113 protein-coding genes and 1 other annotated feature (2 of these 114 running past the window's edge) are annotated in these 115,343 nt (G+C 51.7%); of the genes, 82 read left to right on the top strand and 31 right to left on the bottom strand.

Features of this window, described 5'->3' with window-relative positions; genetic code table 11:
• From MKZ15_RS13195 to MKZ15_RS13180, 4 genes are all read left to right on the top strand, one after another.
• A protein-coding gene (locus tag MKZ15_RS13195) for an endospore germination permease (RefSeq protein WP_213622895.1) crosses the window boundary here: on the top strand, positions 1 to 380 show its 3' portion. It extends 727 nt beyond the left edge of the window; 380 of the gene's 1,107 nt are visible here — the last part of the coding sequence; its start codon lies off the left edge, out of view; it ends in the stop codon at positions 378 to 380.
• Positions 373 to 1,551, top strand: coding sequence for a Ger(x)C family spore germination protein (locus MKZ15_RS13190; protein WP_213622896.1), 1,179 nt, complete (start codon positions 373 to 375; stop codon positions 1,549 to 1,551). Before MKZ15_RS13195 ends, MKZ15_RS13190 begins: the two co-directional genes overlap by 8 nt.
• A gap of 19 nt (positions 1,552 to 1,570) precedes the next feature.
• The gene (locus MKZ15_RS13185) at positions 1,571 to 1,726 is read left to right on the top strand and encodes a hypothetical protein (protein WP_155608469.1); all 156 of its coding nucleotides are present in this window, start codon (positions 1,571 to 1,573) and stop codon (positions 1,724 to 1,726) included.
• A 159-nt stretch (positions 1,727 to 1,885) separates the two neighbouring features.
• On the top strand, positions 1,886 to 2,932 hold the full coding sequence (locus tag MKZ15_RS13180) for an HD domain-containing phosphohydrolase (protein ID WP_155608468.1): 1,047 nt from the start codon (positions 1,886 to 1,888) through the stop codon (positions 2,930 to 2,932).
• Positions 2,933 to 3,000: 68 nt separating this feature from the next.
• On the opposite strand, the gene MKZ15_RS13175 is transcribed toward MKZ15_RS13180, so the two are convergent.
• The gene (locus MKZ15_RS13175; protein ID WP_339816484.1) at positions 3,001 to 3,717 is read right to left on the bottom strand and encodes a L,D-transpeptidase family protein; all 717 of its coding nucleotides are present in this window, start codon (positions 3,715 to 3,717) and stop codon (positions 3,001 to 3,003) included.
• Between the two features lie 307 nt (positions 3,718 to 4,024).
• Between MKZ15_RS13175 and sigI the strand changes: the two genes are divergently transcribed.
• The 10 genes from sigI to MKZ15_RS13125 all read left to right on the top strand — a co-directional run bounded on the left by sigI (position 4,025) and on the right by MKZ15_RS13125 (position 14,769).
• Positions 4,025 to 4,786, top strand: a complete 762-nt coding sequence (gene sigI, locus MKZ15_RS13170; protein ID WP_339816483.1) for an RNA polymerase sigma-I factor — start codon at positions 4,025 to 4,027, stop codon at positions 4,784 to 4,786.
• Complete coding sequence (locus MKZ15_RS13165; RefSeq protein ID WP_204801154.1) at positions 4,767 to 6,113, top strand: anti-sigma factor domain-containing protein; 1,347 nt, start codon at positions 4,767 to 4,769, stop codon at positions 6,111 to 6,113. The genes sigI and MKZ15_RS13165 overlap by 20 nt, the downstream gene beginning before the upstream one ends.
• 62 nt (positions 6,114 to 6,175) lie before the next feature.
• The gene (locus tag MKZ15_RS13160; protein WP_193416081.1) at positions 6,176 to 6,874 is read left to right on the top strand and encodes a response regulator transcription factor; all 699 of its coding nucleotides are present in this window, start codon (positions 6,176 to 6,178) and stop codon (positions 6,872 to 6,874) included.
• Between the two features lie 3 nt (positions 6,875 to 6,877).
• Positions 6,878 to 8,347, top strand: coding sequence for a HAMP domain-containing sensor histidine kinase (locus MKZ15_RS13155; RefSeq protein ID WP_339816481.1), 1,470 nt, complete (start codon positions 6,878 to 6,880; stop codon positions 8,345 to 8,347).
• Positions 8,344 to 9,498 (top strand): hypothetical protein, encoded by a 1,155-nt coding sequence (locus MKZ15_RS13150; protein ID WP_339816480.1) that lies wholly within the window; start codon positions 8,344 to 8,346, stop codon positions 9,496 to 9,498. The genes MKZ15_RS13155 and MKZ15_RS13150 overlap by 4 nt, the downstream gene beginning before the upstream one ends.
• Before the next feature lie 181 nt (positions 9,499 to 9,679).
• Positions 9,680 to 11,056 (top strand): extracellular solute-binding protein, encoded by a 1,377-nt coding sequence (locus MKZ15_RS13145; protein ID WP_339816479.1) that lies wholly within the window; start codon positions 9,680 to 9,682, stop codon positions 11,054 to 11,056.
• Positions 11,049 to 11,930 carry a sugar ABC transporter permease gene (locus MKZ15_RS13140; RefSeq protein ID WP_339816478.1) on the top strand — a complete coding sequence of 294 codons (882 nt, stop codon included), beginning with the start codon at positions 11,049 to 11,051 and terminating at the stop codon, positions 11,928 to 11,930. Before MKZ15_RS13145 ends, MKZ15_RS13140 begins: the two co-directional genes overlap by 8 nt.
• Positions 11,931 to 11,945: 15 nt before the next feature.
• Complete coding sequence (locus tag MKZ15_RS13135) at positions 11,946 to 12,824, top strand: carbohydrate ABC transporter permease (protein ID WP_339816476.1); 879 nt, start codon at positions 11,946 to 11,948, stop codon at positions 12,822 to 12,824.
• 18 nt (positions 12,825 to 12,842) lie between these two features.
• Positions 12,843 to 13,988 carry an efflux RND transporter periplasmic adaptor subunit gene (locus MKZ15_RS13130; protein WP_339816475.1) on the top strand — a complete coding sequence of 382 codons (1,146 nt, stop codon included), beginning with the start codon at positions 12,843 to 12,845 and terminating at the stop codon, positions 13,986 to 13,988.
• Positions 13,989 to 14,046: 58 nt separating this feature from the next.
• Entirely contained in the window at positions 14,047 to 14,769 is a 723-nt protein-coding gene (locus tag MKZ15_RS13125; RefSeq protein WP_193416088.1) for an N-acetylmuramoyl-L-alanine amidase, read from the top strand.
• Positions 14,770 to 14,789: 20 nt separating this feature from the next.
• Here MKZ15_RS13125 and MKZ15_RS13120 read toward each other — a convergent pair whose 3' ends face one another.
• Positions 14,790 to 15,221, bottom strand: a complete 432-nt coding sequence (locus tag MKZ15_RS13120) for a VOC family protein (protein ID WP_339816474.1) — start codon at positions 15,219 to 15,221, stop codon at positions 14,790 to 14,792.
• 248 nt (positions 15,222 to 15,469) lie between these two features.
• Positions 15,470 to 16,579 (bottom strand): hypothetical protein, encoded by a 1,110-nt coding sequence (locus MKZ15_RS13115; RefSeq protein ID WP_339816473.1) that lies wholly within the window; start codon positions 16,577 to 16,579, stop codon positions 15,470 to 15,472.
• A gap of 149 nt (positions 16,580 to 16,728) precedes the next feature.
• Between MKZ15_RS13115 and MKZ15_RS13110 the strand changes: the two genes are divergently transcribed.
• Positions 16,729 to 18,039 carry an MFS transporter gene (locus MKZ15_RS13110; RefSeq protein ID WP_193416091.1) on the top strand — a complete coding sequence of 437 codons (1,311 nt, stop codon included), beginning with the start codon at positions 16,729 to 16,731 and terminating at the stop codon, positions 18,037 to 18,039.
• Here MKZ15_RS13110 and MKZ15_RS13105 read toward each other — a convergent pair.
• The 3 genes from MKZ15_RS13105 to MKZ15_RS13095 all read right to left on the bottom strand — a co-directional run bounded on the left by MKZ15_RS13105 (position 18,036) and on the right by MKZ15_RS13095 (position 20,217).
• Positions 18,036 to 19,028 carry a zinc dependent phospholipase C family protein gene (locus MKZ15_RS13105; protein ID WP_193416092.1) on the bottom strand — a complete coding sequence of 331 codons (993 nt, stop codon included), beginning with the start codon at positions 19,026 to 19,028 and terminating at the stop codon, positions 18,036 to 18,038. The two genes, MKZ15_RS13110 and MKZ15_RS13105, sit on opposite strands and share 4 nt — an antisense overlap.
• A gap of 107 nt (positions 19,029 to 19,135) precedes the next feature.
• Positions 19,136 to 19,780, bottom strand: a complete 645-nt coding sequence (locus MKZ15_RS13100; protein WP_339816472.1) for a LysE family transporter — start codon at positions 19,778 to 19,780, stop codon at positions 19,136 to 19,138.
• Entirely contained in the window at positions 19,777 to 20,217 is a 441-nt protein-coding gene (locus tag MKZ15_RS13095; RefSeq protein ID WP_339816471.1) for an Lrp/AsnC family transcriptional regulator, read from the bottom strand. Before MKZ15_RS13095 ends, MKZ15_RS13100 begins: the two co-directional genes overlap by 4 nt.
• 250 nt (positions 20,218 to 20,467) lie before the next feature.
• Between MKZ15_RS13095 and ybaK the strand changes: the two genes are divergently transcribed.
• Positions 20,468 to 20,989, top strand: coding sequence for a Cys-tRNA(Pro) deacylase (gene ybaK, locus MKZ15_RS13090; protein WP_339816470.1), 522 nt, complete (start codon positions 20,468 to 20,470; stop codon positions 20,987 to 20,989).
• 62 nt (positions 20,990 to 21,051) lie between these two features.
• Positions 21,052 to 21,693, top strand: coding sequence for a YfbR-like 5'-deoxynucleotidase (locus MKZ15_RS13085; protein WP_339822413.1), 642 nt, complete (start codon positions 21,052 to 21,054; stop codon positions 21,691 to 21,693).
• 74 nt (positions 21,694 to 21,767) lie between these two features.
• Here the strand turns inward: MKZ15_RS13085 and MKZ15_RS13080 are convergent, their stop codons facing one another.
• Both MKZ15_RS13080 and MKZ15_RS13075 read right to left on the bottom strand, forming a co-directional pair.
• On the bottom strand, positions 21,768 to 22,751 hold the full coding sequence (locus MKZ15_RS13080) for a zinc-binding dehydrogenase (RefSeq protein WP_339816469.1): 984 nt from the start codon (positions 22,749 to 22,751) through the stop codon (positions 21,768 to 21,770).
• Positions 22,752 to 22,784: 33 nt separating this feature from the next.
• Complete coding sequence (locus MKZ15_RS13075) at positions 22,785 to 23,675, bottom strand: LysR family transcriptional regulator (protein ID WP_339816468.1); 891 nt, start codon at positions 23,673 to 23,675, stop codon at positions 22,785 to 22,787.
• A 159-nt stretch (positions 23,676 to 23,834) separates the two neighbouring features.
• Between MKZ15_RS13075 and MKZ15_RS13070 the strand changes: the two genes are divergently transcribed.
• Complete coding sequence (locus MKZ15_RS13070; RefSeq protein ID WP_193416097.1) at positions 23,835 to 24,182, top strand: nuclear transport factor 2 family protein; 348 nt, start codon at positions 23,835 to 23,837, stop codon at positions 24,180 to 24,182.
• Position 24,183: 1 nt separating this feature from the next.
• Positions 24,184 to 24,978, top strand: coding sequence for an SDR family oxidoreductase (locus tag MKZ15_RS13065; RefSeq protein WP_213622912.1), 795 nt, complete (start codon positions 24,184 to 24,186; stop codon positions 24,976 to 24,978).
• A 54-nt stretch (positions 24,979 to 25,032) separates the two neighbouring features.
• On the opposite strand, the gene MKZ15_RS13060 is transcribed toward MKZ15_RS13065, so the two are convergent.
• Positions 25,033 to 25,956: a serine hydrolase gene (locus MKZ15_RS13060; RefSeq protein WP_339816467.1), complete on the bottom strand. Its 924-nt coding sequence runs from the start codon at positions 25,954 to 25,956 to the stop codon at positions 25,033 to 25,035.
• 16 nt (positions 25,957 to 25,972) lie between these two features.
• A complete protein-coding gene (locus MKZ15_RS13055) occupies positions 25,973 to 26,299 on the bottom strand; it encodes a YnfA family protein (protein ID WP_155607886.1) in 327 nt (108 codons plus the stop codon).
• A 168-nt stretch (positions 26,300 to 26,467) separates the two neighbouring features.
• Here MKZ15_RS13055 and MKZ15_RS13050 point away from each other — a divergent pair, with 168 nt between their 5' ends.
• The 3 genes from MKZ15_RS13050 to MKZ15_RS13040 all read left to right on the top strand — a co-directional run bounded on the left by MKZ15_RS13050 (position 26,468) and on the right by MKZ15_RS13040 (position 28,399).
• Complete coding sequence (locus MKZ15_RS13050; RefSeq protein WP_155607887.1) at positions 26,468 to 26,785, top strand: thioredoxin family protein; 318 nt, start codon at positions 26,468 to 26,470, stop codon at positions 26,783 to 26,785.
• Positions 26,786 to 26,829: 44 nt separating this feature from the next.
• A complete protein-coding gene (locus MKZ15_RS13045) occupies positions 26,830 to 27,501 on the top strand; it encodes a VOC family protein (RefSeq protein WP_155607888.1) in 672 nt (223 codons plus the stop codon).
• 103 nt (positions 27,502 to 27,604) lie between these two features.
• Positions 27,605 to 28,399, top strand: coding sequence for a TetR/AcrR family transcriptional regulator (locus MKZ15_RS13040; RefSeq protein WP_213622915.1), 795 nt, complete (start codon positions 27,605 to 27,607; stop codon positions 28,397 to 28,399).
• Between the two features lie 72 nt (positions 28,400 to 28,471).
• Here the strand turns inward: MKZ15_RS13040 and MKZ15_RS13035 are convergent, their stop codons facing one another.
• Together MKZ15_RS13035 and MKZ15_RS13030 are read right to left on the bottom strand one after the other, a co-directional pair.
• Complete coding sequence (locus tag MKZ15_RS13035; RefSeq protein ID WP_213622916.1) at positions 28,472 to 29,257, bottom strand: ABC transporter permease; 786 nt, start codon at positions 29,255 to 29,257, stop codon at positions 28,472 to 28,474.
• Positions 29,257 to 30,138, bottom strand: a complete 882-nt coding sequence (locus MKZ15_RS13030) for an ATP-binding cassette domain-containing protein (RefSeq protein ID WP_339816466.1) — start codon at positions 30,136 to 30,138, stop codon at positions 29,257 to 29,259. The genes MKZ15_RS13035 and MKZ15_RS13030 overlap by 1 nt, the downstream gene beginning before the upstream one ends.
• Positions 30,139 to 30,508: 370 nt before the next feature.
• On the opposite strand from MKZ15_RS13030, the gene MKZ15_RS13025 reads away from it, so the two are divergent.
• The 7 genes from MKZ15_RS13025 (at position 30,509) to MKZ15_RS12995 (ending at position 40,805) form a co-directional block, all read left to right on the top strand.
• Positions 30,509 to 35,482 (top strand): discoidin domain-containing protein, encoded by a 4,974-nt coding sequence (locus MKZ15_RS13025; RefSeq protein ID WP_339816465.1) that lies wholly within the window; start codon positions 30,509 to 30,511, stop codon positions 35,480 to 35,482.
• A 159-nt stretch (positions 35,483 to 35,641) separates the two neighbouring features.
• Positions 35,642 to 36,217 (top strand): TetR/AcrR family transcriptional regulator, encoded by a 576-nt coding sequence (locus MKZ15_RS13020; RefSeq protein ID WP_193416104.1) that lies wholly within the window; start codon positions 35,642 to 35,644, stop codon positions 36,215 to 36,217.
• Between the two features lie 65 nt (positions 36,218 to 36,282).
• A complete protein-coding gene (locus tag MKZ15_RS13015) occupies positions 36,283 to 37,059 on the top strand; it encodes a glucose 1-dehydrogenase (protein WP_339816464.1) in 777 nt (258 codons plus the stop codon).
• Between the two features lie 209 nt (positions 37,060 to 37,268).
• Positions 37,269 to 37,811, top strand: coding sequence for a polymer-forming cytoskeletal protein (locus MKZ15_RS13010; protein WP_155607895.1), 543 nt, complete (start codon positions 37,269 to 37,271; stop codon positions 37,809 to 37,811).
• 214 nt (positions 37,812 to 38,025) lie between these two features.
• Positions 38,026 to 38,856, top strand: a complete 831-nt coding sequence (locus tag MKZ15_RS13005) for an AraC family transcriptional regulator (protein WP_339816462.1) — start codon at positions 38,026 to 38,028, stop codon at positions 38,854 to 38,856.
• Between the two features lie 109 nt (positions 38,857 to 38,965).
• Positions 38,966 to 40,180 carry a multidrug efflux MFS transporter gene (locus MKZ15_RS13000; RefSeq protein ID WP_339816461.1) on the top strand — a complete coding sequence of 405 codons (1,215 nt, stop codon included), beginning with the start codon at positions 38,966 to 38,968 and terminating at the stop codon, positions 40,178 to 40,180.
• Between the two features lie 49 nt (positions 40,181 to 40,229).
• Complete coding sequence (locus MKZ15_RS12995) at positions 40,230 to 40,805, top strand: hydrolase (RefSeq protein WP_206106940.1); 576 nt, start codon at positions 40,230 to 40,232, stop codon at positions 40,803 to 40,805.
• A 190-nt stretch (positions 40,806 to 40,995) separates the two neighbouring features.
• On the opposite strand, the gene MKZ15_RS12990 is transcribed toward MKZ15_RS12995, so the two are convergent.
• On the bottom strand, positions 40,996 to 42,954 hold the full coding sequence (locus MKZ15_RS12990; protein ID WP_339816460.1) for an alpha-amylase family protein: 1,959 nt from the start codon (positions 42,952 to 42,954) through the stop codon (positions 40,996 to 40,998).
• A gap of 130 nt (positions 42,955 to 43,084) precedes the next feature.
• Here MKZ15_RS12990 and MKZ15_RS12985 point away from each other — a divergent pair, with 130 nt between their 5' ends.
• The 3 genes from MKZ15_RS12985 to MKZ15_RS12975 all read left to right on the top strand — a co-directional run bounded on the left by MKZ15_RS12985 (position 43,085) and on the right by MKZ15_RS12975 (position 45,962).
• Entirely contained in the window at positions 43,085 to 43,963 is an 879-nt protein-coding gene (locus MKZ15_RS12985; RefSeq protein ID WP_339816459.1) for an AraC family transcriptional regulator, read from the top strand.
• A 75-nt stretch (positions 43,964 to 44,038) separates the two neighbouring features.
• Positions 44,039 to 44,304, top strand: a binding site (T-box leader).
• Positions 44,305 to 44,385: 81 nt separating this feature from the next.
• The gene (asd, locus tag MKZ15_RS12980) at positions 44,386 to 45,471 is read left to right on the top strand and encodes an aspartate-semialdehyde dehydrogenase (protein ID WP_155607900.1); all 1,086 of its coding nucleotides are present in this window, start codon (positions 44,386 to 44,388) and stop codon (positions 45,469 to 45,471) included.
• Positions 45,472 to 45,503: 32 nt separating this feature from the next.
• The gene (locus MKZ15_RS12975; protein WP_339816458.1) at positions 45,504 to 45,962 is read left to right on the top strand and encodes a GNAT family N-acetyltransferase; all 459 of its coding nucleotides are present in this window, start codon (positions 45,504 to 45,506) and stop codon (positions 45,960 to 45,962) included.
• A gap of 81 nt (positions 45,963 to 46,043) precedes the next feature.
• On the opposite strand, the gene MKZ15_RS12970 is transcribed toward MKZ15_RS12975, so the two are convergent.
• Positions 46,044 to 46,355: a YbjQ family protein gene (locus tag MKZ15_RS12970; RefSeq protein ID WP_155607902.1), complete on the bottom strand. Its 312-nt coding sequence runs from the start codon at positions 46,353 to 46,355 to the stop codon at positions 46,044 to 46,046.
• Positions 46,356 to 46,456: 101 nt separating this feature from the next.
• Between MKZ15_RS12970 and MKZ15_RS12965 the strand changes: the two genes are divergently transcribed.
• Positions 46,457 to 47,581, top strand: a complete 1,125-nt coding sequence (locus MKZ15_RS12965) for an FAD-dependent oxidoreductase (RefSeq protein WP_339816456.1) — start codon at positions 46,457 to 46,459, stop codon at positions 47,579 to 47,581.
• A 118-nt stretch (positions 47,582 to 47,699) separates the two neighbouring features.
• The gene (gene sstT, locus MKZ15_RS12960; RefSeq protein ID WP_339816455.1) at positions 47,700 to 48,941 is read left to right on the top strand and encodes a serine/threonine transporter SstT; all 1,242 of its coding nucleotides are present in this window, start codon (positions 47,700 to 47,702) and stop codon (positions 48,939 to 48,941) included.
• A gap of 17 nt (positions 48,942 to 48,958) precedes the next feature.
• Here sstT and MKZ15_RS12955 read toward each other — a convergent pair whose 3' ends face one another.
• A complete protein-coding gene (locus tag MKZ15_RS12955; RefSeq protein WP_339816454.1) occupies positions 48,959 to 49,891 on the bottom strand; it encodes a 2-dehydropantoate 2-reductase N-terminal domain-containing protein in 933 nt (310 codons plus the stop codon).
• Between the two features lie 182 nt (positions 49,892 to 50,073).
• Here MKZ15_RS12955 and MKZ15_RS12950 point away from each other — a divergent pair, with 182 nt between their 5' ends.
• Positions 50,074 to 50,682 (top strand): TetR/AcrR family transcriptional regulator, encoded by a 609-nt coding sequence (locus MKZ15_RS12950; RefSeq protein ID WP_339816453.1) that lies wholly within the window; start codon positions 50,074 to 50,076, stop codon positions 50,680 to 50,682.
• Here the strand turns inward: MKZ15_RS12950 and MKZ15_RS12945 are convergent.
• The 3 genes from MKZ15_RS12945 to MKZ15_RS12935 form a co-directional block, all read right to left on the bottom strand.
• Positions 50,657 to 51,034: a hypothetical protein gene (locus MKZ15_RS12945; protein ID WP_155607907.1), complete on the bottom strand. Its 378-nt coding sequence runs from the start codon at positions 51,032 to 51,034 to the stop codon at positions 50,657 to 50,659. The genes MKZ15_RS12950 and MKZ15_RS12945 overlap by 26 nt on opposite strands.
• A 121-nt stretch (positions 51,035 to 51,155) precedes the next feature.
• The gene (locus tag MKZ15_RS12940) at positions 51,156 to 51,881 is read right to left on the bottom strand and encodes a type II toxin-antitoxin system prevent-host-death family antitoxin (protein ID WP_339816451.1); all 726 of its coding nucleotides are present in this window, start codon (positions 51,879 to 51,881) and stop codon (positions 51,156 to 51,158) included.
• A gap of 119 nt (positions 51,882 to 52,000) precedes the next feature.
• The gene (locus MKZ15_RS12935; protein ID WP_339816450.1) at positions 52,001 to 52,495 is read right to left on the bottom strand and encodes a GNAT family N-acetyltransferase; all 495 of its coding nucleotides are present in this window, start codon (positions 52,493 to 52,495) and stop codon (positions 52,001 to 52,003) included.
• Between the two features lie 174 nt (positions 52,496 to 52,669).
• Here MKZ15_RS12935 and MKZ15_RS12930 point away from each other — a divergent pair, with 174 nt between their 5' ends.
• The 14 genes from MKZ15_RS12930 to MKZ15_RS12865 all read left to right on the top strand — a co-directional run bounded on the left by MKZ15_RS12930 (position 52,670) and on the right by MKZ15_RS12865 (position 64,576).
• Entirely contained in the window at positions 52,670 to 52,963 is a 294-nt protein-coding gene (locus MKZ15_RS12930; RefSeq protein ID WP_339816449.1) for a DUF6809 family protein, read from the top strand.
• Between the two features lie 370 nt (positions 52,964 to 53,333).
• On the top strand, positions 53,334 to 54,512 hold the full coding sequence (gene bamE / locus MKZ15_RS12925) for an outer membrane protein assembly factor BamE (protein WP_339816448.1): 1,179 nt from the start codon (positions 53,334 to 53,336) through the stop codon (positions 54,510 to 54,512).
• A gap of 280 nt (positions 54,513 to 54,792) precedes the next feature.
• The gene (locus MKZ15_RS12920; protein WP_339822409.1) at positions 54,793 to 54,846 is read left to right on the top strand and encodes a hypothetical protein; all 54 of its coding nucleotides are present in this window, start codon (positions 54,793 to 54,795) and stop codon (positions 54,844 to 54,846) included.
• A 237-nt stretch (positions 54,847 to 55,083) separates the two neighbouring features.
• The gene (locus MKZ15_RS12915) at positions 55,084 to 55,530 is read left to right on the top strand and encodes a GNAT family N-acetyltransferase (RefSeq protein ID WP_339816447.1); all 447 of its coding nucleotides are present in this window, start codon (positions 55,084 to 55,086) and stop codon (positions 55,528 to 55,530) included.
• 169 nt (positions 55,531 to 55,699) lie between these two features.
• A complete protein-coding gene (locus MKZ15_RS12910; protein ID WP_339816446.1) occupies positions 55,700 to 56,455 on the top strand; it encodes a sugar phosphate isomerase/epimerase in 756 nt (251 codons plus the stop codon).
• 202 nt (positions 56,456 to 56,657) lie between these two features.
• On the top strand, positions 56,658 to 57,137 hold the full coding sequence (locus MKZ15_RS12905) for a hypothetical protein (protein WP_339816445.1): 480 nt from the start codon (positions 56,658 to 56,660) through the stop codon (positions 57,135 to 57,137).
• 29 nt (positions 57,138 to 57,166) lie between these two features.
• Positions 57,167 to 57,643 carry a GyrI-like domain-containing protein gene (locus MKZ15_RS12900; protein ID WP_339816444.1) on the top strand — a complete coding sequence of 159 codons (477 nt, stop codon included), beginning with the start codon at positions 57,167 to 57,169 and terminating at the stop codon, positions 57,641 to 57,643.
• A 463-nt stretch (positions 57,644 to 58,106) separates the two neighbouring features.
• Positions 58,107 to 58,973, top strand: a complete 867-nt coding sequence (locus MKZ15_RS12895; protein ID WP_155607917.1) for an AraC family transcriptional regulator — start codon at positions 58,107 to 58,109, stop codon at positions 58,971 to 58,973.
• A gap of 160 nt (positions 58,974 to 59,133) precedes the next feature.
• Positions 59,134 to 60,207, top strand: a complete 1,074-nt coding sequence (locus MKZ15_RS12890) for a Gfo/Idh/MocA family oxidoreductase (RefSeq protein ID WP_155607918.1) — start codon at positions 59,134 to 59,136, stop codon at positions 60,205 to 60,207.
• A gap of 18 nt (positions 60,208 to 60,225) precedes the next feature.
• The gene (locus MKZ15_RS12885; protein WP_155607919.1) at positions 60,226 to 60,936 is read left to right on the top strand and encodes a ThuA domain-containing protein; all 711 of its coding nucleotides are present in this window, start codon (positions 60,226 to 60,228) and stop codon (positions 60,934 to 60,936) included.
• A gap of 13 nt (positions 60,937 to 60,949) precedes the next feature.
• Positions 60,950 to 61,918, top strand: coding sequence for a sugar phosphate isomerase/epimerase (locus tag MKZ15_RS12880; RefSeq protein WP_339816443.1), 969 nt, complete (start codon positions 60,950 to 60,952; stop codon positions 61,916 to 61,918).
• A 13-nt stretch (positions 61,919 to 61,931) separates the two neighbouring features.
• Positions 61,932 to 62,969, top strand: coding sequence for a Gfo/Idh/MocA family oxidoreductase (locus MKZ15_RS12875; RefSeq protein ID WP_193416125.1), 1,038 nt, complete (start codon positions 61,932 to 61,934; stop codon positions 62,967 to 62,969).
• A gap of 237 nt (positions 62,970 to 63,206) precedes the next feature.
• The gene (locus tag MKZ15_RS12870; protein WP_339816442.1) at positions 63,207 to 64,013 is read left to right on the top strand and encodes an alpha/beta hydrolase; all 807 of its coding nucleotides are present in this window, start codon (positions 63,207 to 63,209) and stop codon (positions 64,011 to 64,013) included.
• A gap of 92 nt (positions 64,014 to 64,105) precedes the next feature.
• The gene (locus MKZ15_RS12865) at positions 64,106 to 64,576 is read left to right on the top strand and encodes a MarR family winged helix-turn-helix transcriptional regulator (protein WP_339816441.1); all 471 of its coding nucleotides are present in this window, start codon (positions 64,106 to 64,108) and stop codon (positions 64,574 to 64,576) included.
• 107 nt (positions 64,577 to 64,683) lie between these two features.
• Here MKZ15_RS12865 and MKZ15_RS12860 read toward each other — a convergent pair whose 3' ends face one another.
• Entirely contained in the window at positions 64,684 to 65,856 is a 1,173-nt protein-coding gene (locus MKZ15_RS12860; protein WP_339816440.1) for an epoxide hydrolase family protein, read from the bottom strand.
• A gap of 208 nt (positions 65,857 to 66,064) precedes the next feature.
• Here MKZ15_RS12860 and MKZ15_RS12855 point away from each other — a divergent pair, with 208 nt between their 5' ends.
• Positions 66,065 to 66,817, top strand: a complete 753-nt coding sequence (locus MKZ15_RS12855; protein ID WP_339816439.1) for an AraC family transcriptional regulator — start codon at positions 66,065 to 66,067, stop codon at positions 66,815 to 66,817.
• A gap of 132 nt (positions 66,818 to 66,949) precedes the next feature.
• Here the strand turns inward: MKZ15_RS12855 and MKZ15_RS12850 are convergent, their stop codons facing one another.
• From MKZ15_RS12850 to MKZ15_RS12835, 4 genes are all read right to left on the bottom strand, one after another.
• Positions 66,950 to 67,519: a YdeI/OmpD-associated family protein gene (locus MKZ15_RS12850; RefSeq protein WP_339816438.1), complete on the bottom strand. Its 570-nt coding sequence runs from the start codon at positions 67,517 to 67,519 to the stop codon at positions 66,950 to 66,952.
• A 4-nt stretch (positions 67,520 to 67,523) separates the two neighbouring features.
• A complete protein-coding gene (locus tag MKZ15_RS12845) occupies positions 67,524 to 68,042 on the bottom strand; it encodes a DinB family protein (RefSeq protein WP_339816437.1) in 519 nt (172 codons plus the stop codon).
• A 64-nt stretch (positions 68,043 to 68,106) separates the two neighbouring features.
• A complete protein-coding gene (locus MKZ15_RS12840; RefSeq protein ID WP_339816436.1) occupies positions 68,107 to 69,030 on the bottom strand; it encodes a YafY family protein in 924 nt (307 codons plus the stop codon).
• Positions 69,027 to 69,359, bottom strand: coding sequence for a helix-turn-helix domain-containing protein (locus MKZ15_RS12835; RefSeq protein WP_155607929.1), 333 nt, complete (start codon positions 69,357 to 69,359; stop codon positions 69,027 to 69,029). The genes MKZ15_RS12840 and MKZ15_RS12835 overlap by 4 nt, the downstream gene beginning before the upstream one ends.
• A gap of 105 nt (positions 69,360 to 69,464) precedes the next feature.
• On the opposite strand from MKZ15_RS12835, the gene MKZ15_RS12830 reads away from it, so the two are divergent.
• The 8 genes from MKZ15_RS12830 (at position 69,465) to MKZ15_RS12795 (ending at position 80,129) form a co-directional block, all read left to right on the top strand.
• Complete coding sequence (locus MKZ15_RS12830; protein WP_339816435.1) at positions 69,465 to 69,848, top strand: RidA family protein; 384 nt, start codon at positions 69,465 to 69,467, stop codon at positions 69,846 to 69,848.
• A 207-nt stretch (positions 69,849 to 70,055) separates the two neighbouring features.
• Complete coding sequence (locus MKZ15_RS12825; protein WP_339816434.1) at positions 70,056 to 71,708, top strand: extracellular solute-binding protein; 1,653 nt, start codon at positions 70,056 to 70,058, stop codon at positions 71,706 to 71,708.
• A gap of 60 nt (positions 71,709 to 71,768) precedes the next feature.
• On the top strand, positions 71,769 to 72,692 hold the full coding sequence (locus MKZ15_RS12820; RefSeq protein WP_155607932.1) for an ABC transporter permease subunit: 924 nt from the start codon (positions 71,769 to 71,771) through the stop codon (positions 72,690 to 72,692).
• Positions 72,693 to 72,702: 10 nt separating this feature from the next.
• On the top strand, positions 72,703 to 73,584 hold the full coding sequence (locus MKZ15_RS12815; protein ID WP_155607933.1) for a carbohydrate ABC transporter permease: 882 nt from the start codon (positions 72,703 to 72,705) through the stop codon (positions 73,582 to 73,584).
• A 52-nt stretch (positions 73,585 to 73,636) separates the two neighbouring features.
• Positions 73,637 to 74,767, top strand: a complete 1,131-nt coding sequence (locus MKZ15_RS12810; RefSeq protein WP_339816433.1) for a glycoside hydrolase family 88 protein — start codon at positions 73,637 to 73,639, stop codon at positions 74,765 to 74,767.
• A 201-nt stretch (positions 74,768 to 74,968) separates the two neighbouring features.
• On the top strand, positions 74,969 to 77,341 hold the full coding sequence (locus MKZ15_RS12805) for a helix-turn-helix domain-containing protein (protein WP_339816432.1): 2,373 nt from the start codon (positions 74,969 to 74,971) through the stop codon (positions 77,339 to 77,341).
• The gene (locus MKZ15_RS12800; RefSeq protein ID WP_339816431.1) at positions 77,338 to 79,017 is read left to right on the top strand and encodes an extracellular solute-binding protein; all 1,680 of its coding nucleotides are present in this window, start codon (positions 77,338 to 77,340) and stop codon (positions 79,015 to 79,017) included. Before MKZ15_RS12805 ends, MKZ15_RS12800 begins: the two co-directional genes overlap by 4 nt.
• A gap of 182 nt (positions 79,018 to 79,199) precedes the next feature.
• Positions 79,200 to 80,129 carry a hypothetical protein gene (locus tag MKZ15_RS12795; RefSeq protein ID WP_339816430.1) on the top strand — a complete coding sequence of 310 codons (930 nt, stop codon included), beginning with the start codon at positions 79,200 to 79,202 and terminating at the stop codon, positions 80,127 to 80,129.
• Positions 80,130 to 80,166: 37 nt separating this feature from the next.
• Here the strand turns inward: MKZ15_RS12795 and MKZ15_RS12790 are convergent, their stop codons facing one another.
• From MKZ15_RS12790 to MKZ15_RS12780, 3 genes are read right to left on the bottom strand one after another with little or no spacing between them, the layout of a single operon-like run.
• The gene (locus MKZ15_RS12790) at positions 80,167 to 81,261 is read right to left on the bottom strand and encodes a GerAB/ArcD/ProY family transporter (protein ID WP_339816429.1); all 1,095 of its coding nucleotides are present in this window, start codon (positions 81,259 to 81,261) and stop codon (positions 80,167 to 80,169) included.
• A 26-nt stretch (positions 81,262 to 81,287) separates the two neighbouring features.
• A complete protein-coding gene (locus MKZ15_RS12785) occupies positions 81,288 to 82,433 on the bottom strand; it encodes a Ger(x)C family spore germination protein (protein WP_339816428.1) in 1,146 nt (381 codons plus the stop codon).
• Positions 82,434 to 82,477: 44 nt separating this feature from the next.
• Positions 82,478 to 83,995, bottom strand: a complete 1,518-nt coding sequence (locus MKZ15_RS12780; protein WP_339816427.1) for a spore germination protein — start codon at positions 83,993 to 83,995, stop codon at positions 82,478 to 82,480.
• A 251-nt stretch (positions 83,996 to 84,246) separates the two neighbouring features.
• Here MKZ15_RS12780 and MKZ15_RS12775 point away from each other — a divergent pair, with 251 nt between their 5' ends.
• The 11 genes from MKZ15_RS12775 to MKZ15_RS12725 all read left to right on the top strand — a co-directional run bounded on the left by MKZ15_RS12775 (position 84,247) and on the right by MKZ15_RS12725 (position 96,520).
• Positions 84,247 to 84,711: a hypothetical protein gene (locus MKZ15_RS12775; protein WP_239483889.1), complete on the top strand. Its 465-nt coding sequence runs from the start codon at positions 84,247 to 84,249 to the stop codon at positions 84,709 to 84,711.
• 7 nt (positions 84,712 to 84,718) lie between these two features.
• Positions 84,719 to 85,738 (top strand): CehA/McbA family metallohydrolase, encoded by a 1,020-nt coding sequence (locus MKZ15_RS12770; RefSeq protein ID WP_339816426.1) that lies wholly within the window; start codon positions 84,719 to 84,721, stop codon positions 85,736 to 85,738.
• Positions 85,739 to 85,754: 16 nt separating this feature from the next.
• Complete coding sequence (locus tag MKZ15_RS12765) at positions 85,755 to 86,504, top strand: glycerophosphodiester phosphodiesterase (protein WP_339816425.1); 750 nt, start codon at positions 85,755 to 85,757, stop codon at positions 86,502 to 86,504.
• Positions 86,494 to 87,528, top strand: coding sequence for a LacI family DNA-binding transcriptional regulator (locus tag MKZ15_RS12760; RefSeq protein WP_339816424.1), 1,035 nt, complete (start codon positions 86,494 to 86,496; stop codon positions 87,526 to 87,528). The genes MKZ15_RS12765 and MKZ15_RS12760 overlap by 11 nt, the downstream gene beginning before the upstream one ends.
• A 5-nt stretch (positions 87,529 to 87,533) precedes the next feature.
• The gene (locus MKZ15_RS12755) at positions 87,534 to 88,358 is read left to right on the top strand and encodes an ABC transporter permease subunit (protein ID WP_155607939.1); all 825 of its coding nucleotides are present in this window, start codon (positions 87,534 to 87,536) and stop codon (positions 88,356 to 88,358) included.
• A 32-nt stretch (positions 88,359 to 88,390) separates the two neighbouring features.
• Positions 88,391 to 89,431 carry an ABC transporter ATP-binding protein gene (locus MKZ15_RS12750; RefSeq protein WP_339816423.1) on the top strand — a complete coding sequence of 347 codons (1,041 nt, stop codon included), beginning with the start codon at positions 88,391 to 88,393 and terminating at the stop codon, positions 89,429 to 89,431.
• A 16-nt stretch (positions 89,432 to 89,447) separates the two neighbouring features.
• Complete coding sequence (locus tag MKZ15_RS12745) at positions 89,448 to 90,632, top strand: extracellular solute-binding protein (RefSeq protein ID WP_339816422.1); 1,185 nt, start codon at positions 89,448 to 89,450, stop codon at positions 90,630 to 90,632.
• Positions 90,629 to 91,468: an ABC transporter permease subunit gene (locus MKZ15_RS12740; protein ID WP_339816420.1), complete on the top strand. Its 840-nt coding sequence runs from the start codon at positions 90,629 to 90,631 to the stop codon at positions 91,466 to 91,468. Before MKZ15_RS12745 ends, MKZ15_RS12740 begins: the two co-directional genes overlap by 4 nt.
• Positions 91,469 to 91,587: 119 nt before the next feature.
• On the top strand, positions 91,588 to 92,862 hold the full coding sequence (locus MKZ15_RS12735; RefSeq protein WP_339816419.1) for an MFS transporter: 1,275 nt from the start codon (positions 91,588 to 91,590) through the stop codon (positions 92,860 to 92,862).
• A 159-nt stretch (positions 92,863 to 93,021) separates the two neighbouring features.
• On the top strand, positions 93,022 to 94,575 hold the full coding sequence (locus MKZ15_RS12730) for a UDP-N-acetylmuramoyl-L-alanyl-D-glutamate--2,6-diaminopimelate ligase (protein ID WP_339816418.1): 1,554 nt from the start codon (positions 93,022 to 93,024) through the stop codon (positions 94,573 to 94,575).
• Between the two features lie 415 nt (positions 94,576 to 94,990).
• Positions 94,991 to 96,520, top strand: a complete 1,530-nt coding sequence (locus tag MKZ15_RS12725; protein WP_339816417.1) for an ABC-F family ATP-binding cassette domain-containing protein — start codon at positions 94,991 to 94,993, stop codon at positions 96,518 to 96,520.
• A gap of 40 nt (positions 96,521 to 96,560) precedes the next feature.
• On the opposite strand, the gene MKZ15_RS12720 is transcribed toward MKZ15_RS12725, so the two are convergent.
• On the bottom strand, positions 96,561 to 97,271 hold the full coding sequence (locus MKZ15_RS12720) for a GT-D fold domain-containing glycosyltransferase (RefSeq protein WP_155607945.1): 711 nt from the start codon (positions 97,269 to 97,271) through the stop codon (positions 96,561 to 96,563).
• Positions 97,272 to 97,515: 244 nt separating this feature from the next.
• On the opposite strand from MKZ15_RS12720, the gene MKZ15_RS12715 reads away from it, so the two are divergent.
• Together MKZ15_RS12715 and MKZ15_RS12710 are read left to right on the top strand one after the other, a co-directional pair.
• The gene (locus MKZ15_RS12715; protein ID WP_193416148.1) at positions 97,516 to 98,205 is read left to right on the top strand and encodes a glycosyltransferase family A protein; all 690 of its coding nucleotides are present in this window, start codon (positions 97,516 to 97,518) and stop codon (positions 98,203 to 98,205) included.
• 45 nt (positions 98,206 to 98,250) lie between these two features.
• Positions 98,251 to 98,979 carry a methyltransferase domain-containing protein gene (locus MKZ15_RS12710; RefSeq protein WP_339816416.1) on the top strand — a complete coding sequence of 243 codons (729 nt, stop codon included), beginning with the start codon at positions 98,251 to 98,253 and terminating at the stop codon, positions 98,977 to 98,979.
• Positions 98,980 to 99,064: 85 nt separating this feature from the next.
• On the opposite strand, the gene MKZ15_RS12705 is transcribed toward MKZ15_RS12710, so the two are convergent.
• Entirely contained in the window at positions 99,065 to 99,673 is a 609-nt protein-coding gene (locus tag MKZ15_RS12705; protein ID WP_339816415.1) for a glycosyltransferase family 2 protein, read from the bottom strand.
• A 184-nt stretch (positions 99,674 to 99,857) separates the two neighbouring features.
• Between MKZ15_RS12705 and MKZ15_RS12700 the strand changes: the two genes are divergently transcribed.
• Positions 99,858 to 100,889 carry an ATP-binding cassette domain-containing protein gene (locus tag MKZ15_RS12700; RefSeq protein WP_339816414.1) on the top strand — a complete coding sequence of 344 codons (1,032 nt, stop codon included), beginning with the start codon at positions 99,858 to 99,860 and terminating at the stop codon, positions 100,887 to 100,889.
• Positions 100,886 to 101,701, top strand: a complete 816-nt coding sequence (locus MKZ15_RS12695; protein WP_339816413.1) for an ABC transporter permease — start codon at positions 100,886 to 100,888, stop codon at positions 101,699 to 101,701. The genes MKZ15_RS12700 and MKZ15_RS12695 overlap by 4 nt, the downstream gene beginning before the upstream one ends.
• Positions 101,702 to 101,770: 69 nt before the next feature.
• Here MKZ15_RS12695 and MKZ15_RS12690 read toward each other — a convergent pair whose 3' ends face one another.
• Genes MKZ15_RS12690 through MKZ15_RS12680 form a run of 3 tightly spaced genes read right to left on the bottom strand, consistent with a single transcriptional unit; the run spans position 101,771 to position 103,939 of the window.
• Positions 101,771 to 102,949, bottom strand: coding sequence for a MalY/PatB family protein (locus MKZ15_RS12690; protein WP_339816412.1), 1,179 nt, complete (start codon positions 102,947 to 102,949; stop codon positions 101,771 to 101,773).
• A gap of 52 nt (positions 102,950 to 103,001) precedes the next feature.
• Complete coding sequence (locus MKZ15_RS12685; RefSeq protein ID WP_155607948.1) at positions 103,002 to 103,574, bottom strand: carbonic anhydrase; 573 nt, start codon at positions 103,572 to 103,574, stop codon at positions 103,002 to 103,004.
• 41 nt (positions 103,575 to 103,615) lie between these two features.
• The gene (locus tag MKZ15_RS12680; RefSeq protein ID WP_193416153.1) at positions 103,616 to 103,939 is read right to left on the bottom strand and encodes an iron-sulfur cluster biosynthesis family protein; all 324 of its coding nucleotides are present in this window, start codon (positions 103,937 to 103,939) and stop codon (positions 103,616 to 103,618) included.
• 140 nt (positions 103,940 to 104,079) lie between these two features.
• Between MKZ15_RS12680 and MKZ15_RS12675 the strand changes: the two genes are divergently transcribed.
• From MKZ15_RS12675 to mutL, 9 genes are all read left to right on the top strand, one after another.
• Positions 104,080 to 105,597, top strand: coding sequence for a carboxypeptidase M32 (locus MKZ15_RS12675; RefSeq protein ID WP_193416154.1), 1,518 nt, complete (start codon positions 104,080 to 104,082; stop codon positions 105,595 to 105,597).
• Positions 105,598 to 105,764: 167 nt separating this feature from the next.
• Positions 105,765 to 106,766, top strand: a complete 1,002-nt coding sequence (locus MKZ15_RS12670) for an ABC transporter substrate-binding protein (RefSeq protein WP_155607951.1) — start codon at positions 105,765 to 105,767, stop codon at positions 106,764 to 106,766.
• A gap of 32 nt (positions 106,767 to 106,798) precedes the next feature.
• Positions 106,799 to 107,578, top strand: a complete 780-nt coding sequence (locus MKZ15_RS12665; protein WP_193416156.1) for an ABC transporter ATP-binding protein — start codon at positions 106,799 to 106,801, stop codon at positions 107,576 to 107,578.
• 3 nt (positions 107,579 to 107,581) lie between these two features.
• Positions 107,582 to 108,427: an ABC transporter permease gene (locus MKZ15_RS12660; protein WP_155607953.1), complete on the top strand. Its 846-nt coding sequence runs from the start codon at positions 107,582 to 107,584 to the stop codon at positions 108,425 to 108,427.
• A gap of 210 nt (positions 108,428 to 108,637) precedes the next feature.
• The gene (locus MKZ15_RS12655) at positions 108,638 to 109,633 is read left to right on the top strand and encodes an aromatic acid exporter family protein (protein WP_155607954.1); all 996 of its coding nucleotides are present in this window, start codon (positions 108,638 to 108,640) and stop codon (positions 109,631 to 109,633) included.
• Positions 109,634 to 109,697: 64 nt separating this feature from the next.
• Positions 109,698 to 110,243: an outer spore coat protein CotE gene (gene cotE, locus MKZ15_RS12650; RefSeq protein ID WP_155607955.1), complete on the top strand. Its 546-nt coding sequence runs from the start codon at positions 109,698 to 109,700 to the stop codon at positions 110,241 to 110,243.
• Positions 110,244 to 110,395: 152 nt separating this feature from the next.
• Positions 110,396 to 111,823, top strand: a complete 1,428-nt coding sequence (locus MKZ15_RS12645) for a hypothetical protein (protein WP_339816410.1) — start codon at positions 110,396 to 110,398, stop codon at positions 111,821 to 111,823.
• Positions 111,824 to 111,894: 71 nt separating this feature from the next.
• Positions 111,895 to 114,666, top strand: coding sequence for a DNA mismatch repair protein MutS (mutS, locus tag MKZ15_RS12640; RefSeq protein WP_339816409.1), 2,772 nt, complete (start codon positions 111,895 to 111,897; stop codon positions 114,664 to 114,666).
• Between the two features lie 416 nt (positions 114,667 to 115,082).
• Positions 115,083 to 115,343: the start of a DNA mismatch repair endonuclease MutL gene (gene mutL / locus MKZ15_RS12635; protein ID WP_339816408.1), read on the top strand. Its footprint extends 1,821 nt past the window's final position; only the first 261 of its 2,082 coding nucleotides appear in the window; its start codon is at positions 115,083 to 115,085; its stop codon lies beyond the right edge, outside the window.

Genomic DNA, 115,343 nt, shown 5'->3' with positions numbered 1-115,343 from the left:
TCTTTGGCCCCGAGGTGACGGCCAGCGTACTGTATCCTACCGCGGAGCTAGCCAAGCAGGTTGAGGTTCCCGGCGGCTTCTTCGAGCGGTTTGAATCGATCTTTTTTTCAGTATGGGTGCTTACCTTGTTTAACACGGCGGCGATGGCCTTTGACGTATCTTTGCAGGCTTTCGAGGCCGTATTCAAAAAAGCCAAGCGCACAACATTAGCATTTTGGCTAGGTCCCATTATTTTTCTGATTGTGATGCAGCCCCAAAACCTGATTGAAATTCAACAATTCGGCGAATGGATCAGTTATGTCGGCATTGGGCTCGGCATGATTTTTCCGACGCTTTTGCTTCTACTGTCTCTACTTCGGGGGGTGAAAGGGCATGCGTAAACGTATGAACTGTTACGGATGTTTGATCGCGATATTTCTGACCTTAACTTTATTTTTGACCGGTTGCTGGGACCGAGTTGAAATCGAAGAAAGAGGTTTTGTGGTCGGGGCCGGGATCGATCTCGCGGAGGATGAAGAAGCCGAGAAGGGGCAATATCGTTTAACGTTTCAATTTGTCATTCCAGGCGGATTGCAGGCCAAAGAAGGAGGAGGTAAAGGCGCTAGGGATGCCGCTTACTTTAACTTGTCTTCATCGGCAAATACGATGTTCACGGCGGCGCGGGACATGTCTTTTCTAACAAGCCGAAGTCCCTACTTACAGCACTTGCGTATGATCTTGATTTCTGAGGAGTTGGCTGAAAAAGGCGAGTTGGCCAACTCCCTGGATCTATTTCTGCGGGACCATGAAATGCGAAGAGCCACGAAAATCATGGTGACCGAAGGGGAGGCGCGTCAACTACTGGACACGAATCCGAAAAATGAGAAGCTGCCCGTCATGTATTTTGAATCCACAGCGCTAAATCCGACGAAGAGCTCAAGGATTTACCCCCCGACGACTGTCGGGGACGTGCAAGCCTTTATCCTATCCAAAAGCAGCTTTGCGCTCCCGAGAATTCGGAAGACGGACGGAGAAGTTTCCGTTTCCGGAGCGGCTCTTTTTGACGGCACTCAGCAACTGAAGGGATTCCTGAATGACGACGAAACGTCCGGGCTTAACGTCTTACGTGGAACCGCCCAGGACGGGGTTCTAGAATTTCCTCTGGATGACCGTTTCATGGCTTATGAAATCAAAGGTCTGCGGCGCACCATTCATGCGGACGTGTCCAATCCGGAGCATATTCGATTCCGTATCCGACTCGATATGGAGGGGAACGTCGGAGAATCCCAGGAGCGAATCGATTTGCTTAATCCCAGCCAATTAGCGGAAATTGAGAAAAAAACCGCAGAGCGGTTAACTCGCTTGACTTCAAGGACCCTGAGCAAGGTTCAGCAGGAGTACGGCGTTGATGTGATCGGTTTAGGGGAATACCTGAACCGCAGGCATCATGCGATATGGGAGGGGATCAAGGAGGATTGGGAGCAGGGAGAACGATTTTTTACCCGTTGCGACATCGTTGTTGAGGTCCGCACGAAAGTTCGAATTGTCGGAGCAACGGTGGAAACCAGTTGAAAGCAGGAGGTGAGATGTCATGTGGGTCATGTGGAATCTGTTGTTGGATCGACTTCCTACTCCAATGACATGGGTATGCGCGGTTTTATCAGCCGTAATCCCCTGGGTGATCTATTCTATTAATCAGACGCTGCATCGGTACGGCGATCCACCGTGGAAACGAAACGCCAAGTAGGCAGGGGCCTTTTGTCCCGTGTGATGCGAAGGATAAAGTACGAAACCCCCTCCAAAACACGCCTTTAGGACTATTCATGGGAGGCCCAATTTGCGCGATATTTATAGATAATAGTACAAATTTCGTCGGTTAACGCGCAGATGAAGAAGGGAGGGGCATATGAAAACTCACGTCATGGAGCTTCAGGAAGGGGATCGTCTAAGAACCGATGTGTTTAACCGGGCCGGTTTGCACGTTCTTCCAAAGGGGACAAGCATTCATACGGAGGAAATCGCCCTGCTGATTCGACAAAGTATCGAATACGTCGATATTGAACTACGTGCAGGGGAAGACGCCCTGAATTCGGAGAAGAACCCTAGCTTCACGCAGCGTTTACGCGATAACTTTTATTTTACGGTTAAAGGTTATCAAGCGTTATTTCTAGAGGCGCTCACGACAGGGAAATTCAACCAATCCATGGTTGAGCAGCAATTGGTGCCCATGCTTGAAGCGCTCGATCAAAGTAAGGATGTCGTTTCACTTCTGATCGCCTTCTCGGAAGAGGATGTCAATATTTATAACCATTCATTGCAGGTGGGTCTATTGTCCTACTACATTGCCACTTGGCTTGGACATTCGCCTAATGAGTGTTATGAGATCAGCAAAGCAGGTTATTTGCATGATATCGGCAAAAGCCGGGTCCGCCAGTCGCTGCGTAATCGTGAACAGGAGTTGGTTGGGGAAGAGCAGGAAGAAATGAACCGCCATACCTCCTACGGTTATGAAATTATTCGTAGGTCAACAGGGGAAGAGGTGACGGCACTTGTCGCACTGCAGCATCATGAACGGGAAGACGGTTCCGGTTATCCGGCCGGCCTCCGGAAAGAGAAAATTCATCCCTATGCCGAAATTGTAGCGGTCGCCAATGAATACATAGCCATGACTTCACCCGACGCTTCGGGTACTCGGCAAGATCTCTTATCCGTACTGAGAAACATCTACATGATGGGGTTTGGCAAGCTGAATGAGAAAGCGGTTCAGGCGTTGACTTCCAACCTCCTCCCGAACTTTATAGGGAAGAAAGTCAAATTAAGCAACGGCGAAACGGCGACGATCGTATGGAATAACCCATCTGATATTTTTAAACCGCTCGTGCAAATTGACGAATGGCAGTTCCGGGATTTATCAAGGGAACGGCATATCGAGTTAGTCCAAGTGTTTGTTTAAGCTACTAAAACATGAATAAACAACCCGTTATCTCCATCCGATGAGAACGGGTTGTTTTTGGTTTCGAATTAATCGGATAATCCTAGAGCCTGGTAGACCCGGTAAGACACAACGCCGTTGGGGATCAACCCGTGATCGCGTTGGTATTGGGTTAAGGCCTGGGCAGTTGCCCGGTTGAACTTGCCGTTACAATCGCCCTTGAAATAGCCCGCGCTCTTTAACCGTGATTGAATCAACTGCACGTCACCCCCAACGTCCCCTTCTGCCAAATCGCGTGGGTCGTGATCCGCGTCTCCGAGAATATGGCCATAGATCGTTACTTTGGTTCCTAAAGGAATCAGTTCAAACAATTCCATGACGTCGTGATTCCGCATCCGGATACAGCCATGGCTCTTGTGCCTTCCAATCGAATCGGGCCGGTTGGTGCCATGAATCCCATAAAAGCCCCATGGCACGTTAAGGCCCAGCCATCTTGGACCAAAGGAAGGCCCCCAGTCTTTGCCTTTATACGTGACCAGATACTCTCCTACAGGGGTAGGAGTCGAAGGGTTACCTACCGCAACGGGGTAGGATTTATAGGATTGTCCTTGAATTTTGACAATCAGCCGATGTTGCCGGGGGTAGACTTCGATCGAAAATATGCTTTCCTCCGAGACGATGGGCAGCGAGGGGGAGGCTCCTGCATCCGCAGGAAAAGCGATGATGGGGGTTAAGACGCATAGAAGCAGCGTAAGTACCGCCAAGGGTTGCGTTATAACCCAAACCCTGTTGTCTTTGTTAGTCATGGATTCACCATTTTACCTGATGGGATTGAAATAGGAACGAACACTCGTCAATTCCGCTTGTAGTGTCTCCTGCGTGTCGGTGATTATGCACCACTGAAGATCATCCAGATCGGTCCAGTTTCGGAAACACCGTTCGAGGCCGGGATTACTGCTACCCTCGTCCCGCTGCAAAAAGGGAAACGTTTTTGGGGCTAGAGATGCTTTTTTGCCAGTAGGGTTCAGCAACTTACTAATCGCAACGATAAAGATATATAGGGGTTCACCCCCATAAACGGTAACCATTTTACGTAATAGGAAGTGATCCGCTGTGTTGGATAGACCGATAAATGAACTACTGCATCAAGCTCAAGCGGGGAACAACAACGTAAGAGACCTGTTGATCGACTACTATCGTCCGTTCATTATCCGTGCGGTATCCCATGTTTGCAAGAGGCAGGTCGGTTGGAACCAGGATGAGGCAAGCATCGGAATCATTGCGTTCAATGAGGCGATTGACCGGTATCTCTTAGCATCCGAGAAATCATTTGATAATTTTGCTTATATGGTGATCCACCATCGTCTTATTGATGAATTTCGCAGGCAAGGAAAATACATGCAACTGGAAAGTGCCATTTGGGACGGGAGACACGCGGAGTTGGACCAGTCGCCACTTGAGGTCGCTAGTTCTTTGGAAATCTTCGAGCGGGAACAAGCGGCTGAGGCGCTCGCGGAAGAGCTTCGCTTGTACGATGTGACTCTTCAGCAATACGGGATTGATTTGGAAGAGTTAGAGGAAGTCTCTCCCAAGCATCGGGATACCCGAGCGCAGTTGATTCGGATCGCTCGAATCTTTAGTGAGCATCCGCAATGGCTCAATACGTTAAGGACGACCAAAAGGCTTCCGGCTAAAGAAATGTTAGCCGTCTTTAAAGTTAGCTCCAAAACGCTGGAGCGCAACCGAAAATATTTGATCGCGTTAATTTTGATTTATGCCAGCGAAGAGTTCAAGCGAATTAAGACCACGGTATCGTTTGAGGAAGGAGGTGTGGAAGAGGATGCAAGGAACCGTCATGAAAATCACAAAAGATAACATCGTCGTCCTCTGCGAAGACGGAACCTTCCGCAATCTACCGAAGCCGGAGGTGCTGCCGGGGTTAGGAGAGCAAATTTCAGTGACTTCATCTGCTAGGAACGGTAACGTTAACCGGCGAAACATCAGACTGACAAGGACTATAAGCTCTGTGGTCGCTTCAGTTCTGTTGCTGATCGGTGTCGTTTTCCTATTCCAATGGATGAGGCAAACCACGGAACCCCTTACTCGAGTGGCCATAGACATCAATCCGAGCATCCAACTTGGCGTTACATCAACCGGTAAGGTTAGGGAAGTGAATCTGGTTAATGATGAGGCTAAGTTGCTCATCACCCCTCGTCAGCTGAAGGGGAAGACGTTTAGCGAGGCGGTTGGTCAGATTATTACTCAGGCGAAGAGAGACGGTTACTTAGAGGACGGAACAACTAAAACCTGGATCTGGATGACGCTTATTCCACCGGAGAATTCCGATGCTCCCGCTTATTCGATCGACCGCTCCTCACTTCCGATCTCCGAGAGCTACAACCTGGAGTTATTTACAGCAACACCTGTACAGGTAGAAAAGGCGGCAGAAGCCCATTTATCCGTAAATAAATATAGGGTGTACGAGCAAGCGCAGATGCAAGGTATCAAGTTGGATATTACGGAGCTGCAGACTCATTCCATTGTATCCGTGCTTCAAGCTGTGGGCATAACGCCCGCCAGCCTCTTTGAGCATGATGTAAATAAGGAGATGCCTGCCGCTGCCGGGGGCGACCTCTCTTCTGAACCGACGCCTTCGCAGAAGACGGACGGGGACTTGAACGAGCAGCAATCGGATCCGAACGTAACAGAAGGGAAGGAGCCAATCCAGCAGAAGGGGAACAACTCTACGCGTATTCATCCGCCTGCCAAGGAGGAGGAGAAGGAGACCAAACGCTCCCAATCTTCGTCTTCGGGGAAAGAAAGACAACCTTCTATGGAACCGGTGGTAGAGCTCAGGGAAGAACCATCTTATGACAGCGCCACTGATCTGCAGGTGCCAGAAATGACAAAACCGGATCCGATTAAGGTCCCTGGGAATGAATCTGCTGGAAACGGAAATGAGAAGGAGAATGGCAACAAGCGGCCGGAGAAAGAGGTACTGGAACCCCGTAACACAGCACCATCGCAGCCTGTGAACTCGGTAGGGGAAAACCAAGGAGGAGGCAACGGGGACGCTAATCAAAAGAACAATAGTAACGGTAATAGTAACGGTAACGGTGACGGTAGCGGTAATAGACATGGCAACGGTGACGCTGAGAATAGCAATGGAAAGAGCGGAACGGTAATTACGAATAACCCGTAAACTTTCCTGCGCGTCCGCAGACAGGTACAATAGGTGTCGAGGAAAGTAAAATGGAGGCACTTATGGAGAAAACGAAAATCCTGATCATCGACGACGAAGCGGCTATCGCCGACTTATTGGCTTACGGGTTGTCCAAGGAAGGGTTCGACACGCAGACGGCGGGGAACGGAGCGGAAGGGCTGGAGCTGATGAAGTCATTCCGTCCGGACTTGTTGTTACTGGACTGGATGCTGCCGGACCAAAGCGGGCTGGACATTTGCAAAAAAGTGACGGCGGCGTACAACCTTCCTATCCTGATGATTACGGCGAAGTCGGATATTACCGACAAAATCCTCGGATTGGAATTCGGCGCCGACGATTATATTACGAAGCCCTTCGACCTTCGCGAAGTGGTGGCCCGAATACGCACGATTCTTCGCCGGATTCAGTCGACCGGAGGCGGGCAGGGGGCATCCCAGGAGGAAGAGCGGATTCGCTTCAAAAATATTGAAATTATCGAAAGCGAAAGACTTGTCCGAAAGGACGGCGAGCCCGTAGATTTGACACCAAAAGAATTCGATCTACTGCTGCGGCTTTATCGTCATCAGGGCAAAATATATACACGCACGGACCTGCTTGACCTTGTGTGGGGTTATGACTTTCCCGGAGATACGCGCACCGTCGACACCCATATTCAGCGACTACGCAAAAAGCTGGATGCCGGCGACCAGATCACCACTGTATTTGGAATCGGGTATAAATTCGAGAAACAGGCGGACTAGGCGATGATCCGTACGATTCGGGGAAAGTTTCTCGTCGGTTTCTTTCTTATCTTTGCCTTGTCCTTTGTCCTGCTGAATCAAACCGTGGACCACATCATCCAGAAGAGCAACCGGAACATTATCACCGATGATTTGATTGGGTTGAAGAAGAACAGCAATGTCTATGTTCGTCAGGCGTTCCTGATCAATCACTTCACGAACGATGATCTCTATTTCGGGCAAATGTCTGAAGAGATCGTAAATGACCTGAAGAGGGCGACCTCCAGCGAGGTTAGCGCGTATACCGTGGATGGGGTGCTGCTTCATTCGTCTTCGGAGGCGGCGTTTACCCAGGCGGCAGATGATGATTTAAAACAGGCGCTTCAAGGTAAAACCGCTTATACCATCTCCTATGAACAAGGGATGGCGGCTGTACGTTACTCTTACCCGGTGATCATCGACGGAACCAAAGTCGGGATCCTGCGATTTGCCAAGGACTTTACATTGCTGTACGAACAAAGTGGCACGATTCTGGATACCATCACCTATTTAGCATTCGGGATTATGGCTGCGGCGTTCCTGTTCTCCTATATCCTGTCACGCAATATGACCATCCCCCTGGTCAAGCTCAGCAAAGCCTCCAATGAGGTCATGAACGGGAATTTGGACGTGAGCATCGACGTTAAGCAGAAGCGACGAGACGAAATCGGCCGGTTAGCCGCTAACTTCAACGAAATGATCGGTCAAATCAAGCAGCAGATCGCCCGCATTGAACGCGACCGTGACCGTCTGGAGCGGTTGAATCAGCAGCGGAAGACGTTCTTCGACAACGTGACCCATGAGCTCAAAACCCCGCTGACCTCGATCCTCGGTTATGCCGAGATCATCCGTCAACAAGGGGAGTCGGATCGGGCTTTTTTTGATAAAGGCATGAACCATGTTGTCCAGGAAAGCGAACGATTACACGACATGGTCTTGCGGTTGCTGGAATTATCGAAGGAAACGGCGGGACGTGAAGAGTTCAGACGCGTTGAGACGGGACGAATTTTGCGCGATACATGCGAGGCTTTAACGTTTAAAGCCAAACGCTACCAAAAAACACTCCGCTGCGAAATCGACGAACAGCTTGAGGTTTACGGGCAGGAAGACCGCATCCGGCAATTGTTTATCAATTTGCTAGACAATGCCATCAAATACAGCGAAGCTCGTTCGGAGATCCAGGTTCAGGGGGGACGCGCGGGGGAGATGGCTCGTTTCCTCATTATCAATCGGGGGGAGACGATCCCGCCAAACCAATTGACTGAAATTTTCGAGCCGTATTATGTCCCGGACCGACAGGGTGCTAAAGAGACGGGGAGCGTTGGGCTAGGGCTGGGCATCGTGAAGTCCATCGTCGACGATCATGGAGGGAACATTCGGATGAGCAGCGAACACGAAATGACGACCCTTGAGGTGGCGCTACCCTTGATGATGGCGGAAAGGGAGCGGTCATGAAACGAAAGAGATTACGTACCCTCGTTTGGTTGATGATCTGTGTCATGATGTTAGCGAGTTGCGGCGGGAGACCGCAAACCCAAACGATCATCATTCCGGACACGGACGAAAGTCAGAACTCAGGCGGACAAACCGGCCCGTTCGAGGTCCAGAAGATCTACCGAATCGAACTGGCCACGAAAGGCGGGTTGATCGGCTGGTCCGGAGCGGATGCGTTGTTAGGGTATTTTAGCGGACCTGGGGGATCGCAAAGTCTTCAGGAAATCAAGCCTCCTTATGACAACCTGCTGCAGGTCCTCGAAGTGGATCCTAAACAGTTTGTATTTGATTTATCCCCGGATGGACAGCGAATTACAGCGATCGAGGAGAACGATGGCAAGTATGAGCTCAAGCTGCTGTCTCTTGCCGATGGAACGGAACAAAAGTTAAGCACTTTTGACCCTTCCCAACTCACCTCGAAATGGTTCACCTGGTCAGATAATAGCCGGTACCTCTCTTTCGCGAGTTACACCACTCAACCCGAGAGCAAAGGCCAATCCGATATCGTGGTGTACGATGTGCAGAATGGAACGCAAGCGACCTACTTGGTCCCGATCCCCGAGGGCAGCCGGGCGGAGCTGTATTCCTCCGTCCATGTTGCAGATGACGGGAACAGCGCGTTTCTTCTCTACCAACGGATGGATGAAACCTGGATTGTCGTCGGAACCTGGAAAGACGGGGTATTCACCGCTCAATATAAACATGAGTTGATCGGAGACGGTCAAGCCGCGTGGATGAATGACGATCAGGTCGCCTTCCTGGGGAGGGATGGGACGTTATACACGTACGACCTTCGGAATGAAGCGGTGACGGTCTTGCTGGACAGCGCTTTTAGCTTCAGTCTGTCCGGGGATCACCAATACGTCGCCTACAGCAAGGGGGACGGAACGTTGTTCGCCGGCAAGCTGCAGGGGAACAACGTTCTGAACGCCAAACAGATTTATCAGGGCATTCTGCCATCTCAGATGGCCTGGAGCCCGGATAACCGAAGACTGCTGATTTTCGGCGGAAGAAGTCTACTGAAAGGGAAGCCGGAGCCCGTAGAGGTGCAAAATCCAGAAACCTCCCTTCAGAGCGCCGAATGGCTGCCCTTCATTATCGAATTTAAATAACTTTCTTTCAATGGACAGGAGCGTGAACGATGACGCCCCTGTCTTTTTTGTGTTTGCAAGCATTTAGAGACATTTTGTTGACAACTCGGTCAAACGATGGTGACATCTGCCCTTTACGATGAAGTAGGCCTATCAAACAGGAGTTCATCTTTCGCAATAGCGCCGAAAGGAGTAAAAGACGGTGAAAACCACAATCAGAATGAGAGCAAGAGCATCTGCAGCCGCCGGTTTCTTCCTGTTGTTCGCACTTGCCGCATGCAGCGGCGGGGGAGGAGAAACACCCCAAATCCAAATCGGCGAATCCGGCGATAGAGGATCCGAACAACCGGTTGAGGCCCCGGCGAATGCGGGGAAGACCATGTTGACTTTTTCAACATTTTTTCCGGATACCCATTTGGAGGAGCTCGTCAGCCAATATGAAGCCTTGCACCCGGAGGTCGATATTCAACTCCAGAGTGTACAGACGGATAATGCCCATCTGGAAGCGGAAATGGAGAAATTCAAGACCCAAACCAATACAGCCATGCTGGCAGGAAAGGGGCCGGATTTGCTGCTGCTGGACGATTTGCCGGCAGCAAGTTATGTGAAGAACGGTCTTCTCGTCAATTTCGATGAGCTCATCGCGCAGGATGCTGCCTTTAAGAGAGAGGACTATTTCACGAATATCTTGGATCATGCCAAGATCGGCGGCGGCCTGTATGCCATGCCGATTTCGTTCTTCCTGCACGGACTGGCCGGCGACGAAGAAGCGCTTGCCCAAGCAGGGGTTGAAATCAACGACGAGTCCTGGTCATGGAACGATTTCGCGGTGCTGTCCAAACAGCTGGTCAACAAAACGTATCCGCATGTCATCCACACCGAACCCCAATATATGCTGAACTGGATGGTGTCTGACAATTTATCGCTGTTTGTGGATGAGCCCAACGGGACGGCCAAGTTCAACACGGCCACGTTTACCGGCTTAATGAAGCAGGTCCAGAAAATGTCCGAAGACGGGGTGATCGGCGCAGAGGGAACCCCCTATTTCTTCCCGGTACAGATCAATTCGCCCGGCGATTATTTCGAATCGTTAAACAGCTTCCTGAGTTCTAACATGAAGTTGTACGTTAAACCTCACGCGCAGGACGTTGGCGCCGGCGGGTATTTCCAACCCTACCGAAGCATCGGCCTGAATGAAAGTTCCAAGGCGAAGGAACAAGCCTGGGACTTCGTGAAGTTCATGATCTCCGATCAAGTGCCGGTGGATCCGAACCATGCCGGCTTTCCGCTCAATAAACGGTTGTACGCCCAGGAGGTTGAACAGTTGAAGAAGGACGGCTCCGTACCGACCGCCAAAGAGGGTCCTTTGAAAGGGGTTCCGATCCAGGTGAATTCGGACGAACTTGACGCGCTGGAGAGCGAACTGACAGGTGCAATCCATCTGGTATCTAAGTTTCAACCGGATCAGCTGTCAGAGATCATCATGGAACAATCTCAAGCTTTCTTCAGCGGGCAGAAATCCGCCGAGGACGTCGCCGGCCTGATCCAAAACAAAGTTACGACGTATCTCAATGAATAGCCGTTGGCTGTCGAGGACGTTTCGGAGGGAAACCGCTGCAGTGCTGTTATTCTTGGCGCCGAGCGTGCTTGGTTTTGCAGTGTTTTACATCATTCCATTTGTGATGGGCATCTCTCAATCCTTGACCAACCGCACCCTTAACGGCAGCTTCATCGGATTGTCCAACTATTCGGAACTGCTGGCCAGCGGTTCGTTCCGCAAAGCGGCTGCTAACACGCTGTTATTCACAGGGGTCAGCGTTCCGCTCCTGATCGCCTTGTCCTTGAGCTTGGCGATGTTGATCAATAAAGGGCCGTTCTTCCGTCAAGGCTTACAGACCGCTCTGATTCTGCCGCTGGTCGTCCCTGTGGCATCGGTTGTCCTGGTCTGGCAAATCTTCTTCGACTGGAACGGGACGTTGAACGCCTGGCTAACTCATGTGGGTCATAGCCGTGTCGACTGGCTGCAATCGAACGGGTCTATGGTCGTGCTGGTGGTGTTGTATCTATGGAAGAACATCGGCTACAACCTGATCTTGTTTCTGGCGGGCTTGCGGCAAATCCCGCGGGATTACTACGAAACCGCACGAATTGAGGGGGCGGGAAGGTGGCATCAGTTTACACGGATTACGCTGGTCTATTTGACACCAACGCTGTTCTTCGTTGTGCTGATCTCGATCATCAATTCGTTTAAAGTGTTCCGCGAAACGTATTTGCTGGCAGGGGATTATCCCTATGACCGGATTTACATGCTGCAACACTACATGAATAATATGTTCGCGGCGCTGGAAATTCAGAAGCTAACGGCGGCGGCTACCCTGATGGTTCTCTGTATTTCCGTCCTGGTCATCGTTCTTCTCTCGGTGGAGCGGCGGTTTCGGGATGTTCTGGACTGAAGGGAGGGAAGCACGATGAAAAAGTCGAGGCAGCTCCCGCAGCTTGCGTTAACAGTAATACTTGGCTTCATTGCCTTATTAATGTCCGTTCCACTGCTCCTGACGTTTACGAATTCGTTGATGACGGAGACGGAGATCGGGTTGAATTACGGGCTCATCGGACAGATGACGGATGTTTCGGTGGGAGGCAATACCCACTTCGTCAATCTAAAGCTGCTTCCGGATTGGCTGAGCTTCGGGCAATATCGAGAGGTCTTAATCATGAATTCTAAATTCTTGCGAATGTTCTGGAATTCGGTGGGGATGGTGGTACCGATCATCGCTGGTCAGACCTGGGTTGCTTCTCTGGCAGCCTATGCTTTCGCGAAGCTGCGTTTTCGCGGAAGGGACAAGCTGTTTCTGGTCTATCTCTTAACCATGCTGATGCCGTTTCAAGTGACGCTGGTGCCGAATTATTTGGTGGCTAGTACGTTGGGGCTGATGAACAAGGAAGCGGCCATTATTTTGCCTGGAATCTTCGGCGCGTTTGGGGTGTTTATGCTGCGTCAATTCATGGCGCATATCCCTGGTGCTTACGCGGAAGCTGCCAAAATAGATGGGGCTGGAGAGTGGACGGTGTACCGGCATATCGTTATCCCGTTGGCCAAACCCGGTTTGGCGGCGCTAGCGGTGCTGTTGTTCGTGGACTATTGGAATATGATCGAACAGCCGCTCCTCTTCCTGCAGGATTCATTTAAACAGCCGTTGTCGCTTTATCTGGCACGCATTGCCTCGGAGGAGCGGGGAGTCGGTTTTGCTGCCTCCGTGTTGTACATGACGCCGATGCTGCTGCTGTTCTTCTACGCAGAGTCTTATTTCATCCAAGGGGTGCAATTGTCGGGAATTAAAGGTTAGCAGGACGGAGGAATCGCATTGGAAGCGCAATGGAATGAGGAGTCGCGGCTGCGAGTTAGGCAGCGGAAAATCAGATGGCTTGCCGGTTTGTTTATCGGCTTGCTACTGGTTTGTACGCTACTTGGCAACACGCTGCAGAACCTGATGCTACCTAGAGTGCTGGTAGCCGCTGCGAGTCCCGGCGAGCTGGCACATTCATATGAAGGTTCAGCTCTATTGAAATACGGAGCCACTCAGGCTTTAATGAACCCGGCCGGCTGGAAAGTCAGTCAGGTGCATGTGAAAGAAGGGGATGTGGTTCACAAGGGCGACCTTCTGATCGAGTATGACGACGGTGAAGCAACCCAAGAGTTGGCCGACATGAAGGCGAACCTTGAGAAGCTCAAGTTGTTACTTGCCGATGGGCAAGAAGCTTACAAGCAGGCGGCACAGGTGGGAGATGAGTCGGCACAACAAAGCGCTCGTACCGCCATACAAACCGCGAAGATCGATATCGCCACACAAGGTCAGCATCTGGCGGCTTTACACACCAAAATCGAGGACAACCGCCGACTGGTCGCCCCGTTCGACGGCACGATCATCGAGATCTCAGCGGTTGAAGGACAAGCTTCCGCCGGGGGGGCGGATATCCGCTTATCCGACAGTTCCAAAGGGTTTCGCCTTGAACTGCTGATTCCAAACGATGTCGCGGAGCTTGTGCGGATCGGTGATGAGCTGGATGTCCTGCTGCCAGATCAGGAAAATTCGATCGTTCAGGGGCAGATCTCAAGCTTGGAAGCTAATGCAGGAAGCGATTCGACCGGCAGCGGAACCGATCAGACGGACCTAGCTACAACACCCGGTCAACTCTTGACGGTTTCGCTCCATGGAGACCATTTGCGCAGTGGGATCAAGGCTCGAGTCGTTATGACGAAAACCGGAAGCGCGGGGACGCTTCTAGTGCCTAAAGCGGCGATCCATGAGGATGATGCCGGTACGTTCGTCTATACGGTTGAGCCCAGAGAAAGCCCGCTTGGCAATGCTTACTACGTTGCTCGAGCTAACGTCGAAGTTGCTGGAAGCAACGGGTACAACACCGCCATTACCGGAGGGGTTTTCGAGGGTCAGCAGGTGATTGTGGAGAGTACCGATCCAATTCTGGAGGGCAGTCGCGTTCGTTTTTGAGCGGAGATATAGATGGTGATGGAGAGGGAGAAGAGGAGAAAAGCGGGAGGAGAGCAACATGGGGAGAAGTGGGAAAGTTGCGTATTTCATTGCCTTCTTAGGTATCGTTATCGTTTTGTTATCCTTTGGTGGAGTGATCACCTTCGGTGGTGAGGATAAAGTAGGCTCCGGTCATCGGTTCTTGTCGTCCGCACCGGCGACCGGGGAGGAAGTGCCCGTACCCGACAGATCCGAAGGGAAATACCGGATCGTCATCGACCCCGGTCACGGGGGAAAGGACCCGGGGGCCAGCAGTGTGAGCGGCAGGGAGGAGAAAGAGTTTTCGCTTGCCCTCGCTCGGAAAGTGGTTGATCTCCTTCGGCAGGATCCAAAGTTCGAACCGTACTTAACTCGAACAAATGACGAGTTTATCGAATTGGAGGACCGTTCCAAGGTTGCCAACGAGCTGCATGCCGATGCATTGATATCTCTTCACGGCAACACCTATGAAGGGCCGGAGAACGTGTCCGGAACGGAGACGTATTATTACGCTGAAGGAGATGGCAGTCGTGATCTTGCGGAGGAAATTCATCAGCATTTAATCGAAGCCTTGGATTTCCGTGATCGAGGGGTTCGTCAGGAGGACTGGAAGGTGCTGCGAACAAGCAAGGTGCCGGCAGTCCTGGCGGAAATTGGGTTTCTGACGAATGCTGAGAACGAGTCGGTCCTGTTAAGCGAAGCGGGACAGGACAAGGCAGCGAAGGCGATCGTGGAGGCACTGAAGGATTACTTTGGGAAATAATAACGGAAGAAACGGCATGCTTACATGCCGTTTCTTCCGTCGTCATAACTAAGCTGCCATTCGATGCCGAACTTGTCCTTCAAATTGCCGTAACAAGGACTCCAGAAGGTCTCCTGCAATTCCATTTGAACCGAACCGCCTTCCTTGAGCCGTTCAAATGCGGAGGTGATCTCCTCCCGGTTTGGGCTGACCAGCGCCAAACTGATATGGGTTCCAACGGTATAGGGGGAACCTGGGAACACGTCGGAGAACATCAGGTTGCTGCCGCTAACCTTAAGGTTGGCATGCATGACGCGGTCCTTCGCTTCTTCGGGAAGCGTATAATCCGGCTCGGCGGAATGCGCTTCGCCGTAGGTGAGAATTTGCGGCCGCTCCACGCCGAATGCCTGGGCATAAAATTCAACCGCCTCACGACAGTTCCCATCAAAATACAAATAAGCGTCAATAGGCATGATCTCTTCCTCCTCGTCATATCTTGTCCTACACGGGTGACTCCTTCACCAGCTTAACCAGAATGGGTCGTACCCAATCCATCGAGTGAATCAGATCTAAAGAAAAGTTTCAATTTCAACAAACAGCCCCAACTGCAAAAGAGCATCCCATGATCTGCCAAATCCCGATTCCGAAAGGATGAACTGTTGCCGCAAAAGTTTATGGGAAAGAACAGAAGATCTGGCCAACCCTGTCCAGGTCTTGCTTGTTATTCGGTGACTTGCAGCGTTAATACCGTTTCAGCCACTTCTACACCATTCACCAACAATACGATGCGGTGTTCTCCGGGGTAATGACGGCGGGTCGACAGGTCTGCCCAACTGTGCTTCCTTGCACCGCCGATCCGCGAACCGCCAGGGATAGTTTTGTCCGATAGCAGGAACAGCTTACGCGAGGTTCGACCGCCGGCTTTGACGAAATCGATGCCGTATTCGATACGCACCTTAGCCGGTTCACCTTCGCGGATCGTCAACTCGTAGCGAAGCTCGCTACTGTCGCCGATATGCAGTACGGTCGGCACGATCTCAAGCGCCGCCGTGGTCGTGAGCGGATGGCCGTCCTCGACGGCCGCGTAGCCGAACAGCTCTAGCGCTTCAGGTCCGCCGCGGCGGATCAAGGTGCGGCAGCCGTGGCGCACAATCCAATCGGTGTGCGGGTGGGTACCCTTCCAACGCCGAGTGAGCTCCAAGACGAATTCCGGATGGTCCTTGGCAATATCGTTCAGGTTGTTGGCTACGCTCTTGCGGACGTACAAGCTGGGATCGGCCTTTAGCCGCTCAAGAATCGGAACGATTGGCGCAGGGTCACGTTTGAACATCGGCAGCGCTTGACCCCAAGGGAGGCGCGGCCTGCAGCCTTCGCTCGCCAAGCGGCGAACGTGCTCATTGACGTGTTCCGCCCATGTCGCCATCTGACGCATCATCCGTTCCGGATCGCGTTCGATAAACGAACGAACGGCAAACTCGGCGGACGACCTCGGCGTAAAGCGCTCGAGCGCCTGCATGGCAAGCGGCCAGTCCGCTTCGGCATGGCCAAACACCTCAACGAAGTCAGGGAAGAACAAGTAAGGGAACCCAACGCAGGTTTCGTCAATGGCGTACAGGACGTCCAGCGCCTCCGCAAAGCTTGGCGGAAGCCATGCACCCAGTTTCAATGTGATTTGCCGCATTCGAGCTTTGAGTTCCAGCTTGTCCCAGGTTTCGTCCATCACTGCGGCGACAAATGTATCCGCGTCGAACGCCGGGTAGGCGCCCTTCACTTTGCCGCCGAAGCCGCGTAGAAATGCTTCGTTATACATCGATTTTAACGTATCGGCCATGTCTCTTCTCCGTTCCATGCCAAACTGTGATCGAGAGATTTAGGGTTCTATTTTACTATGACGGTTTTATTCAGCGCAAACACCGGAGAAACACGGCGTTAATCCTATTCTACTATAATCTAAACATTCGTAGGGGAGGGGGCAAAAGGATGAACAAATCGAAGATACGTGCCTGGATCCTGTACGATTGGGCGAATTCGGCTTACGCCACCACGGTGTTGGCGGCGGTACTTCCTATCTTTTACGCTGGCGTGGCGGCGCAAGGCTTAAGCAAAAGCACCGCGGCGTCTTATTTAGCCTACACGCATGCCATCGGCATGGCGTTGGTGGCGCTCATCTCGCCATTGTTGGGATCCATCGCGGACTTATCGGGGCGAAAAACGTCGTTCCTATCCTGGTTTGCCCTGCTAGGCATCGCCGGGACAACCGGATTCGCGCTCGTCGGACCGGGAGATTGGCTGCTCGCCTCGGCGTTGCTTGTCATCACGACGGTTGGATTCTCTGGAAGTCTGACGTTTTACGACTCGATGCTCCCTGATCTGGTACCTTCCCGGGATCGGGATGGCGTTTCGGCTAAAGGTTATGCAGCAGGGTATGTCGGCGGAGGGATTCTGCTGGCTATCAACCTCTTGATGATTCAGCAGCCGCGGTGGTTTGGCCTAAGGGATGAACTGGCGGGAACTCGGCTTTCTTTTCTCAGCGTAGGCCTTTGGTGGCTAGTTTTCTCGTTGCCGATCATGCGCAAGGTGCCGAATTTATCCAAGCAAGTGTCCGGGCTAACCACGGGGGGATATGTACGGGCTGCCGGTCAGCGAATCGGCGGTACGTTCCGGGACATCCGGCGCTATCCGCAACTATTTCGAATGATCGCTGCATTCTGGTTCTACAACGACGGGATCAACACGATCATCCTGATGGCTACCATCTATGGAACGACGCTTGGAATCGGTACCAGCGATCTGATCTTGGCTCTGCTCATTACGCAATTCGTCGGGTTCCCCAGCACCATTCTGCTTGGCAAAGCGGCTACGCGCCTTGGTCCTAAGCGGATGCTGATCGCCTCGTTAGGTATCTATGTGCTGATCGTTCTCTTGGGTTTTGGGATGAGTAGCGCCCTGCATTTTTACATCCTGGCCGTAATGGTTGGGTTGGTCCAAGGGGGAAGTCAATCGATTTCCCGTTCGATCCTTAGCGATCTGATGCCGCCGAACCGGACGGGGGAATTTTTTGGTTTCGTCAACATTACGAGTAAATTCTCTTCTATTTTTGGACCGTTTGCATTCGGACTCATCGGACAATGGACTGGCAATCCGCGTCTAGGGATTCTATCGCTGCTGCTGTTCTTCGCTTTAGGCATCGCCGTCGTGGCGAAGCTGAACCTTGTCCAAGGCAGGGCAGACGCCTTGCGGGGAGCCGGCGGTGGTCCCGATGCCGGAGCGCAGCCGCCGGTGACGGCCTAAACCTTAACCGATTGACGGCGACTCCAGATGGGCTCCGCGTATCGATTGACTAAATTGCTGACGCATTCTTTTCCCGTATCATAAGAGCGATCCCCTAACGTTTGCCGGAACTGTTCTCGTTTCCGCACGGCTGCTTCGGGGATTTCTTCATTTAGCCATTCTCCCAGGGCTCCGAGAACTCGTTCGCCGTCCGCGAGCGCCTGTTCCCAAAGCTCCCACACGCTTTCCGTTCTGACTTCGGATAAGACGGCGGAATGCCGCCACCTCGCATGCCGTTCGTTCAGATAATCCGGAGCGGAAGGGATCGAAACAGACGGGGCGGGCGGATAAAATAAGCCACGGATCGGTCTCGGCGTCAACCGCTTCTTCCAGCCCTTCGGATCGTTCAGCAGACGAAATGCGAGTCGCATGTCACGATAGGCCGCTTGCCAGCTGGTGAATGGCAGGTTATCCATCTCGGGGTAATGGGCGAGACAAGTCTCGTGGAGGACCCGGCGAATATGCAGGGGCAACCCGGCTTCGAGATCGATTTCTTTCCAACTGGGATGACGCGAAACGTCAAACTGTTTTAGCTTCCACAGGAATGCAGCGTCCAAGGCAATTTCGAAGCGCTGATGGTCCAGCCCTTTGTAACCGGCACTCCAATTAATGTAAGGGTGTAGATTACGGTCGAGAAGGTGATGGGTGAGAAAACCGAGGAAATACAGCAAGGCATCCGAGCGATCGGGTTCGGGGAGCGTGAGGCTATGTGCGAAAACATCAACTAATACCGATCCGCAGCTTCGACTGTGCATGAGGTTGCCGAGTCGAAATGCTCGACTGGAGTTACTCCTGGACAAAAAGCCATGGAAAAGCAGAACATCCGGCCCCTGGCAGCCAACATGATAGAGCTTGCGTAGAGCCGGAAGCCCGCGTAATAATGGCAAACGTTCTTGAAAATCGGTCGCAAGCCGTTCTCCATACTCCAAATGCATCCATAAGGCCGGCATGGGAATTCCTCCTGCTGTAGTTCGCCCGCCAAGACGGAGAGCGAAGTTCTTAAGACCAGCATAAGGAGCGTTTGTTAGAGGAGCGTGAAAAGAGATCCGGGATCGTGTTAAGATTTATGGCGCGCTTTTACTATACGTAACGCATAAGCAATCAGGACGAGACCCACGAGAAGGTTCAAACCTGTCGTCATCAGTGGTGGAATGTATGCATTCGCCAGACTTCCGATCCATGCGATCAGGTTCAAAAAGCCGAAGGTAGCCAGCAAAGCGCCCATCGCAAACCAGATTAGCTGTGAGCCACTTAGATCCAAACCTGACTCGGCGATTTTGGAGCCGAACACCCCCGCCCAGAACAGGATCGTTAATGGGTTGGAGGCGGTGAGCAAAATGGCGTAGACCCCGTAATTCCCGTCAAGACCGAGCCACGGCGGGCTAAGGAGCAGCGGCACCTCCATCTCCATCGGAATCGCGCTGAGCATCGTAATGACCCCGAATAAACCCACGACGACCGCACTGCACCCATTCAGCATCGATCGAACGCCCTCTCTGTCGAGCAGGGTGGAGACCCCCAGCAACGCTGCCCCCATAAACATCGCGTCCACCAGGGTGACCCCGAGAACGCCAGTCGCGGCCGCACCGTATCCATGCTGAGAACCGGTTTGAAAAATAAACAGGAAGACCGGGCCAACGGCCAACTGCAGCAGCATCCCGAATTTGAAACCGCGCAGGACCAGGCTTGTGCTTCCTCTCATAGGTTGATGTTTTCCTTCATGGTGGAAAGGGAAATCATAGTGTTGCTCTTCACAACACCGGGAAGCTGCTTCAACGTGTCGGACAAAAAACGCTCCAGTTGTGTGGTATCTTCGACGAGCAACTTAAGCAAATAATCGTATTCACCGGCAAGGTGATGACATTCCAGGACCGGTTCACAGGCGACGATCCTAGTGCGAAAGTTGTCTATATGCTTGGTATGCTCAATGCCGACAAACACGAAGGCGAGTAGCTTGTGGCCGGTTTTCCCCCGGTTGATCTTCACCGTATAGGCCTCGATGACCCCGGCTTCCTCCAGCTTGCGTATGCGCTCGGATACGGCGGGGACGGACAACCCGACTCGCTTGCCAATGTCAGAGGCGGTCATGCGGCTGTTTTGCTTGAGGGATTCAAGAATTCGTTGATCGGTCACGTCCATGGGGATCTCTTCTCTCCTGGTTGATATTTTACCTTTATTGTAGGAAAAGAGTTTAAGAATGTAAATAAGTATTGGAGAATGCGTTAATTAATTAACTAATATAACTTAGAACATAAATATTTGAAGATAGAAGGACTAGGAAACCGTTTCAGAAAAAACATTTTAAACCGATCTGGGCCTGTCACCCACGCAACGGAAGTGCTAGGATAATTTTCATAAGGGAAACATGGATATCAAAGGAGTGGGATCAATGGCAGAGACCAAAACGAATGCCATACGGATGTTGGAGAAATCCAAAACGCCATACCATATCTTCGCGTACGAGGTCGAGGACGGGCAAATTCACGGGACCGCTGTGGCGGAGAAGATTGGCAAACCGATGGAGAAGGTGTACAAGACGCTGGTGGCTCATCAAGGCCCAGCGTTATTCGTGTTTATAATTCCGGTAGCCGAAGAGCTTGACTTGAAGAAGGCAGCCAAAGCAGCCGGGGTCAAAAAAATCGAGATGCTCCCGCTCAAGGATTTGCTGCAGCACACCGGATATGTCCGAGGCGGCTGCTCTCCGGTCGGTATGAAGAAATTGTTCCCGACCTGGATCGACAGTCAAGCCGAAAGCTTGGATACGATTCTCGTATCTGCCGGAAGAATCGGCTTGCAGATGGAACTAACGCCTCAGCATCTTGCCGCGCAAGTCAGGGGAAAGTTCGCCTCGCTGGTCCGTGAAAGCGCGGACGAAGGGGAGATGGAGGAAGAAGGGATTCGTTGGATTTGACGTGCCCCTAACAATCACCATCTATACTGGAGGTAAAAACCAACAGAAAGATGGATGATCTGATGGGCATTCATGCTTATTTTCGCTCCTTAAATGAACTGGAACGCATCTATCGCTGTCCCGGAAGGTTCAAATTCGAAGAACATAGCGTGGCGGCGCACTCCTGGAAAGTCGTGCAGTACGCGAAAACTTTAGCCGATATCGAAGAACAACAAGGCGTTGTTATCGACTGGAAGAAGTTGTATGAAATTACGAGCAGTCATGATTACGGCGAGATCTTTATTGGGGATATCAAGACGCCGGTCAAGCACGCATCGATCGAGCTGCGGAACTTGATCCAGCAGGTTGAAGAGGGCATGGTCCACAATTTCATCGATGAGCATATCCCCGAAGCGTTTAAAGCGATCTTCCGCAACCAGCTTCGCGAAGGGAAGGACCATACCGTCGAAGGGCTCATTCTCGAGGTCGCCGACAAGATGGATCAGGTCTACGAGGCGTTTGCCGAACTGCAGCGGGGGAATACAGAGAAGGAATTCGTCAAGATGTACCGCGATGCGTTGGTTAAAATCAAAAATATCCGTCTTCATTGCGTCGACTACTTCCTACGTGAAATTCTAACGGACATGGTCAACGAGGGGACGAGCTCGCCGATCGACATCAGGCGGATTACGCAGGAAGCGCTGGAACACGGTGAAGGCGCTTGAACTGGGAGATGAAGAAGAAGCCCATTCCAGAGCTTTGGAATGGGCTTCTTTGTGCTTCAAGGATAAGCGAATCGTTACAGCTCGGCGACGATTTTACCGCGGACATGGCGCTGGGATAGGCGAATCAAGGCGTCCGGTACTTGCTCCAGTTGAATCACTTCCTGGACCAAAGAGTCGACTTTGTTCTGCTGCAGCAGAGCCATAAATTCGCCAGCCATGACAGCGAGATCTTCCTCGGCTTTCCGACTCCCTGAGCCATAAGCACCGGCAATCATCAGCTTATGCAGCGTAAACGATTTGCTGGACGGCTGGAAATCGGCCACTGTCTCCGGTGCGCCGGCAATGCAGGCCAGTTGCCCGCCGAAGGCCAGGGTGTCTAAGTCCAGCTGGGCCGTTGCTCGGTTCAACGAGTTGATGATCAAATCCACGCCAACCCCGTTCGTGATAGCCATGACGCGTTCCTGAACGTTATCCGAGTTATAGTCGATGACCTCATCCGCGCCAAGGCTTCGGACGTAGTTCGCATTCTGCGGCGAAGCCGTTGCGAGGATGGGAGAGGCACCGTAGAGCTTGGCAAGTTGAATGGCATATCCGCCAACCCCACCCGCTCCGGCATGGACAAGGAGGGATTGCCCTGAACGGATCTGCATTTTGCGCGTCAAAATCTGGTAAGCCGTTAGCCCGGCGCAAGGAAACGCCGCTGCGTCCGTAAAGGATACGCCGTCCGGGATCGCCGCCACCGTATGAGCGACGGTGACGGTGTATTCGGCGAATCCGCCAGGCCGGGTGAAATCGGCCATGTAGGCAACCCGGTCGCCCGTCTTCCAGGTAGTGACGCCTTCGCCAACAGTATCAACGACACCCGCAACGTCGATCCCAAGCACGAACGGATACACCCAGGCTGGATTCCCGTTTGGCGATACTTTGTAATCGATCGGATTCAAGCCGGCGGCATGAACGCGAACCCGAATTTCGCCAGGGCCAGGCACGGGCATAGGCAACTCGGCGATTTCAAGCGTATCAGGTTTTCCCGGTTTCGGGAGGATAAGTGCTTTCATCTGTATCTCCTTTTCGTTCCTTGGATTTTCGAGTTAGTTCCTTTTTGTATCATAGCATAGACCGTTTACATATTCGATGAACCGCTTGGCCGCTGGCGAAACGTAGCGATCTTTTCGCCACTTGAGGCCAAGCTCCCATTCCCAGCCTTCCTCCTGAATCGGAATCCATGCGAGTCCTTCGAGCTCCAGTCCCATCGTCTTCGGTAGGACGGATACGCCTAAACCGGCCTTAATGAAGCCTGCTACTGTGATCAAATCCTCGGCATCATACGTGGATGCTAGCGAAAATCCGGTGCTTTGGAACCGAGCGAGTAGGGTCGCTTTGAGACCGCAGTTGTTTTTCAACCCCACGAACGGCTCTCCGGACAATTCCGTTAAGCTTAACGAAGGGCGATTAGCTAAGGGGTGTTGTGCCGAAACAACGATAAATAGCGGAAGCGTTTGGATCACGATCCATTCATGGAGCTCCATAAACGATTCTCGGGAAGTGATCATGAGATCAGAGAGTCCTTTGTTCAAGTGCTCGTCGATGTCTCCGAGGTTTCCTTGCGTTAATTCGAATCGGACCTGCGGATGGCTTCGTTGATAATCGCGGATCAGTGTTGGCACGAGATCAACGCCTAGGATATTCAGGTACGACAAGGCAACAACTCCGGTCTCCGGATTTGTCCATTCCTGCAATTCCCGAGTGCCGTTGGTCAAATCCTGCATCGCTTGTTCAACCCAGACCATGAACATCTGACCGTACCGGTTAAGCTCCAGGTTTCGGCCGCTTCGCTCGAAGAGCGGAACGCCAAGTTCATGCTCGAGCTTGGAAATGGCGTGGCTTAAGGCCGGCTGGGTTAAATTCAGCGCCTTGGAGGCTTGGGTCATATGCTGCAAGCGGGCAACCGTCAGGAAATACTCGAGTTGCGTGAGTTCCACAGTAGTCACCTCACCTTTATATATTAATTTAATTTATTATTTACATGAATACTATAAATTAGACGATATAAGGGGTCAATCGTAAAATGGATTTGGGCCCGGTTCAACCAAGTAAAGCGGATCGAGGACCAGATGCTAAAGCTAAGGAGTGGAGCAGAAATGACTCGGAATGACATCGAGGTAGGGTTACCTCAAACGATTCGTGATTTTTTTCGGGCAAGTGATAAGCACCAAACGGAGGACTTACTTGCCTGCTTCGGGGATAACGCATTAGTTTTGGACGATGGAGGAAGGTATGAGGGGCTAAGCTCAATCCGTTCCTGGAGCGATCAGAACTATATCGGGGCCCGGGTTCATGCGGATCTTATCGCGGTGGAGCCAAGGGATAAGGAATGGGCGGTTCTGGCCGAAATCACCGGCGATTATCCAGGGGGGCCGTATCGATTTTGGTTTGGATTCACCTTAGATCAAGGACAGATCAGCAAATTGGAAATTACGGAGGGATAAGATGAAATTCGACTTAAATCAGATTCATACGGAGTTTGCCGGTAAAAAAGTGCTTGTGACAGGGGGCACCAAAGGGATGGGACAAGCCATTACAGCGAGGCTAGTCGCTGCGGGGGCCGTTGTCATGACGACGGCCAGATCGATGCCGGAATCGCCAGGCGATCCGCTGCTGTTCGTAGCCGCAGACCTGGCGACCCCTGAAGGGGCGGAGGAGGTGACCCGTACGGTCCTGGAGCGCATGGGCGGCGTAGATATCCTTATTCACTGCGTTGGCGGATCGACCACGCCTCCAGGCGGGGCCTTGGCACTTCGCGAAGAGGATTGGATCTATGCGCTGAACTGGAACTTACTTAGCGCCGTTCGCTTGGACCGGGGACTACTGCCATCGATGCTGGAGAAGGGGAAAGGGGCGATCGTGCACATCTCTTCGATCCAACGTAAGCTGCCGCTGTTCGAAACGACTTTGGCCTATGCCGCGGCGAAAGCGGCGTTAACGAACTACAGCAAAGGGTTATCCAAAGAATTTGCACCGCAAGGCATCCGTGTCAACACAGTTTCTCCCGGGTTTATTCAGACGAAAGCGGCCGATGCTTTAATCGACCGAATTGCTGCAGAGACGGGTAGTCGGGAGAGCGCCCTGGAGCAGCTGATGCAGTCGCTTGGCGGTATTCCGCTGGGTCATCCGGGACGACCGGAGGATGTAGCCGAACTCGTGGCGTTCCTTGTCTCTGACCGGGCAGCTTCCATAACAGGCAGCGAATACGTCATCGATGGAGGAACGATCCCAACGCTTTAACCTCTGCTATCGTCAACTTCAAAAGAGCCTTCCCAACAAGGGAGGGCTCTTCGTTTAAAGATGGGGAGCGATGTTCAATCGGAATACTTCGGTCGGAGGGCGGTCTCTTTTGCGCTTATCATCGGTCAGAACGACGACGGTCTCCAGGCTTGGGATCACGTAGATGAATTGTCCTCCGTAGCCGCGGGCATAGAAAAACTCAAAAGACGACTCCCGCTCCCCCGTGTATACGTCCGTCCACCAATGCCAGGCATAGCAGCCGCGATGGGGGGCTTCAACGTCGATCGCGGGATGGACGGACTCCTTCAGGCGTTCCTGGCTGATCAGTTGTCGTCCGTTCCAGGCACCTTGCTGCAAATACAATAAACCGAACTTCATCATATCCGTTGGCCGTAGCCACAATCCGAATCCGCCGGTATGAATTCCCTGCGGGTCTTGCTCCCAGCGGTAGGTTTCGATGCCGAGCGGGCCGAACAGGTTCTCTTCGGCAAAACGGGCTGTCGGCATGCCGGCTGCTTGGACCAAGATTGCCGATAGGAGCTGGGAGCCGCCCGAGTTGTATTCCATCCGGTCGCCGGGGCGATCGGCCATCGGTTGATCCAGGGCGAACCGGACCCAATCGCGGGAGCGGGTCATCCGTGGAAACGAGTTATGCTCGCCGAATTCTGTCCAATTCCACCCTCCCGACATGGTGAGGAGATGCCGCAGGGTGATCTCCCGCTTCCGTTCGTCGGAGTCCGCATTCAATGAGGGGAAGAAGGTGCGGATTTGCGTATCGGGTGGAGGCAGCAGACCGCGGTCGAAGGCGATGCAGAGCAAGGCTGATAGGAAGCTTTTTGTGCAGGAATTGGTTTTGGCGATTTGGTCAGCCACTTGCGTGTTACGATAATGCTCGAGGACAAGCTGGCCTTCCCGGTTGATGAGACAGCTTCGTAATTGAAGCGGCTGAATGGCCGCAGAAATGGCAGAGAGATTCATCGCTTAGATGTCCTTTCTAGTGTCGTGGGGCCCAAAGGATAATCGATACGCCGATCAAACAGATTGCGGCGCCAAGCCAATCGTAGAGGTCGGGCGTCTTCTTGTCTACCCACCAGCCCCATAATATCGCGAGCGCGATGAAGACGCCCCCGTAGGCTGCATATACGCGACCGAAAGAAGGGAACTTTTGCAGGGTCGGAACGATGCCGTAGACGATGAGGATCAACCCGCCAGTGATGCCATACCAGAGCGGCCTGGATTCCCGGAGCCAGAGCCAGATCAAATAGCCGCCGCCGATTTCGGCGAGTCCGGCGACAAGAAACAAGAGAATCGCGAGGAGCATGATGAAGCCAATCCTTTCGCTCTATTTTTACCCATGATTGTACCATGGATCCGTAAAGATGAAACCTTGATGAAGACTATGGCGTCTTCGCGCGAATGCGTTATAATCGATCTAAAGTGAATATTCAAATTTAAACTATCAAATCTACAATTAAAGGAGTGGATCCGGATGGAAAGAGTCCAATCGGAAACGCAATTCGAACAATTGATTCAAAGAGACCAGTATACGGTCATTAAATTCGATACAACCTGGTGCCCGGACTGCAAAAACCTCGATCGGTTTATTGGAGATATCATCGCCGAGCATACGGACAAGGAGTTCTACGCGATGGATGCCGAGGAATTCCAGCCGTTGGCCGAAGCTAACGAGGTGCGGGGCATTCCGAGCCTGCTCGTCTATAAAAACGGGGAGAAGCTTGCCCATCTACACAGCAAATTCGCCAAAACGCCGGGGCAGATCCGCGAATACCTCGAGAGTTTGGCTTAATCCGGTAGGGGGGCGTTCATCGTCCGTCATGGGGAGAGGGGAACATGAAGTTTACGGAAATGACTTTGTGGTCGGGGCAACTGCAGGAGACGGAAGCCTTCTACACGGAAATCCTGGGGTTTGCCTTAATCGAGCAAGGACTGGAGCACTTCACGATTCAAGCCGGAACCACGCTGCTCACGTTTCGTTTGGCCCAAGAGAACGTCTCGCCGTTTTATCATTTTGCGCTGAACATACCGGAGAATAAATTTGTTGAAGCCAAGCAGTGGTTGGCGGCGAGAGTTCCATTGATCCGTGAACAGGGGGAAGATGAGGTGTTCTTTACCTCCTGGAACGCGCATGCGGTTTATTTTGAAGATCCGTCCGGTAACATTGTCGAATGGATTGCCCGGCATCATTTACCCAGCGGGATCAGCCACGATTTTACCGTCGATGACATCATGGGGGTTAGTGAAATCGGTATCGTTACATCCGAAGTCCTCCCCTTGGTTCGTCGTTTGAACGCGGCAGGGATACCGAATTGGAGAGGGGACGATGAGGGACTGACCCCAGTTGGCGATGAATATGGGCTGCTGATCGTCGTCAGGGACAGACGGGAATGGTATTTCTCCAACCGGAAAGCGGCCCATTTCTACCCGGTAGAACTGTCCGCAGTCGGGATCGGGCAATTGAAGTTTCGTGCGCAGGACGAGTTGTTGGTCACATCGTTCGGTTGAATTGAAGCGGATGCTTCATGTACACGTTCATGGATGTTGTCCCTTGTTTTGTGGTATATTGCTTATATAATAAGCAGTTGCATTTTGGACAGGAGACACGCGCATGAACGAGAATGGAAATAAGACGGACGATCGTAACTATACGAAGGGGCTTCCTCACGGAATTGCATTAACCTGGGGATTGATTCCGGAGCCTAAACGGGGGCCCAAACGGGAGCTAAGCATTCCGGAAATTGTCCGTACCGCAGTTGCACTTGCGGATAAGGACGGGCTCGCTGCCGTATCCATGAGCCGGGTCGCCGGAGCGCTGGGTTATACGGCCATGTCGTTGTATCGATACATTCCAAGCAAGGATGATCTGCTGCTTCTGATGCAAGAGGCGATCTGTGACATCCTCCTTCCTGAGGAACAGGATCCGGAGGATTGGCGAGGGATGATGCGTACCTTCGTTTGGAGTACGGTGAAAGTATATAAGGAGCATCCCTGGTTTGCCGATCTCCCGATTTATGGAGCGCCAATCACACCCAACAGTTTACGGTTTGTCGATTGGGCATTAAAGGGAATGCGAGACTTCCCAATCAGCGGGTATGTAAAAATGTCAATCATCCTTCTCCTGAGCAGTTATGCGCGCGCATGCGGAATCCTGCAACGCGACATGGACCGGGCCTTCAGTTCGGGGACTAGCCTGGGTGAATTTAGCGGTTATAGCTACAGTGCTGCTTTGAAAGAGCTCGTCACCCCGGAGCGTTTCCCCTATTTACATCCATTGATCATGTCGGGAGAGTACACCGGAGAAGATGAAGCCGAGGGCGGCGTGGGGAATGACATTGAATTCGGTCTGGAGCGGATTCTTGACGGGATAGAGCATTATTTGAGCGCTGCGAAAAAACAAACATAAAAGCAGGGATAACGAAGCGATTCGTTATTCCCTGCTTTTTTTATTGCGCTTTTTGCCGGATGATGGTTGCGTTTATCGTTGTCCTGACCGCCTTTGAAACACGACGCGACACCAGACGAAAGCACCGGCGATGAGGAACAGGCACCACCCGACTGCCCACCAAGCATTGTCACCGAGCGGAACATTGGTGAGCAACCCGCGGATCGTTTCGATCGCCGGGGTGATCGGCTGGTGGGCCGCGAAGCCCTGCAGCCATCGCGGCATCGATTGCGTGGGCACGAAGGCGCTGGATAGATAGGGGAGGAACAGCAGGATGAACCCGTAACCGCTTGCGGCCGAGGCGCTCCCGGCGATGAGGCCGATGGCTGCGAATAACCAGGTGATGGCCAGGATAAACAAGATGATCATGCCCATAGCCCCTAGCCATTCCCAGAAACCGGCGGCAGGGCTGAAACCGACTAGCAAAGCAACGCCAATCACGATCACCGTGGCGATAAGATTGCGGAACAAGCTGGCTACGACATGGCCGGTTATTACGCCCAGGCTTTGAATCGGCATGGTGCGAAATCGCTCGATCACACCGTTGGAAAGGTCCTCGGCGACTTTCACCGCAGTCCCTGAAGCACCAAATCCGGCACACAGCAGGATGATCCCGGGAACCACATACTCAACGTAATTGCCGGAGGGGTCAAGGGCACCGCCGAAAACATAGGTGAACAGCAGCATCAGCATCACCGGGAGCACGATCGCCATGACCATGGCATCCACATCTCTCAGACTATGGCGGATGCCGCGGCCGATGAATACCCAATTGGTCATCCAGGACGAAGGCACTTTGGCTGAAAATGGGGCTTCCATTAAACGGCTACCTCCTTATCGCCGGAAGTCAGAGAAATGAACACCTCATCCATCGTCGGACGCTGAATGCTGACACGTACATCCGAGGGCACCTGGGTTTGAAGATCATTTAAGATCCCCAACAAATCACGGATGGTGCCGTCCGTCGGCACCCGGGATAGCAACTGATCATCGGAGTCCCGGAGTTCGACCCGATCGCTGCGGACTTGAGCTTTCAATTGCTCCGCAGTACCGGTCGCAACGATTCGTCCGTCCTTGAGAACGGCGATCGTATCGGCCAATTGTTCCGCTTCCTCCAAATATTGCGTTGTTAGAAAAATCGTATGACCCTGCCGCGCTAATTCCGTGATGCTACCCCAGAGTACGCGGCGGCTCAGCGTGTCAAGACCGGTTGTCGGTTCGTCCAGGAACAGTACCGGGCGGTTGACGATCAGGCTGATCGCAAGATCAAGACGGCGACGCATGCCGCCGGAATAGGTCTTGACCCGTTTTCGGGCCGCATCGGTCAAGTCGAATTGTTCTAATAGCTCTGCAGCGCGCAAACGTGCCGCTTTGGAGGTTAGGCCTGAAAGGCGGCCCATCATCACTAAATTTTCCTCTCCGCTCAGCACCTCATCGACCGCGGTAAATTGTCCGGTAAGGCTAATTGAACGTTTGACTTCGTTTGTTTGCGCGGTCACCTCGTACCCAGCAACCCGAACCGTTCCCGCATCGGGTGTGGTAAGGGTCGAGAGGATGCGGATTAGGGTTGTTTTACCGGCGCCATTGGGTCCTAGTAAGGCATAGACCGTGCCTTTTGGCACAACAAGATCAACCCCGTTCAGCACAGTTTGGCTGCTGAAGCTTTTGTACAACCCGCTAATTTCGATCGCATGATTCATTCCAAGGACTCCTCTCTCAATTAACTGTATATTATGTAAACAGTATATGGTGTAAGCATATGTGAAGTCAATACGAAACATTCATGGCGTTGACTAATTTATTCGTTGTGCGACAAGAGAAATACTTCCTAAATCCTACGTAGTGCTATTTTCCTGTTTTTTGAAACGAAGGGAATACACTCTACACTAATAGGGTTGATCGGACGATAATCCATGGTGGAGTGGTACTTTTTTCCACAAAGGGACCGCTTTGAAGGACATCTTTTCAAAGTGAGGAGACATGCGATGTAGAGAGATTGAACTAGAGAAATGGCGATAGGAGACTGTTGTGGAGCGCTACATAGTTAAACGACAATGAAGGAGAGAAATCATGGAGAGAGCGTTCGTGAGCAAACGCAAAGCCCGGATCTGGGCGCATTTATTGACCGCTATCATTTTATGGATCAGCAGCGTGCAAGTGATACCGGCACCGGAGGCGCGTGCAGCTGAGGGAGATTATTTACTCTCACTATATAGACCGGTCTACAGTTCTTCGTCGCTAGGCGGGAATACGCCGGATATGGCGGTGGATGGCAACGAGAATACCCGATGGGAAAGCGTATGGAAAAAAGATCCGCAATGGATGTACGTCGACTTAGGCGCCAGTGCTACGATCTCGAAGATATCCGTCCATTGGGAGAACGCCTATGCCAGCGCTTTTGCGTTTGAGGTGTCCGACGATGAAGTTCATTGGGAGCCCGTCTATTCCACGACGGAAGGTAAAGGTGGATGGACGGAGGTCGACGTGGACGCCAAAACCCGTTATGTCCGTGTGTTAAGCACGAAACGGGCACAGGAAGCCTACGGCGTATCGATTTACGAATTTAACGTTTATGGCACCGGCGGTGTCAGCCTGCCTCCAAAGCCAGCTGCAGCAAATCTGGCGCTTGGCAAGCCGGTAACGGCCTCTTCGCTGGAAATCGATGAGCCTAGCAAATCGGCGGAAGATAAAGCCAAAATGGAAGAGAAAAACTATTTAGCGATCCATGCGACCGACGGCAGCAACGATACACGCTGGTCTTCAGTTTACAAGGACAACGAATGGATTTACGTCGACTTGGGTGAAACCCGGGAAATCGGCAGCGTATCCTTTAACTGGGAGACGGCTTACGGGCGCGCTTACGATATTCAGGTATCCGAGGATGCCAGCCACTGGACGACCGTATACCGCGAGTTAAACGGATCGGGCGGACGGGAAACCATCCCGGTCTACGCGAATGCCCGTTACGTGAAGATGGCCGGTCTCGGCCGCGGCTCCACAAACGGCTATTCGCTGTTTGAATTCGGCGTCTACGCTTACCGGGAAGGCGATCCGAAATCAACCTATGACATCCCGGAAATTCCGGCCGCTTCCGCCGTTCAGGTTGGCGCGGGCAGTTATGAAATCAACGATGTGACGATGCTGGAACCCAAAAATCCGAAGTATCGCACCTCTAACGTCGAAGCGCCGATTCCTTCGAATGACTGGTGGCAGTCGATTCTGATCACCAATTTAGGCGACGGTAACAGTCTGGTGACACTTCCGCTGAAGAATCGGTACACCAAGCAGGGGCTGAACATTTTGAACCCAGGAGCCGGGTATGCTTCCGCTGACGGAGGTTCGATGGACGCTGACGGCGAACCGGATTTGATCCTGTCGACGAATAACATCAACCCTGCCGAGCTTGTCACTAAGATCTCCGGATATGGCGATTACTCCGCCACGGTCATGATGAGCGACGACGATACGGCGAAAATGAGCACAACATTCGTCAAAGGCTCGCCGTTCCTTTACAACACATTCGAGAATCCGGATGCGGCGATTTTGCAATCGCAGTACATCACCCGGCTGTATGATGATCACAACCAACCGATCCTGCTCAATGACGGCGATGTCCTGACGGCCGATCATATCGGGATCGAGGTAACCAACCAGGACAAGGCACCGCAGCCGCAAACCTTCGTGCGCCAGTACGGGGTGTTCGCACCGGAAGGCACGGTATTTATGAAGCTGGGCAACACGATCAAGATCAAGTTTGGCCCAGGAGGAAACTACCTCTCCCTGGCGGCGCTGCCGTCTGCGGACGAGCTAAGCGGCTACTATCAGCATGCCTATGCGTTCGTCACGGATACGCAAGTCGACTATCGTTACGATGAAGCGGCTTCGCTCGTAACGACGGACTTCCACTCGATCACGGAGCTGAAACGCCCGGGCTTCTCTTCGGAGACGTTCATGGCGCTGCTTCCGCATCAATGGAAGATCGCCACCACGCCTTTAACCGATCTGAGCTATCCTTCGATTCGCGGGTTGCTGAAGGTGAGCGAAGGGAATTCTTTTACGACCCAAGATCGTTTCTATGGCATCATTCCGCAGTTTGTTGAACCCGATGATCCAACCTATTCCCGGGCACAGATGATGGCGTATCTGGATCAACTGGATGCGGACGTAGCGGGCAACATCATGAGCGAAGACCCTTATTGGCAAGGCAAAAAGCTTCATCCATTGTCATTAGGTGTCTTGATCAGCGATCAGCTTGGCGATACGGAACGGAGAGATCATTATCTGTCCAAGCTGAAAGACATTTTGACGGACTGGTACACCTATTCGCCGGAAGAACGGCTGCACTCGTATTATTTCCATTACTCGGACGAGTGGGGGTCCATCTTCCCGTACGGCAGCGGTTTCGGCGTGAATACCGGCTTGACAGACCACCATTTCACCTATGGCTATTACATCTTTGCTTCCGCCGTGCTGGCGACGTACGATAAGCAGTTCCTCCAGGATTATCGCGAGATGGTGGAAGTGCTGATTCGAGATTATGCGAATCCGTCGAAGACGGACAGCCAGTTCCCTTGGCTCCGCAACTTTGACCCTTACGAAGGTCATTCCTGGGCGGGCGGCTATGCGGACAATCGCAGCGGGAACAACCAGGAAGCAGCCGGGGAGGCTCTGTTCAGCTGGGTTGGCGAATATATGTGGGGCCTGGTAACGGGCAATGACGCATATCGCGATACCGGCATTTGGGGCTTTACGACCGAGGAAAAAGCAGCAGAGCAGTATTGGTTCAATTATGATCACGACAATTGGGTAGAAGGCTACAAGCACGCTACCGTAGGTCATGTCTACGGAAGTGCCTATTTGTACGGCACGTATTTCTCCGGCGATCCGGAGCAGATATACGGCATTCACTGGCTCCCGCCTGCGGAATGGATGACGTATTATGGACGGGATCCGCAAAAAACAAACGAGCTGTATGCCGGATTGATCAAGGACCTTGGCGGCCAGCCGGAACGTTCGTGGCAGCATATCATCTGGCCATTCCAATCGATTGGCGATCCGGAAGGCGCGCTGGCGAAGTGGGATACCCGACAAATGCAACAGAACGAAGTATTCAACGCATATTGGTTCCTTCACAGCATGGTGTCGACGGGAACCCGTTCCATGGATATTTGGGCGGACGATCCGGCCGTTACCGTATATGAAAAAGACGGCGTCTACACAGCGCAAATCTGGAATCCGTCGGATAACGCCAAGACCGTGCATTTCTTCGGCGCGAATGGGCCATTGGGATCGGCAACGGTATATGCTAAAGCCCAAGTGAAAGTAAACCCGCTAGAAGAGACTGTGTTGGAAGGACCAGATCCTTCGCAAGGCGTGAAATATCTGGATCGCAGCGAATGGACGATCACGGCTTCGTCCAGCTCGGAAGGCGTCGAGCGCTTGGTGGACGGCGACTTATCGACCCGCTGGTCTTCGGGACGTTTGCAAGCTCCCGGCGACTGGCTGCAAATCGATTTGGGTTCGGAGCAAACGTTTGATACCTTATTTATGAACTCCGGCACGAACTGGGGAGATTACGCGCATGGTTATGAGGTTTACGTCTCGGCTGACGGTGAAAGCTGGAACGATCCGGTGGCAACAGACACGGGTACATCGCCAAGCCTAGCCGTATCCTTAAATAAGCAGCAGGCCCGTTATGTGAAAATGGTGCTGACAGCGCCTGCGGACAGCTGGTGGTCGATTTCCGAGCTGAAGCTGGCCGAGTTCGGCGCTGCTGCGCCGCCTGTAACACCGCAACCGGCAGATGGCTCGTTGGATGATCGCTCCGGCTGGGTCGTAACCGCATCCTCCACCCAGGGGAAGGATGTAACGGTAAACATGCTGGACGGTAACCGCGACACGCTCTGGACGAACGGAAGAGAACAAGCAAGCGGCCAATGGGTGAAGGTGGATTTAGGCGCGGTACATCGCTTCGATTCCATCGTGCTTGATCCGGGCAATGCGGGGGAAGATTACCCGCGCTCGTATCGACTTTATGTTTCAAACGATGGCGAGAACTGGGGGGATCCGGTCATCGGAGGCCCAGGACAGGCGGGCCGCTTGTCGGTCACGTTCCCGACGCAAACCGCCCGTTACCTGAAGCTGGTGCAAACCGGCGAGGCGAACCGGTGGTGGTCGATCGCCGAGCTCTATGTCAATGATTACGGCATCGGCAAGCAGAAAGAAGTGACGCCCGACAACTGGATCGTTACCTCCTCCTCCGGCGATAGTGCGGGGGCGATCGTAGACGGCGTGGAAAGTTCCCGCTGGACGAGCGGCCGCGAACAAACCGGCGGTGAATGGTTCCAACTTGATTTGGGTATGGCGCAGCCGGTAGACCAAATGGTGATGGACAGCGCACACAGCCATGAGGATTACGCACATGGCTATGAAGTGTACGTATCGCTGGACGGTGAATCTTGGGGAAGTCCCGTCGCATCGGGGACGGGCAAAGGTCCGATTGTGACTGCTGCCTTCCCGTTGCAGACGGCTCGGTTCCTCAAAGTCGTACAGACGGGAACCGATCCCCACTGGTGGTCGATTCATGAAGTGAAGGTATACACAGCAGATTCGACCCCATGGATTCCGGAACCGCAGGATGGGGAGGAAGTACTCTTGAATACGTTGGACCGCTCGGGCTGGACGGTTACGGCATCGACCTACGCCGATCTCTCGGCGCTGTTCGATGATAACTTAGGCAGCCGCTGGACCTCCGGCGCGGGGCAATCCCCGGACCAATGGATACAGATCGATCTAGGCGGCGAGCGGCATTTCAGCCGATTAAGCATGGATTCGGGAGGCAGCGATAACGATTATGCCCGCAGCTTCCAGGTACTCCTCTCAGAGGACGGCGAGAGCTGGACAACGGTCTCGGAGGACGTCGGAACTAGCAAGCAAATCGTGACGACATTCCCACAGCAATCCGCCCGGTACGTAAAGATCCTGCAAACTTCCACGACACCGGAGTGGTGGTGGTCGATTGCCGAAATAAATCTATATCGTTAAGAAGCGGCAAGATCAGATAGTTGAATTCAGCTCCCGGACGGAATTTTCCGTTGCAGGGAGCTGCTTTTTTATTAAATAATTGGAGAACGGAAATTCTAAATAATTCTTTACCGAACGTTCTCAATATGATAAACTCAAGATGAAAGGAGGGACCGCCCATTGGCCAGAGCCAAACAATTTGACGAGGATACGGTGTTGCTGAAAGCGATGAAGCTATTTTGGGAACAAGGCTATGAGAGAACGTCGATGCAGGATTTGGTCGAGCAAATGGGCGTTCATAAGCGTAGCATGTATGACACATTCGGCGATAAGCATTCTCTGTATGTCCGAGCGCTGAACCGGTATCAGGAAGTGATCGCGAAACGGATGGTGGAGGCGATGAACGGAGCCCGTTCCACAAAGGAAGCGATCCGCGCCTTATTCGAAATGGTGATCTATCCGGAAAAGGGATTCCCGGCGGGCTGCCTGATGGTGAACACGGCGGTTGAGCTCGCAACGATCGACGCGGATGCCAGGGCTTTCGTGACCGAGGGTTGGGCGCATTCCGAGATCGTGATCCGTGGGCTGATCGAAGCCGGACAACGATCAGATGAGTTAGATCCGTCGTTGAACGCGGAGGAGCTCGCGTCCTATTTCAATAATGCCTTGGCTGGCCTTAGGGTAATGGTGAAGACAGTTGAAGATAAAGAGAAGCTCGTCCGGATCGTCGATACGACGTTGTCTTTGTTGAAGTAGTCTTTTTTTTTGCACAAAAGAGAATGATCATTCTCAATAAACATCTATCTAAAGGAGCGAGTACGATGGGAAAACTAGCAGGTAAAGTAGCGTTGATTACTGGAGGGAGCAGCGGGATTGGATTCTCCACGGCCCAATTGTTTGTAGCCGAAGGGGCGAAAGTTGTCATAACGGGAAGGAACCCGGACAATTTGAAGAAAGCGGTGGATACGCTGGGCACATCCAATAGCATTGGCGTGGTATCGGACGCGGCTGATCCGGAGAGCGCCGAGAAGGCCGTCACGGCAGCAGTGGAAGCTTTTGGCGGATTAGACATCGTGTTTGCCAATGCCGGGATCAGCGGAAGTACGCCACTCGGCAGTACGGACCCGTCCCTGTTTAAGCGCATTCTCGATATCAACGTCGCCGGTGTATTCTTCACGGTTCAAGCGGCTTCGCCCCATTTGAGAGAGGGGGGCTCGGTGATCCTGAACGGTTCTGTTCTGGCCAAAGCCGGCAGTCCGGGGTATGCCGCCTATGCTGCAAGCAAAGGGGCGGTCACAAGCATGGCGCGGGTTCTGGTTTCGGAACTGGCACCGCGCGGGATCCGCGTCAATACCGTCGTGCCGGGCGCCACGAAAACGCCGATTTGGGGAGATACTGCTGCACCGGCTTTTAATCAGCTGGAAGATTATTTGAAACGCAGCATCCCGCTGAACCGAATGGGCGAACCTATAGAACTGGCAAATACCGTGTTATTTCTGGCTTCAGACGATGCATCCTTCGTCAACGGGGCGGAAATCAGCGTAGATGGGGGCTCAGGCTCTTCACCGATGGGAACACCGCTCCATACCCAACGTTAACAACTCCTCCCGTCAGGGGGTTCATATACATCAGAGCCGGTCGGTTTCCGATCGGCTTGTTTACTCGAACAGGAGGAAGGTGGAAAAATGATGAACAAGCTGTGACTTGTTATGTGAAAAAAAGCACATTAAAAGTGAAATAAATCACATTATATGATTCCACTTTTTTTTATAATTCAAACTGAAGATAAAAACAGGAGGGAAATCAAATGAAAATGGTCAAAGGTTTGGTAGTAGCAGGGATTGCAGCGGCGTTGCTGGCAGGTTGCGGTTCGAATAACGGGAATACGGCGGAAAACACAAATAAACCCGCTGAACAAACCGACGTAACGACGACGGCATCGATCGTAAACCAAGCGGATGCGTTCACGAATGCAGTCAGCGAAAAAGGGACTTGGATCGTCGCGATTCTGGACGACTTGACAGTCGATAAGGATGTTGTAGTTGCTGGTGAATTCCATGACAAAAACGATGCTGCAAAAGACATCTATCGTAAAATCGCGCTGTACACCCAAGACGAAGATCACAACATCACCGCTTCGTTTACATTGACGGTTCCTAAACTGACGGTACAAAGTGAAAACCTGAGAATTCAAGGCGGTACCGTGAAAGGTGACGTCTATGTAGAAGCAAACGGGTTCAACTTGGATAAAACCGCTACGATCGACGGCAACCTGTACTTCGCCAACGCGGACGTGCAAGCTAGCGCGAAAATCGACGGTAAAGTAACGGGCGCAACAGAAGTGAAGTAAGTTTAGTCCTAATCATAACGAAGGCCAACCGATCAGGTTGGCCTTGTTTTTATACCAAAAATGATTTTACGAATACATAGATCCGTTTATCCTCCCACATTCAGATCATAGTTCTACACTCTTCAGCGGGCGGGAGGTTGCGGTTTGCCCGGCCGTATGTTCTAATCGCAGTAGCTGCGTTCCGCAGCGGAAGACCCGGTGGAGGCGATCGGTTATGAACTTGAATAATCTCTATTTTCATATCCATTACTGCAATAGTAAGCAACCAAACGATGGCAAGAAGATCAGGACCCAAATTAGCAGAACGCTTCAGCATCATGAGCTGCTGCTTGTAACCGGAGGTAAGGGCAGCTTAACGCTGGGCGGCAAGAAGCATCTCGTTCAGGAGGGGTTGATCTTTTACCTGCGAGCGGGGTTACCGCATACGATTGAAATGGATGAAGAGGAGCCGATCTGTTTCTATTCGATCCACTTCAGCTCTACGAGCATCGGATATGACGAAGGCGCTTGGTCTATCGGAAAGGAACATGAACGGCTGCCGTTGCCGCCGATGCGCATACTGCAAAATGGATACTTGGTCGTGGACGCCTTTCAAAGGCTGACGGCCGCCTGGTCCGCCAAACTGCCGGGTTATGAGCTGTTGGCAAGAGCCAGATTGCAGCAGCTGCTATATGAAATCTTCTTACAGGTAAAGAGACAAAATCAGAATCACGCGGTTGCGCTTAAAGTCGAAAAGGTGATCCAGCATATGCGTGAGCATCTTACTGAGCGGCTCACTTTGGCGGAGTTGTCTGATTTGGTGCAACTGTCAACGTACTATCTGACGCGAGTGTTCAAGCAGGCTACCGGCTATACGGTCATCGAGTACTTCAACAAACTTAAAATGGATAAAGCCAAAGAACTCATCTTGGACGGTGACAAAAAAATCAAGGACGTTGCATTAGAGCTCGGTTTCGCCGACGAATTTTACTTCAGCCGAATTTTCAAGCGTACGGAAGGGATCAGTCCATCTGAATTTTACAGCAATATCGTCCATGGAGTTTAGGATAATGCATGGTACATAGCTGTTTTTCGCGTTAAGATCATTCTGCAAGAATGTTCAATTGTCGCGCAGTGGACAGCGAGCTCTTACAGAAGGAAGAAGGCTTTGGGTTATGCCGATTTGGAAAAGAAATTTGATCGTCTGCTGGTTTGGCATGTTCGTGACAGGGGTAGGCATGAGTCAGATCGCTCCGATTTTGCCGCTCTACATCAAGCAGCTGGGGGTTGATCAGGCCGATGCGGTAGCCCGTTATTCCGGACTCGCATTTGGCATTACGTTTATCGTCTCGGCGATTTTCTCCCCGATTTGGGGGCTCGCGGCCGATAAATATGGGCGGAAACCGATGCTCCTCCGGGCTAGCCTCGGAATGGCGATCATTATCGGATGTATGGGGTTCGCTACCCATGTGTATGTATTGATCGCCCTTCGTCTGTTGCAAGGCATCATTACCGGCTACGGCACAGCATGCACAACGCTGATCGCGACGCAAACGGACAAGGCTCATGCGGGTTGGGCGTTAGGTCTGTTATCCACGTCCAATATCGCGGGATCGCTGTTAGGGCCAACGATCGGCGGGTTCATTGCCGAAAACGCCGGGATTCCAAACACCTTTTTCCTGACCGGTGTGTTGATGCTGATCGCTTTCATAACGACATGGTTATTCGTTAAGGAAACGTTCGTGCGGACGGATGAGAAAGTGGCGGGAATGAAAGAGGTATGGGCGGCAGTTCCTGAAAAAAGCTTAACCTTGACGCTGTTCGCCACCTTTTTTATGCTGAGTGTCGCCATGTATTCGGTGGAACCGGTGCTAACGGTGTGTGTAAATGATATTTCTCGGAACAGCGGCCATGTGGCGCTGTTGGCCGGGGTCATTTTCTCGGCATCAGGTTTGGCTAATATTTTGGCAGCGCCAAGGCTCGGGAAGTTGTCCGACCGGATTGGCGCTCATAAGGTGATGCTGGCTGCGCTGCTGGTGGCCGGGATCTTGTTTATCCCGCAGGCACTCGCACGGAATCCTTGGGAGCTGATGGGGCTGCGTTTTTTGCTGGGATTGGCTGCGGGCGGACTCAGTCCCTCGGTCAACACACTCATCAAGAAGATTACTCCGGAGCATCTGACAGGGCGGGTGTATGGATTTAGCATGGCAGCCGGGTATCTGGGGGTATTTGCCGGTTCCGTGCTGGGCGGTCAAGTCGCGGCTTGGCTCGGCGTTCCATACGTATTCTTGACGACCGGCGTTTTGCTGCTAATCAATGCGGTCTGGGTTTATACGAAGGTGTATAAGAAGTTGAAGGAACCTGGTCGATTGGCGCTTATCCAAAGATGACCAAGAATGGAGTGAAGGAGAGATGATGATGGAAATGGATCCATCTGACATGAAGACGAGGATCATAGCGGAAAAGACAGCGCTGGTTGTGATCGATTTGCAGCAAGGAATTGCGCATCCCTCCCGCAAAGGGGCTCCTCACGAGAGCACTGTAGTGGTAGGAAACGCAAGCCGGCTGGCACAGGCATTTGCCGAAGAAGGCGGGTTCGTGGTGCTTGTCCGGGTATCCTCCTTTGATGGAAAGGACATGTTGAAGCCAGAAACGGACATGCATCCGAGCCCAACGGCGTACCCTGCAGGTTGGGATGAAATCGTGCCTGAGTTGGCGGAGGTTAAAGGGGCACACATGGTGACGAAACGCCAGTGGGGAGCTTTCTTCGGCACGGACCTTGATCTGCAGCTGCGGCGGCGCGGCATCGATACGATCGTGCTCTGCGGCATCTCCACCTCCATCGGGGTTGACATGACTGCGCGTGAAGCGTTCCAGCATGGGTACCAACAGATATTCGTCGAGGATGCCATGTCTGCTTCGACGACGGAGGAGCACGAGTACGTATGCCGATTCATCTTCCCGCGCATCGGCAAGATACGATCGACGGAAGAGGTTTTGGCGGCGCTGCGGTAAACGGTCGTTTTGATGTGAAAGAGCCTTGAACCTTTGGGTTCAAGGCTCTTTGGGTATGCGCCCAGCATGGGGACATCGATAGGGTGAAAATCCCGAGCGGGGGTTGTGAGCGCCTGCCGACAAGCCATGAAACAGGAAGCGGCTTGGCCGAGTAATCCGGGGTATCCGCTTCTACCCGATTGATCGTGTACTAAAACTGCAGCACAACCATCTGATGGCAGGACCAAGAGGGAAGAGTGTACGTGATGCTCCCTTTCTCTTGGCGGAATGGAATCGCTGTCCGCTGAGGCGCCAGATAAACTTCCCGAACCGGTGCCGGTACAGCGATCGTGGATTCGATGCCGCTAAGGATCGGAAGGTCTTCGATGACCTCAACGTTTTGGCCTCGGCGTACCGGAGAGGCATACAACAGATGGTGGATCCAGCGGTTGCTGGCTTGTTGTGCCTGAAGCGTTGTTACCCCTTGTGCAGGGAGATTTGAGCTCATCGTCTTACGTTGCAGCAAACGGTCCAAGGCGTAGTGCAGAATCTCCTTGACGGGCAAGCTGCCCTTCAAGGCGTAGTCCTCGAACAGATTCCAGGCTGCATAGATACCGGAAGGGCCCTCCACCATGCCGGGGCCGGCGTCCTGCAAATTGGACGGTGTGTGCTGATGCGAGCAAAAGGTGAACAGATCGCGGTTGAAATAGGAATTTTCCCGGCTGCCCAGCTTGTGACCGTTTGTATCCAGCTCGATGTCCTGACCATCGGCGTAAATGACGAAGGAAGCGTTGCTTAAGGAAGGCAGTTCAAAGTCCGGCCGAAAATACGACGGCTTGAACGCGGAGGCCTTAAGCGGTTTCACACCGAAATCAAGTTCGAACCGCGTACCGTCCGACGACAGGCCGGAGCGTCCGGTGGCCAGGATTTTGCCGCCTTTGGAAACAAATGCTTCAAGCTTCGTCTTGAGCGGTTCATCGAGGGTAATGACGTCCGGCAGAATGACGACTTGATAAGAAGTTAGGTCGGTTTCCGTGTCCACGACATCAAACAGGTAATTCCCTTCCAGCAGGATCCGTACGGCCCCCGAATCGGCGTCTTGCACCGAATCGCCCGGAACCCCCGATGCCTCGGCAGACAGCAGCGCTACGTCGGCGACGGAGGTTACGTCCCGGCACCATTCCTCCTTCGCTTCAACTTCCCTATAAGCTTCGCCGATTAGCGCATAAGTTGCTGGGTCCATCAATCCGGTCGGATGCAGTTGGTCGCCGATCGAGATCCGTGCCCCGTTCGCCAAGCTAAGCGCCGTCTCGTACTTCAGCGCGTTTGGATGCTTGTAACCGCCAAATTCGCCCCACGAGGTGTGAAATTTTCCCGTCATCCCCAGGAAGTTCATTCCCAGCCCTTGAGCGTACCGCGCGGAAAGCGGAAAGTGGTCATACCCCCAACCGCCCGTCGGCAGGGACTCCAGCTCCAGATGGGTGTTCAGCTTTGCGAGGTCACGCCGACCGCGCTTGACATGTCCCCCGTTGTGGAAGATCGGCAGGCCAGGCTTCACGGCATGCACGGCATCATCCATCACTTTGGCGTAGCGGAGATAGGTCTCTTCCCAAAAGCGTCTCATCTCTTCCAGGTTGCGTGGATCCGAGCCGCGTTTACGGATTTCAGCGACGCAAGATTGGCAATAACATTCGCGGACCCCAATGATATCGAGGAAGATTCCGTCCGCATCATAATGGGTTACGACCTCACGGACTTGAGCAGCCAGGATGTCCAGGTAAGGAGTGTTCATGCAAAACTGATGATATCCCGGCGTCATAAAATCGGGCGACCAGCTAAGCTTCTCGTGCGGATCGCGGATCAGCCATTCCGGATGTTGGCGAGCGAGCTTCTCATCCAGACCAGCGGAGAGATAAACCGGCGTTTTGACGCCGATTTCGTGAGCCGCTTCGATTTGTGCGCCGAGCAAGTCGAACGATAGATGCGGGTGCATTTCGTTGGCGGTTGTCGGATGGTAAGCCCAGCCATGATGGCATTTGGAGAACACCGTAATCGAATCGACATGGCCCAGTTGGAGCATCTCCTGGAATTGCTGCTTGGAGAATCGGCTGCCGATGCCTTCGATCGCTTCGGAAGTATGGAAATCGAGATGAACCTGTCGGAATCTCATGGGTATTCCTCCCGTAATGGATTGTTTTCATCGTACGATACCTACCATTCTAAAGAGATTAATCGCTTGATACAGCTGCTAATTGCGACTAAATATAGTACAATTTCTACATAACATGGGGGGCGATAACATGCTCATGCTGGAGTTTGAGGCACCGCCTTTGCCGTTGCTGGCAACGGTAGGCTACGCGTTATGGAAACCGGGAGTGACGCATGCCGAACGGGTCTTCGAGGCGTACGATCTGATTATTTGCGCGAAAGGGTCTTTATATATGGAAGAGGAGGGGACCGCTTACGAGATAGGGCCCGGGAAGCTTCTGGTGCTGGAACCGGGATTAAGGCATCGCGGTTACCGTCCGACCGAGGAAGAAACCGAGGTGTACTGGATCCATTTCCGACACCCTGCCGCGTCCCCGCTCAAGCTGGCGGAGAAGCAAGGGTGGCAGCAGCAGCCGCTCGCACGAACCGATCAGGACACAGAGCCGCGACCGGCGATGATTGACGTCCCGAAATTTGCCGACGTGGATCTCCGAACGATACGGCCTTTGCTGGACGAGATGATCGCGCTGCATCGGTCGCTTACGCCCTATCGTTCCTTCGAGCTGCAGCTTCGGTTCAGTCAGTTGCTTTTGCAGCTGCAGCACGGGATGAGACAAGGAGGTCCGCAGTCGCGGTCGTACGAGCTCAGCGAGCGAGTTGCTTCTTACCTGGAAGATCGATTGGGCACCGCTTTTGATGCGGGGCAAATGGAACGTGATTTGCATTATCATTTCGATTATTTGGCGCGGTGCTTGAAGCAGCATACGGGAATGAGCCCGCTGCAATACCGCCATCATCAACAAATCGAGAGGGCCAAGCGGTTGCTCGCGCATACCGACGAGCCGTTGAAACAGATTGGGGAGCAATGCGGATTCCCGGATCCGAATTATTTCGCCCGGTTGTTCAAACGGGAGACCACATTCACACCGGGGGCTTACCGGAGAAGATACCGCGTCATCCGGATGGACTAAGGGAACATTTGGGCTCTGAAAATTTCTTCAAACCGGTTTACGTTCTGGCGCGAATCTGGTAATATTATCGCAACATGAAATGCGATGACGAGATGAGTAGGTAAATGGAACCTTTCCCAGAGAGCTCCGGTAAGCTGCAAAGGAGCAAAGCGTTTCTTTATCGAATAAAGCCTCTGAGCAGCGCATCGGAACGCAAAGTCGGCGGGATGGTGTGACAGGAGCTCCTGTTATAGAGCTAGGGTATACGCTTGGCTGGGTCAGGCTGTACTTGAAGAGGTTAATATGGCGACATATTAACGAATCTGGGGTGGTACCGCGGGCATACCAATCTCGCCCCCAAGACGGAAGACTCGTCTTGGAGGTGGGATTTTTTATTTTGGCGATGGTTAGAACACTTATATGGAAAGGACAGGATCAAACAAATGGGTGAGAGATTGAAAGTAGGCATCGTCGGTGGGACGGGAATGGTGGGCCAGCGCTTCGTACAGCTGCTGGATCAGCACCCTTGGTTCGAGGTCACAGGCATAGCGGCCAGCGCGAATTCCGCAGGCAAAACGTATGAGGAGTCCGTGCAGGGACGTTGGAAAATGGCCACGCCGATCCCGGAAGCCGTTAAATCTATCGTAGTTCAGGACGCGGCCAAGGTTGAAGAAGTGACGGCAGATGTGGACTTCGTCTTCTGTGCGGTTGATATGAAAAAGGCGGAAATTCAAGCGTTGGAGGAAGCGTACGCGAAAACCGGTACCCCGGTCATCTCCAACAACTCGGCTCACCGCTGGACGCCGGATGTTCCGATGGTGATCCCGGAAGTCAACCCGCAGCATATCGAAGTGATTGCCGCACAGCGCAAACGCCTCGGGACGAGCACAGGGTTCATTGCCGTGAAGCCGAACTGCTCGATTCAAAGTTACGTACCCGCATTAAATGCGCTGCTGGATTTTGAACCTACTACGGTGGTTGCTTCGACGTATCAGGCGATTTCCGGTGCCGGGAAGAACTTTACCGATTGGCCGGATATGCTGGATAACGTGATCCCGTATATCGGCGGCGAGGAAGAGAAGAGTGAGCAGGAACCGCTGCGGATTTGGGGCCATGTGGATGGCGGGCAGATCGTCAAAGCAAGCTCCCCTTTAATTACGACGCAGTGCATCCGCGTTCCCGTGACAGACGGTCACTTGGCAACCGTGTTCGTGTCGTTTAAGAACAAACCTTCGAAGGATGAAATCATTGGGCGCTGGCGCGGGTTCCAGGGCAGACCGCAAGAGCTGGGACTGCCAAGCGCACCAAAGCAGTTTATCACTTATTTTGAGGAAGAAAACCGTCCGCAGACAAAACTCGACCGTGATATTGAACATGGGATGGGGGTTTCGGTGGGTCGGTTGCGCGAGGATTCGCTGTACGACTATAAATTCGTTGGACTTTCGCATAATACATTGCGCGGAGCTGCAGGCGGAGCGGTACTCATTGCCGAACTGCTGAAGGCGGAAGGATATATCCAAGCGAAGTAAATGAGGTTATGAAGGGATAGGGAGGGAGCCGGTTGTTAACGATCAAATTGGATGATTTGAGCGGACCTGAGATTGCAGCTTTAATTGGTGAACATTTGGCGAATATGGCCGAGAACTCCCCGCCTGAGAGTATTCATGCGCTGAATCTGGACGGTTTGAAAAGGCCGGACGTTACGTTCTGGAGTGCCTGGATCGACGACGAGCTCGCGGGATGCGGTGCCCTTAAGGAGCTGGATGATCAGCATGGCGAGGTGAAATCGATGCGTACCGCCATTCCTTATCGGGGAAAGGGCGTCGCGAAGCAAGTGCTGGCGCATCTCCTCGAGGAGGCGGCACGGCGAGGGTACCGGCAGGTCAGCCTAGAGACAGGTTCTATGGAGGCTTTCGCTCCGGCTCGTCGGTTGTATGAAGGCTTCGGGTTTACGTATTGCGAGCCCTTTGCGGATTATGTAGAGGACCCCAACAGTGTGTTTATGACCAAGAGGATCTAATGGGGATGAATCATCCCGAAGAGCCCAAAAAAACCCGCGAATCCGCGGGTTTTTGGTTTTTCTTTAGGGTGAAACTAGTGATTACACGATGACGGCCGTTCCGCTGACCGAAACCATCAGCATCCCTTCGCGAATCACCTCATAATCGATGTCGACGCCGATGATGGCGTTCGCCCCGAGACGCGAAGCTTTCTCGTGCATTTCTGCGAACGCAGTGTCCCGGGCCTCTTGGAGCTTGTTCTCATAAGCGCCCGAACGTCCGCCAACGATATCGGTAATCGATGCCAGAAAATCGCGCACAACGTTGGCGCCCATGATGACTTCGCCCGTGACGATGCCGATGTATTGTCTTACCGGTGAGCCTTCAATGGTTGTGGTTGTTGTCATAATCATTCGAGAGTCCTCCTCATTTTTTGAAGCGTTACTGGATGTTACGCAGGTTTGCCTTGCGGGTTTCAACTTAAACGATTTGGTTTGAAAAGGGGGCGTCTCATTTGCAAAATTTTATCGTGATCGGCTCCGGAATTCTTGGCGCATCGACGGCTTATCATTTAGCCAAGCTTGGGGCGAACGTGACGGTCGTCGATCACGGCGTTCCGGGACAAGCTACCGATGCGGCGGCGGGAATCATCTGCCCGTGGATCTCGCAACGGCGTAACCAAGCCTGGTATCGGCTGGCTATAGCCGGGGCACGGTACTACGGCCCGTTGATCGAGGAACTGGAAAGGGAAGGAGAGCGCGATACCGGCTATGCCCGAGTAGGAGCGATTCGTCTTCACCGGGAACGCGAGAAGCTCGTCGCTTTGGAGAAGCTGGCCCTTGAGCGAAAACGAGAAGCTCCGGAAATGGGGGAACTCACTTTGCTCGAACCGGACGAAGTTAAGCGACGGTTTCCTCCGCTTGATGAGGGGTACTATGCGCTCTATGTGAGCGGTGCCGCCCGCGTTGACGGGCGCGCGCTCCGCGAGTCTCTCCTAAGGGCGGCGGTCCGGCACGGCGCGACCTTGGTGCGCGGCGAAGCTGTGCTCCTGCACGACGACTCGACTGTGACCGGGGTGAACGTTGGTGGGGAAAAAGTGAGCGCCGATGCCGTTGTCCTTTGCGCAGGTGCATGGGCCCGCCAGTTGCTCGCCCCGTTGGGAATGGAATTTAGGGTGACCTTCCAGAAAGCGCAGATTGTTCATTTGGCGCTGCCGGGCGTATCGACAGAACACTGGCCTGTCGTCATGCCGCCGGGGGATCAGTACATCCTGGCGTTTGATGATCGTCGCATCGTGATCGGCGCAACTCACGAGAACGATCCTTCCGGCTATGATGCCCGTGTGACGGCAGGCGGTCTACAAGAAGTGACCTACAAGGCACTGGCCGTTGCACCGGGTTTGGCAGACGCCAGTTTCCTGGAAGCGAGGGTCGGCTTTCGTCCTTTTACTCCGGGCTTTCTTCCGGTTATCGGGGCTGTACCCGGATGGAGTGGGATTTTTGCAGCTAATGGCTTAGGGGCTTCGGGACTGACGATGGGACCGTTTATCGGAGCGCAGTTGGCCAAACTGATATTAGGGCAGGAAACTGATGTACGGTTGGAGGATTATAAGCTTGAGAAGGCGCTTGTTCCAATGTAATGAGAATAGATGTGAACAGTAATGCACAAATGTTTCCACCAGGAGGACAGGTGTCCATGGAGCGTGATATACTATCGCTATGCTTCTAAGCGACATCATAAGAAAACGGGGGAGAAACATGAAGGCAATCCTACACAAATGGAATCGTATTAGCCTTGTAAAACGCATCTTAGCAGGATTGGTGGTTGGCATCCTCTTGGCGTTAATCGTGCCAAAAGCCAGTGGGATCGCGTTGCTCGGCACGTTGTTCGTATCGGCACTGAAGGCAGTTGCACCGCTCCTGGTGCTGCTGTTGGTGATGGCTGCGATCGCGAATCATCAAAAAGGGCGCCAAACCAATATGAAATCGATTCTGATTCTATATGGGATCAGTACGTTCCTGGCTGGGGCAACCGCCGTGGCATTCAGTTATCTGTTCCCCGTCCGCTTATCCTTGGCTGGGGCAACCGAAGGTTTGACTCCGCCTGGAGGGATCGTCGAAGTTCTCAAAGGGCTACTGCTTAATATCGTGGACAATCCGGTTAGTGCATTGATGAATGCCAATTATATCGGCATTTTGGCCTGGGCGCTCCTGCTTGGGTTTGCCTTGAAAGGGGCAGGTGATCACACGAAGAGCCTACTCACTCAAGCGTCCGACGCCGTATCGCAAATCGTCAAGTGGGTCATTCAACTAGCGCCGTTTGGGATCCTTGGGCTGGTGTATGAATCGATTACGGCCAGCGGCTTAGCCTCCTTGCTGAGTTACGGAAAGCTGCTGCTCGTATTGGTTGGGTGCATGTTGTTTATCGGTTTGGTTGTGAACCCCTTGATCGTTTACATGAACCTTCGACGTAATCCGTATCCGCTGGTGTTTACTTGCTTGCGAGAGAGCGGGATTACGGCGTTCTTCACGCGAAGCTCGGCGGCGAATATCCCCGTGAATATGCGTTTGTGCGAAAAATTAGAGTTGAACAAGGATACTTATTCGGTCTCCATTCCATTAGGTGCGACGATCAATATGGCGGGGGCGGCTGTGACGATTTCGGTCCTCACGCTGGCAGCCGTGAATACACTAGGGATTCAAGTGGACTTCGGTACGGCGCTGATGCTGAGCGTACTGTCGGCGATTTCCGCGGCGGGCGCTTCCGGGGTGGCCGGCGGCTCGCTCTTGCTCATCCCTTTGGCTTGCAGCTTGTTCGGAATTTCGAATGATATCGCCATGCAGGTCGTGGGAGTAGGGTTTATTATCGGGGTTGTGCAGGATTCATGCGAAACCGCGCTGAACTCCTCCTCCGATGTGCTGTTTACGGCCACGGCGGATTACGCCAAGCAACGCAGGGGAGAGGAGCTCCCTCTCTTGAACACAGCAAGTTTGGATTAAAAATGAAAGGCTGGCGATTATTCGCCAGCCTTTTTTAAGCGTAGCTTTCTGTTCAGTTCATCCCAATGAGGGGTATTGACCTTGGCTTGCGCCGACCATTCGTGGAACTTCTCGGCCAAAGCTTCGATTTCGGCAAAGTTGCCATCGATCATCCGGCTGACCGGAAGCAGGTGATAGAGTTTCAGGAATCCTTGAACAAGACGTCTGTGCTTGCGAATGACCGAAGCTTGAACGGCAGGGGTCAGAGGATAACCAAGCGTCTCCAGCACGTGGAAGCCTTCACCCATGGCAGCCACCGCATGATGTATTAGCTTGCCGTCACGGGCAACCTTATTCGTTTGGCCGTCGTGGATTTGCAGTAGGTAATTAAGCATCAGAATCGGTACGATATGATTTTTTAACCAGGCGTCCATATCCTCGTTGGTGGTAAGTTTGTATTTGGTTTTGGCGAAGGCTTGCCTAAGCTCCGCTTGAAAAGAAATGGGTCCGTCCAACCCGCCAAGCACCATCTGGCCTCGACTGCGGATAATCAAGGTTCTGCTCGGATCCCGGCGACCGCCGGATAATTGGAAACCGAAAGCGATGTTTTTCTCCGTCTCACTTTGCTCGATCAGCTCCGTTTGCATTTCCCTTGCTTCTGCATTATTGCCGACCAGCACGAGGTTACGGCTGAGGTTGCCGGCTAGGATCGGCAGCACCGTTCGGAAATCCGTATATTTCATTACGACAAAGATCAGGTCATAGAGTTCGTCCTTCTCCAGCGTCCGAATGACGCGAACCGGATCTACCGTTGTTTTTCGTTGAAAATAATGGCGCAGAACGATTCCATCCCGCTCAATTTCATCCGCTCGAGCACCTCGGGCCATTACAGAAACGTCATTGCCTCCTCGAATCAAAACATGAGCCAGGTAGCTGCCTAATACTCCCGCTCCATAAACTAATACCTTCACGTTGTGATTTCACCCTCTCTTATTAATCAACAATTGTTGAATAATCAACGATGATTTAATAGAATTACCTTAGCATTGTCGTTAGTTAGGCATCAATCGTTAATTTGCTTCGGTTTTGTTGATAAATCAACAGATGGGCGAGGTTTTGTTCATTTGAGGGAATTAGGAGGCAAGAGAATCACATGGATCGTAGAATTATGAAATCGCGGCAGGCGATTATGGAAGCATTCGTCGCATTGCTCGGCGAGAAGGGTTTTGACAAAGTGACGATTAACGATATCGCCGAACGTGCGAATGTGAATCGGGGTACGGTGTATCTGCATTTTACGGATAAATTCGACCTGCAGGAGCAATGTATTGAGACCTATTTACAGCAACTGATCGAGAGCTGTCAGCCGGCAGGGGAGATGACTCCGGGATCAGCCAGAGAACTGCTGCTTCAAACGTTCGAATTTTTGGAGGCCCATGCGCCGATTTATTCCATTTTAATCACCGGCAAAGGGAACCCTGTGTTCCGCGAACGGATGATGGTTTTCATGCGGCAAGGAATCACGGATTATCTGAGCACCAATGGCATCCCTTCTGGTATAAGCAGAGAGGTCGAGGTACAGTTTCTAGCCTCCGGCGCTGTAAGTCTGATGGAATGGTGGATCGAGGAGGGGATGCCGTATTCTCCGACTGAAATGGTAGATCAGCTCTTCGCGTTACTCCTTCGCCATTTTCAGATGCCGGAGGGGGAGAAGGAGAAAGGATCGAAGGGGAAGGTCAGTGAGGAATTCGCCCGAGGGTAAGATGGAACCCAAACGGAGGGTCCTTGGGCAAGCCAAGTTCGGTCCGTAATCGCTCCATTTCGCGAGAGCAGACCGGAAGCCAGTAATGCTCGGCATTATGGCCCATTTCGTTGGAGTAAGCAAAGGTGAGGGGCTGATGGGCGTATTTGCCCCAGAACCTTATTTTTCGTTCGGGATCCACGTCTTCACCGCGAATAATCGAAATGTGGCTGCCAAACTTGGGCTTGTTCAACTTCATATGATGGGTCCGATACACCCAATGCCCATAATAATTCATAATGTCCTTCGGGCATTCGGCGATGGCCCAAGTCTCAAAGTAGGTAATGGTTCCCGTCGTTTCAAACCATGTCATGGTGCTCGATCTCCCGTTTACCGCCATCCGGCGTAGTCGTCGTGGTTATAGCTTATGCAAATCGCGTGGATCGCAAACGGGAGGGGATTTCGGTGGAGAACGATCGACTTGGGCTATCCTATTAAGCGAATAAGTCTTGGATCGATACTTGTAAACCCGGGTATAGCTGGGAGGTTACATACACATCTGCATGGTTTGAAAATACGGTCATGTCCGTAATATTGCTGTCCTCCAGTGAGTAGACGAATACGTGTGCTTTCATCGGATCCACAATCCAATATTCCTTCACGCCACATACGCTGTACAAGTCGAGTTTCTTGACCAGGTCTTTGCTCCGCGTGGAGGGGGACAATACTTCAACGACTAATTGAGGAGTTCCCATGTATTTGCCTTTCGTGTCGATTCGATCCTTATCGCAAATGACTACGAGATCGGGTTGTACGACGCAAGTGTTGTTTTCCTCCTTCTCTAGTGTGATATCGAATGGGGAAGTTAGGGGTATACAGGGCTTTCCCTTAAACCAAGCGTAAAAAGTGCCCAGCAGTTCTTGAACGGCAAGTTGGTGGTTGAAGGAAGGAGAAGCCAAATTATACACGACACCATCGATCAACTCGTAACGTTGCTCCGACGTCTCCGTCAACTCGAGGAAATCTTGGTACGATACCCATTCGCCCCCGGCATGATAACTCGCTGCTCTCTCTCTTAGCACGGATTCACTGGCTGCAGCGAGTGCGTTGAGCTTAGCAACGTCCTTCCCATTTCGCGTAACGATGATTTCCTCCCCAGCTTCTGCAAACTTTAAATATTTCCCGAAGTTATTTTGCATATCCGTCGAAGATACTTGCATGATCCCTACCTCCAATTAGCTAATTATAGTTTTATTTTAGCTAAATATTTCGTTGGAATCAATATGGAATTAGCTAATTTGTATCGTCGTTGATGCGGGGATCGCTTCCGTAAATTGCCTCATGAATCAAGTGAGAGGATATCGATGATCATGGTCCAGGAAGTACCGGAAATGCCGTAATAAGAAAATCCTAAATGTTGATATAGCTTCACGGCGGAAGTATTCTCGGGATCGACGCTCAGGGAAAGGGATCGGTATCCGTCGCTCGCTGCCTGCTTGATGATTTCATTCATTAAGGTTCGCCCGATCCCCATCCCACGAAAATCTGGATAAATAGCTATGCCTAACTCCGGCGTTTCGCTATCGACGTAACCATAACCAGGATTCGTCTCGTCGAACAATCTGTACCATGCTGCCCCCGCGAGTTGATCCTCCTTCAGGGCCACTAACGCTCGATCTCCTTTTCGCCCCCAATCCTCGTGATACTTCCTAAGATGCGGAGCATTCAAAAGCTCATGCTTTGGTGGTTTCCCCTGCGGGATGTGGATAGACTCATAGTGCATATCCGTGAAAAAGTCGAACTCATGGGGTTCGAGCGGTCTAATTGTAATCATTTCAACACCTCATTATGTAGGGATATAGGGTTTATTTTACCATGGGGGGAGGTAGGATTTCTGAGAATAATCGATTTATATGCGGATATTGCATAAAATCCAATTTTTCTTCATTGCTTCGTTAAAATGGATATGAGGAAGAATAAAGGGATTAGTTGTTATCTTCCTAAATAAATGGTTATTGTAGGTGATTTCATGAAGAGGATTATAGACGAATTTTATTACGGGAGCCTGAAGCTTGAAGAACGAATGGTTCCCACAGATCCGGAATATCGTCCACTCAATAGAAGGATTTCTGAATTAATGGAGGAAGCGAAGTCGAAATTTTCGGAACATGACTTCGGACTTCTTGAGAGAATTTTGGATCTGAATGGTGAATCTAGTTCCATGGTTACAAGTGAAGCTTTTGTGCAAGGGTTTAGGTTAGGGGCGTTGGTTATGGTGGAGGTGTTTTGTGGAAAGGATTAGGGAAGAACTTCTAATGGATGGCTAGGGCAATTTGGTTCTTATTGTATAGTTTAATCGTCATCGTCAATATCCCATCAAGCTTCCGCTACTCCTATTGAGCGGGAGTTTCTTTATATTCGAGCAAAATATATTTCTTTCGTCATAATCTTCCATTTTGGAAGAGGGTATGATATAGGTAAATTATACTAGTTTAACAGTTTGAAGTGTGCGTGCTTTATATGTCTCCCAAAAAGTGTTAAGAAGATGATGCCCTTTGATAATTATCCAGAGTTGGCAATTTTATGTACTTCCTGGGCAGGTAAGTTGGATGGTTGTCTTGAAATCTTGAAGATATTTAGTTTCAGAAATTTAATAGAAAGGATCCAAGATAATGGGAAATCACTTAACGGTAGAAAGAAAGTCGAAGCATGGTAGTCGTTGGAATACAAACACTGTTTTGATTATGATCTTGGTAGCCATCTTATGGACGGTTTTTGTTTCACATAACGTGAACGCAGCTGCATCAAAGACAAATGAGGTTAATGGAAGCATCGTTCAACATCCCTACCTAACTGTTGAAGTCCTTAAACAAAAGAAGATGATTGCTATTCGTCCAGGAATGACAAAACAACAGGTTGATCAACTTCTGGGTAAGCCTGATGAAGTTGAAAGTTCAGCTGTTAAGGGTTATAGCTATAACATCAACTTCTCTACGTTATTTGTTGGATATCTTAAAGGAAAAGTTGCCTATATTTTTACTTCGGGTTACGATACTTCTTTAAATAGTCAATTTAAGTTTGGAAGTCCATGGAAGAAAGTTGTGGCGAAACTTGGCGAACCTTTGCAATTTAATGAGTATACATATTATTATGTGTTTCAACTCACGAACGGTAAACTAAAACAGATTTATGGTATGGATATTCAAGCAAGCGAGGGCCGTGCGGATGTATACACATTAAAGTTTACTATCAGTGAGTCAGGTAACATCCGATCAATATCAGTTGAACAGTCAGCTTTTATTCAAGCCATGGAAGATCGATTTACAAAATCTGATCCGAACAAACCAACCTTTACTGAGGAAGAGATTATAGGTATTCGTAACGGTGAAGATAAGCCGATTACTTTGGGAATGAGGAGAGAAACAGTAGAAGCAACCTACGGTAAGCCTACTGGACAGCTATCATATTCTATGGTAGTTATGGATACATACGGGGCAATATCTGTTTACTATCGCGATGAGATCGTAGCTGCGATTTTAGTGGATCCTTCACCTGATGCGCAAACCAACAAGGGGCTGCGAATGCCAGCAAACCGAAAAGAAGTGTTAAGTATTTATGGTGAGCCCACGTCAAGCAGTTTATCAGGCTTAAGTTACAGTTTTGAGGTTATAGATGATCGGTTACAAGCTATGGGACTTTTCAAATCAGTAGATCCAAGATATATGAAAAATGAGAAATACGAATTGACTTTTATAACAAGTGAAACAAACTCTGACCAAATCGATTACTTTATACTCAATGATTATGATTTCTATTACGATGAGAACAATTTACCAAAGCCGCTAAACTGAACTTTCTAGGAAGGTATAAAAAAACATAATGAGTGAGTACGTCGGAAATAGCTTTATGGCTAAGTATAAACAAGAAATATAAAAAAAGCTAAAAGTGAATACAAGAACGGTAGATGAAATTTACGCTAGTGCAGAGAATATCCTTAAACCGTACGGATGTTATTCATTCCACTGGATAAATAGGAAAGTATAATTGAATCTTGGGCGGGCATGGTTTCCCTTCGAAAGGAGGTGAAGCCATGGAAGCGAAAGATGCATTAACGATAGGTTCCTCTTTGGAATGTTCATTCTTGCTCTTTTAACATACATCAATAATAGCAACAAGAGAAAGTAAAAACCCACCCAAAGGTTGAGGCCAAAGGTGGGTTTTGTTCCTATACGACTTAGAAGGGAATAAACCATCCAAGCCAAATGTACTGACCAAGTGTTCGCTGAACTTGGCTTTTATTACCTATATAATAACACAAAAGAAAAAAATGTATCATAGTGAGATATTTCGCCTTAAGTAAGTGTCCTTCGGCGGGGATAAAATCGATTAACAGCAATATTAATAGTTTATGGAGGGGACATTTTGTATATTAAGTCTGTATTAGAAAATCCAGAAATCACACAGATAGCACTTGAATACATATATTCAAAATGGGGTAACGAAAATACGTACAATGTGTATAAGGATAGCATTTATCATTGTGCTACCCCATTTCCAAATTGGTACTTGCTAGTGGATGATGATAGAACCATTGGATGTGCAGGATTGATATCAAATGATTTTATTAGTAGGGGAGATTTATATCCTTGGCTTTGTGCATTATATATAGAAGAAGATTATAGGGGTAACGCCTTATCTAATCTTCTAATTGAGAGAATAAAACGAGATGCAATGAAATTGGGTTTTAATTCATTGTATTTGTGTACGGAAATAACTGGTTTTTATGAGAATTATGGTTTCAAGTATATTGGGGATGGATATCATCCATGGGGGAGTAGTTCTCGAATTTATGAAATAAGTTTGACATAACACATAGAAGGTTCAAAGAGCCACGTCCTGTGGCTCTCTGAACTGGAGGGCCCCTTCTACAGATAACAAAACATTCATGCTTCGGCGTTCGCCTTGGTCTTCAGAAGAGTTTTTAGGTTGTGTAAAGTAACAATTTAGCTATAATAATCTCGAGAAAGGAGGAGATTCAATGAAACCCCAAATTGCGTTGCAACTATGGAGCATTCAGGATGCATGCAAAGACAACTTCTATGAGGCGTTAAAAGAAGTGAAACGGAGCGGCTATGATGGCGTCGAATTTGCCGGCTATCACGGAAGAAGCGCTGCGGAAGTGAAGAGTTATCTGGAGGAGTTAGGACTTCGGGTTGCGGCTTCTCATCTTTCTTTTGAAGCCCTGCAGAATGATCTTGAGAAAACGCTGGCTTTCGAAAAGGAGATCGGAAATTCTCGGATTGTTATCCCTTATGCCACTTTTGAAACTTTGGAGGGCTGGCAAGGCTTCATTGCTGAAATGGAGGAGATTGCGAAGAAGGCGGAGGCGGAGGGTTTCGAGTTTTACTATCATAATCACGCCAATGAGTTTACGGAGATCCCCGGTTTTGACATCCTGCATGAGATGGTGCAACATACGAAACATATAAATCTGGAAGTGGATCTGTATTGGCTGGCTGACTCCGGCGTTGACGCATTTCCTTGGTTAGAGGCACATAAGGATCGGATTGGTCTTTTTCACATGAAAGATATGCAGGATTCTCCTCGAGAAAGCACGGAGATTGGCTCCGGCATTCTGCCGATGAAAGAGTATGTCCAGGTGGCTAAACGATTGGATATCCCATGGTTAATTGTGGAACAAGAGGAGTTTCAGAACTATCCGCCGCTGGAAGCAACAGCGATCGATTGCCAGCAGCTTCGAGCGATGGTTGACGAGGTTTATTCGAAGTCATGAATCAGGAGAAAGTAAAAACCCACCCCAAGGTTAGAGCCGAAGGTGGGTTTTTCCACATGAAAGACTTAGAAGGGAGCCCATCCAAGCCAATTGTCGAGGCCAAGTGTTAGCCGCACTTGGTCTTGTTACATAAATAATACTATACAAAGAACTGATCGACAAGAATATGGAAATCGTCATAAAATACCGAGTGAAAAATGATATGGTAGATGCTGGAACGATAGGCTACGATCAGGAGAAGCAAGATGAGCTATCGATGATTCAGTCCCAAAGCACTTGCTCAAGTAGAGGAGGGCTTATTCTGAAAATCAGTTCACAAGTCTATGTTAAAGGCAGCTTGGATGCGGTCGAACGGTATTGTCGAGCGTTTGGGTTAGAGAAAGTTCTTGAAATCAAGAATGAAGCGGGAAATGAGTACATGCACTGCGAATTGATGCGAGACGGTCAGCTGTTCATGGCCGTCAGCGAAGCACCGAAGGAATGCGACACCAGCCCCAAAACGTCCTGGCAGACCATGGCTTTCAATGTCTACGACATGGGGAGCGAGGAGGCGGTCCGGCAGGCGTTTGACATTCTACAAGAAGGTGGTACGGTCATCGACCCACCGGGGCCGTGCGATTGGAACGCCTATTGCTCGAATGTGATCGATCGGTTTGGCGTATTTTGGTGGATTGCAATATGAACATCAATTTAAGTTAAGGAGGGCGAACGATGCAATTTCGAATCATTTCGATCCCACCGTTTAAGGCGGTATCTTCCGGGGTGGATAAGAACGCTGATTTTTCGGAAAATGGAGTCCTCGGAAAGTTCAATGCTTACTTCTCCAAACTGAAACCCGCGCCGCGGGATGGTTTCATGCCAAGAGACTTCTTGTATTATGACGCGGAGAAGGAAGGCCTCGTGTGGATGTACGCTTTGACCGATGAGATGGACGCCGAAGGTTTTGAAGTGATGGACTTTGAAGGCGGTTCCTACCTCACCTATCATTACAAAGACGGTGACCACGAAGCAAATGACCGGTTGTATCATGAGGCTTTGGCCTGGATTGAGCAATCCGAAAATTTCGTTCTGGACCAAAGGACGAATCACTATGCGATGGGACATATCATTACGCCTCCGGAAGTGATTAAGGCGACGGGGACGGCTCAAATGGAAGCCTTCATTCCGGTCAGGCTCAAGACCAACTAAGAACAAGCCGATTCCTCTGAGATCAGAGCGAGTCGGCCTTTTTGCTTTAGCGATAGTGGATGGATCGTCACAATCTGTACATGACCTTGGCGCTAACGCGGGTGAGCGATGCTATTTTGGCAAAATTCGTTCTCCCGAATATCTAACGACGCTGAAACACGCTATTTGCGCAAAAACCGAGTGAAATGGCAGCAAAGTAGGGGGATAAGCCTTGTAGTAAGCGTTAGAATCGTAAAGCAGTAGTTTTAGGCGATATAAGAACTGTGGCAAGCGTTAGCCGCTTGGTGGAAGCAAATGACGACAGCCTCCGTGAAGAACCAGGCGTATCCGCAAATCCAGGTTTTCTTGCCTGTTGACGCCGCAGCACGTCAGATATTCAAGGAATGAGGTTGTCCCGTGGAGCGCTCTCCCTTATAATCAATCTGAATATGTAAAATACAACGCATGGGGAGTCAACGGGTGTATGAGCGACTATTTGGAAATCCCGGAATTCGAGGATTCCATTCCGTTTCGAACGTTTTTAAATGACGGGATGACGATTGTCTATCCGCATTGGCATAAAGAAATCGAAATCATTTATTCGCGCAAAGGCAAGGTGAACATCGGCGTTGATGAAGATATCGTTCAGTTGGAGGAAGGGGAGATCTTCTTCTTTCCCAGCGGAAAAGCCCACTATTTCTTGGCTTCGCCGGATAGTGAACGATATGTTTATCAGTTTAACCTGATGCTGTTCGATGAGAGGATCTTGCGGGTTTCCGAAGATTCTTTGTTGAGTCTCTTTGAATCGGGAGAGCCGCTGAGCCGTAACTGGCCGCAGTCGCTTGCTCAGAAAGCTACGGAGCTGCTGGTTCACTTATATGAGGTCGAAGAGAGTAAACCCGTAGGGATGAATTATTTGACACTCGGGTATCTGTATCAATTGATAGGGGAATTCTATTTGCATCTGCCAAGGCGATCGACCCCTGCAGTGCCTACGAAACGTTCCGCCATTCAACACAAAGAAACGTTGGATATGCTAAATCAGGTTTTTGAATATGTGGAGAATCGTTATCGGGAAATCATTACGCTGGAAGACGTTGCGAAATTCGTGGGCTTCAGCCCGTATTATTTCACGCGTTTCTTCAAGACCAATACGGGACAAACGTTCATGCAGTTCCTGACGGAGTATCGGGTAAATCAGGCAAAATTCATTTTGGCCAACGAAAATATTCCGATGATCGAGGTCGCCGAGAAAGCCGGGTTTGCCAGCGTGAAAACCTTTCATCATGTGTTTAAGGATGAGGTAGGGCAATCGCCGCTGCAGTATCGAAAAAATCTGAATAAGCCTTGATAACAAAGGGTTTGAACGAGTGGATCTCGTTTAAGCCCTTTGTTTTTTGGGCGAAGGCAGCGCAATATTCAGGAGTTTTTTGCGAGAAAAGCGGGAAGAAAGCGGCTTCAGATTTGGCTATAATGAATTCAACAATAGAAACGCTTTCAGGAGGTAAATGATGAAATTAAAAGTTGGAATTATCGGATGTGGCGGGATCGCAGGCGGCAAGCATATGCCAGCTCTTTCTAAGGTTGAAGAAGTGGAAATGGTGGCTTTTTGCGATATCATCGTTGAACGCGCCGAAGAAGCAAAAGCGAAATTCGGAACCCCGGATGCCAAGGTGTTTGAGGATTACAAGACCATGTTAGCCAATACGGATTTGGATGTCGTACACGTATGTACGCCAAACTCCTCGCATGCCGTCCTTTCGATTGCAGCGATGGAAGCAGGCTGTCACGTCATGTGCGAAAAGCCGATGGCGAAGACGTCTGAAGAAGCCAGAAGCATGATTGAAGCGTCCAAGCGTACCGGCAAGAAGCTAACGATCGGTTATCAAAACCGTTTCCGGACCGATTCGAGATATCTGCATCAATTTTGCGAAGAAGGCGGTTTGGGAGAGATTTATTTTGGAAAAGCCCATGCGATTCGCCGTCGTGCCGTTCCAACCTGGGGCGTGTTCCTGGATGAGGAAGCTCAAGGCGGGGGGCCATTGATCGATATCGGCACGCATGCGTTGGACCTGACACTCTGGATGATGAACAATTACAAGCCGAAATACGTGGTTGGGAAAACGTATCATGCTTTATCCCAAACGCCTAATGCTGCGAATGCTTGGGGACCTTGGGATCCTGAGAAATTCACCGTGGAAGACTCCGCATTTGGATTTGTGGTGATGGAGAACGGGGCAACGATCTTCCTGGAATCCAGTTGGGCCCTGAACAGCCTGGATGTGAAAGAAGCCAAAACGACGCTCTGCGGAACCAAAGCGGGCGCCGATATGAACAACGGCTTGACCATCAACGGCGAAGATCACAGCTTGTTGTATGAGAAGAAGATTGAACTGCAAACCGGGGGCGTTGCCTTCTACGATGGCGCAGGGGAGAGACCGGAAGTTCTTGAAGCCCATTCTTGGATTCAAGCCATCCTAAATGATACCGAACCTGTCGTGAAGCCGGAGGAAGCCTTAGTGGTTACGGAAATCCTAGAAGCGATTTATAAATCCTCGAAAACCGGCGAACCCGTGTACCTATAAGATCAAGGAGAGATATCCATGATTCAAGTAACCGTATGGAACGAATTTCGGCATGAGAAAACCGACCAGGCCGTTCAGGACATGTATCCGGAGGGCATTCATGGGCAATTGGCGAAGTTCTTGAGCGAAGACCAGTTCAAGGTGAAGACAGCGACTTTGGACGAACCGGAGCATGGCTTGACGGAAGAAGTATTGGAGGACACCGATGTCTTGATCTGGTGGGGACATATGGCGCATGATGAAGTGCGGGATGAAATCGTGGATCGCGTGCATAAACGGGTTCTTGAAGGCATGGGTCTTGTTGTGCTGCATTCGGGACATTTCTCGAAAATATTCAAGAAACTCATGGGCACTTCCTGTGATCTCAAATGGCGGGAAGACGGCAAACACTGCCGCATTTGGAACGTGAACCCGAGCCACCCAATCGCGGAAGGAATTGGCGATTTCATTGAATTGGATAAAGAAGAGATGTACGGCGAGCATTTCGATATTCCGGCACCGGATGAATTGGTCTTTATCAGTTGGTTCCCTGGGGGCGAAGTCTTCCGCAGCGGTTGTACTTACCGCCGTGGAAACGGGAAGATCTTCTACTTCCAACCTGGACATGAAACCTATCCAAGTTATTATCACGAGAAAGTGCAGAAGGTCATCAAGAACGGGATTCGTTGGTGCGCTCCAACCCAAAATGGGTATCCTGTCTATGGTCACTATGAAGCACGCGAAAAATAAGGAGTGATTGTCGATGAAACTGGGAGTATTTACGCCATTGTTTAACGCATTAAGCTTTGATGAGATGATCGAGGAGGTTGCCAAGAAGGGATTGCAGACGGTGGAAATTGGCACCGGCGGCTATCCGGGCAACGCGCATTTGGATATCGATAAGTTATTGGCAAGCAGTGAAGCAAGAACAGAATATCTCGCTAAATTAGCCGATAAGGGCTTGGAGATCTCCGCGCTCAGCTGCCATAACAACCCGATCTCTCCGGTTAAAGAAGTGGCTGCAGAAGCGGACGAATTACTGCGTAAGACAATCAAGCTGGCAAGCCTAATGAACGTTCCGGTTGTCAATGGATTCTCCGGCGTATCGGGTGGGAACGCGGCGGATACCCAAGTCAACTGGCCGGTATTGCCTTGGCCAACCGAATATGATGACAGCTACACGTACCAATGGGAACATAAATTGATTCCGTATTGGAAAGAGATCAACACGGAGGCCGAAGCGGCGGGCGTGAAGATCGGGATTGAGCTCCATGGCGGCTTCCTGGCGCATACGCCTTACACCATGTTGAAGCTGCGGGAAGCGACCGGCAAAGCCATCGGCTGCAATTTGGATCCAAGCCATTTGTGGTGGCAGGGGATTGATCCGGTCGCTGCCGTCAAGATTCTTGGGGAGGCCGGTGCGATCCACCATTTCCACGCGAAGGATACTTATTTGGATCAGGATAACATCAATATGTACGGCTTAACCGACATGCAGCCCTACGGGAATGTGAAGACTCGGGCCTGGACCTTCCGTTCGGTAGGTTGCGGCCATGACTTGAAGGTATGGTCGGATATCATCTCCGCCTTGCGCGTATATGGTTACGATTATGTGTTAAGCATTGAGCATGAGGATCCAATTATGTCGGTTGACGAAGGTTTAACCCGTGCCATTACCAACTTGAAATCGATCATGATTCATGAACAACCCTCAGCCATGTGGTGGGCGTAAAGGAGCTAACGCGATGTCAATCATCAATTTCGCCGTAATCGGCTATGGCGGTATGGGTTCTTACCATGCCCACAACTTGATCCCTGCGGAGAGCACTCGTTTCCATGTGGTGGGGACCTATGATATCTCCGGAGAAAGACAGCAAATCTCCAAAGGGAAAGGCCTTCATATTTATGAAAGCCTGGATGAAGTCTTAAAGGATAGCAACATCGAAGCGATTCTGATTGCGACACCTAATGATTCGCATAAAGAAATCGCGATCCGAGCTCTGCGGGCGGGTAAGCATGTGGTCTGCGAAAAGCCTGTAGCGATGAATACCGATGAGCTCGACGAGATTCTGGCGGTTGCCAAAGAGACCGGAAACGTCTTTATGGTTCACCAGAATCGTCGGTGGGACCCGGATTTCCTGATCATTCGTCAGTTGTATCAGAACAAGACGATCGGGGACATCTTCCAAATTGAAACCCGTGTTCAAGGAGCCAATGGCATCCCAGGCGATTGGCGTCATTTGGAGAAGCACGGCGGCGGCATGCTGCTCGATTGGGGAGTCCATTTGCTGGATCAACTGCTTTGGCTGGTCGATAGTCCCGTTCAAAGCGTGCACTCGGATTTGAGTTATATCTTGGGCGATGAAGTGGATGACGGATTCATGAGCTACATCACCTTCGAAAATGGCGTGAGAGCACTAGTCGAGGTAGGGACCACCAACTATACCAAGCTCCCTCGTTGGTATGTGAAGGGTCTTGAAGGAACCGCGAAGATTAACGATTGGGATTTGTCCGGCGAGATCATCGCGGCTACCGGTCGCAAGGATGTAGCGGCTCCAACACCAATTCAAGCGGGTGTGGGACTCACCAAAACGATGGCGCCTCCTTCGGAAGAAGCCACCGAGAAATTGGCCTTCCCGGAAGCCAAAGCGGATTTCGTCCCGTTCTATCAAAACTTCTATGAGGTCGTTCGCGAAGGGGCAGAGCCGATCGTGAAGAATGAGGAAGTTCGCAAGGTCTTGAAGCTGATTGATGATATTTTTGAATCTTGCCACAAGGGTTGAACATAGAAACCACTCCACAAGAAGGCTAACCAAACGGTTAGCCTTCTTTGTGTTGTATTGCTCTTCAAATTGAAAAACCACTTGACATAGACAACCTAGTTGACTATATTGGAAACAAACAAGACAACTTGGTTGTCTAAATGAGGAGGAAGAATGATGAACAGTACAACATCAAACACATCGATTCCTGGGATTACGCATCACACCGCGCACGTTAACGGTGCCACGATTCATTACGTGTCCGCTGGGACTACCGGATCCCCGATCCTTTTGATCCACGGGTTCCCGGAGACCTGGTGGACTTTTCACAAACTCATTCCTTTACTTGCCTTAAACCATCGGGTATTCGCGGTCGATTTACGCGGTTTCGGTGATTCAAGCCATGACGAGGGGGATTATGACAGCACGACTTCTGCTGAGGATTTGCATCAACTCATCGGGCAGCTCGGCATAGGTCCGGTGCACCTCACGGGGCAAGATATTAGCGGAGCAACGGTCTTCCGACTCGCTGCCATGCATCCGGAAGATGTTCGCAGTTTCACCGCCATCGAGATGGGGCTTGCCGGATTCGGCCTTGAAAGCTTGGGCGACATCACGCATGGCGGCTCATGGCATATTGGCGTTTTGGCAGCACCCGGTATCGCCGAAATGCTCCTTGTCAACCACGAAAGGGAGTTCCTGGGGGAGTGGGCCTTTCCTTCCATGATCGCAGTTCAGGGAGCGATCACGGATGCGGACATTGACGAGTTCGTCCGTACTTACTCTCGTCCGGGCGGCTGGCGTGGAGCGATCGGTCTCTACCAGTCCATGCTCACGGAAGGCGACAGCATTAAGGCAATCGCCCAAACACATCCATTGACCATGCCGGTTCTGGCTGTAGGTGCTGGCGGTGGAACGTTTACCGAGAGTACCGTAAGGCAGATCACGACCGGGATGGTCCAATCTGTGCAACTTGAAGGCGTTGGTCATTACGTTGCTATGGAGGCGCCGACGGCTCTATCGACGACGGTCCTCGACTTCCTTGAGAGTGTCGACAGGGCTTGAGCTTGGGTTGATAAACAAGCAAAAAATGCTGGAAAAGGAGGGTGCGATGGGGTAAAGTAAATAGAAACACGCTTACAAAGGAAGGATCCCTTATGTCTCGATCTGGAGCTGATCTTGCCCTCCTCCTCCTGGGAGGCTACCGTACGCTTGTTGATGCTGCTATGGTTGAACTGGCCGCTCGCGGGTATGACGATTTTCGTCCTGTTCATGACTTCGCGATGCGAGCGATTGGAGCAGGTGCCGATAGCGCCTCGGATTTGGGTCGTCGGATGTCGGTCTCGAAGCAGGCGGCATCGAAGACCATCGCCGTTCTTCTCGACCGAGGTTACATCTCGCGTGAATCGGACCCGCATGATGCACGTCGCAAACGGCTGCAAGTGACCCCTCTCGGCTTTGAAGTGATGCGGCAGGGGGAAGCGATCTTCGATGACCTGCGTAAGAATTGGGAAGAGCAAATCGGCGTCGCTGAACTCGCAACGCTAGAGGCAAGGTTAAAGACGCTCATTGGAGAAGGGGCCATCCGCGTAGATGAGCCCGGATGGGCCGCGCAAGACCTCGGGTGAACCCAAATGTTCGGAATAAGACCGGTTGCTGGAGTGCAAAAAGGGTTAAACATAGGAAGTTCCACACCAAAGAGGCTAACCAAGCGGTTGGCCTCTTTGAATTTGGATTATCCATGGGATTGGGCAGGACGTATTGTTCGGAACGACCTAAAGAATGCGCGGATATCCTCAGCCATCAGCTCCGGTTCTTCCATGGCGGTAAAGTGACCGCCTCGGGGCATGGAAGTCCAACGGGTTACATTCAAATGGCGCGTAGCCCATTCTCTGGGCGGGGGTAAGATATCCGCCTTGAACAAAGCAAGCGCGGTCGGAACTGTGATATAACCTAGGGGCGGCAGCGTATGAGCATTTTCATAATACATCTCGGCAGCCGATCCAACCGTGTTCGTGACCCAATAAATCATGATATGTGTGAGTAGTTCGTCCTCCGTGAATCGCTGCCGGAGATCTCCGTTGCAATCGCTCCAGGCACGGAGCTTCTCAAGGATCCAGCTGGCTAATCCGACGGGAGAATCGGACAGGGCAAAAGCTAACGTTTGGGGGCGTGTCGACTGAATGGACATATAGCCGCCCTCTTGCGCTACCCATGCCGTAGCCGCTTGTTGATATCGCCGTTCTTCTTCGGAAAGTCCTGACTCATCCGCTGCATTCATGAGTGCTCGTATAATCCCGATGTCCGTGAGATGGATGCCGTACAACAGCTCGGGATGGTTTGCGGCCAGATATCGGGTCACTCCGGAGCCAATATCCCCGCCGGCAGCTGCAAACTTCTCGTAACCTAACTCCTCGGTCATGAGCTTCGCCCATATGTCTGAGACACGGGAGTTGTTGATACCTGGACGAGCAGGGCGGCTGGAGAACCCGAATCCGGGCACGGAGGGGACGATGACATCAAAAGCGTCCTCCGCGCGGCCGCCGTAACTGACCGGATCGGTAAGCAGCGGGATGATTTTCTCATAACGAAGGTAACTGTCGGGCCACCCGTGGGTGAGAATCAGGGGCAGGGGGTTCGGTCCTTTCCCGCGCTCATACACGAAGTGGATGTCGATCTCATCGATGCGAGTGCGGAACTGGGAGAAACGGTTTAGCTTGGCTTCTTGGGCTCGCCAGTCATATTGATCCTTCCAGTAGGACACCAAGGATTGCAAATACGATCGTTCCGTGCCCCGGTCCCATCCGGTGTTATGGGGTTGATCGGGCCAACGAACGCGATGGAGCCGGTTCTTCAAATCGTCCAAGATTTCTTCGGAAACGTGAATGTGAAAGGGCTCTAGTGCCATAGGGTTTTCCTCCTTCTCTTGCTACATCGTTCATTATATCCCCCCAAAAGATGTGATACACTGGCATATATGAAGGATCTGACTATACGATTTGATAGGTGAGGCCATGCCGTTATTAGACCGATACAAGAACCGAACCGTTAACATTGAGTTTGTCCCGAAAGAGGATTTAAGGCGACTTCCTTGTCCAGAGCGGCGGGCTCTGGTCTTGATTACTTCCGGAAGCATGCACGGGACCTTAAACGAACATCCCATCTCTCTAGTTGCTCCAGCTGTCCTATGCTTGGCTGAACACGATGAGCTGAACGTGACAGACATGCACCAGGTGGCTGCTCAAGCCTTTCATTTTCATCCCGATTTCCTGAACAGCGTTAGGTTATCCGAAACGGAGATGTATTTTCCGTCGGCCCCCAGCATCCAAACCGGGCTTTCGCTGTTTCGAAGAGAGGATCCTTATCCAGGCATCCCCCGACTCACCGCAAGCGCCTATCCGCATATCTTTGAATGGTTTTTTGTGCTTGGCATGGAAGTAATGGCGCAAAGCGATGAGCGGTGGGCGTGTCGCATTAAGAAATATCTCATTCAGATACTAGGCTTGCTGGAGGAGTTGAATCAATATCGCGAACCCTCCCCAGTGGACCAAGTGTTAGAGTATATCCACACGAATTATTCCAGGAAGATAACGCTGGAGGACTTGACGGAGACCGCCCATTTGAACCGCGTAACGTTAAATAAGCTGTTTCAGGAGAGATGCGGTTCGACCGCGATGGTCTACTTGCTCTCTTATCGATTGAAGGTGGCATGTGAGCTCTTAACCCACACCGATATGAACCTCAACGATATTGCGCGCGCGACCGGGTTTGAATATGACACCTATTTCATCAAACAGTTCACGTCCAAGAAGGGGATATCCCCGACGACGTATCGGAACAACTCTCGCAAGTTTTCTAACGTTCAATAAGAGTTCAGGTCTTTTTCAGGGAGGATAGAATGAGGCGCTTAAGCAAAGTAAGCGGTTGTCTAACTGCGATGGGATAACCCAGCAGCAAGAAATCTTTAAGGTGACTTCCGAGTGAATCGTTAGTCGAATCCGCTAGTCCTCCAGCAACCGCCCATGATCATGCCATTGCCCATACATTTGATTAGATCTTGTATGGCTTATGAATTTATCCAGTCTGCTTTGAAATAATTCGGGCTGGTGGATGACGCTTTGGATCGTGTCGATGCGAATGCGCTGATAAAGCGCCGGGAAAGCCAGGAAGTTCTCGTATACTTGCGGATCTTCTTGCAACCGTTGTTCGATCACGCTGTCGATCTGAAAGGAATCGGGATCCATCTCAGGAAGAACCCTTCGTCCTTCAGCCGTCATGAGCCCCAGCTTCTCCAGGCGACGAACTCGCGCTTTATTTAATTCCGTCCATGAACTCTTCAACCTACGAGGAGACAGCCGTTGGGCTGTCTCTGTTGGGTTGATTTTCTTCTTGGTACTGTCGATCCAGCCGAAGCACAACGCTTCTTCGACCGCATCCAAATATAACAAGGTATCCGGAGCCCGCTTCATACTCACTACGACCCAACATGAATTCGCAGTCCGGCTATTCTCCTGCAGCCATACCCTCAGTTCTTCTCTTGATTTCAACGGAAGCAAATGATGGATGTCCATCGTTTTAACCCCGAGTTGCCGCTGGTTCCTGATACCAATACAGCGCATAGTCGTTCATGGTGGAAGCGTGGCCGAGCTGACGCAGCATGGTCGATAGGTTCCCCCTGTGATACGATCCGTGATTGACGAGATGCAGCACCATTTCCGACAGGCGGGTTTGGCGGGGACCGGCGAACGGATTATTTAACAGCACGCTTTGCTCCAAATCGGGTTGGCCTTGGAACCAGGTGCTGAACTGTTCGGCTAACTCGTTATAAGCATGGGCGTAATCATCCAGGGATTCCAGGACACGTTCGTTTAACGGACGAGTGGCTTGAAAGGCCTCCGGCATCTCCATCCCGGTTAGCACCAGATACCACATTTGATCCACGGCATAGATATGGCTCAGGGCATGGGCCAAAGTGGGGAACGAGGTGTTGACTTCTTGGCTTAATACGGAAGGAGGGAGCTCCCGGATTCTTCCCAGGATCGTTTGGTTCGCCCAAGTGTGATATTTGTACATCTCTTCTGGAATCGTTGTCATTTTCGAATCTCTCCTTTAGTTGTTGATGTCCTGATTATAAAAAAAGAAGTATGACAACAGACTGTCATACTTCTTCATAAAGTTGAAGCGCCTTTTGAAGTTGTTCTTTGACGATGTCGCGAAGCCCCAAGGGTTCAAGGACCTCGGCGCCGCTGCCGAAGCTAAGCAGAATGGACCAAAGCCAGCGCGCGTTAAGGGGCTGATGCACGGATATGCGTACCGTCATACTCCCATCGTCGTGAAATTGCTTCTCCGCCAACTGAAAATGATCCATCACATCCGCCAACGCCTCGGGACGGACCCGGATCACGACGTCTTCCATCTGATCCTTATCCTCCCCAGTCTTCTGACCGAGATCGTTCTGTTCCAAGGCTTCAAGATGCGGCCCAAACGTATCCTGCGTCAGCATCACATTCAACATTCGCGATAAGCGGAATTCCCGATAATCCTGACGTGAACGGCAATATCCGTAGACGTACCAATTGCCGAATTTGAAATGAAGGCGCAGCGGCTCCAGTTCGCGAGTCCGGCGTTCATTTTGAGCATTGATGTACTCGAAGCGAACGAGGTTTCGCTGGGTAATGGCCGAGCGCAGAAGAGGGAGCACGCCGAAAGCCGTCCGACGAGTCTCCAAATCCACGGACAGGCTTGGCATCCGATATTCCGGTTCAATGGTTTGCAAACGCTCGATGGTTCCTTGCGCGCGTTCGTCTTCAAATACGGAGGAGAGACTGTTCAACACGGTAATGAGGGAGGCCACATCATAGGTACCGAGCAAGCTTTTGTCCATCTTATAACCGTCCATAATGCCGTATCCGCCTTTGGTTCCCTGGTACGCAACAACCGGGAAGCCTGCCGCGCAGAGCACATCGATATCCCGATAGATCGTTCTTTGGGAAACCTGAAACTCTTCGGCTAGCAAGGCTGCAGACAAAACGTCATGATTTAGCAGTTTGTAGACAATGGAGATCAATCGCTCCAATTTCATAAATTGCTCCTTCCCCAATCGCATAACTGTTCCATCACGGGGATAAGGGTTTCTGCTTTCGGGGTTAGCCGGTACTCAACCTTAGGAGGGACTTGCGGATATTCCTTCCGATCCACCAGACCATCCGCTTCCAGTTCTTTAAGTTGGGAGCTGAGCATCTTATAAGTAATTGGGCCGATCCGTCTTTTTAGCTCATTGAAGCGAACCGGCTGGTTTTCCGCCAGGAGGTATATAATCAACATTTTCCACTTCCCGCCGATGACTGACAGGGTATACCCAAACGGTGTTTCGTGAATGTTACCTTCGCCTTGGTAATCCGCCGTTCCCATCTTTACACTATCCTTTCGGGTAGTACCTATCTAAATAGTGCGTACTACTTATTATTTTGTGCCCAGTTTATACTATCCTTACTTTGATGTAAAGGAGAGAAAACAATGGCACATATCCAAACGTACAATCATGATTTATGGGATCACGGTATTACCCAGGGCTACGCGGTGAACGGGACACTCTACATTTCAGGACAATTCTCCCACGATGCGCAAGGCGCATTTGTTGGTGCGGGGGATATCGAGGCCCAAACCCGACAGACGCTCGACAATCTGGATCGCGTGCTCGAGAGCTTTGGAGCCAAGAGAGCGAACCTTGCTTATCTGGAGATTTATTTGACCCACCCACAGGAGCATTTTGAAGCTGTCCTTGGGTTGTTTAAGGACTATGTAGGAGAACATCGGCCGGCCGGCAGCTTGCTTGGCGTGACTTACCTGGCGTCGCCGGAGCAACTGATCGAAATCAGCGCCGTTGCTCATCTAGATTAACCCCGATCTGGTCCCACATATGCTCACTGAACCTAAGCGTTCGGTGGGCATTTTTTACATATCATCAACCCCATTAGATCAATGATCAATTGACCCCGAACGAAATCAACATTCCATTGGAGGTTTTGCCCATAGGCTCGCCCTGATCACCACCCTTATGCTGGGGATGGGTTAATGACTATCACTCATTATGGAGGGGGAAGGTTCATGAACACAAGATCGATCACCCGATGGGTATCAACCGGTCTGGCCATCGGCTTGCTTGGAACCACGCTGCTGGCTTGCTCAAATGGAGGGCAGGCGAATCGTGGAACTCAGAACGAAGAAGGAGTCAATTCAGGAGGGAATACGTCGGTGACGGAGGCGACGACCTATCCCATTCAAACCGATAAGTCGCTAACGTATTGGGGGGATCTGACAGGAAACCTGATCGGAGTGGTGAACTCGCTTAACGACGTGCCTTTCTTTCAGAAGTGGCAGGAGAAAACCGGGGTTCAACTCGAATTTACGTCACCGCCAGCCGGTCAAGCTAAAGAGGCGCTAAATGTCATGCTGGCATCGGGTGATTTGCCGGATATGATCGAATACAATTTCATGAGTTTTCCCGGCGGACCTGAGAAAGCGATCAGTGATGGATACATTCTCCGCCTGAACGATCTCATCGACAAGCACGCGCCAAATCTGAAGAAGTATCTGGAGGAGAATCCGGATATCGATAAAATGGTAAAAACCGATAGCGGCAGCTACTACGTGTTCCCGTTTATCCGGGGGGATGAGTACCTGCGGGTATTCCAGGGACCCATCATCCGTAAGGACTGGCTGGATGACTTAGGACTACCGGTGCCGGAAACCATCGATGAGTGGACCGCAACGCTAAGAGCGTTCAAAGAGAAGAAGGGAGCCGCTGCTCCGCTTTCGATGGTCAGCAAGCCACGATTCTTTAATGAATCTTACAACGGGGCGTTCCTTGGCGCTTATGGAGTGACGCTTGGCTTCTACCAAGAAGACGGCGCGATTAAGTTCGGACCCGCGGAATCCGGCTTCAAAGAATATTTAAGATTGTTCCAGAGCTGGTACAAGGAAGGGTTGCTTGATAAAAATATCGCCACGGTCGACTCCAAAGCGATGGACAGTAACCTTGCTGCCGGCGCCACGGGTGCCACGATCGGCAACGCCGGCGGCGGGATCGGAAAGTGGCAGCCGCTAGTGGAAGCGAACGATCCGAAGGCGGTGCTGGTGGCTGCCCCTTATCCGGTGCTGAACAAAGGCGACAAGCCGAAATTCGGACAGCGGAATCAGGCGTACTCGTCCGAAGGAACGGTCGCGATAACGACGGCGTCCAAGGATCCGGAGCTCGCGGTACGACTGCTGGATTACGGTTACAGCGAGGAAGGGCATATGTTCTTCAACTTCGGGGAAGAAGGCGTAAGCTACGAGATGGTGGACGGGTATCCGAAATACACGGACTTGCTCCTGAAGAACCCCGACAAACTTGCGCCGGCGCAAGCGATCTCGTTACACGCCCGCGGCAGCTATAACGGACCGTTCGTGCAAGACAAACGTTACGCGGAGCAGTTCTTCGCCCTGCAAACGCAGCGGGATGCCATCGAAATCTGGAAGAATACCGATGCCGCGAAATACCAGCTGCCTCCGATCACGCCAACGCCTGAAGAAAGCTCGGAATATGCGGCGATTATGAACGATATCAACACGCTGGTGGATGAGATGACGATCAAGATCATTTTGGGTGAAGAGTCTGTCGACCAATTCGAAAGCTACGTGGAGAAGATGAAGTCTCTTCGCCTAGACCGGGCGATCGAGATCCAGACGGCGGCACTGGAGCGTTACAACAGCCGGTAATCGCAATGCGGGAGGGCGCGTACGCCCTCCCGAATAGAAATGGGGTGTATCCGAACACGCATGAGCAAACCAACCTCCTTCAAACGACGTTTCGTCCGCGACTTCCGGATGAACAAATACCTGTATCTGATGATGATTCCCGTCATCGCCTATTATGTTATTTTCCATTACGGCCCGATGTACGGCGCGATCATCGCATTTAAGGACTTCACCCCGATCAAGGGGATTCTCGGGAGCGACTGGGTTGGACTGAAGCATTTCGAGGACTTCTTCGGAAGCTACTATTTCCTGCGGGTGCTCAAAAACACGATACTCATCAGTTTATATACGTTGGTGTTTGAGTTTCCGGCACCGATTCTCTTGGCCTTGCTGATCAACGAGGTGCGCCGCCGCTACTTTAAACGGGTCGTACAAACGATTACGTACATGCCGTATTTTATCTCCCTGGTGGTGATCTGCGGCATCATTACTGATTTTACCAATGCAGACGGCTTGATAAACCGCTTGTTCATGCTGCTGGGGTACGATGGGCAAGCGATGCTGCAGAAGCCGGAGCTGTTCCGGCCGATTTATGTGTTGTCTGAGATCTGGCAGCGCATCGGATGGGAATCGATTATTTATATCGCGGCTTTGATGAGCATCGATCTGGAGCAATACGAGGCGGCGCGAATGGACGGAGCCAGTCGGCTTAAGCAGATGATCTATATCACGCTACCGGGGCTGCTGCCTGTCATCACCATCATGTTCATCCTGCGGATGGGGAATCTGCTTAATGTTGGTTTCGAAAAAATCATTCTGCTCTACAACCCGGTCACGTACGAGACGGCGGATGTCATTTCGTCGTTCGTGTACCGCAAGGGTCTGCTGGAATTCGGCTGGAGCTACAGCTCCGCCGTTGGGTTATTTAATTCGGTGATCAATCTCGCGCTGCTCGTCTCCGCGAACTACATCAGCCGCAAAGTGAATGAAAACAGCTTATGGTGAGGTGAAAGCGATGAAGACGGAAAGCAGTTGGTTGGATCGGTTATTTAATCTCGTGAATTATACGCTGTTACTGTTACTCGTCATAGCTACCTTATATCCGCTGTTGTATGTCTTGTTTGCCTCCTTCAGTGATCCGGCGCGTCTGTTGGCCTACAAAGGGCTGTTATGGAGGCCGGTTGGCTTCAGTCTGGAAGCTTATCGGAGCGTGCTGGCTAACCCGGGGATCGGGGTAGGGTTTCGCAATACGTTGTTTATCGTCGTGTTTGGGGTGACCGTCAACATTTTTATGACCGCCTTAGGGGCTTATGTGTTATCCCGCAAAAACGTGATGTGGAACAAGGTCTTTATGTTCCTCATCGTGTTCACAATGTTCTTCGGCGGCGGTCTGATCCCCATGTACTTGGTCGTCAAGGGCGTTGGCCTCCTGGACTCGCTATGGTCCACGATTATCCCGTTTGCGATTGGCACTTTTAATTTAATCATCATGCGAACCTCGTTTATGGGAATTCCGGACAGTTTGGAGGAATCGGCGAAGATCGATGGGGCGAATCATTTTACGATTCTGTTTCGGATCATTTTGCCGCTCTCGATGCCCGTGATCGCCGTGATGATTTTGTATTATGCGGTGGATAAATGGAATGGTTGGTTTTATGCCTCGGTGTTCATCAAAAGTCGGGAGCTGTTCCCGCTGCAGCTCGTGCTTCGCGAGATCCTGATCTCCAACTCGACGGATAGCATGTCCATCGGCGCCTCGGCCGGCGATCGGTTCCAGATCGGGGAGACGATCAAGTACGCGACGATTATTGTGGCTACCTTCCCGATCATGTGCGTGTATCCCTTTTTACAGCGTTATTTTGTGAAAGGCGTTATGGTGGGATCGTTGAAGGGGTAAGGTTAAATGGATGGGAAGACAAATCGACTAGAAATCGTGTAGGAGGAGAAGCATGACAACGACCATGGAAACGATCAGTGAAGAGGTTTGGTCGCGGCTGGAAGCGAAGGTACCCCGCATGCTGGCATCTCTGGGGAATAAGTGCCCCCATGTTGCGGGATCGGACGGAATCTATGACGATACAAGGCTGGATTGGTGGACCTCGGGGTTCTGGCCGGGCATCCTGTGGCTGATGCATGACATGACGGGGGAACAATCCCTAAAGGACGCCGCCTGGTCTTGGGATGAACGCTTGTTTAAGTTGTTCCAGGAGGAGAACGCTTTTGATCATGACGTAGGTTTCCACTACTTGCCAACGGCGGTCTTCAAATATAAGCTGACAGGCGACAAAGACGCTCTTCGCCGGGGGTTATTTGCGGCGAATTACCTGGCCGGGCGCTTCAACCCGCGGGGCGGTTATATTCGGGCATGGAACGGCGGCGATAAGGCCGGCTGGTCAATTATCGATACGATGATGAACGTATCGCTGTTATTCTGGGCTTCCGAGGAAAGCGGGGATCCGCGGTTTGCCCATATCGCCAGAGCTCATGCGGATAGGGTCATGAGAGAGTTCGTGCGAGCGGACGGTTCTACCCATCATATCGTTGCTTTCGACCCGGAAACGGGTGAACGCATAGAGGCGCTTGGCGGGCAAGGCGCGGGTCCCGACTCCGCCTGGAGCCGGGGAAACGCTTGGGCGCTTTACGGACTGGCGAATACGTACCGCTACACCGGCGACTCTGCGTACTTAAGCGCGGCCCAGCGCGTGGCGAACTTTTTTATCGCCGGGTTGCCGGAGGACAGCGTTCCGCCGTGGGATTTCCGCGCATCGCAAGTAGAGGAGGGAGAAGAAGTTCCACGCGACACCTCGGCTGGAGCGATCGCCGCATCCGGCTTGCTGGAGCTGGCGGGCTTGCTGGATGAGCCGATTGGCCGACCTTACCGGGCAGCGGCCGAGCGCATCCTCGGCTCGCTGGCAGCAAAGTACGCCACCTGGGATGATCCGCAGCATGAGGCGATCCTGCTGCAGGGAACCGGCCACAAGCCGGCCAACCAGAACGTGAACGTTTCGTTGATCTACGGAGATTATTTCTTTGTCGAGACATTCGCTAAGCTTAGAGGCTGGAGCCGGCGTATTTTCTAAAGTTCAGCCCAATAGAATCGGCCCGAAGGACCGCAAGGTTTCTTCGGGTTATTGGCGTTGGTAAGGGTGAAGTCCCGCTCGCGTGCCGTAATTGTCAATCGAATTGAACTTTTTATCTATAGGCTTTTGCCTAGGGACCACGTTATAATTAGGACTTGATCCGATGCACCGACAAACCGGAAAGATACGGGGGAGAAACGGATGCTGAACATTCAATCCTTGTGGCGGAAGCGGGAAAGCGTGATTGTGACCTGGCTCGTTTCGTATAGTGCAGTGTTGTTCGTGCCGATTCTGATCAGCCTCGTCATTTATGCTCAAGCCAATGCGGCTCTCAAGAGCGAAATTCACCGGGCGAACGATTCGCTGCTGAAGCAAATGCGCTATACGATCGATACGCAGATCGATCTAATGAAGCGGCTGAATATGGAGATGACCTGGAGTCCGAACCTGCAGACGCTCATGTACTCGACCCAGTCCGAGGCTGAAGCTCCTTATACCGCTTATCAGTTGGTCAAAGAATTTCGCTTGTTCAAGACGTCGTATGCAACGATTGATGAATTTTACGTGGTTTGGAAGAAGGGCGATGCGATCCTCCGGGCGGGCAATATCCGGGATTTGCCAACCGCTTTTCATACGATCCACCAGACGGGTGCGATGAGTATGGAGGCCTGGGAACGCCTCGTTTTGGAAGCGGATACAAACCGATTTGTGGTGCTTCCTCATCTGAATGCGGGGCCGGCGGAATCCTCCATCGCTTATGTTACGCAGTTGCCGCCGAATCTGAATGGTCAAGAGACGGGGGCCGTCGTGGTCATGACGGATACAAGCCGGTTCCAGCAAGCGATCGAGGGGATCTCGGGCTTCAGTGAGGGTCTGCTGCTGATTCTAAATCAGAATAACGAAGTCTTGATGACGAATCGAAATAATGCCGATGTACTGCTCCCGTTTATGGACGGGAACCGCGTCAGGCTGGATCAAGCACAAACAGGCGAATCCGAATTGTTCTACATGGATTCCGCGATATCAGATCTTAAATATGCCTTGATTATCCCAAGCGGATTGTATTGGGAAAAGGCCGTCAACGTCCGTAACTTCACTTATGTCAGTATCCTGGTTAGCTTGGTTGGCGCCGGCGTGCTGACGTGGTTCTTCATGCGGCGCAACTACTCGCCGATTCAACAGCTGGTGGAATCGCTGACGGATAAGACTACACAAACCTTACCGGGGGAGACCAACGAATTGCGCTTCATCCAGAACATGATCCTGCGTACGCGGACGGAGAAGAACGAGATTGCGCAGCAGCTCCAGAAGCATCAGCAGGTGTTACGGTCCAACCTGATTTACCGGCTGCTCAAAGGTAAAACCGATCCCCTGGTTCCTTATGAAGAGTCGTTTCGTTCGTTTCAGATGTCGCTGCATTCCCTGGATTTTGCTGTCATCTTGTTTGTCATCGAAAATGAGGATCATCTCTACGACAAGCTGCCGGGCGTGGGCCTGAACGAACGGAGCAAGCTGATTCAGCTTATCATCTCCAACGTAGTGGAGGAGCTGGTCGAAAGTCGCGGGCACGCCGGATACGTCGCGGAGGCGGATGAGATGATGGTATGCCTGGTGAATCTGCGGACGGATTCCTCCCTTTGGAGTCAGGAACTGAGCGAGATCGCGGTGGACGCGCAGCGGTTCTTGGAACGGTATGACATGGAGTTGACCATCTCGATCAGCGGACGTCATTCATCCTGGATCGGCATTCACGAAGCGTATCAAGAAGCGGTGGACGCGATGGAGTACAAGATGGTTTTGGGCAAGAAAGGCATCATCGCTTACGGGGATATCCGTCAGGAGTCAGCGGTAGGTCCATACGGGTACGATTATCCGCTGCAAGCCGAGCAGCAGCTCATCAACTTGATGAAGGCCGGCGATGCCGACCAGGCCGGCAGTTATATGAATGAGATTATGAAGCGGAATTTGGAACAGCCGGTGATGTCGCTCAACGTTGCGAAATGCCTCATGTTCAATCTGGTGAGCACCATGATCAAGGTCATTCATGAAATAGGCGGCCACGATGACGATGAGAGGCTGGCCGGCTATCCGCTCTGGATCGACGATGTTCTGGCCTGCGATACCGTTCAGGAAATGCAAAGCGCATTACATGGCTTGTTGGAAGAGGTTTGTACGTTTGCCGCTGCGAAACGCGTAAGTCATCTGTCGAGGGAGCGAGAGGACTCGCTTCGCAGCCTGTCGGAGCAAGTGACTGCTTATATAGCGGCTCGTTACAGCGACGTGAATTTGAATGTAAATGCGATCGGTGACCATTTTGGCATGAAGGGCAGTTATCTGTCCAAGCTTTACAAGAATCAGACGGGTGAAGGGTTGCTGGACAGCATCCATCGAAGCCGAATCGAGAAGGCGAAGGAGCTGATGCGGTTCCAAACCGATTCGATCAGCGAGCTCTCCAAGGTCGTGGGGTATAACGATGCGGCCACATTTATTCGGGTGTTCAAAAAATATGAAGGGATCACGCCTGGCAGATATAAAGAGATCAGCGGAATGAACGGGAAGGAGGCTACGGGATGAATCGAACGGGTAAGCGGAAGGGGCGGCTTCCGATGATAGACCGGGGATGGACAGTGACGCTGATGCTGGCGCTGCTGGTCGTTTTGCTGGGAGCATGCGATCCTTCTGAAGGGTTACCTCGCGTGAACTCGGCGGCCTTCGCGGGAAAGTCGCAGATGTTGGGGTCAGGTGAGGACAATGCCCTCGACACACCGCTAACGTTAACTTACTGGGCAGAACTGAACGGAAATGCGGCCAGCATTAAATCCAACTTTAATGAGGTCCCCTTCTTCCAGGAATGGCAGCGGAGAACCGGGGTCGATTTGAATTTCATCCAGCCCCCCGCCAATCAAGGGAAGGAGGCGCTCAGCATTCTGTTGGCTTCCGGCGAGCTGCCGGATTTAATCGAATATGAATGGATCCATTATCCGGGCGGTCCTGAGAAAGCGATCAACGATGGATATATCCTGAGACTAAATGAGATCATTGATCAATATGCTCCTCATCTGAAAGAGTACCTCAGCGAGCATCCCGACATCGATCTGCAGGTTCGCACGGCCAACGGGAGTTATTACGCTTTCCCCTTCATTCAGGGCGACAAGCGACTCCGCACGTACCAAGGGCCTATCATTCGCAAGGATTGGCTTGATGAACTTGGGCTCGAGGTGCCGGAGACGATCGCAGAATGGCATGATGTGCTAATAGCATTCAAGGAACACAAGGGGGCTAAAGCGCCGCTGACGTTTCTTGGCGTACCGAATCCGCTGTTCGGCATAGAAGGTGGCGGATTCGTTGGCGCTTTTGGTATCAAGAAAGACTTCTATCAGGAGCAGGGAAAGGTGAAGTTCGGCGCGATCGAACCGGAGTATAAAGCGTTTCTTGCCTTGTTCCGCGACTGGTTCAAGGAAGGGCTGATCGATCCCAATCTTGCGGCCGTGGATTCGGAAACCCAGGACACCAGCATGATTCTTGGACGCAGCGGCGCAAGCATTTGGAATGCCGGGGCGGGGATCGGGACCTGGCTGCCTCTAATGCAGGCGAAGGACCCCTCCGTAGAACTGGCGCCGGCACCATATCCGGTGTTGAACAAAGGCGATCGTCCGAAATTCGGCCAGTTCGCCCCAGCCGTTGGCGCCAGTGGCGGCGTTGCGATCTCGACAAACAATCCGCATGTGGAGGAAGCAGCCCGAATGCTGGATTACGGGTATAGCCCGGAAGGTCATTTGTTGTTCAACTTCGGGATGGAGGGAGTCAGCTACGAAATGAAGGACGGGGATCCCACCTATACGGACCTCATCTTGAAAAATCCGAACAAATGGGCTCCGTCGCAAGCCCTGGCGATGTACACCCGAGCCAGCTATTTCGGTCCGTTTGTGCAGGATGTGCGTTATATGGAACAGTATTACACGCTGCGGGAACAGCAAGAGGCAACCCGGCTCTGGTCCGATACGGATGCCGCGCTCCACACTTTGCCATCCCTGCCTAAAACCGAGGAGGAGAGCACGGAATTCTCCATGATTATGCAAGACGTCAACCGGATCGTGGATGAGATGTCGCTTAAAATCATCTACGGAATCGAACCGCTCGATGCGTTTGAAGGCTATGTGGAGCAAATTCATACCATGGGGATTGACCGTGCGCTCCAAATCCAGCAGCGGTCCTTGGACCGGTTCAATCAAGGGCTGTCGGCTAAGTGAATGGCAGAATAGCCCAATAATCAGGCCCCGACGCCCTGCACTTTGGGTCAAATTGATCATTCGTTGACCATCCTTTTTGTGTTAATCTCATTCTGAATCGAATAACCCTGTGATAGGGGAAGTGAACCCCCTTATCCAGAGCGAGGAGAAATACGAGAAGGATTGGAGCGTAGAGAAACGAGATGAACCGAGTGAAGAATAAGGCGATACTTCTGTTATTGGCGATTTGTTTGATTTTAGCATGCGGAGTTACCTCTCCGGCCCAAGCGAAGGAGCCGCAAACCAAGGCGATTTGGGCGTGGGATTTTTATGAAGCCGCTTCGAACTCGAACAAAATCACGGCGTTATTGAAGTTTTTGAAAGAACAGGACATCAACCTGTTGTTTATCGGAACGAGCAAGACTTTACCAGATCAACCCGCTACTTACGAAGAGTTGATCCTTAGAGCACATGAGGAGGGGATTCGTGTCTTTGCGCTGGTTGGAAGAGCGGAATGGGCCTTGGAGGGCCGCCATCGCGAGGCGTTAGCTGAACTGCAACAGGTGCTTTCGTTTAATGGATCTCACCCGGCCAGTGTCTTTGACGGGATTCAATATGATATCGAACCGCACACTTTAGCGGAATACAAAACCAAGCGGGGTTCCGTCAACTATCAGTACATCCAAGTATTGAAGAAAATCGCTGGAGAAATCAAAGCAAGCGGCGACTCACTAGAGTTCAACGCAGCGATTCCCTGTTGGTATGCCTCGGGGGAGAATCCTGTGATGGTCGATACGGGTGGACAACGTAAGCCCTTAAGTTACTTTGTATTGGATATTGTGGATACCGCATCCCTGATGGCGTATCGTGACACGGCCGAACGGCAAATTCGTGCGTCTCTGGTGGAAGCGAATTACGCGGCCAAACTGGGCAAAAAGGTGTACATTGGCGCAGAGACCAGTGCGCCGAATGGTTCTACGATTCCAAATGAAATCACGTACTACAACAAAGGTTCGGTCTACTTGGACAAACAGATTAAGGCGATCAACGCGTACTATGCGCAGCACGAAGGATTCGGCGGCGTTGCGATTCATCAGTATTCCGCTTACAAAAAAATGATGCAAGGGCGCTGATACCCGAAGGGATCGATGCGGAGGAGGACGAAGGCGTTCATGCCGATCGATTGAAGGCTTGTCTGATTCTGCCTACGGTTAACAGCAGTAGGGGGATCCCTAACATATTGACGGGCAGCGCAACGGGTATCCAATAATTCAGCAAGTAGTCGGTCACCGCTTCGTTGATGTTCCGTGGTACCAAAGAGAGGAGCATGATCACGGGAGCGATGAACCAGATCATCGCTCTCCATTTTGAAATATTCAGGAATTGCGCTGTTCCATAACTGGTGATGAACAAAATAATGGCCAGCTTGATGAACACGCTGGATACCCATATGACGATCGGCAGAGGATCAAGGTTTTCGATAAACCCGAACATCGTAATTTTGCGGGACATTTCAAAAAAGGGGTACCACATTTGGGAAGACAGTTGCACTCCCAATGTCGCACAAGCCATCGTCACGGAGATCAAGACCACGATCCAAGCCGTGGTGATCGCAGCAAAAGCATATCGTGTCCCTTGCCGTGGAGTTTGCAGAAACGATGCGAGCATAAGATACTCTACGGAATGCCCTAGATAGGAGGCAGGGGCCAGAGATCCTTTGATTATTGGCGCTATACCGCTGTCCGCATACACGGGAAGCAAATAGTGAAGATTGATATTATTGATGCTGGCAATCAGGATCAGCAAAATCATGATTACCGCGATAGGTCCAAGAATCTCGCTGCAACGCGCGATCGTCTCAATCCCTCCCGAATAGGTTGCATAAATCGTTAAGGCAAGCATGATGAGAATGACCGCCCATTTCGGTGTTGACGGCAAAATCAGCGTTTGGATCACATCGTTAAATTGCCGCATCACGATCGGAAGGATGGTCAACCATTGCACGAAATAGATGAGGATCACCGCTTTGCCGAGCCATTTACCCAAAATCGTCTGACTAAGTTGGATTAAATTTTGGGTTGGGTAAAGCTTTGAGGTTTGCGTGGCTAGAAAGGTGATGATCATCACGATACATCCGGAAAGGATCACCGAAATCCACATGTCTTGCTTGGCGGCAGACACCGCAGGGGTCATCGTCATGACCATGGTCATGCCCAAGCTCATAAGGGTAATCATCCAGAACAGTTGTAAACCGGTTATTTTCATGACTATCTACCTCGATTTAAACGTGATCACGACTTCTTTAGCTGCGCGGGACCTTTTGTTCTGCCGATCCGCTCGATACGCACATGGATATTTACCTTTACTGGAACCGCCGGGTATAAGGTATCCCATTTCGTTTTGAGTTCTTTCCAGACGTAAGGGTGCTCGATATGAATTTGATCCCCAAACCCTAAAATATCCGCTCGAATGTCCTCCTGCTGCGTGTGCGAAATTAGCCTCTCCATCGATGCCTGGATATCTTCCTCATATTTCCTTTCTAACCTAACTAGTACATCTGGTTTGCTAAGATCCATTTCCGTATCGTTGGAGTTGATTTTGCCGACGATCTTGCAAGTGATCGTTATGGCTGGATCACCCTCGGTCAGTCGAGTCCGGATGTCCGTGCTTACCTTCGTCACACGCATATTGACCGTGCCGTGAAATGCGTTTTTCGGAGGAGCAAACTGCACGATCCACGTCAGATCACGGGTGTTTTTCCTAAACAACTGAAACGCCTTTTGCTGCTGCCCGGATAGAAACCCCACCAGTTTGTTGTCGCGATACATCGCAACTTTGTCGAAGACGAAGGTGGGTTGATCGGATGAGTTTTTATCGAGACGAATGGCAGGAGTAACCGGCGATTGCCCGTAAGTCGAGAGATTATGGATAAACTCGTCCGTCTTTACAGAGATGTTAAAGCCGCTTTCCATGAGATTATTCATGCCGATGGCGGGTATTTTCTCCATTTGATAAGAAGTGCTCAAGATCTCTTTGGCCGACGCGCCGTATGACGTGGCAATATAACTGTTGAAACGGCTTTCGGGAGAACGAAGCAAGGCGTCTATGATTTGGTCTATCCCATCGCGTCCGAGGCTTTCACCAATGATCAATACTCTGCGATGTCCCAGGTTGATCTTTCGGGATAATTGTTTTTGTCCCTTGTTTAACGTATCAATGGCTTCATGTGCCGTTGCCGAGACGTTCATGAAGGATGGAGAGTCCGTTCCGCCTCCGGTCTGCCCGGAGCTTGATATTTTGCTAGGGAGAGCGATCTGCATGGTGGATTCAAGCTCTCCGTTCTCCATACGATCAAATCCGGTAGCCATAACAAAAGCAAGCTCATCCAACTCTTTGCGATCCCAGCACCCCGCAAGTAAGCAGAGATATATCCCCATTATCAGCATTCTCCCAACGATTCTTCCGCGCTTCATCATTTCTTTCACTCCAGTTCTTGCTTCATGCTCTTCTGGCGTTTCTTCATCTGCTGCCATGGGGCTCTCACGAAAACGTCGGACAACCCGGACAGTTGAAACGGGGAGACGGGGGACAGATAGGAGACTCCGAAGGAACGCAAGTTCGTCAAATGAATGAGGATGGCAATTAGTCCGACGCTAACCCCGTACAATCCGAAAGTGCCTGCGCAAATCAGAAGAGGAAACCGAAGCAAGCTGATCGCTTGGCTCATCTCCGTTTGGGGGATGAGGAAGGATGCGATTCCCGTCAAAGAAACCACGATGATCAGCGGAGCAGATATAATACCTGCTTGGACCGCTGCCTGTCCGATGACAAGTGCGCCCACAATGCTGATCGTTTGGCCAACGGGACGCGGCAGGCGCACGCCAGCCTCGCGGAGCGCCTCGAAAGTCACCTCCATCATGAAGGTCTCCAGGAGCGCCGGAAACGGGATGATTTCCCGAGCGGACGCAAGGCTTAACGTCAAAGCCGTCGGAATCATCTCCGAATGATAGGTCGTGACCGCTACGAAGAGGGACGGCAAAGCTAATGCCAGGAAAGCAAATAAAAACCTTAGCATTCGCAGCATCGAGGCAAACAGAAAGTTGATATAGTAATCCTCCACTGTTTGAAACGCGAACCAGAAAGTGACGGGGAGGATGAGAGCAAAAGGCGTGCCGTCTACGAGAATCGCTACCTTCCCTTGGATCAAGGCGGCTGATACGGCATCCGGTCTTTGACTTGCTTGAATGACGGGAAAAGGCGATTTCGGGTGGTCCCGGATCAACTCCTCAATGTAACCGGAACTAAGAATGCTATCCATCTCAATCTGATTCAGTCGCTGTTTAGCCTCTTGAATGACGGACTGCGGAGCGATCCCCTCGATATAGAGGATAGCCAATTCGGTATGGGTGGTTGCTCCGATGACAGCCTTCTCCATCTTCAAATACGGACTATGTATGTTGTGTCGTATCAGGCTCATATTCACGTTCAATTTCTCAATAAAACCGATTCGTGGACCGCGGACTACCGCTTCTGTGCTTGGCTCTTCCAACGGACGCTTTAGTTCATCGTTGATATTAAAGCTCATTGCCTGTTTCATGGACTCGATGAAGATCACCACTTCGCCTTTGACGATCCGCTGAACAGCATCATTCAGCTTATTTACAATTTCCGGCAAGACGATCGAAGGCAAACGGTATTTCATGCGATCGATTACCTGTTCGTTAGATTCGGATTCCTTGATGTCCAGGTCCATGAGGGGAGAAAGCAAGCCATGCTCCAATAGCTTCCTGTCAACAAGTACGTCGAGATATACGGCCAAACAGGGCTTGGAATCAAAAATAAAGAAATTCCTTATTACTAGATCGGCGCATGACGCAAAAATTTGGCTAAGGGTCATTGCATTTTGATCAAGGCTCGAGGATAGCGTGGTTTCTGGTATCGGCTCTAAATCGGACAGTTGTTTTTTTACTTGATGGGCAAAGCGAATCTCTTTGTTCATTGGACTTCTTCTCCCTTATTCTGGATACCTTGTCACAAGGCGCATCCCTTCCTGTCATCCTGTTCCCATAGATTATCCTGAACTTTCCATTTTATGCGAGGATGTATCCTTCCCTCATCGCCTTTACAGAAGATTAACATGCGGATGATACCGCCTTGATGTTTGCCCAGTACCATGAGAGATATATGGGACCGTTCCCAGTCGGGAACAAGTCCCTAAGCAGTAATTCAAGAAGAGGACGGTGAATCATTTTGCACTTGCCGGTTCTGGATAGGAAAGGACGCTTTACACCGGAAAATTCCAAAACGCATGTCCGCATTCCGTTTCAAATAGATCAAGACTGCAAACTGCTGCAACTACGCTTTGAGTATGCTCCGAAAGTGCTGGAAGATCGTGACCGATCGTTGATGCTGCTCATGCAAAGTTTCGATTCTTACCTACTGCCGGAACAAAGAGAACCGGCGTTAACCCAAGCGGACAGTTACCTTCCGTTGAAAAATCTGATCACACTCTCGTTAGATGATCCGATCGGTTATCGAGGAGCCTGTCATCGCCATGACCCGACGTTAGAACTAGAACTCGCCGTGGACCACGCTTCACCGGGGCTGATGCCAGGCCGGCTGCTTGCCGGTGATTGGCAAGTCACGTTGAGCATTCATTGTATCGTGACGGATTCGTGCGAATATCGATTACAAATTTGGGCGGAAAGGAGTTGAAGTGGAGGTGAGATGGATAGCTTGCGAGCTGCATACGCATACGCAGCACAGCGATGGCGTCCAAACGCTGGAAGAGCTGGCGGCGGGGGCTGTTGAACTGGGCTTCGACGCGATCGCCCTAACGGACCACAACACGATGTCAGGGCTCGCGGGGAAGGATTCCATCGCTAGCCAATACGGGCTACTAATCCTGCCCGGCATGGAGTGGACAACGTTTTATGGGCATATGGTCACGCTAGGGTTAAGCGAATACGCGGATTGGCGAAGTGCGGACCCAAGCCAGATCGCAGACGGCATTCAGGCAGTGCATCGCCTTGGCGGCATTGCGGGGTTGGCCCATCCGTTCCGGATCGGGAGTCCGGCATGTACGGGATGTTATTGGGAATATGAGCTGAAGGATTGGTCCGTCGTCGATTATATCGAAGTCTGGTCCGGCACGTTCGCTTCCATCCGCACCAATAACCGACGAGCTTTTGCCCTTTGGACCGACAAGCTGAATGAGGGATTTCGGATCTCCGCGACTTCGGGTCGAGATTGGCATGCGCAGATGAAAACAGAAGAACCTCTATCAGTCACGTATCTCGGTATCCCAGACGGCGAGCAGCCGACGGAGGAACTGCTGGTTGACTCCCTGCGGGAGGGGAGAGCTACCGTTACGGTCGGGCCTCTGCTGAGCCTTGCGATATTTGCCGATGGCCATAAGTTCGAGTTAGGCTCCGTGGTCTCCTTACCGTTGCAAGCGGAGGATCAGCGGGAGTTGCAAGCTAGTGTAACCATCGATTTTACGTTGAGATCGGGATTATGGTTCTTATCCGATCAAACCTTCAAGCTAATTCTCTGCTCCGACCAGGGGCAGGAACTGGATATAGAGGTCACGTGGAGCAAAAACAACGCGAATGAGCCGGTTTGTCTATCCGGTTTGCTGCTTTCACCCGGGCCCCGAAAATGGCTGCGGGCTGAGCTTTGGGGCATTGTGCAAGGGGCTCATGCAATCATCGCTTTTACCAACCCGGTTTATTTCGATTAAGGAGGTACTTCATGGCATGAAGCAATTTCCGTTAGTAACGGCCCATACCGGCTGCATGGGACAACCTGATCACTCCCTCGCCTCCTTGCGGGCAGCATTGGCAATCGGGGCAGACGTCTACGAGGATGACATACGAGTTACTCGCGACGGAGGACTTGTCTTGGCACATGATGACGAAGTGGCATTGGCGGAGGGGCGTACCGGAAGGTTATCGGACATGACGTTGGCGGAGTTGGATGAACAATCGGTCGAAGATCGGCTTCCGCTAGCCTCGGTTCTTCGGTGGATTAAGGAAACCGGCAAAACAATGAACCTTGACATCAAATCCGCTGCTTGTCTAGAACCTTTAGCAGCGATGCTGACCAGAATGGAGATGGCCGATCAAGCTTTCTTTAGCGGATGCGAGTACCCCGTCGCACTAGAGGCCGATCGCAGCGCTCGGCAATTCCGAAAGCTGCTGAACGTGAACATCGACAGTTTCCTGACAAGCCCTTATGCCGAAGCCGTTGATCGAGCTTGTGATGAGGGACGTGCGGCCAGATGTTTCGGTTTAAATGTCCCGTATCAATTGATTCGGCCTGAGTTCATGGATGCAGCGAAACGAGCAGGTCTAGCCGTATTTGTTTGGACCGTTTCGGATCCATCAGAAATGCGGCGAATGGCCGGCATGGGTGTGGATTCGATCACGACCCGTGACGTTGCTGCGCTTCTAGCGGTGAAAGCTGAAACGTTAAACAAAGAAGGGAGATCGTACGTTGACGAATAAGCCGAACCATGGCCTTCGGGAGTTAGCTCAGTTGGCCGGGGTGTCCAAATCCACGGCTTCCCGAGTCATTTCCGGCAATGGGTATGCCAGCCCTGAGGTGAAGGAACGCGTCCTGCAAGCAGCGGAAACACTCCGTTACAAGCCGAATGCCGTTGCGCGAGCCATGGTAACCAAACGAACGAACAACCTTGGCGTAATCGTGTTTCGAGAGCAGCCGCCCATTGTCTCCCATCCGCTTTACGGCAAGATAATTGATGAAATCCTTGTGGCATCCGAAGCTCGGGGGTATTCTGTCTTCTTGAAAACGGATCGGGAAATGAGCTTACGTTCTACGGATTTTTTGCTGGAACAGCGGGTAGACGGATTGATTCTGGTCAGCCGACTTCAGAAGAACGTAATTGATTATGTCAAAAAATTCAATCTTCCTTATCTAATGGTCAACGGCTCGACCGATGACCCCGAGGTCATCCATTTGGTCAGCAATGATGAAACCGGGGGAAGCCGAGCGGCCGATTATTTGCACGGGCAGGGCCATCGAAAATTTTTCGTTATTGCCGGTCCGATCGAGCATCGCAGCCATTCGCTGCGCTTGGCGGGGTTCACCCGCCGCCTGGAACAACTCGGTATCTCCACGCAATCGAGTGCCGTGAAGATTGTTCCATCTCCGGAGTCCAACTTTGCTTACGGAATCAAGCTAATGGAAGAGCACTATCAGGTTTTCATAGATCAAGGTTATACCGCCTTGTTTACGACTAACGACATGCTGGCGCTGGGGGCGATGAAGCTGTTGCTGGATCGAGGGGTCCGCATTCCGCAGGAGGTGGCGGTGATGGGTTATGACGACATTGAGCTCGGCAGTATGTATACGCCGTCCCTGTCCACGGTCAGCGTAGATGCAACAGGCATCGGAAGGGACGCGGTGGAGCTGCTCGACAAGCTGATCCGAGGTGTAACGGATTTGCCGAAACTGGTGGAATACAACAGCCATGTCGTCATCCGCCAATCAACAGAAGGAAAGGAGTGAGTTAAATGCTTTGGTACTGGAAAAAAGTCGGGGCAAAGAGAATCATCGAATTTGTGCTGCTAACGGTTTTTGCGATATTTTTTGCCGGGCCGCTTTTGAATTTGCTGGTGCTCGCGTTCAGTGAGAAATGGAACTACCCGGACGTGCTGCCGGAAGCCTGGGGCTTCAAGTGGTGGAACTTCGTCCTGGCTAAGGATGATATCGTCTCATCGATCTCGTTGTCGTTCTTCATCGCGGCCATCGTGACGGCCTTATCGATCGTCATCTGCATACCCGCAGCTTACGCATTTGCAAGAATTCAGTTTCCGCTAAAGCGAATGTTCCTGTTCTCGTTCCTGCTGACGCATGCGTTCCCGAAGATGGGACTGTATGTCTCGATTGCGGTATTGTTCTACCGGATCGGTTTAATGAACACCTTGCTGGGGGTTGTCTTGATTCACATGATCAACGTGCTGATGTTTATGACCTGGATTCCGACGGCATCCTTCCGCAATGTGCATCGGGCCCAGGAGGAATCGGCACGGGATGTCGGAGCCAGTCCGTTCCGGGTGTTCCGCAGCATCACGCTGCCGATGGCGATGCCCGGGATTATGGTCGCTTCGGTCTTTACGTTTCTGAATTCGTTGGATGAAGCACAAGGGACGTTTCTCGTCGGTATTCCCGATTTCAAGACGATGCCCATCGTCATGTATTCCATTATCTCGGACTTTCCGAGCAGCGCGGGTGCGGTATTCTCCATCATCCTGACCTTGCCAACGATCCTCTTGCTGCTTGCCGCGCAGCGGTTGGTCAGCGCCGATGTGCTGGCAAGCGGATTCCAAACGAAATAAGCCGACCATGGGAGAAAGGGGCAGTAACTAACATGATATTAGCGGTACGTAATTTGACGAAACGCTACAAGACAGGAGACGGGGTCAGCGATATCAATTTAACGGTGGAACAAGGCGAGTTGGTGACGTTGTTAGGTCCCTCGGGATGCGGCAAAACGACGGTGCTGCGCAGCATTGGCGGTTTTCTCGAGCCAGATTCGGGCGACATTCGGATTGAAGGTCAAAGTGTCATCGGGCTGCCGCCCGAAAAACGTCCGACCTCGATGGTTTTCCAAAGCTACAACTTGTGGTCGCATATGTCCGTTTACGATAACCTAGCTTTCGGCCTGAAGATACGCAAAGTACCCAAAGCGGAAGTTCGCGCAGCGGTCGCCGATGCGCTCAAGCTGGTCCGTCTCTCGGGGTACGAGAAGAAGTATCCGGCCGAATTATCGGGCGGCCAGCAACAACGCGTCGCCTTGGCCCGGTCCCTGCTGCTCAAGCCGGCCGTGCTGTTGCTGGACGAGCCTTTCTCGGCGCTGGACGCGAAGCTGCGTCATGAAATGCGCGAGGAGCTTCGCGAAATCCAGATGCAAACCGGACTCACGATGGTATTCGTTACGCATGATCAGGAAGAGGCTTTGTCGCTCTCTGACCGGATCGTTGTTATGAATCACGGGCGCATTGAACAGATTGCCGGTCCACAACAGATTTATGATGCGCCCGAGTCTTTATATGTAGCCGGTTTTATCGGCAAAATGAACTTTTTGGAGGGGGTGGCGGATGAAGGGAGCATCCGGATCGGCGCGCTTCGCTTTCCGAACGAGAAGCGGCTCAGCGGTAAAATCACCGCGGCAATCCGACCGGAGGACGTTGTCTTAAGTGAATCGACGGAGAAGGGCGAGTTGTTGGAAGGGAAGATTAAGCAGGTGATGGTCCTCGGGCATTACGCTGAGGTCACCGTTGAACTGGCTGGATGGGGGATTCTGCGGACGTTTCAGTCCAAGGAAGCCACGCAGCATCTGTTTATCGGGAAAGAAGTTGGCGTACAGATCGTTAAATTGATCGGGTTTCCGACAGGAGAACCCAACTAAGGGAGGATAAACGAAAATGCGATCCAAAAAACCATGGTTAACCCTATTATCTACTGCGTTATTATCAATGACGCTACTCTCCGCATGTGGCGGTGGCGGTGCAAATGGAGCGGCGTCGAATGCATCATCGCCAAGTGAATCAACTACGGCTCCAGCTGCGGCCAGCGCGCCCGTCAAGTTTAACTTCTATTTTACGGGTTCGCAGAACGTCAAAGATCTATGGGATACGCTCGTCCCGATGTTTGAGGAGCAAAACGATCAGGTAGATGTGAATCTGGTTTACATTCCGTCCGGAACTGGCGCAGAACCAACTTACGACCGCATTCTAGCTGCGAAGCAAGCCGGCAAAGGCTCGGGCGATATCGATTTATACGAGGATGGAATCGGCGTCGTGGCCCAGGGCACGAAAGATGGGGTATGGAAGCAATTAGAGACGAATGCGATCCCTAACCTGGCCAATGTCAATGCGGACACGATGAAGGACGTGGACAATTACGCAATTCCTTATCGCTCTTCCGCCGTTGTCTTAGCTTATGACAGTACGAAAGTTACGAATCCGCCGAAAACATTGGACGAATTGCTGGCCTGGATCAAATCCAACCCGGGGCAATTCGCTTATAATGACCCGTCCACCGGCGGTTCGGGGAGTTCGTTCGTGCAGACGGTGATCTACAAGGATCTTCCCGAAGAGGATATTCACAATTCCGATCCATCAGTAATGGATAAATGGGATCCTGGGTTCCAAACGCTGAAGGAACTTGGCCAATATGTTTACGGCGACGGCATTTACCCCAAGAAAAACCAGGGCACGCTGGATCTGCTGATGAACGGCGAGGTTTCACTGATTCCGGCATGGTCGGATATGGTACTGCAACAGCTAAATGAAGGGCTGCTTCCCGATACGGTCAAAATGCAACAAATCACACCTGGCTTTAACGGCGGTCCAACTTATCTGATGGTGAACGGGGAATCGGATAAGCAAGAGGCGATTTATCAGTTCCTGAACTTCGTCCTATCGCCGGAAGCCCAAGCGGTCATCGTTGAGAAAATGAACGGGTTCCCGGGCATCGAACTGGCCAATATGCCGCAAGAAACCCAAGAGAAATTCAAGGGCGTTGCCGAAGGCTTCCGCACCTTTAACATCGGGGATTTAGGTACAGAAATCAACAAACGCTGGCAGAGCGACGTTGCTGCGCAATGAGTAAGGAGTGGAAACAAGCGTTGGCGGGGTTGGCGATGGTCCTCCCCTCCTTCGCGATTTTATTGGTCGTCGTCATTATTCCGATCCTTCAATCCCTGATGTTAAGCCTCACCAACGAGACGGGTGGATATGACCTGAGCCGATACTACGTTTTGTTTACCGATAAGGGGATGCGGGCGAACATCCTATTTACGCTTCGGATAACCGTAATCACCTGCGCGTTGGTGCTGCTGATCAGCTATAGCTTGGCGGTATACATGCGCTTCAATCAAGGACCGATCGTCGAGTTGATCCGAAAAACCTATATGATCCCTTTATTCATCCCGGGGGTCATCGCCACCTACGGATTAATCAATCTTCTCGGCAACCATGGGTGGCTGGCACGCCTGTTAGAGCATATCGGAGTCACGCTGCCGCGTATCATTTTCGATGAGAAAGGGATCATTATCGCGAATCTCTGGTTCAACATTCCGTTTACAACGATGCTGCTCAGCTCCGCGTTGGCCGGGATTCCTTCGTCGGTCATCGAAAGCGCCAAAGATGTTGGGGCAGGGAGGTTCAGGCTGTTTGCGAAGTTTATTTTCCCTCTGTCGTATAAAACGTTCCTGGTTGCCCTCACCTTTGTATTCATGGGAGTGATCGGCTCGTTTACGGCTCCGTTCCTGCTGGGCGCCAACTCCCCGCAAATGCTGGGGGTCTCGATGCAGCAGGTGTTCAGCGTCTTCCAGGAACGCGAGCAAGCGGCGGCGATGGCTTTTTTCACTTTCCTGCTTTGTTCGGTACTTGGGGCATTTTACATTCGCTCCATGGCCAAGGAAGAAAACGTCAAAATGTAATGATCTTCTGCGTAACCCCGGCTAACGGGGTTATTTTTTTATAGTCAACATTTCCATTGTTTGGGGAATCGGGTTCGATTAAAGTATAATAATACCTAAATACATGAAGTTGGAAGGGGATGGCCGTGAATAACGCAGACAGGTCAAATCAATCCGTACCAAAGGAATCGTGGAGAAGGAATATTGTTCTCTTCTTGAGCAGTCAAACCATTTCGTTGTTTGGTTCTTCGCTCGTGCAATATGCAATCATGTGGTACATCACGTTAAATACCAAATCAGGGATCATGATGACCCTATACATTCTATGCGGTTTCATCCCGACGTTTCTATTATCTCCTGTGGCGGGCGTCTGGGCAGATCGCTACAACCGGAAGGTGTTGATCATGCTGGCGGATGGCATGATTGCAATGTCCACGCTGGTGATGGCAATCCTGTTCTTGATGGGCTACAAAGAGGCATGGTTGTTGTTCGCGATCGCTGCAATCCGGGCGCTTGGTTCGGGCGTGCAGACACCGGCAGTTGGGGCGATTTTGCCGCAGATCGTACCTACTGACCGGTTGACCAAGGTGAACGGGATCAACGGAAGCATCCAGGCGGTAATTATGTTTGTGTCCCCGATCGTTAGTGCCGCGCTCCTTACCGTAGCGACAATCGAAGCGATCTTCTTCATCGATGTGGTTACGGCGGCGATTGCGATACTGACGTTGCTGCTTTATTTTCGGATACCGTCTCATCCCAAAGCCTCCGATCAACCGCCGACCAGTTACTTCAACGATCTTAAAGAGGGACTGGTTTACATAGGTCGACAAGCTTATCTGAAATCCTTCTTTAAGTTTATGGCAATCTTTTTTATTCTGATGGCCCCGGCCGCTTTTTTAACCCCGCTTCAGGTTACTCGGAGCTTTGGCGATGAGGTTTGGCGGCTCACGGCGATCGAAATCGCCTTCTCCGTGGGGATGATGGCTGGAGGGGGGCTGATCGCGGCATGGGGAGGCTTTCGGAACAAAGTCCACACCATGACCTTAGCTACCGTTCTCATGGGCTTGTGCACCTTCTTGCTAGGCATTGTTCCTGTCTTCTGGGTCTACTTGGCGTTTATGGCTTTGTTCGGCGTGGCGATGCCGGCTTTTAATACCCCAACGATGACAATGATTCAGGAGAAAGTCGATGAAAACTATATGGGCAGAATCTTTGGCGTATTCAGCATGATCTCTACTTCCATGATGCCGATAGGGATGTTGATCTTCGGCCCAATCGCCGATGCGGTCGCGATCGAATGGCTGTTAATCGGTACAGGACTTCTAATCCTGTTCCTATCGATCTTTCTCGGACGTAACCAACCGCTGCTAGAGGCTGGCAAACCGGCAGCCCAGGAACCTACCGCTTCCTCATGATAAAAGCAGGCCCGTAAGGGGCCTGCTTTTTTGATTTAGAGTTTGCAATAAGCAAATAGGATCTTGGTGATGAAGTCGAAATATGGGGAATAAACCGGATTTTCGGCGGGCAACATGTAACCACAAAGGCGTTCAGGACCTAGGAAAGCAGGGGAATAAGTGAAGCTGAACCTTCTATTGAATCCATTATTCATCAAAGAGGTGCAGGGGAAGGTTGAACTGGACATCAGCGGAATCGAAATCGATTCGCGGCGGGTGATGCAAGGGTGTTTGTTCGTATGCTTGCCAGGTACCGTCTACGATGGACACCAATTTGCGGTTCAGGCGGTTAATGCCGGCGCAATCGCCCTGATCACTGAGAGGAAGCTGTCAGAGATCCCTTCCCACATTACGACCGTGCAGGTTCCGGATGCGCGGCGGGCATTGGCCATTCTGGCGGATGTATTCTATGGTCGGCCGACAAGCCGGTTGAAGTTAATCGGGATTACAGGCACAAACGGAAAAACGACGACAACCCATTTAGTCGAGCATATTTTTAATGAAAATGATAAACGAACCGGACTGATTGGTACGTTATATATGCGAATCCGGAACTACAGGGAACAGACCGTAAACACCACACCTGAGTCCCATGTGCTGCAGCGGAATTTCCGCATTATGTTGGAACATGGCGCGGAGTATGCGGTGGTTGAGGTATCTTCCCACGCACTTGATATGGGCAGGGTCAGGGGGTGCCAATTCCGCACAGCGGTTTTGACCAATGTCACACATGACCATTTGGATTATCACGAATCGATGGAACGGTACAGCGATACGAAATCACTGCTGTTCTCGCAGCTGGGCAGCGCCTACGGAGATGAGCCGAAGATCGCGATTTTGAATGCGGATGATCCGGTTTCTCCCCTATATGCCCGCAAAACAGCCGCTCAGGTCATTACGTATGGCGTCAAGAACAGAGCGGACATTCGTGCGAGCGAAATCCAGATGAAGCCGGAGGGAACGTCACTCCAGGTGGATACCTTCCAAGGGAGGACCCAACTGAATTTGAAGCTGCTAGGAATATTTAACGTGTATAACGCTCTGGCGGCCATCGCGGTAAGCTTGTCGGAGGGGATTTCGCTTCAGCAGGTAAAACGGAGCCTGGAAGCGTTTGAAGGGGTGATGGGACGATTCGAACCGATCTACGCCGGACAAGATTTTACCATCATCCTGGATTACGCCCATAATCCGGACGGATTGGAGAATGTACTGCAAACCGCCAAAACGCTGACGCATGGCAAATTATACTGTGTATGTGGGTGCGAAGGGGACAAGGACCGGATGAAACGCCCGATCATGGCCCGGGTAGCAGCATCTTACGCGGATTTCGCGATCTTTACGTCGGATAATACCCGATCGGAAGACCCCGACTCGATCCTTCGCGACATGTTGGAGGGGCTGGAGGGGGGACTCATCCCGAGTAGCGGTTATACGGCGGTTGTGGACCGGCGGGAAGCCATTTCGCAGGCCCTTGAACTTGCCCGTCCCGGAGACTGCGTTGTTGTTGCGGGTAGAGGTCATGAGACTCACTTGATCGCAAAGGGACAACGGATTCCGTTTGACGATCGCGAGGTGATTTTGGATTTGTTGGGATCCAAGACAACGCTAACGATGCCGCCGGAGTCGTGGATGGAAGGAAATGTCGTTGTCCACGTACCGGAAGCCTCCTTGTGAGATATCCGCATAGAGATTTGAGAAGGGCGTGAAAATGAAGGGCATTTATGATAAAATGAAGGGGATTTATGGAAAGGTTGGTGTAAACCATGATTTACCTCCAAAATGGAAAACTCGTTAGGGAACTTCGCTCCGTACACATGTTCAGGATGAAGCATTGTGCGGAGCTTAATCGGGAAGCTTAGCTTCCTGCATTCATCGGTCTAAAGCTAGGCACGGAACGCATAGGGGGAAGAACCTACGCTTATTCGGATGCGGCTTTAAACCGGTAAATGCATGATTTAAGGACCAAGGACAATGTTTTGTCCTTGGTCCTTTGTGTTTTTTTACGGGGTTCCCCCAGAGCAGAGGACTGGCGCCGTTAGGCGCTTGTTTCTCTGCTTTTTTTTATTTCAACAGAAGAGAGGTCATTCACATGAGTTTATTAGAAATGAGCGGCATTACCCATCGTTTCGCGGACAAGGAACTTTATCGCGCGGCTTCGTTGGAATTACATGCGGGAGAGCATATGGGACTCGTCGGGCAAAACGGCGCGGGAAAAAGCACGCTGATCCGCATGTTAACCGGCGAGGTGATTCCCGATCAAGGCATCATCAGATGGCAGCCGCGTCTACGGTTGGGTCATTTGGATCAATATGCTCGGATACCGGGAGATGTGACGATCCGCAACTATATGAAAACCGCTTTTGACGAGCTTTATAAGTTGGAACGCAAAATGACCGAGATCTATCAGGAGGTTGCGATCACGGGGGATGAGAGCAAGTTGAGACAGGCGGCGTTATGCCAGGAAAAGCTGGATACCGGTGATTTTTACGGGATCGACAGCCGAATTGAACAAACGGCCATGGGCCTGGGAATTCATGCGATGGGTATGGAGAGGCCGCTGTCGGAGTTAAGCGGCGGCCAAAGGGCTCGGGTTATCTTGGCTAAGTTGCTGCTCAGTGAGCCGGATGTATTGCTGCTCGATGAGCCGACCAATTTCCTGGACAGGGAGCATGTAGAATGGCTGTCCGGCGCGTTGGTTGCATTCCGTGGCGCTTATGTCATCGTTTCACATGATGCCGCGTTCCTCCAGAAGGTCACGAACTGCATCTGTGATATTGAGTTTGGGTCAATCCGGAAATACCCGGGAAGCTACAATGACTATGTACGACAGAAGGAACATCTGCGACTCGATTACGAACGACGTTATGAAGCACAGCAGAAGAAAATTGAAACAACGGAAAGCTATATCCGCAAGAACATTGCTGGCGTTAACAGTAAAATCGCCCAAGGACGGCGCAAGCAACTGGAGCGGATGGAACGTCTGGGACCGCCGGTTCAGACCCATCCACCTGCGTTTCGGTTTCAAGAGCTGGCGCCACCCGGCCTTATCGCGCTGGAGACACGCCGGCTCGTGGTCGGTTATGGTCAGCCGCTGTTGCCGCCGCTTTCTTTTAAAGTACCAGGCGGTCAAAAACTGGTGGTAACAGGCTTCAACGGCATCGGCAAGTCGACGTTGCTAAACACGTTGGTTCGGAGGCTATCTCCCGTATCCGGTGATGCTCGTTTTGCGGATCGGGTGCATATTGGCTATTTTGAGCAGGACCTTGCTTGGGAGAATCCGACTCTATCGCCGATCCAATATATCTCCGACTATCGTCCCGATTTAGACGGCAAGGAGATTCGTAAACAATTGGCTCGTTGCGGGATAAATCAGACGCTGGCCTCACGAGAGATCGGAACGCTGAGCGGCGGGGAACAGTCGAAAGTGAAATTATGCCGGTTGCTGCTCACCCCTTGCAACTTTTTGATCCTCGACGAACCCACCAATCACCTGGATCAGGATGCCAAGGAAGCGTTGCGTCAAGCATTAATTGAATTCCGCGGCAGCGTGCTGCTGGTCTCCCACGAACGCTCCTTCTACCAGGATTGGGCGGATCGCGTGATGCGCATCGGGAAGTAAGGCGTTAGGAGGAGACATGATCACAAAGGGTGTCCCATTCTTAGTTGGGGCGCCCCTTTAGTATAATATTGTTCGCTTTGCCGAAATCGAGCGCCACCTTACCCGTGAGGGCTGCAATCTGCTCGGACAGAACAACTGCACTAACCCCGCAGGAGATCAAAGCGACGTCAAAGCTATCCTTATGTGCAGTAATCCATTTCAGCGTACTCCGGTACTCTTGCCACTGATTAAAGGCCAAGGCGTGCACGATATTTTGCTTGTACGGCTTCTTTTCGAGACGTTCCTTGATCTTATGAGCTTCCCGCGTGAGAATCAAAACCCTTCGACCGGACAGAAGCGACCAGAACTCCTCCATACGGGCCAGTTCCCGATTCACACCGGCATGGCAGATCACGGCAGGTTCGATTCGGTAATAAGAGAGGATTTGATCGGTTAACGGTCTTTTTAAATAATCCGGTGCGTTGATCGTATTGTCATCAGCGGGCAGAATCCCTACAACAGTGGCCTTCCGGACGGAAGAAACGACGGCGTTACGCAATGGCAGATTCGGCAAATGGATGCCTTTTTCCCCGCGGTTGGCTTTAATCGCCCATCTTTCTTGAAGCACTTTTGATAAAGACCAGACGTTTTGCTGAGCCATCACCAAGTTCTCCCCATCGCCGATCCGCACCAAGGAAAACGGCTTCCGGTTCACGACCGCTTCTTCTATTCTCTTAAGCAAGTCTCGAGTTTCTAAATAAATTTGAGGCATCGGACATTTCATTCCTTTCAATGGCTTGATAATTCCAGTTTATGATTGCGAGATCTATTTGCATTGTGTGCTTGTACCTCTTAGCAAATTTAGGCAGTTCGCTTGACTATTTTCTCAGAGATTTATGGAATACGTCCTGTCCTTCTCTTGTTGTCTAGCATATAGTGTAAGATCGATAGCTTTGCTATACGACGATAACGAGGATCGCACTCTCGGAAGGTATCACGAAAGGGAGGTATAAGAAGTGTCCAAAAAAGTGGTGATTGATAGCAACTTCAATACGTATGGCTTTAATCCCCAGCGGCTCACGCGCCAATGGTTGGAGAAGCGGATCGAAATCTTCCGCAGCTTCACATTGAAATCGCTGCAAGCCCAAACCAATTCGGATTTTCTGGCCATCTTCAAAATCGTACCCGAAACGGAAAGGATCGTGACCGAAATTCTAGCCAAGTATCCGCCGCTTCCCCGTAACGTTTGGTTTGGGACAATTAGCGACAGTGCAGACCGAATTAAGGCCTTTGCTGAGAAAAGCGAATACTTGTACCTTGCTCGAATGGATTCCGACGATTTGTTTCACAGAACATACGTCCAGCAGCTTTACGATTTTCGACCCAAAGCGGGAACCGTAGCCTTAATCAATCAGAACGGATACGCTTTAGATGTCTTAAAGGGAGAAATGGTTCCGATGTTTCGCAAATCCCCGCCTTATTATGTATTTTTGTACAAGACTAAGGAGTATTTATCCGGATACCGCGTCAAGATTCCGGGCCGCGGCACGCATGGGAGTGTTATTGAATTGCCGCATGAGCTGCTGACCCCTCGCAACTTCGTTGAAGTCAATCACGGGCATAACACACAAATGAGACAAATCCCAGAGAAGGGGCGCCTGAATTCCGCGGAACAAAAGAAAGTGCTGAAAGAGTTTATGCAGTAGTGGCAGGTTTTCGGAAAACTACGTTAACAATGGAGGTGAAACAAGATGACGATTTACGATCGGGTAAACGAACGTTATTACGGTCTGATTAATTCGTCGGTATCCCACGAATCGACGCGAGCTCGTATTCATTGGATATGCCGCGCGGTTACCGGAAGAAAAATACTTGACGTAGGCTGCAGCCAGGGGATTACTTCGATTTTGCTGGCACGCGAAGGACTAAGCGTAACCGGCGTCGATCTGGAGGTTGAAAGCATTCGTTATGCCCGGAGAGAACTGGCCAAAGAGTCGGCTCCGGTACGAGAGAACGTACATTTCTTACTTACAGATGTGACCGAATGGAGAGCAACCAACCTTTTCGATACGGTGATTTTGGGAGAGATCCTGGAACATTTCGCCAACCCCGCTATTTTACTGCGTCAAGCCTTCCGGCTTCTGAAGGAGAAAGGCACCTTGGTCATAACGGTACCTTACGGTTATCATCCGTTCTACGATCATAAGCAGACGTTTTATGCAGGGAATCTCGGAGTTAGCCTGGATCCTTGGTTTGAAGTGAATCAGATGGAACTTCAGCATAAATATTTATGCTGTACCGCCACAAAACGACAGAAAGTTAAAGCAGATGGGTCACCAGACACAACGAAGCTGATGGCATGGGTTGAATTTGACTGCAAGCAGTTTAAGTCTCTGGAGGTAAAGCACCTAGAGGCGATGAGTCAACGTAAAGCTACTTACGAACAGGCCCTACAGCAGTTAAGAAAACAGAGCAAATAGTCTTTCAAGCCTGGGGTAAGGAGAAATTTGGCGAGTAAGAACCGTCCGACTGTTTTGACGGACGGTTTTTTGTGCTGAGATTCAATTATTTCTTGCGGTTCCGATAAATGTGCGTTTCGGATCCTTCTCTCGGATAGTTATACCAGTAAGCTACGATTCCCGTGTATTTGCAGGCGGGTTTTTTATCGATTAATAACTTGTGGAAATGCACATCGCCAGGAACCGGGCCTTGGGTACCAAATCGGCTGTCTCCGATAAAGCTTCTGCGGATAATTTTGAATTGCCCGGACTTGCGATAAGGATCGTCTGTGGATTTTTTCTCGAGAATTTTTCCGAGCCTCGTGACCATGTTGTAATAATAAATGTCATACCTGCCATCCACTTGTGCCAGAACTTCGCGAATAGCGGGCAAATAATAATCGTCGCTGTCAATAATGGCCACATAATCGCCAGTCGCTTCGTCCAGACAACGGTTATAGGCGTGCCCGGCCCCTGCATTTTTTCGGTTTTCCAGGATTCGAAGCTTAGGGCAGTGTTTTTGGTAGTTTTTGAGAAGAGCTAACGTCTTGTCCGTCGAACCGTCGTCACATATTACGATTTCATGCGCATCTTCTTTGGGGATACTGTCGAGCATCCGTACGATCCACGCTTCGCTATTAAAAGTCGGAGACAGAAAGCTGACTTTCTTCTTCACACGTACACCTCCCAATGGTTTAGATTTGTGCAAGCCTTAGCTTGTCGATGCCCCAGAACCAATGTATGCGAGCGGTTTGGACATGGAGTGTGTTTGTGTTCCAATCGTTTAAATTCAGTTTAACTAACTCAGGTAAGCTCCTAACTGTAGATCACATTGGGTGAAGGATAGGAGGAGGTAACCGATGAATACGAAAATGTCCACCAACATGGGGGGCTTATCTAAACCAGCAATCGAAGCCGATGGACTTGTCAAAATATTCGGAACAAGCCGTGCCGTGGACGGAGTAGACCTGCGGGTGGAAAGCGGCATGATTTACGGAGTGCTGGGACCTAACGGGGCCGGGAAAACGACAACGATCCGCATGTTAGCCACCTTGCTTCGTCCGGATGGGGGATCCGCCCGCATATTCGGACATGATGTCGTCAAGGAGCCGCATATCGTCCGCCAGTTGATCGGCGTGACCGGACAGTACGCCTCCGTGGATGAAACGCTGAGCGCTACGGAGAACCTCGTCATTTTCTCCAGACTCCTAGGGTTAGGGCGCAGTGAAGCTCGCCGAAAAGCGGAGGAGCTGTTGGAGGAATTCGGCTTGTCTGAAGCGGCCAAACGCCCGCTGAAGCATTTCTCCGGCGGGATGCGGCGACGGTTGGATTTGGCCGCGAGCTTGATCGCCCAGCCGCCGCTGATCTTCTTGGATGAACCGACGACGGGGTTGGATCCGCGTACGCGGACGCAGATGTGGGATACGATCCGCCGCTTGGTCGCTTCCGGTTCAACCGTGTTGTTAACGACGCAATACTTGGACGAAGCCGATCAATTGGCGGATCGAATCGCCGTGATCGATCGCGGGCAGGTCATTGCAGAAGGAACCGTCGACGAGTTGAAGTCCTCGGTTGGTGCCTCGTCGCTGCAGCTAAGAATCAGCAATCCGCTCGATCTGACGGAGTCCCGCCGGATTGTAGAACAGATGCTGGGAGTAACGACGAATATTTCGGCGGAGGCCGGAAAGATCACCGCCCCGCTGGCGGAAGGGGATAAAGTTACCGACCTATTAATCGCCTTACGCGAATCGGGTATTGCTTTGATGGAGCTAAGCGTCCAGAAGCCGACGTTGGATGAAGTGTTTTTGACCCTGACTGGGCATGGCGTTGAAGAAGATGCCGCCGCAGGCACGGACGGTTCCGTACTGAAGCAGAAGGAGGTAATCGCGTGAATAGCACGACAGTCAACTCCGAAGCCGCACGGCCTCTGAGGAACCACACGAGCTTCCGTCAGTCGCTCCGCCATTCGTTGACCATGGCGTATCGGGGCTTACTTAAAATCAAGCGAACACCGGAACAACTGTTTGACGTAACGATTCAGCCGATCATTTTTACGTTGATGTTCACTTATATTTTTGGCGGGGCGATCTCGGGGGATGTTTTAAGTTATTTGCCGGTCATTATCCCGGGGATTTTGGTGCAGACCGTGATCTCGACGTCGATCGTCACCGGGGTGCAACTACGTGAGGATATGGAGAAGGGCGTCTTCGACCGTTTCAAGTCGTTGCCGATCGCTCGGATTGCGCCGCTGGCCGGCGCCTTGTTGGCCGACACGGTCCGCTATACGATCGCCACGGTCTTAACGTTCGCAATGGGATACCTCATGGGATATCGGCCGGATGGAGGCCTTGCGTATGTCGCCCTTGCTGCGCTGCTCGTCATCGTTTGCTCCTGGTCGATCAGTTGGATATTCGCTTTTTTTGGGGTTATCGCACGGACGGCATCCAGCGTACAAGGCATTTCAATGATCGTGTTGTTTCCGTTGACGTTCTTATCCAATGCGTTCGTACCAGTCGAAACGATGCCGAAATGGCTAGGGTGGTTTGCGAACGTGAATCCGATCTCGCATCTAGTAACCGCGGTTCGGGAGTTAGTCAATACAGGGACCGTGGGCGGGGATCTGGTGACATCCTTGCTCGGGGCCGCCGTCATTGTGGCTGTATTTGCACCGATAACCGTTCGAGCATATATGCGTCGCACCTAAATCAACAAAGCCGGAAGACAAGAGTCTTCCGGCTTTGTTGCGTTCGGGTAGGGTTATTCACATCGCCTTTTAAGCGTTTCGAGCGGCAGCCGCTGTACAAAAACGCTCCAGCGCCTCCTGAAGCAAAGAACGCGGACAAGCAAGATTGATTCGCAGGAACCCTTCGCCGTTCTGACCGTAAACGGAGCCTTCGGTGAAGGCGATTTTGGCTTCCTTATACATCATTTGCTTAATTTGAGCTTTGTCCCAACCCAAAGCCCGGCAATCTACCCATAGCAAGTAGGTGCCTTCCGAGAGGATTGGGGCCGCGGCTGGCAGGTGCGCCGCAAGATAAGCGATCGCGAAGTCACGGTTTGCGCGGATATAGTCCAAGACGGCATCCAGCCAATCCTCGCTTTGCGTGTACGCGGCGATGGTGGCAGAAGGGCCGAAATAGTTCAGCGATCCAATAGCCAGCGTTTTGATGCGCTCCGCAAAAGATTTGCGGATGGCTACATTTGAAATTAGGGTATAAGCCGTAGACAGACCGGGAATGTTGAACGTTTTGGAAGGGGCCGCGCAGGTGATCGTGATGCCGGCGTGAGCTTCGGAGAGCGAAGCAAACGGCACATGGCGGTGATGCGCGAAGACCAAGTCGCCATGTATTTCGTCGGAGACGACCTTCACGTCATATTTCAAGCATAACTCGCCGAGCCGTTCCAATTCCTCCAGGGTCCAGACCCGGCCACCGGGATTATGGGGGCTGCATAGCAGCATCAGCTTGGCACCGCTCTGCATTAGCGACTCCAACTGAACGTAATCCATCCGATAATGCCCATTTTCAAGAATCAGCGGATTCTCGGCGATCTCGCGTCCGTTATTGCGAATCACATCATAGAACGGATTATACACCGGGGATTGCAGGATCACCTGATCCCCCGGTTCGGTTAACATTTGAACGGCTACGCCAAGCGCAGGTACGACGCCCGGAGTGTCGGTCAACCAGGACGCATCAACCTTCCATCCATGCCGGCGTTCCATCCAGCCTGTGATGGCATCGAGGTATTCTTTAGGCCGGCTCGTGTAGCCGTAGATACCATGCTTGGCCCGTTCAGTGACTGCTTCGACAATGGCTGGAGCGCATCGAAAGTCCATGTCGGCCACCCACAAAGGCAGTACATCGGGATCGCCGAACAGCTCCCGTCCAAGATCCCATTTCTCGGAGTAGGTTCCTCGCCGCGGCAATCGTTCATCGAAATGATACGTCATCTTGTTGCTTCATCCTTTCCCAATGCAGGCGCTACACGCTGTTCTTGTTATTTTACTTCGGATGCGGCTGGTATCCGTCAATCACGAGTTCCAGTTCGCCCGTCGTGGAATTAATCAACATCCCGTGAACAGGGATATCGGCAGGGAGCAAGGGATGTTTCTTGACGATATTTACCGTCTGGATGACACCTTCCTTCTCGTTATCGAAACCGCGCAACCATTTATTCAACTTGATGCCGGAGTTCTCCAACGTGTTCAGCGTGTCGTCGCTGATTCCCCGCTCCCGCATGGATCCGATCATCCGGTCCGAATTCAGCGCGGCCATCCCGCAGCCGGTGTGACCGACGATGAACACCTCTTGCGCATGAAGCTCGTAGATCGCGACGAGCAGACTGCGCATGACGCTGCCGAAAGGCTGGGAAATCACCGCGCCGGCGTTCTTGATCAGCTTCACGTCGCCGTTACGCAAATTCATCGCTTTAGGGAGAAGCTCTGTAAGCCGAGTATCCATACAGGTAACAATAGCCATCTTCTTCTCGGGAAATTTATCCGTCACATATTTCTCGTATTCCTTATCTTCCACGAACTTGCGGTTGAAATCCAAAATAGATTGCAGCTGATTCACTTGACCTGCCTCCTTAGGTTTGGGTTGTGGACACCGGCGAATTACCGGCGGTCAATCAAAGGGATGTTCGATTTGTAAAATTGCGAGGGTCCGTCTAATCGGAACGTACCGGTGTTTTCTTCCCCCTTCAGGGTAAGCTCTTCTTCGAAAAATATCGCCTGCATCTTATCGATCCAGAACGGGTAAACCTCATTCTCCATCGGAATGTCGTAAGCGCCGGGCTCGGACACGATGTGGAGCACCGGAACCCCGCTCATTCCGCAGCCGCAGTTTTCCGTATCATACACGAGGCGGAGTAGGCCGGACTTCGTGCCGAGCTTGTCGGCAATGAGTTTATCAGCCGTCGGGTTTAATGATATTTTCATAAGATGAAGACAGCTCCTTTACATGAAAATGAAATATTTCAAAATAAGGTGATTTCGCCCGCTTAAAATTTGATTATAAGGTTTGTTAAAAGTATCATCAAGAGTAGCAGTAAATTTCACCAGTAAAGGCGGGTGTTGTCATGAAGCAGGAAACGGTTGAGAAATGGGAGCTCTTTCGAGAGCTTCTGCAAAAGATTCACGGGTACGGGGAAGCCGTTGCGCTGATGAATTGGGATTTGCGCACCGGCGCACCGCGGAAAGGCGCAGAGACCCGGGCCGCGACCATCGGTCTATTGTCCACGGAAGCTTTTAAACTGCAAACCTCAGCAGAAATGGGCGAATATTTGGCTTATTTGAATCAACCTTCCGTTCTGGATGAATTGGACGATGTCAAACGTCGGATGGTGCTTGACGTGCAGGAGGAGTACGATCGAAGCGTTAAGATTCCTCCGCAGAAATTCCGGGAATATACCGAATTGACCGCCCATGCCGAAACGATGTGGGAGGATTTCAAGGAAAATAGTGATTTCGCCGGCTTTGAACCTTACTTAACGCAAATTGTGGAGAAAACGCAGGAATTTATCGACTACTGGGGTCCGAAGGCCACTCGTTATGATACATTGCTACATATGTATGAACCGGATCTAACGGTAGAGAAGCTCGACCAGGTATTCGGACAGCTGCGCGACCGCCTGGTACCGCTGGTTGAAGCGGTGGCAGCGGCGAAGAACAAGCCGGAGGCGCCTTTCCTGGATCAGCTGTTCGATGCGGGACAACAGGCGAAGTTCAGCCGTTTCCTCCTGGAACAAATCGGCTACGACTTCGAAGCCGGGCGGATCGACGAGACCGTGCACCCGTTCCAAACGACGTTGAATCATGGCGATGTGCGGATCACAACCAATTACAAGCAGGATGATGTCGCCAGCGCCATCTTTAGCTCCTTACACGAAGGAGGACACGCATTATATGAGCAAAACGTTTCTCCAGAGCTAGCCGATTCACCGCTTGGTCAAGGCACGTCGATGGGGATCCACGAGTCGCAGTCCCGCTTCTGGGAGAACTTTGTCGGGCGCAGCCTGCAGTTCTGGGAGCGATATTTCGGAGAACTACAGCAGCATTTCCCTGAACAGCTCAAAGACGTTACACCGGAGGCGTTCTTTCTCGGGATCAATCGCGTGGAGAACTCGTTCATCCGGATCGAAGCGGATGAACTGACTTATAATTTGCATATCATCATCCGTTATGAGATCGAGAAGATGCTGTTTAATGAAGCTTTGCCGGTCAGCGAGCTGCCTAAGGTATGGAACGAGAAGTATCGCGATTATCTCGGCTTGACGCCGCCGAATGACGGGCTCGGGGTGCTGCAGGACGTTCACTGGTCGGGCGGGCTATTTGGTTACTTCCCTTCCTATGCGTTAGGCAACATGTATGCGGCTCAGATCGCAAACACGCTTCGTAAGGAAATGCCGCAGTTCGAAGGATTCATTGCGGATGGCAACTTCCAGCCGATCAAGGAATGGCTGACCGACAAAATCTACAAATACGGGAAGAGCCGGAAACCATCGGAAATCATCTTGGCAATCACCGGGGAAGAGCTGAACCCGGATTATCTCGCGGAATATCTGGAGCATAAATTCAAAAGCATTTACGGCATCTAGCCGTCATCCTTTTCGAGGCTGTCCTTAAGGCGGAATCATCCGCCCGGGACAGCCTTTTTTGTGCTCTTAACCTTTTACTGGGCCATCGCATACTATTTAGTATGTTCTGGTCAACAGCTAGAAATCAGTTGGCTATGAAACTCCATGAAGAAGGAGAGGTGAACGGCATGAACAACGCTCGTAAGGTGTTATGGCTCGCGCTCATCGTTCTCCTGACAGCAGCCCTAAGCGGTTGCGGAGGAAGCGGCCAAACCCAAAAGGTGAAAATCGGGGAAGTCACCCGTTCCGTATTTTACGCCCCTCAATATGTCGCATTGGAAAAGGGCTTTTTCAAAGAGGAAGGACTTGACGTAGAGCTGCAGACGACAGCGGGTGGCGACAAAACGATGACGGCGTTGCTGTCGGGAGCGATCGACGTGGCGCTGGTTGGAGCGGAAACTTCGATCTACGTGTATCAGCAAGGCTCGGAGGATCCGGTGATTAATTTTGCTCAATTGACGCAAACCGACGGGACCTTCCTGGTTGCCCGAGACTCCGGAGCATTCGATTGGGAGAAGCTGAAGGGCAGCGTCTTCCTTGGTCAGCGGAAAGGCGGCATGCCGCAAATGGCAGGAGAGTTCACCCTGCGCAAACACGGGATTGATCCGCACCAGGATCTAGAGCTGATTCAGAATGTGGATTTCGCCAACATCACAGCGGCATTCGTCTCGGGAACGGGACAGTTCGTCCAGTTGTTCGAACCGCAAGCATCTATTGTTGAGAAGGAAGGGAAAGGCCACGTCGTCGCTTCCTTTGGTACGGAGAGCGGAAGGCTGCCTTACACTGTATTCATGACCAAACAGAGCTATATGAACGATCGCCCGGAAGTCGTTCAGAAGTTTACGAACGCAGTCCATAAAGCCCAGCTTTGGGTCCAGTCTCACACGCCGGAGGAAATCGCAGAAACCGTCGCTCCTTATTTTAAAGATACGGATATGGATATCTTGATTAGTTCGATCAAGCGTTATCAGGAGCAAGGAAGTTATGCCGAAACGCCGGCGTTGGCAGAGGATTCGTGGAATAACCTGCTTGACGTGATGGAAAGCGCTGGAGAGCTGAATGAACGGGTTGATGTAGGTGAGTTGGTCAATAACAGCTTCGCCGATAAAGCCGTGAACTCAGTTAAGTAAGTGACTATAACGGAAAAGGAGCGTGAGCGCTTTTGCCTTCTGTCGTGGAACTGAAACACCTGGATCTAGTCTATGTGACGGACCGGGAGGCCGTCCTCGCTTTGCAAGGGATGAATTTAACGGTGGAGCCGGGTGAATTCATCAGTCTGGTTGGTCCCAGCGGTTGCGGAAAGACCACGCTTCTCTCCGTCATGGCAGGTCTACTCTCTCCCACCCGGGGGGAGGTGCTGCTGCACGGCAAATCGGTGACGGGGCCTACCCCTCAGGTCGGTTATATGCTGCAGCAAGATTATTTGTTCCCGTGGCGGACCATTCTGAGTAATAGCGTGCTGGGGCTTGAGCTGACGGGACGGTTAACGCCGGAAAGCACCGAAAAAGCCCGGAACTTGCTGGCTGAAATGGGCCTTGGCGATACGGCGAACCTATATCCTCACCAGCTGTCGGGCGGAATGCGTCAACGGGTCGCCCTCGTGCGAACGCTAGCGACCGATCCCGAGCTCTTGCTGCTGGATGAACCATTTTCGGCGCTTGATTATCAGACGAAACTGCAACTGGAGGATTTAGTGTGGGGGACCCTGAAGCAACGCAAGAAAACGGGCGTCCTGGTGACTCACGATTTGTCCGAAGCGATCGCGGTCAGCGACCGGGTTATCGTTCTGGCTCCGAGACCCGGCCGGATCCGCAGCATGTACGAAATTCCGGAGCAGATCCGGAACGCGCAGCCGTTTTATGCCCGGGAAGCCGAAGGCTTCAACGAACTGTTCCATGAAATCTGGCGGGATCTCGAAACGTCGGAAAGGGAGGAGGGATAGCCCTTGGCACAGCCCGTAACCAAACCGGACGCCAATCAGCAGGCCAATCAGGAGGCCTGGCTACAGGAGAAATGGCATCTGTACCGCAAACGCAAACGACGAATAAGTAACTATGTGGTGAGTGTTCAGGCGCTGATCCTCGTGTTATTCATCGGATGTTGGGAGCTTGCAGGCCGGATGCGATGGATTGATGTGCTCATCTTTAGTTACCCGTCCAAGGTTGGCCGGCAAATTGTCAAAGATGCGGTCAGCGGCGAGTTGTGGCCACATTTAGCAATGACGGTGGGCGAAACGGCGGTAGGTTTCCTGCTGGGGACGCTGATCGGTACCTTGCTGGCGGTCCTTATCTGGTGGTCCCCGTTTCTATCCCGCGTACTGGACCCTTTCATGGTCGTGTTCAACAGTATGCCAAAGGTGGCGCTTGGCCCGATCTTTATCGTATTGTTTGGCGCCGGCTTCACGGCTATTGTCGTAACGACGTTGTCAATTACAGTCATCGTAACGACGCTGGTCGTGTTTAACAGCTTCAATGAAGTGGACGCCAACCTGATCAAGGTGATCCGCACGTTTGGTGGATCGCGGCGTGACGTGTTTCTAAAGGCTATCCTGCCCGCATCGTTCCCGACCATCGTATCCACGCTGAAGGTGAACGTGGGCATGGCCTGGGTTGGTGTCATCGTTGGGGAATTCCTTGTGGCCAAAATCGGGCTTGGATACTTGATCGTTTACGGGTTTCAGGTGTTTAACTTTACCTTGGTGCTGTCAAGCCTGGTCATCATTGCAGTCGTGGCGACGGGGATGTACCAGCTGGTTGTCTATATCGAACGAAAGTTAGTGCGGGAGCGGTAACGCTCCCTTTTTTTTACGTGGGCCTGGAGGTTGGTAGTTCAGCCGCTTTACGTCATGATCCCGCCTAATCAGATCATCGAGTTAAAGAAAGATCAAGCCAAGCCCTAGGTCAGATCGCAAAGTGCTGAATATCAAAATGGCATTGTATGGAAGCGTGAAATCAAGTAGGATATTTTCATAGAGCGGTTTCGACAAAAAGGATGGGTTTTCATGGGATTTCGAGTGATCAAAACAGCGATAGCCACACTTATGGCGATCTTCATCGCGGATTTCGCCGGCGTGGCAGGCGCCAATTCCGCGGGACTGTTAGCTATTCTAGGAGTGGACGTCACGCGCAAGCGCAGCCTGGCTTCGATATCGGCGCGGTTTTTTGCTTCCATTCTCGGTTTGTTGCTGGCTTTTGGGGTCTTCTACTTCTTCGGCTTTCATATTTGGGTACTCGCCATTTATATACTAATCGCTTTTCCGTTGATCGCCCGTGCGGGCTTCAAAGAAGGGATCGTTACTAGCTCCGTCGTCGTGTTCCGCGTGTTCGGCGGTGCGGAGATTTCCTGGCACGTGCTCTTAACCCAGGTGGAGCTGCTAATCATCGGACTTGGTTCGGCGATGGTCGTCAATTTTCTGTACATGCCGAAGACGGAAGACAAGCTCCTGGGTACGCGGCGTGAGGTTGACGCTTTGTTTTCGCGTATCTTTCAGGAAATCGGCGCAACGCTACGTGATCCTTATCGCTTATGGGATGGCAAAGAGTTGACGGAAGCCGCCCGACTTGTCGAGGAGGGGCATGCAATTGCCAAGCGGGCGGCGGAGAATCAGATGATCTCGCCTAATGAGGCCTGGATTGCGTATTTCTTCATGCGGAAAGAGCAATTAAGCCGGATCGAAGGTATGCTGGAGTTGATAGCACAGGTGTATCAGCGCATGCCGCAAGGGGAATTTGCCGCAGTGCTGTTCGATCGGCTTAGCGTGGACGTCAATCAGGAGGAATATACCGGGGTGACTGAGCAAATGCTGGCTGAGCTGGAGGAGGAGTTTAAAAAAATGGAGCTGCCCTCCACTCGCGAGGAATTCGAAATCCGTTCGGCCATCCTGCAGCTCTGCCGGGAACTTTCCTTATACCTGGCCGTTTCTAAAAAAAATAAAGCCCCCATTCCTCGAATGGCGGCGAACCAGGCACGGAAACGAAATCAGGCAACGATAAAATAGTTGTCACCCTAGACGAATGTCCTGCATACACTTTTATTGAATGATGTATGGAGGAGGTTCTAACATGTCATTGAAATATCAAAGTAGAGAGATCATCACGAAAGCGATCTGCGGAAAAGGTCGTAAGTTCTCTACCGTAACACATACCGTGACTCCCCCTCATAAACCGTCGAGCATCCTGGGGGCCTGGATCATCAACCACCAGTACGAAGCGGTCGCTGCGGGAGACGGAATTGAAGTTATTGGTACTTACGATATTAACATCTGGTATTCGTACGACAAGAACTCGCAGACCGAGGTCGCCAAAGAAACGGTATCTTACGTTGAGAATGTCCCGCTGAGCTACTTGGATTCCAGACACCGTTCGTCGACGGTAGAAGTATCCGCAGAAGCCACACAGGAACCTAGTACCGTCGAAGCCACCGTCTCGGGTGACGGGCGCGTATCCATTCGGGTGGAACGCGAATTCGCGGTAGAATTGGTTGCCGAAACGAAGTTGAATGTCCTTGTGGTGCCAAACAGCGGCATCGAAGATAAGGATTACGATTTTGGCTCCGAGCTCGGCGATTATGAAGATTTGGATCCGGATCTCCTCGACGACGAACTGTGATTCGTGTTGGAAGCAAGAAGGCAGATGGGTAAGCACCAAAGGTTTCAGGCTACACTGTAGCATATGCGGCAGGGGCGTCGTCGAAGAGGGCGGCTGCCCTCTTTTTGTTTTTATTTTTCGAATCACTTCCATATCAGACGGGGGATGAATCGGTGGTGAAGGATGAGCATCTTGTGCTAAAAATCCGGCTGGGTTCCGGTACGTTCAAAGGGCGCTTGTTACAGGCGTTAGGGCGCTTAGACGGCCCCTATCGGGTGTTGAAAGGACCGGCATCGAAACCCATCGTTAACGGTTCGGAGTGGATCTATTACGGACCAGAGGAAGCTTATTGGGGCGAACGGGTACAAGAGATCGTGCTGGGGCGGCCAAAAGTCACGCTAGGAGACTGGCGGCGGCGTCTCGAAACGGCCGGACTGAAGACGACGGAACCGGAACGTCTCGTTCCTGAAGTCAGAAGCAAGAGGGCATCCTACACACGACGTTTTGCCGTTACCGGTTTCCACTTGCGGGTATGGGAAATTCGACCGCTCGGAAAATCTGGGCAGGCGCTGCCGCTGCTGCGTGAACTGCCGGCTCAGGACTCACCGTTGCATAAACGCTTGGCAAGCACGGCTATCCGCGCGTTATATGCTGTTGGGCTCGATTTTGGCGAAGTGGTGATTTCGGCCGGGGAGGAAGGTCGGTTTACGGTGGATTCGATCATTCCCTCCGCTGAAGCTGGAAGTACCGCTGCCGCCGGAATCGCCCGTGCTATGCGAGATACTTTGGAAGAACAGGAAGGGCTCCGGGAAGCGGCGGCGGAGCGGCTGATCGGGATGGACCCGGAGTTTTTGTTGTTCGATCCGACTCACGGAAAAGTCGTCCCGGCTTCCCGTTATTTGCAATTTCACGGAGAAGCGGGATGCGATGTGCTGCGTTACCGCGGACAACGCTTGTTTCCACTTGCCGAGCTGCGGCCTCGTCCGGGCAAGGAGCCGCGCGAAGTCGTCGTTCATTTGCTGCACGCCTTTCGCGAAGCCCGCGAGGCCATCGAAGACCGGGGGCTGATTTGGCAGGCCGGAGCTATGCCGCAGCGCGGTTTTCCGCTGGGCGGACATTTGCATTTCAGCGGAGTGGGGTTGACGCCGGAACTATTGCGGGCGCTCGACAACTATCTGGCACTGCCGCTAGCCGTGCTGGAAGACGCCCGAAGTAAACCTCGTCGCCCGAAATACGGTTTTCTCGGCGATTTCCGCCTTAAGGAATACGGTGGTTTTGAATATCGTACGTTGCCTAGTTTCCTGGTTTCTCCGCTCGTGACCAAAGGCGTAGTGGCATTAGCTAGTCTGATCATAGACAACGCGGAACGCCTCACCGCTAGACCGCTGGAGAAGGAGGAGATCTGGACCGCGTTTTATGCCGGCAGAAAAAACCCGCTTCGGGCAGCGCTACCCCGCTTGTTGACGGATATCCAAAGCGTTCCTGATTATGCTCGCTACGAAGGTTATGTCGCCCCGCTGCTTAAAGTCATTCAGTCCGGCCGTGCTTGGGATGAAACTGCGGATATTCGCACCGCTTGGAAATTGCAAAATCCTACATAACCCCACTGCCCTTTTCTGGTATAATAAGATTCTATGAAAGACTGACAGCGCAGGGTAAATGGAGGGGAATCATGGCTACCTATACGCCGATGATTGAGCAGTATTTACGAATCAAGGCGGAAGCGCAGGACGCGTTTCTGTTTTTCCGGCTGGGCGATTTCTATGAAATGTTCTTCGAGGATGCAATCCTGGCCGCCAAAGAGCTTGAGATTACACTGACCGGGCGGGACGGGGGCGCTGAGGAGAAGATTCCGATGTGCGGCGTTCCCTACCACTCGGCAGACAACTATATTCACCGTCTGATCGAAAAAGGGTATAAAGTGGCGATCTGCGAGCAGATGGAAGACCCTTCCCAGACCAAAGGCATGGTCAAACGCGAAATCGTCCGAGTGATTACGCCCGGAACCATTATGGAAGGGAAGACGATCGGTGAACGGACGAACAACTACATCGTATCCGTCACCGAACGGCAGGGGTTGATGGCCCTGGCTGCCTGCGACTTGTCCACCGGGGAGCTGTACGCGACTTCGGCGCCGTCGAACAAGGAGTGGCTGCGCGACGAAATCGGCTTGTATGACCCGGCGGAGGTTATTGGGGATCCGGAGTTATTGGATTGGATTGCCGGACAAGCCGCTCCGCTTGGTAAGCCGGTGGTGTATACGCCATGGGCTAAAGCGAAGGAGGAGACGGCGCGCACACAGTTCGGCGAAGTGGAATGGATCCGTCTGGAGTCGGAACGGCGCGACAATATCTCGGTGCTTGTCGGCTATTTAAGCGAAACACAAAAACGTTCGCTCGGTCAGCTGACAAAAATATCAGCCTACGAGCCCGAGCATTTTATGATTTTGGACCCGTTTACGCGGCGTAACCTGGAATTGGTTGAAACGGTCCGCGAGCGTTCGAAGAAAGGTTCGCTCCTGTGGCTGCTTGACCGTACAGAGACCTCGATGGGGTCCAGATTGCTGCGTCGCTGGATTGACAAGCCCTTATTGCAAAAGACTCGGATCGAGGAACGCTTGGAAGCGGTAGAGCACCTGCATAGCGCCTTTATACTGCGTGAGGATCTACGCGGGGCGCTCCAGGATATTTACGATTTGGAGCGGCTGGTGGGCCGCGTCGCTTTTGGCAATGCCAATGGACGTGATCTGGTTGCGCTGAAGACCTCGCTGCGTCAGGTGCCGGCGATCAAAGATCTTTGCGGTGGATCGGCATCATCGACGTTGCGGCGGATCGCCTCTGCGATGGACGAGTGCGCGGATCTAGCCGGGATGATCGATACGGCGATTGCCGACGAACCTCCGGTTTCGGTGCGGGATGGAGGGATCATCAAGACCGGATTTCATGAACGACTGGACGAGCTGCGCGAGGCCGGGGTGAACGGCAAGCGATGGATTGCCGAGCTGGAAGCGGCCGAACGTCAGGCGACCGGGATTAAATCGCTGAAGATCGGCTACAACAAGGTGTTCGGATACTATATCGAGGTTACGCGATCGAATTTGGCCTCTTTGCCGGAAGGAAGGTATGAGCGGAAGCAAACGCTGGCGAATGCCGAACGTTTCGTCACGCCGGAGTTGAAGGAGAAGGAAACGCTCATTCTTGAAGCCGAAGAGAAGATGGTTGATCTGGAGTACGCGTTGTTTAATGAACTACGCGAACGGATCGCTGCGGACATCCCTCGCTTGCAGAAGCTAGCCGAACAAATCGCAGAAATCGACGTGCTGCGCTCGATGGCGGCCGTGGCGTCAGACAATGGCTTTGTGAAGCCGAAGTTGACCGACGGCTACGACCTCGTCGTGGAGCAAGGTCGGCATCCGGTGGTGGAGTCCGTGATGAAAGATACGGCATTTATCGCCAACGGCACAGCGCTTCGCAAGGATGAGGCCAGCATTTTGCTGATTACGGGGCCTAACATGGCAGGGAAGAGCACGTACATGCGGCAGGTCGCCCTCATTTCGATCCTGGCGCAAATCGGCTGCTTCGTGCCGGCGGCCAAGGCGGAAATCCCGTTGGTCGACCGCATATTTACGCGGATTGGCGCGGCGGACGATCTGATTGGCGGACAAAGCACCTTTATGGTGGAGATGGCTGACATTCAGATTATGACGGAGAAAGCCACTCCCCGCAGCTTGATCATTATCGATGAGCTGGGCCGAGGCACGTCCACCAGCGAAGGGATGGCGATCGCGCAAGCGGTGATCGAATATGTCCACGACCGAATCGGCTGCAAGGCGCTGGTCTCCACGCACTTCCATGAGCTCGCTCATTTGGAGCACAGTTTGACTGGGCTTAGTAATTACAGCATGGCGGTGCAGGAGAGCGGCGACAAGGTTCATTTCTTGCGCAAGCTGATCCCGGGCGCGGCGGACACCAGTTACGGCATTTATTGCGCGCGGCTGGCCGGCTTGCCTGAGGAGATTATCGGCCGGGCCTATGGGCTGCTGAAGGGACTCGAGGAGAAAGCCCCGCAGTTGGCTGGCACGGGTACGGCGGTGGCTATCGCACGACTGGCGGCTGAGCCGCAGGCGAAAGAAGACGCCGCTCGGGCTGTGCGAGAAACGGCTGTAGCTGCGGCGATGACGGAGGCTATGGCTTCTACGGAAGCTGCCGCGGTTGCGGAAGCTCTGACGGAACCGCTTGACCGCGAAGGCGGGCCGGTGGTGCAGCTTTCGATTTTTGGCGATGAGGAACCATCGCTTCAAGCAAAGCCGGCCGCTCCGGTGACCGAGGATCCGGGTATGAGGACGCTCGTCAACCTGATCAAAAACGCCGATTTGATGAACATGACGCCGCTGCAAGCGATGCAGTTGGTGAATGATCTGAAGATGAAGGCGAAGGATTTGTAGGGCAGACGGGGAGGCTGGCGGGATACCCGAGGCCAGGCCCAGGCAAGGACAAGGCAAGGACAAGGCAAGGACAAGGCAAGGACAAGGCAAGGACAAGGCTAAATGACAAGCCTTTCCTCAAACGCTAACGCTGAGGGCACGAACAAACCCTTCCTCAAACGCTAACGCTTGGGAGAAGCCTTAAGTGGGCCTAAATCGCGGTGTTGTCATTTTAACGCTTACCACGATGCTTATTAGCACGTTTTAGGGCCGAAAACCGGCATTTTGATGGAAATAGCGTTGCTCAGCGTCGTTAGCGATTGTAAATGTCGGATTTTACCTGAATAGCGTTGCTCATCAGCGTTAGAGCTGCGGTAGGCGGAGTAGGGGATTTAAAGTAATCAAGCGTAGGGTCTACAGCTACGGGAGGGATAGCAATGGCAAAAATCGCAATTTTGGACGAGCATATTGCCAACCAGATTGCTGCCGGGGAAGTGGTGGAACGCCCGGCGTCGGTGGTTAAGGAATTGGTGGAGAACGCAATTGACGCAGGAGCAACCAAAATCGAAGTCGCCGTCGAAGAGGGGGGCCTCCAGCTCATCCGCGTTACCGATAACGGCTCCGGTATTGAACCGGACGACTGCGAAACGGCCTTTTACCGCCATGCGACCAGTAAAATCACCTCCGGCCGCGACTTG

It is taken from the genome of Paenibacillus sp. FSL R7-0216, from assembly GCF_037969915.1.
In the GTDB taxonomy this organism is placed as follows: domain Bacteria; phylum Bacillota; class Bacilli; order Paenibacillales; family Paenibacillaceae; genus Fontibacillus; species Fontibacillus rhizolycopersici.
Note: the sequence above shows the minus strand (reverse complement) of the source record. Positions and strands in the feature narration are given on the sequence as shown.

Coding starts and splice junctions, on each gene's coding strand:
- MKZ15_RS12690 (WP_339816412.1), bottom strand. CDS start 102,949: ATGACGTATCATTTCGATGAACGATTGCCGCGGCGAGGAACCTACTCC.
- MKZ15_RS12725 (WP_339816417.1), top strand. CDS start 94,991: ATGAGTTTATTAGAAATGAGCGGCATTACCCATCGTTTCGCGGACAAG.
- MKZ15_RS12830 (WP_339816435.1), top strand. CDS start 69,465: ATGGCACATATCCAAACGTACAATCATGATTTATGGGATCACGGTATT.
- MKZ15_RS13085 (WP_339822413.1), top strand. CDS start 21,052: ATGGGCATTCATGCTTATTTTCGCTCCTTAAATGAACTGGAACGCATC.
- MKZ15_RS12850 (WP_339816438.1), bottom strand. CDS start 67,519: ATGGACATCCATCATTTGCTTCCGTTGAAATCAAGAGAAGAACTGAGG.
- MKZ15_RS12710 (WP_339816416.1), top strand. CDS start 98,251: ATGACGATTTACGATCGGGTAAACGAACGTTATTACGGTCTGATTAAT.
- MKZ15_RS13135 (WP_339816476.1), top strand. CDS start 11,946: ATGAAAAAGTCGAGGCAGCTCCCGCAGCTTGCGTTAACAGTAATACTT.
- MKZ15_RS12700 (WP_339816414.1), top strand. CDS start 99,858: ATGAATACGAAAATGTCCACCAACATGGGGGGCTTATCTAAACCAGCA.
- MKZ15_RS12970 (WP_155607902.1), bottom strand. CDS start 46,355: ATGATTATGACAACAACCACAACCATTGAAGGCTCACCGGTAAGACAA.
- MKZ15_RS13005 (WP_339816462.1), top strand. CDS start 38,026: ATGAACTTGAATAATCTCTATTTTCATATCCATTACTGCAATAGTAAG.
- MKZ15_RS13110 (WP_193416091.1), top strand. CDS start 16,729: ATGAACAAATCGAAGATACGTGCCTGGATCCTGTACGATTGGGCGAAT.
- MKZ15_RS13150 (WP_339816480.1), top strand. CDS start 8,344: ATGAAACGAAAGAGATTACGTACCCTCGTTTGGTTGATGATCTGTGTC.
- MKZ15_RS12810 (WP_339816433.1), top strand. CDS start 73,637: ATGACAACGACCATGGAAACGATCAGTGAAGAGGTTTGGTCGCGGCTG.
- MKZ15_RS13165 (WP_204801154.1), top strand. CDS start 4,767: ATGAAAATCACAAAAGATAACATCGTCGTCCTCTGCGAAGACGGAACC.
- cotE (WP_155607955.1), top strand. CDS start 109,698: ATGTCATTGAAATATCAAAGTAGAGAGATCATCACGAAAGCGATCTGC.
- MKZ15_RS12905 (WP_339816445.1), top strand. CDS start 56,658: ATGGTAGATGCTGGAACGATAGGCTACGATCAGGAGAAGCAAGATGAG.
- MKZ15_RS12720 (WP_155607945.1), bottom strand. CDS start 97,271: ATGCCTCAAATTTATTTAGAAACTCGAGACTTGCTTAAGAGAATAGAA.
- MKZ15_RS12880 (WP_339816443.1), top strand. CDS start 60,950: ATGAAACTGGGAGTATTTACGCCATTGTTTAACGCATTAAGCTTTGAT.
- MKZ15_RS12750 (WP_339816423.1), top strand. CDS start 88,391: ATGATATTAGCGGTACGTAATTTGACGAAACGCTACAAGACAGGAGAC.
- MKZ15_RS13025 (WP_339816465.1), top strand. CDS start 30,509: ATGGAGAGAGCGTTCGTGAGCAAACGCAAAGCCCGGATCTGGGCGCAT.
- MKZ15_RS12745 (WP_339816422.1), top strand. CDS start 89,448: ATGCGATCCAAAAAACCATGGTTAACCCTATTATCTACTGCGTTATTA.
- MKZ15_RS13140 (WP_339816478.1), top strand. CDS start 11,049: ATGAATAGCCGTTGGCTGTCGAGGACGTTTCGGAGGGAAACCGCTGCA.
- MKZ15_RS12670 (WP_155607951.1), top strand. CDS start 105,765: ATGAACAACGCTCGTAAGGTGTTATGGCTCGCGCTCATCGTTCTCCTG.
- MKZ15_RS12860 (WP_339816440.1), bottom strand. CDS start 65,856: ATGGCACTAGAGCCCTTTCACATTCACGTTTCCGAAGAAATCTTGGAC.
- MKZ15_RS13055 (WP_155607886.1), bottom strand. CDS start 26,299: ATGCTCCTCGCGATTCTCTTGTTTCTTGTCGCCGGACTCGCCGAAATC.
- MKZ15_RS12755 (WP_155607939.1), top strand. CDS start 87,534: ATGCTTTGGTACTGGAAAAAAGTCGGGGCAAAGAGAATCATCGAATTT.
- MKZ15_RS12900 (WP_339816444.1), top strand. CDS start 57,167: ATGCAATTTCGAATCATTTCGATCCCACCGTTTAAGGCGGTATCTTCC.
- MKZ15_RS12795 (WP_339816430.1), top strand. CDS start 79,200: ATGAACCGAGTGAAGAATAAGGCGATACTTCTGTTATTGGCGATTTGT.
- MKZ15_RS13065 (WP_213622912.1), top strand. CDS start 24,184: ATGAAATTCGACTTAAATCAGATTCATACGGAGTTTGCCGGTAAAAAA.
- MKZ15_RS12875 (WP_193416125.1), top strand. CDS start 61,932: ATGTCAATCATCAATTTCGCCGTAATCGGCTATGGCGGTATGGGTTCT.
- MKZ15_RS12885 (WP_155607919.1), top strand. CDS start 60,226: ATGATTCAAGTAACCGTATGGAACGAATTTCGGCATGAGAAAACCGAC.
- MKZ15_RS13160 (WP_193416081.1), top strand. CDS start 6,176: ATGGAGAAAACGAAAATCCTGATCATCGACGACGAAGCGGCTATCGCC.
- MKZ15_RS12945 (WP_155607907.1), bottom strand. CDS start 51,034: ATGACATGGTTTGAAACGACGGGAACCATTACCTACTTTGAGACTTGG.
- MKZ15_RS12935 (WP_339816450.1), bottom strand. CDS start 52,495: ATGATTACAATTAGACCGCTCGAACCCCATGAGTTCGACTTTTTCACG.
- MKZ15_RS13045 (WP_155607888.1), top strand. CDS start 26,830: ATGAAGTTTACGGAAATGACTTTGTGGTCGGGGCAACTGCAGGAGACG.
- mutS (WP_339816409.1), top strand. CDS start 111,895: ATGGCTACCTATACGCCGATGATTGAGCAGTATTTACGAATCAAGGCG.
- MKZ15_RS13100 (WP_339816472.1), bottom strand. CDS start 19,780: ATGAGAGGAAGCACAAGCCTGGTCCTGCGCGGTTTCAAATTCGGGATG.
- MKZ15_RS12740 (WP_339816420.1), top strand. CDS start 90,629: ATGAGTAAGGAGTGGAAACAAGCGTTGGCGGGGTTGGCGATGGTCCTC.
- MKZ15_RS13060 (WP_339816467.1), bottom strand. CDS start 25,956: ATGAATCTCTCTGCCATTTCTGCGGCCATTCAGCCGCTTCAATTACGA.
- bamE (WP_339816448.1), top strand. CDS start 53,334: ATGGGAAATCACTTAACGGTAGAAAGAAAGTCGAAGCATGGTAGTCGT.
- MKZ15_RS12680 (WP_193416153.1), bottom strand. CDS start 103,939: ATGAAAATATCATTAAACCCGACGGCTGATAAACTCATTGCCGACAAG.
- MKZ15_RS12995 (WP_206106940.1), top strand. CDS start 40,230: ATGAAGACGAGGATCATAGCGGAAAAGACAGCGCTGGTTGTGATCGAT.
- MKZ15_RS12890 (WP_155607918.1), top strand. CDS start 59,134: ATGAAATTAAAAGTTGGAATTATCGGATGTGGCGGGATCGCAGGCGGC.
- MKZ15_RS12895 (WP_155607917.1), top strand. CDS start 58,107: ATGAGCGACTATTTGGAAATCCCGGAATTCGAGGATTCCATTCCGTTT.
- MKZ15_RS12840 (WP_339816436.1), bottom strand. CDS start 69,030: ATGAAATTGGAGCGATTGATCTCCATTGTCTACAAACTGCTAAATCAT.
- MKZ15_RS13070 (WP_193416097.1), top strand. CDS start 23,835: ATGACTCGGAATGACATCGAGGTAGGGTTACCTCAAACGATTCGTGAT.
- MKZ15_RS13180 (WP_155608468.1), top strand. CDS start 1,886: ATGAAAACTCACGTCATGGAGCTTCAGGAAGGGGATCGTCTAAGAACC.
- MKZ15_RS13115 (WP_339816473.1), bottom strand. CDS start 16,579: ATGGCCGATACGTTAAAATCGATGTATAACGAAGCATTTCTACGCGGC.
- MKZ15_RS12865 (WP_339816441.1), top strand. CDS start 64,106: ATGTCTCGATCTGGAGCTGATCTTGCCCTCCTCCTCCTGGGAGGCTAC.
- MKZ15_RS12735 (WP_339816419.1), top strand. CDS start 91,588: ATGGCCGTGAATAACGCAGACAGGTCAAATCAATCCGTACCAAAGGAA.
- MKZ15_RS13000 (WP_339816461.1), top strand. CDS start 38,966: ATGCCGATTTGGAAAAGAAATTTGATCGTCTGCTGGTTTGGCATGTTC.
- MKZ15_RS12950 (WP_339816453.1), top strand. CDS start 50,074: ATGGATCGTAGAATTATGAAATCGCGGCAGGCGATTATGGAAGCATTC.
- MKZ15_RS12985 (WP_339816459.1), top strand. CDS start 43,085: ATGCTCATGCTGGAGTTTGAGGCACCGCCTTTGCCGTTGCTGGCAACG.
- MKZ15_RS12655 (WP_155607954.1), top strand. CDS start 108,638: ATGGGATTTCGAGTGATCAAAACAGCGATAGCCACACTTATGGCGATC.
- MKZ15_RS12825 (WP_339816434.1), top strand. CDS start 70,056: ATGAACACAAGATCGATCACCCGATGGGTATCAACCGGTCTGGCCATC.
- MKZ15_RS13095 (WP_339816471.1), bottom strand. CDS start 20,217: ATGGACGTGACCGATCAACGAATTCTTGAATCCCTCAAGCAAAACAGC.
- MKZ15_RS13155 (WP_339816481.1), top strand. CDS start 6,878: ATGATCCGTACGATTCGGGGAAAGTTTCTCGTCGGTTTCTTTCTTATC.
- MKZ15_RS12800 (WP_339816431.1), top strand. CDS start 77,338: ATGAATCGAACGGGTAAGCGGAAGGGGCGGCTTCCGATGATAGACCGG.
- MKZ15_RS12930 (WP_339816449.1), top strand. CDS start 52,670: ATGGTTATTGTAGGTGATTTCATGAAGAGGATTATAGACGAATTTTAT.
- MKZ15_RS12835 (WP_155607929.1), bottom strand. CDS start 69,359: ATGGGAACGGCGGATTACCAAGGCGAAGGTAACATTCACGAAACACCG.
- MKZ15_RS13105 (WP_193416092.1), bottom strand. CDS start 19,028: ATGCCGGCCTTATGGATGCATTTGGAGTATGGAGAACGGCTTGCGACC.
- MKZ15_RS12780 (WP_339816427.1), bottom strand. CDS start 83,995: ATGAACAAAGAGATTCGCTTTGCCCATCAAGTAAAAAAACAACTGTCC.
- MKZ15_RS13010 (WP_155607895.1), top strand. CDS start 37,269: ATGAAAATGGTCAAAGGTTTGGTAGTAGCAGGGATTGCAGCGGCGTTG.
- MKZ15_RS13050 (WP_155607887.1), top strand. CDS start 26,468: ATGGAAAGAGTCCAATCGGAAACGCAATTCGAACAATTGATTCAAAGA.
- MKZ15_RS13035 (WP_213622916.1), bottom strand. CDS start 29,257: ATGGAAGCCCCATTTTCAGCCAAAGTGCCTTCGTCCTGGATGACCAAT.
- MKZ15_RS12910 (WP_339816446.1), top strand. CDS start 55,700: ATGAAACCCCAAATTGCGTTGCAACTATGGAGCATTCAGGATGCATGC.
- MKZ15_RS12845 (WP_339816437.1), bottom strand. CDS start 68,042: ATGACAACGATTCCAGAAGAGATGTACAAATATCACACTTGGGCGAAC.
- MKZ15_RS13120 (WP_339816474.1), bottom strand. CDS start 15,221: ATGCCTATTGACGCTTATTTGTATTTTGATGGGAACTGTCGTGAGGCG.
- MKZ15_RS12990 (WP_339816460.1), bottom strand. CDS start 42,954: ATGAGATTCCGACAGGTTCATCTCGATTTCCATACTTCCGAAGCGATC.
- asd (WP_155607900.1), top strand. CDS start 44,386: ATGGGTGAGAGATTGAAAGTAGGCATCGTCGGTGGGACGGGAATGGTG.
- MKZ15_RS13015 (WP_339816464.1), top strand. CDS start 36,283: ATGGGAAAACTAGCAGGTAAAGTAGCGTTGATTACTGGAGGGAGCAGC.
- MKZ15_RS13125 (WP_193416088.1), top strand. CDS start 14,047: ATGGGGAGAAGTGGGAAAGTTGCGTATTTCATTGCCTTCTTAGGTATC.
- MKZ15_RS12785 (WP_339816428.1), bottom strand. CDS start 82,433: ATGGGGATATATCTCTGCTTACTTGCGGGGTGCTGGGATCGCAAAGAG.
- ybaK (WP_339816470.1), top strand. CDS start 20,468: ATGGCAGAGACCAAAACGAATGCCATACGGATGTTGGAGAAATCCAAA.
- MKZ15_RS13040 (WP_213622915.1), top strand. CDS start 27,605: ATGAACGAGAATGGAAATAAGACGGACGATCGTAACTATACGAAGGGG.
- sstT (WP_339816455.1), top strand. CDS start 47,700: ATGAAGGCAATCCTACACAAATGGAATCGTATTAGCCTTGTAAAACGC.
- MKZ15_RS12675 (WP_193416154.1), top strand. CDS start 104,080: ATGAAGCAGGAAACGGTTGAGAAATGGGAGCTCTTTCGAGAGCTTCTG.
- MKZ15_RS13190 (WP_213622896.1), top strand. CDS start 373: ATGCGTAAACGTATGAACTGTTACGGATGTTTGATCGCGATATTTCTG.
- MKZ15_RS12765 (WP_339816425.1), top strand. CDS start 85,755: ATGAAGCAATTTCCGTTAGTAACGGCCCATACCGGCTGCATGGGACAA.
- MKZ15_RS13185 (WP_155608469.1), top strand. CDS start 1,571: ATGTGGGTCATGTGGAATCTGTTGTTGGATCGACTTCCTACTCCAATG.
- MKZ15_RS13080 (WP_339816469.1), bottom strand. CDS start 22,751: ATGAAAGCACTTATCCTCCCGAAACCGGGAAAACCTGATACGCTTGAA.
- MKZ15_RS13175 (WP_339816484.1), bottom strand. CDS start 3,717: ATGACTAACAAAGACAACAGGGTTTGGGTTATAACGCAACCCTTGGCG.
- MKZ15_RS13030 (WP_339816466.1), bottom strand. CDS start 30,138: ATGAATCATGCGATCGAAATTAGCGGGTTGTACAAAAGCTTCAGCAGC.
- MKZ15_RS12805 (WP_339816432.1), top strand. CDS start 74,969: ATGCTGAACATTCAATCCTTGTGGCGGAAGCGGGAAAGCGTGATTGTG.
- MKZ15_RS12940 (WP_339816451.1), bottom strand. CDS start 51,881: ATGCAAGTATCTTCGACGGATATGCAAAATAACTTCGGGAAATATTTA.
- MKZ15_RS12790 (WP_339816429.1), bottom strand. CDS start 81,261: ATGAAAATAACCGGTTTACAACTGTTCTGGATGATTACCCTTATGAGC.
- MKZ15_RS12815 (WP_155607933.1), top strand. CDS start 72,703: ATGAAGACGGAAAGCAGTTGGTTGGATCGGTTATTTAATCTCGTGAAT.
- MKZ15_RS12820 (WP_155607932.1), top strand. CDS start 71,769: ATGAGCAAACCAACCTCCTTCAAACGACGTTTCGTCCGCGACTTCCGG.